This window comes from Arthrobacter sp. 05T442, from assembly GCF_056395945.1.
On sequence record NZ_JBFTKM010000003.1, the window covers coordinates 115,344 to 230,686 of the forward strand.

A 115,343-nucleotide genomic window follows, 5' to 3' on the forward strand; every position below is an offset into this window, starting at 1 on the left:
GCCCGAACTGAGGGCAGGTGGTACCCGCATCGTTCTTGATGTGGTCATTCGGGAGGGCTACAGCTCCCGGGTTTCCGGTGACTTGGTCCGCCTGGGATCCCGTTCGGCGAGGGAACCCACGGCGTCATCGATCTTTGCCAAGATGTCTGGGGGAAGCGTCAGGCCTGCGGCCTTGACGTTCGAGGTCACCTGCTCCGGTCGCGACGCGCCGATGATTGCCGAGGCAACGTTCGGGTTCTGCAGCACCCAGGCAACGGCGAGCTGCGGCATGGTCAGTCCGACTTCTTCCGCGATGGGCCGGAGCTGCTGCACGCCGGCGAGGACGTCCTCGCGCATCCATCCCTTGATAGTTCCAGCCCCGCCGTGCGCGTCCGTGGCGCGGCTGCCTTCGGGCGGCGGTTGGCCAGGGAGGTATTTGCCGCTCAGCACGCCCTGTGCCATGGGTGACCAGACGATTTGTGAGACGCCCAGCTCTTCGGATGCCGGAACAACTTCCTCCTCGATGACCCGCCACAGCATGGAATACTGCGGCTGGTTGGAGATCAACTGGAAGCCCAGTTCCTTGGCGAGGGCGTGCCCGTTCCGAAGCTGTTCCGCGGTCCACTCGCTGACCCCGATGTACAGGGCTTTGCCCTGCCGCACGATGTCCGCAAAGGCCTGCATCGTCTCTTCCAGCGGCGTCTCGAAGTCGTAGCGGTGGGCCTGGTACAGGTCGACGTAGTCGGTCTTTAGCCGGGTCAGGGAGCCATCGATGGACTCCATGATGTGCTTGCGGGACAGGCCAAGATCGTTGTGGCCTTTAGGGCCGGTGGGCCAGAATACCTTGGTCAGGATCTCCAGGGACTGGCGGCGTTCGCCCTTGAGCGCTTTGCCAAGGACCGTCTCTGCAGCGGTGTTGGCGTAGGCATCGGCTGTGTCGAAGGTGCTGATGCCGGCGTCGAGCGCAGCCCGGACGCACTGGGTGGCGACGTCGTTCTCCACTTGGGAGCCGTGGGTCAGCCAGTTGCCAAACGTGATTTCCGAGACCTTGAAGCCGCTGTTGCCCAGATACTTGAATTCCATTGTGGTGCTCCGTTCTATCCCTGAGGATCGTCCTGTAGGTTGCCTGTGGCCGTTTGCTTATGAAGAGCATCGAGGTTCGGTGGGCCGAGCCGCCAGGTGCCGTTTTTCTCGTCGAAGACAGCTCATCTGTCTTCGACAGTGGAACCTCTCGACACGAGGCGGCACGGCAGCTGCTGGACGCCGCAGCTTTCGGTCCCGTCAATGGCGGCAAATAGCCGCTGAGCGGCGTTGCGCCCAAGAGTTTCCAGGTCCATGTCAATACTGGAAAGCTGCGGCCTGGACCCCAGAGTGAGCACCTGCCAATCGTCGAATCCTATGATGGCGATATCGCGCGGTACGGCCAGCCCACGGCTCCGCGCCGTGTCCAGCGCGCCCCGGGCGATCTGATCGTTGCCACAGAAAATCGCGTCCGTCTCCGGGTGTCGGTCCAGGAGTGCCGCCGTGGCGCTTCTACCCCAGGCTTCAGACCAGTCTCCGTAGAGCACCTGCCCGCCCACCGGTTCCAGGCGCTCGTCGGCGAGTCGTTTCACCGCGCCCGCTGCACGATCCCGGGCAGCCAGATAGCCCTTTTCGCCGGTGATGTGGGCGATATTTCGACGCCCCAGGCCGACCAAGTGGTCTACAGCCAGCGATCCGCCGCCGACGTTGTCGGGGACGAGGGACAAATCCGACGGGTCCTCGGAAGGGCTGTAGGCATAGACGACGGGGATAGGCAGGTTCGGTCCGAGCGACGGACGGGGATCGGTGCTACTGCCCACCACAATCAGGCCGTCTACGCGCCGGGCCAGGAGGGCCTGTAAATGGTATGACTCCCGGATCGCGTCGCCCCGGGCATCACAGAGCAGGACCGACATCTTTCCAGTCCCGAAGGCGTCCTCAGCCCCTATGAGCACCGGCAGGCCAAAGCGCCCGACCAAGTCACTGGTCAGCAATCCGACCGTGCCTGATTTGCCAGCCAACAGGCCCTGGGCGAGCAAGTTTGGGGTGAAAGATATTTTCCGTGCTGCCTCTTGCACCCGTTCACGGGTCTTGGGGTGGACATAGCTCCGCCCGTTTAGGGCCTTCGATGCCGTGGCGACTGAGACGCCGGCAAGCAAAGCCACATCTTTGAGCGTCACGTTCTTGGGGCGACTAGGTGTCTGGCTCTCCGTCATTGGGCTCTCCGCTGTGGTTTCCGAAACTTTCACTTTGATCATAGCTATTGACGGCCCTAAGTGCGCGTTGCTACAGTTCCGAAAAGGATTTCCGAATCTTTTCTAACCCCGCGTCTGGGGCGAGATCAGAAGGATACCTACGGCCGAGACTGCCTTGCCGAACGCACAAAACAGGCCCACAAGCTCGGTCGGACCAACCGTTTGCCCATTCGCAGGATGCGGACACCGCTGCACTGCCGCAGCCGCCGCACCACGTCCGAACACGAGGAAATTCCATGGACCGTACATTTATGCCGAAACGAGCCGGAGCGGCTAGCCGAAAGTCTTCGAATGCTCTTCGGGGCCGCCGCTGGTGGGGCATCGGCGCTGCGGCCGCGGCCGGCATGCTGGTACTCAGCGGCTGCGGCGCGGGAGGCAGCCCCTCCGCCTCACAGGATGAGATCACCGTCTGGCATTACTTCAGCGACCCCAACCAGGTGAAAGTCATGACGGACTACGCGGCCACCTTCGAAAAGAACAACCCGGGCAAAAAAGTCAACAACGTCTATGTCCCTTATGACCAGATGATCTCCAAGCTGGTGGCCTCCGCGGGCGCAAAGTCCGGCCCGGATGTGGTCGTCTACAACGGAGCCGACGCCGGCACCCTTGCCTTAGGCAATACTCTTGCTCCCTTGGATGAGAAGTGGGGTTCGTTCGCCGGCAAGGACCAGTTCCCCGCATCAGTCGTGCACAAGGTCAATGACAAAACTTACGGCGTGCAGGGCTACGTCAACCTGCTGGGTCTTTGGTACAACAAAGACATCCTCAAGTCCATCGGTGTCCAGCCACCCACCACCGTCAGCGAGCTCGAAGCCGCCATGGCGAAGGCCGTTGCGGCCGGCAAACAGGGCATCACCCTGTCCGGGCTCCCGCAGAGCCAAGGCGAATGGCAGGCGTATCCATGGCTGTCCGAGGCCGGCTTCAGCTACGGCGCACCGGATGCAGGATCACTTGAAAAGGCATTGGGCACCGTCCAGGACTGGGTGAAGAAGGGATACCTATCCAAGGAAGCCGTGACCTGGGACCAGACCGTTCCCTTCCAAAAGTTTGCCACGGGAAATGTCGCCTTCGCCGAAAACGGAAACTGGCAAATGGGAACTGCCAAGTCGTCCGCGAAGTTCGACTACGGCGTCGTCCCCCTGCCTGTTGGAGACTCGGGCAAAGTGTATCTGGGCGGCGAAGCCGAAGGGATCGGGGCGTTCAGCAAGAATCCGGACCTCGCCTGGAAATATCTCCAGCAAACGTACTTCGATAAGGCCGGCCAGCTGACGGCGACGGAAAATGCAGGCAGCATTCCCGCACGTCAGGACGCCGCGGCAGACCCGTCCGTCGCCAGTAACAGCCTTCTGCAGCCGTTCGCGAAGAGCATTTCTTCGCGCGGAGCAACGTACCCGGATGCGGCCGTACCTGCGAAGAACATTGCGAACGTCCAGCTTTCGGTCGGACAGGCATGGAGTTCGGCCCTGGGCGGACAGTCGTCGCCATCCGATGCAGCGCAGGCACTGATCAACAAGCTCACTCCCCTCCTTCAGAAGTAAAAGGCGCCTTCATGACCTCCGTGCAAACCCGGACTGCCTCACGCGCTGCGAATACGGGCCCGCTAAGGAAAGATCGGGCCCGCGGACGGGGTCGGTTACTGTACGTCCTGCCCGCGGCCCTCTTCTTGGGCATTCTGTCCTTTTACCCGCTGTTTCAGCTGATCCGGATGAGCCTCAGCAGTGTCACGTCTGCAAATCTGAGCGTGTCCTGGGACTTTGTCGGGCTGGCAAACTTCGTCAATGGAGTCCAGCAGGGCGACCTTGGCAAGGCACTGCTGAACACTTTCGTGTTTGTCCTCACCGTCACAGTCATCGGCCTCATTGGCGGACTGGGCGCGGCCATAGTGCTCCGACACGCGGGCCGCATCTCAGCCGTGCTTCTAGGTGTGATGGTCTTCGTGTGGGCGCTGCCACCGGTCGTCAACGGAAGTGTCTGGAAGTTCCTCTTGGGAGATGACGGCTTGATCAACGGCCTCGTCAAGGCAAGTGGAATGAGTCAGACTGCAGTGCCGTTCCTGTACGACGAGCACTTTGCCCTGATGTCTGTGGCGCTGGTGAATTCCTGGGCCATCATCCCGTTCAACGCGCTGGTCTTCCGAGCCGCGGTACTAGGCATTCCAGCCGAAACGTTTGAAGCCGCCCAACTGGACGGCGCACGGCCCTGGCAGGAGATCCGGTACCTGTTGCTTCCCGCCGTACGTCCTACCTCACTCGTGCTCGCAGTCCTAACGATCGTGTATGCCTTCCGCAGCTTCGATTTCATCTACGTCATGACCTACGGCGGCCCCGGCACGGCAACCAATACCCTCCCCTTCCTGGGCTATCTGCAGGCCTTCGTTCGTTTCGACTACGGACTTGGATCCGCAACCGCAGTGCTCACTGTCGCAATGGTTCTGGTACTGGCCTTTGTGTATGCCCGAAGCGTCCGTAACGAGGAAAAAGACTGATGGCAACTTCACGCTCACGTAGCACCGCCGCGGGCCCGGTAATCTGGGCTGCCCGCACACTCCTCTTTTTGGGATACGGTGTACCCATTTTGTGGATTATCTTGACGTCGTTCAAGACCCCCGGTGAGGTTCTCTCAACGCAGGCCTCCTTCTTTTTCCAGCCAACCCTCGACGCCTACACAGATGCCTTGACCAATGGTGGGCTCGTCACGGCCGGCCTCCAGTCCCTGATCATTGCCGCGGGCACAACCCTCCTGACCCTGCTGGTCGCCATCCCGGCGGCGTACGGGCTGGCCCGAGTGGGGGGTCGGATCACGACCGTGGCGCTGGGACTGCTGATCGTGCTGCAAATGACGCCGCAGACCGCAACTGTCATCCCCCTGTTCCAGATCTTTGGCAGCTGGGGTCTGCTGGACCAGCGTCTGGGCGTCATCATCGCCGACAGCGCACTGCTGATTCCGTTCGCCATCCTGCTCCTGCGTCCTTTCTTTCGGGCCGTACCTGATGCCTTGGAAGAGGCCGGAGCGATCGATGGCGCGCGCCCATGGCGCATCTTTACTTCCATCGTTCTGCCCGTAGCTCGCAACGGCGTCGCAACAACTGCGACCCTGGTGTTCCTTCTGGGCTGGGGCGAGTTCCTCTACGCCATCAATTTCCTGCTTTCCCCCGGTAGCTATCCGCTCAGTGCGCTGCTGGCCCAGCAAGTCTCGGCATTCGGCATCAACTGGCCGGGTCTGATGGCCTTGGCAGTGATTACCTCAATTCCGATCCTGATCCTCTTTGTCTTCACGTACAGGTTGCTGCGCGAAGGACTGACACTCGGTGCCGTCAAATGACTCACAGCGTCACAGCATCTGCTGATCGCACGACTCTTAGGAAAGACATGACCACGAAAAATCAAACGGACTTCGGCATCCCCGTTGCCCCACGACACACGAAGTTGACCCCGGTTAGCCTCGGCAACGTTCAGATTACCGGCGGATACTGGCATGAAAAGCAGCGCATCAACGGTGATGTCAGCATCAGGCACGCGGAAGAGTGGATCGAAAAGGTCGGGTGGATAGGAAACTTTGATGCTGCACAGGAGGGGAGGCTCCCCCAAGACCGGACCGGACGTGAATTTTCGGACTCGGATGTGTACAAGCTCATGGAGGCCATGGCCTGGGAAATCGGACGGACGGGCGACGCCGGAATGGAACAGCGCTTCCAACGCCTTGTGGAGCGCATCGCCCCGGTCCAGGAAGAAGACGGGTATATCAACACCAAGTTCGGCCGCCCCGGACAGGGCGCCCGATACAGCGACCTCCAATGGGGGCACGAGCTGTATACCTTCGGCCACCTGATCCAAGCCGGAATCGCCCGCGGACGCACGCATGGGGAAGACCGTTTCGTGAGCGTCGCACGACGCGCCGCGGACCACGTCTGTGCCACCTTCGGAGAAGACGGCAACCGGGGAGTGTGCGGCCACCCGGAAATAGAAGTCGCCCTGGCTGAATTCTCGCGCTACACCGGTGACCGGAAATATCTCGAACAAGCGCTACGGTTTATCGAGCGCCGCGGCCACGGCGTACTGGGTGACATCGAGTTCGGAGCCTCCTACTTCCAGGATGACAAGGCTGTCCGCGAAACGACGGTTATGTCCGGACACGCTGTCCGCGCCCTCTACCTGGCCGCCGGCGCCATCGACGCTGCGGTCGACAGCGAAGACAAAGCACTCCTCGACGCCCTGATCGAGCAGGTGGCCGCCACCACCGCCCGGAGGACATACATCACGGGAGGCATGGGGGCCCACCATGAGGGTGAATCCTTCGGGCAGGACTACGAACTCCCCCCGGACCGCGCTTACTCAGAAACTTGCGCAGGTGTTGCGTCAGTGATGGTGAACTACCGCCTACTGCTTGCCACGGGAGAGCCCCGCTACGCCGACCTAATGGAGCGCACCCTCTATAACGTCATCGCCGCTTCTCCTGCCCAGGACGGTAAAGCTTTTTTCTACACCAACACCCTGCACCAGCGCGAAGAAGGTCACGCTCCTTCTCACTCGCACGCCAGCCCCCGCGCAGCTTCAAGCCTGCGCGCCCCCTGGTTCGAAGTCTCCTGCTGCCCCACTAACGTGGCCAGGACTCTTTCTTCGCTCGGGGCACTCATGGCTACAACGACCGAGGACGGGGTGCAGATCCATCAGTACGCCACTTCGACCCTTACCGCCGAGTTGAGCGCGGGTAGGGTTCAGCTCCAAGTGACCACCGATTATCCGGCTTCCGGCAAGATCAAAATCGAAATCCTGGAAAGCCCTGATCAGGCTTGGGAGCTGGCGATGAGAGTTCCGTCATGGGCGGCGGACGGAGCAACTATCACGGTGGGAGAACAGAGCCACACCGCACACACAGGCATGGCCAACGTCGGGCGGATATTCGCACCAGGTGACCTCATCGAACTGACGCTTCCGGTGGAACCTCGCTGGACCCGCCCGGATCCGAGGGTCGATGCCATCCGCGGCACCGTTGCGGTCGAACGAGGGCCCCAGGTCTTGTGCGTGGAATCTACTAACTCCCCAGGCCACAGTGCCAACGATGCCCGGATCGACACCCGCGCACCATTGATCGAGGTCGACGGCGTGACAACAGCCCAGCTGGCGTTCGTCGAGCTCGAACCAGTCTCCTGGCCGTACGCCGACCGCACCGTTTACGAGGCGCCCTTGTCGCAGTCCCTGAGAGTCCCCCTTTACCCGTACGCTTCGTGGGCGAACCGGGGGCCCTCCACGATGCGTGTCTGGATTCCTGAAACACAGGCAGCCCTCCAAGGCAGCACGATGAACTAAACCAGGCGCTGGTCCGAGGCGCCGAAAATGGCTGCCCGCGGGCGGTACTCCGGCATGGTCCGGAAATACCGCCCGCGGGAGACCCTCGGACGATCCTCCTCGGGATCAACGCTCCGGCAGTCAGCGGGCGAGCAGGCCTATCAGCGGGGCCGGTGAACAGCAATAAGGTCATCCATGACCCGGTCCATTCTGTGGTCCACCACGCGGCGGTCGGCCCGCTCGTCATGCCACTCGACTATTTCGCGTGCCCCCCGTTGGAAGGGTATGAAGTCAGTCGCAGCCCCGGCGACAGAGCGGATCTTGCTGTTGTCAAAAATCAGGGAATGCTTTTGCTGCCCGTTGAGAAACCAGCACTTCGACGGCGCGCACAACGGGAGTTGAGCTCGACCGCCGACGCAGCGGAACCTGATCAGGCAGGCAGACTTTCACGCAAATTCCGCACCTCTGCGGGGTGGCCCGCTGGGAAAGCCCAGACCTCCGTCTCGGGGTGCGGCTTCTCGTTCATCGGGCTTCGGAACGACCGGCTCCAAGTCGTGTTCGCAAACGCCTCTGCTTCGCTATTTGGGCGGGTCCGCTGTACCGGATGCTGGACGATGCGATCGACCAACTGCCGGCCGGTCTCCTGATCCTGATCCTGATCCTGATCCCAATCGTGCTGGCCGCCCTACTGTCAGTGTGCACGGACGGGCTCGTCACAGTCTGTGCCGAGTCCGTCCGTGCCACTGGCGCCGGTGGCCGCTCACGAGCCCACTGCCTTCCCCAGCGGGCTTCCGACGCCGTCGATCCCGGTAGTGTGCGCCCGCGCCTGCGAGGCGCGGGCCGGACCCGGCGCCGCGGGTGCAGATCAGGGCGGATTGCCGGCGTCGATCCGCCCTGATCTGCCCGATCCTGCCCATCGCGACGATCCGCAGCCACGCGGGAGACGCACCGCTGCACGCCCTGCGGGGGCGCCAGTACAGGTGATGGAGCACGACGGCGACCGGCTCACCGTGCTCTTCGACAGGTAAGGCTGCAAGACACTGTCCCAAAAGGCCGTCCTGGGCCACGGCCTGCTCACGCCGGCGCCGTAAAACCCCGAGAACGCCACAGAATCCCTAGAACACCACCCGGAAGCCCGTGAACTCCCCGGACGCCGCGGACATCGCTTCCGCGACCCTCTCCACCATCCCGGGGGCCTCCGGCGAACGCAGCCACTCGCGGAACTCCAGCACCACCGCCTGGGGGCCCTCGGCCACGATGCCGACCGAGCCGTCGTCGTTGTTCCTGACTGTGCCGGTCAGCCCCATGGCCTCTGCCTTCCGCACCGTCCAGTAACGGAATCCGACGCCCTGCACCACACCATTTACGCGCGCTTTCAGCCGCACGATCTCTCCGGAACCCGCCTCTGGAAACTCAGCCATGCTCCCAATGTAGCGCCGGGCGAAGTCTCGGCAGCCAGACACAATGGGACTTTCGCCCCTTTCCCCGTCCTCTTCGATCCGTCAGGGTGAATACAAACCTCCGGTTCCTCGCACACCCCGCTGATGGCGCCGGGATGCCTGAAAGGACAAGACGATGGCAGGACAATTCGAAGTCTTCACCGACGCGGAGGACAACGTCCGGTTCCGCCTGCTGGCGGCCGACGGGACCGTACTGGCCGTCTCCAAGGCGTTCAGCGACAAACGCTCGGCCGCGGCGGGCATTATGGCGGTCCGCGAGTGCGCCGGCACCGGGCTGATCCGGGAAGCCCGTACCGTCCAGTACCCGAGGCCGTTCGGAAGCCGGACCGGTCTGCCGTCGCCCGCGCACCGCCTGCACCGGCACTTCCCCGCGGTGTAGGCCACAACCCGGACCCAGCCATGGGCGAACCGCGGGTGCACATCAGCGGCTTCCGTATGGACTTCGGTGACACCACTGTCATCCGTGACCTCTCGTTCGACGTCCACGCCGGCGAGACCTTTGGTTTCCTGGGCAGCAACGGCTCGGGAAAGACCACCACCATCCGGGCCCTGCTGGGCATCTATGAGCCCACGGGCGGAATCCTGCACATCAACGGCCGGGACTTCAAACCCGAACACGGCGACAGGCTGGGCTACCTTCCCGAGGAACGCGGGCTGTATAAGAAGGAAAAGGTCATCGACATCATGACCTACTTCGGCCGGCTCAAGGGGATGGACCGGCGTGCGGCCCGGCAGTGGTCCCTGGAGTACCTGGACCGGGTGGCGCTGGCCGACAAGGCCGGGTCCCTGCTGGACAAGCTCTCCAGCGGCCAGCAGCAGAAGGTCCAGCTCGGCGTCACCATCATGAACCGCCCGGAGCTGCTCATCCTGGACGAACCCACCAAGGGCTTCGACCCCGTCAACCGGCGCCTGCTCATGGACATCATCGCCGAACAGAAGCGGGCCGGCGCCACCGTGGTCATGGTGACCCACCAGATGGAGGAGGTGGAACGGCTCTGCGACCGCGTCATCCTGCTCAAGGACGGCACGGCCGAGGCCTACGGCACCATCGACGAGGTCCAGGACAAGTACGGCGGCCGCATCATCCGGGTCAGGTACAGCGGCGCCATCCCGCCGTCGCCGCACTACGCGGTGATGCTTGAGGACACCAACTACGCCGAGCTGAGCATCACGGACGCCACCGACGAGGCTGCCATCCTCAAAGACCTGATCGACGACGGCGTGAGGGTCCGCAGCTTCACCACCACCAAGATTTCGCTGGAGGACATCTTCATCCGCGTCTACGGCGACCAGAACAAGCCCTCCACCCCGGTGGGCGGCTCGGTCGCCGGCTCGATCGCCGGCCCCGGAGGCCGCTAGCCATGGCCCAGCACAACCTCGGCACCGTGATCAGCTTCGAGTTCGTCCGCACCGTAACCAAACGGCGGTTCTGGATCGGCACCCTGGCCGTGCCTGTCGTCATAGCGGTGGTGTTTGGACTGATCTTCCTCAGCAACACCACCACGGACACCGCCTCCGCGGCCCAGAAGCGCGCCCAGTTCTCCATCTCCTACACGGACGCCTCCGGACTCATCACGGCCCAGGACGCCGCAGCCTTCGGGGCGCGGCCGGCGGAGTCACCGGATGCCGGCATTCGGGCCGTGCAGTCAGGGACGGTGGACGCCTTCTTCGATTTTCCCGCCAACCCGGACACCACGGCGGTCCGCGCCTATGGGGCGGACAAAGGGATCTTCGAGAACGGCAAGTACGGCGCCGTCGCCCAGGCCATGCTGACCAGCGCCGTCGAACAGAAGATCGACTCCCCCCAGCTGTCGACCCTGGCGGCCGGGAAGGCACGGATCGAGACCGTCACCTACAACGGCGCCCAGGAATCCGGCGGGCTGAGCTCCGTCATTCCGCCGCTGATCTTCCTGGTCATCTTCTACGGGCTGATCGTGCTCCTGGCCGGGCAGATGCTCAACTCCACCCTGGAGGAGAAGGAAAACCGTGTCACGGAGATGATCCTGACCACGCTCAAGCCCACCACCCTGATCGCGGGGAAGGTGATCGCGCTCTTCGCCATCGGGCTGGTGCAGATGATCGTGTTCCTCTCCCCGGTCCTCCTGGGCCGGCTGTTCTTCCCCCAGGAGCTGAACCTGGCCAGCTTCGACCTCCCGCCGCTGATCTTCGATCCGGCCCGGATGGTCATCGGCTTCCTGATCCTGGTGGGCGGGTTCGCGCTCTTCACCACCACGCTCGTGGCCATCGGAGCGGTGATGCCGACCGCCAAGGAAGCCGGCAACTTCATGGGGGTCATGATGGCGCTGATCTTCGTGCCGTTCTACGCCGTGGCCCTCGTGGTCTCGGATCCGCATGCCGTGATCGTGCAGATCTTCACCTACTTCCCGTTCTCGGCCCCGGTCACGGCGCTGCTGCGGAACGGGTTCGGCTCCCTGAGCGTGCTCGAGGCCGCAATCGTGATCGTCATCCTGTACGCGGGCGCCGCCGTCATGCTCCGCCTGGCCGTGCGGCTGTTCCAGTACGGTTCGATTTCCTACACGTCCAAGGTCAACATCCGCACCGCGCTCCGGGCAGGCCCGCGGCGCACTCGGCCCCCCGAAAGTCCGGCGTGACCGGCCCCACACCTATGGCGTGACGGGTCCCACGTTGACACCTGCCCGATTTCAATTGCCCGCGGAAGCTTGCAAAGCTTAAGTAATGCAAGAGTTCCTCACCCCCGCAATGCCCTTCCTGGCGATGGCGCTCGCCGTGGCCGCCGGGCTCGTCGCGTCCTGGCTGGTGCGCCGGATCGTGCTCCGGCTCAACCGCAAACAGACCGAGCTCCGCGAGACCTCCCGCGTCGCCCGCCTGCCACTGCGCTTCACGTTGTGCCTGATCGGCGTGCGGATCGCCCTGGTGACCACCACCGCCGACGTCGACTGGCGCCGCAACGTGGACCACCTCCTGCTGATCGGGCTCATCGCCTCCGTCGCCTGGCTGGCCATCGCCCTGCTGCTCATCATCGAGGCCATGGTGCTCACGCGGTACCGGGTGGACGTGGCGGACAACCGTCGGGCCCGGCGGCTGCGCACCCAGGTGATCCTGGCGCGGCGGATCGGCGTCGCGCTGATTGCAATCGTGGCGCTGGGCAGCATGATGCTGACCTTCCCCGCCATCCAGGCCCTCGGCGCCGGGTTGCTGGCTTCAGCCGGCGTGATCTCGATCGTCGCGGGCCTCGCCGCGCAGACCTCGCTCGTGAACGTCTTTGCCGGCGTCCAGCTAGCGTTCACGGACGCGATCCGCGTGGACGACGTCGTGGTGGTCCAGAAGGAATGGGGCCGGATCGAGGAAATCACCCTGATGTACGTGGTGGTCCACATCTGGGACGACCGCCGGCTGATCCTCCCCTCCACCTACTTCACCACCACCCCGTTCGAGAACTGGACCCGGCGCCAGTCGGAGGTCATGGGCACCGTGGAGTTCGACCTCGACTGGCGCGCCCCGCTCGAGGCCATGCGCGCCGAACTGAAGAAAGTCCTGGCCGACACCGAGCTGTGGGACAAGCGCGTGGGCATCCTGCAGATCACCGACGCGACGGCCGGATACGTCCGGGTCCGCATCCTGGTCAGCGCCGCGGACAGCGCCTCGCTCTTCGACCTCCGCTGCCTGATCCGTGAGGAACTGGTCCTCTTCCTCCAGCAGGAACACCCGACGGCGCTCCCCCACGTTCGCGTCGAGACCACGGCGCCTGCACGGTCCGGGACCGGCCGGCCGGCGAAGGTCTCCGCCGCGGACGAGCACTCCCGGCACCCCGCCGACCCGCACGATTCCCAGCTGTTCACGGGCTCCATCGAGGCCATCCAGCGTTCCAAGGCCTTCTCCGGCCCGGGCGAGGACGTGTTCGAGGACCGGGACAAGTCGATCGCGGCGCAGAACTAACCGGCGGGCACTGCTGCCGCAGGCCGGCGAGGGGCACGGGGGCCACGGCGGGCGGGGCCCCGGCGTCGGGGGTCTTCCCTGCCTGCAGGAACTGGTCAATAATCAGACGTTGGTGGGACAGCGCCCACAATTGACCCCAATACCTTGCAGACCTCCCGAGGAGCCCCATGACGGTCGAACAACCCACAGCGGAATCAACCGAGGCTCCGGCCCGCGACTGGTTCCAGAGCGCCGTCGTGTATCAGGTGTATCCACGGAGTTTTGCAGATTCTGACGGGGACGGGATCGGGGATCTGCGCGGGATCATCAGCAAGCTGGACTACCTCCACGGGCTCGGTGTCGACGTCCTGTGGCTCTCCCCGATCTACACGTCCCCGCAGGATGACAACGGCTACGACATCAGCGACTACCGGAACGTGGACCCGATCTTCGGGACGCTGGCCGACCTTCAGCAGCTCACCGACGGGCTGCACGCCCGGGGCATGAAGCTCGTCATGGACCTGGTGGTCAACCACACCTCGGACGAGCACCCCTGGTTCGTGGAGTCCCGGTCCTCCAAGGACAGCCCGAAGCGGGACTGGTACTGGTGGCGGGCCCCGCGGGAGGGCACCGTCCCGGGCACGGCGGGGGCGGAGCCGAACAACTGGGGCTCGGCGTTCTCTGGTCCGGCCTGGGAATACGATGAGGCCAGCGGCGAGTACTACCTGCACCTGTTCTCCAAAAAGCAGCCGGACCTGAACTGGGAAAACCCGGACGTGCGTGCCGCGGTGTACGAGATGATGAACTGGTGGCTGGACCGGGGCGTGGACGGCTTCCGGATGGACGTCATCAACTTCATCTCCAAGGACACCGCCCTGCCCGACGGACCGGTAGCCGACGGGAAACTCTACGGCGACGGCAGCCCGTACTACATCGGCGGGCCCCGGATCCATGAGTTCCTGCAGGAAATGCACCGGGAAGTCTTCGCGGACCGGACCGGGCCGCTGCTGACCGTGGGCGAAATGCCCGGCGTCAGCGTCGAGGAAGCGGTCCTGTTCACCGACCCGGCCCGGGCGGAGGTGGACATGGTGTTCCAGTTCGAACACGTCGCCCTGGACCAGGAAAACGGCAACAAATGGCGGCCCAAAAAGCTCCGGCTCACCGAGCTGAAGCAGACCCTGGGCCGCTGGCAGGAGGGCCTCGCCGAGACGGGCTGGAACAGCCTCTACTGGGGCAACCACGACCAGGCCCGCGCCGTGTCCCGCTTCGGCGACGACAGCCCCCAATACCGGGAACTGTCCGCCAAAATGCTTGCCGGGATCCTGCACCTGCACCGCGGCACCCCGTACATCTACCAGGGCGAAGAACTCGGCATGACCAACATGAGCTTCGGGGCGATCAGCGACTACCGCGACATCGAAGTCCTCAACCACCACCGCGAAGCCACCACCCACCTGGGCCACACCGACGCCGACGTCCTCGCAGCCCTCGCCCCGCTCAACCGCGACAACGCCCGAACCCCGGTCCAGTGGGACGCGACCCGGCACGCCGGCTTCACCACCGGAGCGCCCTGGATCGCGGTCAACCCCAACGCGAACCACATCAACGCCGCCGCCCAGACCGGGGACCCCGGCTCGGTCTACAACTTCTACCGCCAGGTCATCGAACTCCGCCACACCGAAGCCGCCGTCTCCCACGGGAACTTCACCATGCTCATGCCCGAGGACGAACACGTCTACGCCTTCACCAGGACCATCCCCGGCACGGCGCTCCTGGTCCTCGGCAACTTCTCCGGCACCGACCAGCAGGTGGCCCTCGGCGGGGACTGGGACACGGCCGAACCCGTCCTGGGCAACTACCCCGGCACCGCCGCCTCCGCGGCCGGCGAGCTCCGGCCGTGGGAGCTGAGGGTTCTGCGCCGGTACAGCAACGGCTAGGCCTGAAGACCCAACGAAGCGAGGGAGAGCGGCATGACCATTCCACCAGTACCGGGTCCTGATCCGTTTCCGCCGGATCCCGGCCCCACGACGCCGCCGCCGGAACCGGGCGACCCGTTCCCGCCCGAACCCGTGCCCGTCCCGCCGCCCGGACCGTTCCCGCCGGATCCCGGGCCGGCTCCGGCGCCTGGCCCGGCGCCTGGACCTGGCCCCGCGCCGGGACCGTTTCCAACGCCCAACCCTTTGCCGATTCCCGACCCCGGGCCGGTACCGCCGCGCCCTGACCCCACGCGGTTCTAAACCAAGAAACGCGGGGTCACTTACCGCCCATCCCGGACCGCCTAAGGATGGGCTCTAAGTGACCCCGCGTTGCTTGGGACTACCCCAGGGTGATGTCGTGCGTGCGGTGGTCGTAGTGGATGACCATGCGGCCGCCGCCGTGGTGGACCTCGTGGTTGGGGCCGTCGAACACGCCGAAGGCGCCGTAGTTCTCATCCCACGAGCGGTTGAGCGCGATCTTGAAGCTGTAGGAGCCGGCAGGAATCTCCGCCGCGAGCTTCCAGAGCTGGTCCACAAGGTCCAGCTCCATCTGGCACTCGTCGTACTGCGGCGCCCAGTTGGCGGGCGCACCGAGCAGGATGTCGAAATCACCGGCAACGGCAACGGCGGCCGGCTGCTCAATGGTTTCCACGGCCGGGAGCGCGGCGGCGGGTGTGACGACGGGTGTGGCTGCAGCCGTCTCAGCGGTCGGGGCTTCGGCGGGGGCCTTGTCGGCGGCCTTGCGCCTGCGAACGGCCTTGGCTACAGGCGCCACGGCGTCCTCAATCAGCTTGGCGGCCTTGCCGACAGCCGTCGCGGCTGGCTTTTCCGCGGACTTGGCCGCCGGCTTCTGGGCCGGGGCCTCGGGAAGCGGGGTGCCGGCAGGGACCGGGGTTCCGGCGTCGAGCGCTGCGGCGAACGCGGCAGGCTCGGCGAACGCGACGGTGGCCCGCTGGCCGTCGTCCGTGATGGACCAGCCTGGACGGCCCTTGACGAGCCAGCCGGCCTTGACCAGCTTGGCGGTCGCCGTGGTCAGCGTCTTGTGTCCGCGGGGAATGCCTCCGCTGAGGAGTTCACGCTCCTGCTCGTTGAGCGGCACGCGTGCGATGGCCTCGCCCAGGACGGCGCCCGCGTTCAGCTTCTCACTGGACTGCACCCCCTCGGTGAGGACATCCAGCACAGCTTTCAGCCGAAGGGTGGTGTTTTCCGCAGTGTTCGTCGCCATGGGTCTCCTTAGAAGCAATTGATCCACCTGCATTTTGCCAAGAATCTGTGGGTTTCCGCGACTGGAAACAGTTAACTCCGTGTGTCGTGACCCACTATGACAGTCAGAACGGGACGAAGCGAGCGTCCAATTCTGGCTACCCGTGAGTAGTTTTTTACGGCGTTTCCTCGTCTCGGGGGCCCGCCGGCGCCGTTGTGCCCCCGGGACGGACGTGCTTATAGTGGCGGTCGGGCCAGCTCCGCCGCCTTTCTGCCGGAGGTCCCTCCCTGTCACCAAGATTCAGGAGATACCCATGAAAACACGTACGCTCGGTTCGCTCACCGTCTCCGCCCTGGGCCTTGGCTGCATGGGCATGAGCGAGTTCTACGGTCATGGCGACGACGCCGAATCCACCGCCACCATCCAGGCTTTCCTCGACGCCGGCGGCACCCTGCTGGACACGGCCGATATGTACGGGCCGTTCACGAACGAACAGCTCGTGGGCAAGGCCATCGCCGGCCGTCGCGACGACGTCGTCCTCGCCACGAAGTTCGGCAACGAACGCAAGCCCGACGGCTCCTGGGTGGGCATCAACGGCTCCCCCGAGTATGTGCGCGCGGCCTGCGACGCGAGCCTGCAGCGGCTCGGCGTGGACCACATCGACCTTTACTACCAGCACCGCGTGGACAAGACGGTCCCGATCGAGGACACGGTGGGGGCCATGGCCGAGCTCGTCCAGGCCGGCAAGGTGCGGCACCTGGGCCTCTCCGAAGCCAGCGCAGACACCGTGCGCCGGGCCCACGCCGTGCATCCGATCACTGCCCTGCAGACCGAATACTCGCTGTGGGAGCGGGAGCCGGAGACCAAGGTCTTCCTGGTCCTCGCAGAACTTGGTATCGGGTTCGTCCCGTACAGCCCGCTCGGCCGCGGCTTCCTGACCGGGCAGCTGCGCAGCGAGGACGATTTTGCCGCGGACGACTTCCGCCGCCACTCGCCGCGCTTCCAGGGCGAGAACTTCACGCGGAACCTGGAACTCGTGGACAGGGTCAAGGAGCTGGCTGACGAGAAGGGCTGCACCCCGGCGCAGCTTGCGCTCACGTGGCTGCTGGCCCAGGGCGAGCACATCGTGCCGATCCCGGGCACCAAGAAGCGCGACCGCCTGAGCGAGAACCTGGGCGCAGTCGACGTCGAGCTTTCCGCAGAGGACCTCAGCCGCCTGGACGAGCTGGCCCCGGCCGGCGCGGCCGCCGGCGACCGGTACCCGCACATGGGCTCGATCGACGTCTAAGATCGACGCCTGACCCGCCCTTCACCAAGCAACGCGGGGTCACTCAGCGCCCGTCCGAGGCCTCCGGATGGGCCGTGGGTGACCCCGCGTTGCTATAGGTAGTGCAGTCAGTGGCCGGATGCCGCGAGCTCGGCCAGCAGCTCTGCCTTTCGTTCCTCGCTGGCAAAGGAGGACCGGATCGAGTTGGCGGCCATCCGCACGAAGTCGAACTCGGACAGGCCCAGCACTGACTTCAGCTGGGCGAAGTTGTCATCCACATAGCCGCCGAAATAGGCGGGATCGTCGGAGTTCACGCTCACGTTCAGCCCCGCGGCGAGCATGGCGGGCAGCGGGTGCCCGGCCAGGGTCTCCACGGCCCGCAGCCGGACATTGGACAGCGGGCACACGGTCAGCGGCACGAGCTCACGCACCAGCCGTTCCACCAGTTCCGGGTCCTCCATGCAGCGGATGCCGTGGTCGATCCGTTCGGCGTCCAGGAGGTCCAGCGCGTCGGTGATGTACGACGGAGGGCCCTCCTCGCCGGCGTGGGCGATGCGGCGGAGCCCGGCATCCTTGGCCCGGGCGAAGAGCCGCTCGAACTTGGCAGGCGGGTTGCCGACCTCGGCCGAGTCCAGGCCGATGCCCGCGATCGGCGCATCCATGCCCAGCAACTGCTCGAGGACGTCCAGCGCGGATTCTTCGGTCAGGTCCCGCAGGAACGCCGCGATCAGCAGTGTCGAGATCCCGAACTCCTGCTCAGAAACAGCCAGCACCGACGCGACACCGTTGACGCACGTCGCCAGCGACACCCCGCGGGAGAGGTGGGCCTGCGGGTCCAGCATGATCTCGGCGTGCCGCACCCCGGCGCGGGCGGCACGCTCCAGGTACGCCCGGGTCATGTCGGCGAAGTCCTGCTCGGTCTGCAGGACGGCCATGTTCGCGTAGTACAGGTCCAGGAACGACTGCAGGTCCGTGAACTCGTACCGGGCGCGGAGTTCGTCGAGGCCGGCATAGGGCAACGTGATTCCGTTGCGTTCGGCGAGCGCAAAGATCAGCTCCGGCTCGAGCGTGCCCTCGATGTGCAGGTGCAGTTCCGCGACCGGCAGCACGAGGCCGACGTCGTCAAGGGCATCGGCCGGCTCCATCACTGCGCCGCTGTCTGGGTCGGTCGCGTCCGCTTCAGTGCCGGCAACTGATGCGCCGTCGTTATTTTCCATTCGGTAAGGATATGCCTGCACCGATAGAGTCGAACTAATGCAAAATGAACAGCATGCTTCCGATCTGACGGCACTGACCCTTCCGGGCTCGGCTCCCGACCACCCCACGGACGGATTCGTCCGGGTGCGCGGTGCCCGGGAGAACAACCTGCGCAACGTGGATGTGGACGTGCCGCGTGACGCGATTGTGGCCTTCACCGGCGTCTCGGGCTCGGGCAAGTCCTCGCTCGCGTTCGGCACCATCTACGCCGAGGCCCAGCGCCGCTACTTCGAATCCGTGGCGCCCTACGCGCGCCGGCTGATCCAGCAAGGCCACAATCCCAAGGTGGAAATGATCACGGGCCTGCCGCCCGCCGTCGCCCTCCAGCAACGCCGCGGCACCCCGAGTTCCCGCTCCACCGTGGGGACGGTGACCACGCTCTCCAACTCCCTGCGCATGCTCTTCTCCCGCGCCGGCAGCTACCCGGACGGCGCCAGCCCGCTGGACTCTGACGCGTTCTCGCCCAACACCGCCGCCGGCGCCTGCCCGGAATGCCACGGACTCGGCATCGCCCACACCGTGAGCGAAGCCTCTTTGGTCCCGGACACCTCGCTGAGCATCCGCGACGGCGCCATCGCAGCCTGGCCCGGCGCCTGGCAGGGCAAGAACCTCCGCGACATCCTCACCCACCTGGGCTACGACGTCGACACCCCCTGGCGGAAGCTGCCCAAGAAGCACCGCGACTGGATCCTCTTCACCGAGGAACAGCCCGTGGTGGAGGTAACGCCGCAGCGGGACCGCGTCGCCAAGCCGTACAAGGGCCGCTTCTGGAGCGCCAAGAGCTACGTGCTGCACACCCTGGCCGATTCCAAGAGCACCACCATGCGCGACCGCGTGCTGCGCTTCATGGAAACCGGCCCGTGCCCGAGGTGCGGCGGCAGCGGCCTGACCCCGGCTGCCCTCGCCGTGACGTTCGCGGGCCACACCATCGCCGACCTCAACGCCGTCCCGATGACAGAACTGGCCGGCATCATCCGCCCCACCACCGAACTCACAACTGCCGGCACCGCCTCACGCAAACAGGCCTCGGGCGAGAATAACGAGGTGGCTGTCGCCATCACCCGTGACCTGCTCCAGCGCGTCACGGTGCTGCTGGACCTGGGCCTGGGCTACCTCGCCCTGGGCCGCTCCACGCCCACACTCTCCCCCGGCGAAATGCAACGCCTCCGGATCGCCACCCAGCTGCGCTCCGGGCTATTCGGTGTGATCTATGTGCTCGACGAGCCCTCCGCCGGGCTGCACCCGGCCGACGCCGAACCCCTGCTGGCGGTCCTGGACCAGCTGAAATCCTCCGGCAACTCGGTGTTCGTCGTGGAGCACAACATGGACGTCGTGCGCCGCGCCGATTGGCTCGTCGACGTCGGCCCCCGGGCCGGTGAAGGCGGCGGCGAGGTGCTCTACAGCGGCCCTGTGGCCGGACTCGCCGACGTCGAGGCCTCCGTCACGCGCCCGTTCCTGTTCCCGGACGGTCCGGCCGGCGGTGCCGGGTCCCAGGGGACCGCTGGCTCTTCCGGCACCGCTGGCTCTTCAGGCACCGCTGGCTCTTCAGGGAACGACGACGGCGGGAGCCGCGCCTTCCGTGCGGCGGACAGCGCGCTTCGGGAACCGAGCGGCTGGCTGGAGCTGCGCGACATCAGCCGGCACAACCTGCGCGAGCTCGATGCCAACTTCCCGCTCGGTGTCCTCACCGCGGTCACCGGGGTCTCCGGCTCCGGCAAGTCCACGCTGGTCAGCCAGGTCCTCGCCGACGTGATCGGTGCCCGCCTGCACCCGGACGCCGGAGCCACGGCAGAGAAGGCCCCACTGGACGAGCCGGACACGGACGCCGGCGAGCTTGACGAACCGCTGACAGTCGGCCCGGTATCCGGGCTGGACCAGGTCGACCGGCTCGTGAAAGTGGACCAGAAGCCGATCGGCCGGACCCCGCGCTCCAACCTTGCAACCTACACGGGCCTCTTCGACGCGGTCCGTAAGGAGTTCGCCGCCACGGATGAAGCACGGGCACGGGGCTTCGGCGCCGGACGCTTCTCCTTCAACGTCGCAGGCGGCCGCTGCGAGACCTGCCAAGGCGAGGGATTCGTGGCCGTCGAGCTGCTGTTCCTGCCCGGCAGCTACGGCCCCTGCCCGGAATGCCACGGCTCGCGCTACAACCCCGAAACCCTCGAGGTCACCTACCGCGGCAGGACCGTCGCGGACGTCCTCGGCATGACGGTGAACGCCGCCGCCGAATTCCTGACCGACGTGCCGGCCGCAGCCCGCAGCCTGGAAACCCTTCGCGAGGTCGGCCTGGGCTACCTCCGGCTGGGCCAACCAGCCACAGAGCTCTCCGGCGGCGAGGCCCAAAGGATCAAGCTCGCCACCGAGCTCCAGCGCGCCCAGCGCGGCCACTCGCTCTACCTGCTGGACGAGCCAACGACCGGACTGCACCCGGCCGACGTCCAACTACTGATGGCGCAGCTGCACCGTCTTGTGGACGCCGGGAACACCGTCATCGTGGTCGAACACGAGATGGACGTCGTAGCCGCCGCGGACTGGGTGATCGACCTCGGCCCTGCGGGAGGCGACGCCGGCGGCAAGATCATCGCGGAAGGGACGCCCGGCGTCGTCGCACGCTCCAAGAAGAGCCGGACGGCCCCGTACCTGGCGTCGGTGCTCGCGGGCTGAACGCCACGTCCGGGGTCAGGGACCGGACAGGTCGGCTGCCGGACGTCACGCGGCGTCCGGGGCAAAGCAGGGTGCGGGTCAGGCGGCCAGCGGGAGCTCCCGGACAATCCGGACTTTCCACGCGGCGTCGTCGCTTGTGTCCAGCAGGGCCACGGTGCCCATTGCGAGGTGGAGGGCCACCCGCTTGGCGGCGAGCAGCTCGAGGTAGAGGCCTTCGTTCATCCGGGCCGGCGCATCGATGACGTACTTCACGGCGTCGCGGACTTTGCGGTAGTTGGCGCTGCGCTCGCGGTGCAGGTGCATCTCCAGCAGTTGGCGCTGGCGAAGCTTCGGTTCGTGCCGGTTCAGCCAGGACACGGCCGCGTGGACACCCACCACCAGCGCTACTGAGACCACGTAGACCTGCCATCCGGTGTTGAGCAGGAACAGCGGGAGGTTGGCGATCGCCACGACGGCGATGAAAAGCCGGATCGCCAGCAGGCGGCGCATGGTCAATGCCACGGACGCCATCGCTGCGCGGAATCCATGCTGTTCCGTGCGGGCTGCCGCAGGATCCAGGGTGAACTCTTCAAGCACCACAATGCCGTTCGCGTCCGGATCGAGCAGTTTGCCGTATTTCGGCACAAACGGCATCACAGGGGCAAGATTCATGGCGTGTCCTCCGGGCGGCATTGGTGGGGTCCTGCTATATTACGCGCCGCATCGAGGAGCTGTCTGCCCCGTTCCGAAATGTGAACATCCACACGCGCAGCCGGTTGCAATTGGAGCTTTTGCCCCGTGGCCTCAAACTGGAGAGATGCAGACCTTCCTTCCCTTCCCCGATTTCCAGCAGAGCGCCGCGGTCCTGGACCGCGTCCGGCTCGGCAAGCAGCGCGTTGAAGCGCTGCAGATACTCCGCGCCCTGGTGATCCCGGAGTACGGCTGGCAGTCCCACCCGGCCATCCAGATGTGGATGGGCTATGTCCCCGCGCTTACCCTTTACGGCCTGTCGATGGTGGACGAATGGACGGCCCGCGGCGGGGAAGACACCACGCGCGAGAAGATCATGGAATTCGCCCCCCAGGCGGCCCACCCTGACTACGCTGCCAAAATCCCCATGCCGCCATGGCTGGGCAATCCCGAGTTCCACCTCAGCCACCGCTCCAGGCTGGTGGCCAAGGATCCGCGGTTCTACCTGCCGCTCTTCCCCGGCACAGAAGCCGACCTCGAATACGTCTGGCCCGAGCCCAAGCACCTGCTGCTGCCGGAAGATCCGATCGGGGACCGCATGTGGGTGCTCCGGCTGCCCCTCGGTGACAAGGATCCTCAGCAACTGGACACCGTCAGCCTCCCGCCGGCCAATGGCACGAAAGCGGCCTCCACCGAGGACGAGTACCAGTTCGTCTACGCCGACTCGGGTGCGCGGCGCCCGGCCAAGCAGCGCAAGTTGCCCCCGAAGCAGCTCGTCAAGAAGCCCACACGGAAACGCCAGGCCCAGGAAGAAGCGTTCACCACGCTGCCCGGCAACTCGGTAGTGGCCGTCCCGTTCGACGGCGGCGCGTCCTTCGCTTTGGGCAGGGTCCAGGGCCGTCCCATTACGGTGGACGGACACTTCGCCCGGAACTTCACCGTGGACCAGATCATGGAGCGCTCGGCCTTCGACTACCCCGCGCTGCTCCAGGATCCCCGGGTGTTCTTCCCGATCCCCGCACTGTAGACGGGGTGCAGCTCAGCAGGTGACGGTCTGCGTCAGGGACGTTCCGGTCCACGATCCGACCTGCGCGGTCAGAGTGAAGATGTACGTGCCACTGCCTTTGCCTGTGGTGCCGCTGGCAACCATATAGACCTGCGAGGTGCCCCCGGCAGGAATCGAGGTCACCGACTTCAAGCCAGTAGGCGGCGTCAACGTCGCCGTGTACCCGGTCGCGCGGGCTACGTCGGCAAAGTCCGTGAACCTGATGGACGCGCCCTTCTGGCCGCTGCTCGTCACACATCGCAGCGTGCCGTTGATGGAAGCCGGGGCCGGAATCTTGTAGGTCCCAACGCTCATTGACGCGGCGGTATTGGCGGTGAACGCCGCCTCGGCAAGGGCAGGAGCGCACAGCACCAGAACCACGGCCGCCGGGACCGCCAACAGACCGCGCAGCCGCATCAGCCACACGGATGAGGCCCGCGGGGCTGTTGGAGAGGGCTTGGCGATGTTCACTGAGAGGGCTTCCTGTGCGTAGTGGACCTTGTAGCTTCAACTCTGACAGCCACGCTTCAATTGAAGACAGGGTTCAACTTCAACATTTGCTCAAGAAAATCCGTGTTAGCCTGAAAACCGTGTGACACATGGGGTGGGTGTGACGTAATTGGCTCTTCATCTAAGAAGCTGGGGTTATGTTCGATTCAGTGGGTCAGCTTCGCGCTGTCGTTGTAGACGACGACGACGATGTTCGCCTCCTGGTTCGCCGCACTCTGGAGATGCAGGGCTTCGCTGTCACAGAGGCCGCCTCCGGCTCCGCAGCGCTGCGGAACATCAAGGAACACCGGCCAGACCTAGTGACCCTGGACCTCAACCTTCCTGACCTGGACGGCGTAGAAGTGTGCCGCAGGTTGCGCAAGTTCTCCGACGCCTACGTCATCATGATCACGGCCCGGGCCGACGAGATCGACGAACTGATCGGGCTGGAGATCGGCGCCGATGACTTCATCGCAAAGCCATTCAGCCCCCGTGCCGTGCAGGCCCGCGTGACTGCCGTCCTGCGCCGGCACCGCCCAACACCCCAACGCCCCACACCCCAGCGCCGCATATCAGATTTCGTGCCGGACGCGGCTGGCGATTCACAGACGCACGCCGGTCCGCGACGCCGGGCCACCGACGTCGCGCCCGCATCGGCCGAAAAAGCCGCCTCCGAAACGCCAGCACCCCAGCGACGCCGGGCGACCGACGTCGCACCCGTAACGGCGGGAAAATCCGCCGACGGGGCAACCGTCGAGAGGCGAGCCGAGCGCCGCCACAGCGATGCCACCAACATCGTCAGGCACGGCCCGCTGGTGGTCGAGGTCGACGGGCGGGTTGCGTCCCTCGACGGCGTCGAACTGGTGCTGACGCGCACCGAGTTCGACCTTCTAGAAGTACTAGCCGGTGCGCCGCGGCGTGTGTGGACCCGAAAAGCTCTCCTGACCAAGGTCTGGGGGAACGAATGGGCTATGGACGAGCACCTGGTGGAAGTGCATATCGGCAATTTGCGGCGGAAGCTCGGCGACAAGGGACGCGAGCCACGGTTCATCCGCACGGTACGCGGCGTCGGATACCGGATGGCGCCCGCGGAAGCGGTGGCCTAACTGGCCCCGGACATCCCAGCCATCGAGGCACTCGACCGGGCCGCGACTTCCCGGCTGCCCGTTCTCGCCGAGTACGGGCTGCCGCATTTGGAACCGCTCCCGGCCGCCGCCGGCGCACCGACGCCCGACACGAGGGGCCAGCTCCAGAAGTTGCTGGTCCTCGCGACCACAATTACGGGCGTCCCGTTCGGCGTCATCAACATCGTCAGCGATGACGAGCTCCATAGCGTTGCGGCCATTGGAACCGATCCGGGGGCCTGCGCCTTGGAGGATTCCATGTGCGGCAAGGTCTTCCTCACGGGCAGGACGACGGTGGTCCCGGATGCGTCCCGGGACGCTCTGTTCCGGGACCATCCGCTTGTCACGGGCGAGCTTGCCGCCGTCCGTTTCTATGCTTCGGTTCCACTCACCACGGCCGAGGGCTTCGTGCTCGGCGCGCTGTGTGTCGCTTCGTTCGAGCCCGCGGAACTTGCTCCGGCCCAGCAGTCGGCGCTGGGAATCCTCGCCGCGCAAGTAGTCGAGGTGCTCGAGCTCCAGCACCATGCCCGCCTGCTCGCCCGGAGCCTGGCGGAGGCACGGCACAGCAACGAGCTCCTTGAATCCTTCGCCGGGCGCATCAGCCATGATCTGCGCAATCCGCTGACCAGCGTTATCGGCTTCGCCGAGCTCGGGGAACTGCAGAACCCCGAAAGCGCGGACGAGTTCCGCATCATCGGCAGGACGTCGCGCAGGATGCTGGCCATGGTGGACGACATGCTGTCTTTTTCCAGCATTGGAGGCGCACTCCGGCCCCGGAAGGTATCCCTCGCGGCGTTGGTCGGCGACGTCGAAGAGGACCTGGCTGCCGTCCTCGATGAGACTGGTACGGAAATAGAGGTCACGGACTTCAGTTTCCGGGGCGACGCCGATCAGCTGCGCATCCTCCTCCAAAACCTCATCCACAACGCCGTGGCCTACCGCCGTCCGGGGGTGGTACCGAGGATTCAGGTCACTGCCGGGGCCGTCCCCGATGGGGTCGCAGTGCAGGTGACGGACAACGGCAAAGGCATTCCCGCGAAGGACCGGTCCCACGTCACCGAGCCACTGGCCCGTTTGCACCGCGATGACGACCCACCGGGTTCGGGACTGGGACTGTCGACATGCGTTCGCATCGCGCAGGCCCATGGCGGCCGGCTGGACATCGACTCGAATCCCGACGGCGGCACCACCGTCACCCTCCGGCTTCCTGCCTCTGCGCTGGCGGCGCAGCCAGCGACCGCATAGCCGGCGAAGCTGCAGTAGACGAGTCTCCTGCGATTCTGCAGCCGGCGGCGGCGCCGTGACTCAGGCTGCTGCAGCGAGGTTGGCCGAACCCAGGAGGGCACTGACCTGCCGCGCGAAATCCGCGACGTCGGAGTCCAGCGTCCTCGCGGCAGCCCGCGCCGCCTCAAGATCGCCGGCCCGAATGCTGTGCTCGACTGCCCGGCTCTGTCCTTCGAGCTGAATCGCTCCGGCCATTGCCGCCGATGTCGCCACGCTCAGGATTGCGACCAGGGCGCCCTCACTCTTGCCATCGCGGAGGCTGCTGTGGACGCCCGTCAGCCGCTCCGGCAAGCATTCGAGGAAGCGGCCGACAAATCCCATCGCGCAGGATCGCGAATCCAGCTCAGCAGCGAGCCGGTCGATCCGCCCGGTATCCAGGACCAGGCCATTGCCGTAGCTCACGGCCGGTCACTTCCGCTTGCGGGTGCCGGCGCGGATCCGGGTTCCCCGATTTTCGACATGGCAGGCTTCGCCCAGATCGATCGCAGCACTAAGACAACGAGCAGTGCCGGCGCGCCGTAGAGGAGTACGGACTGGACGAGCGGCTGGCGGAGAGCCCGGATGCCGTCACCAAGGAACGGCACCACCCCCGCTTCGGTGTAGACGTAGTCCTCGGAGAGCACGGCGGTCCACGGGTCGGGCCCGGGGTTGGCGTCGCCCTTGGTGGTCACGGAGGTCGCGCCCGAGCTGTCGCGGTTGATGCTCGCCACTCGGTGGGTTTCGATCCGGTGATCGTCAATCGGAATGCTGTAGGTGATGACGTCGCCGACCTTCAGCTCGGCGACCGGCGTCTTCACGCTGACTACAACGTCGCCCGGGTTGATTCCGGGCGACATGCTGCCGGTGAGCATCGTCGACGTCTGGTAGTTCAGGAAACGCGGCCCCACAGCAAGGAAGAGGAACACCAGGGCGGCAAGCACGAGTGCGAGCGTTAGGACAGCCCGTCCGGCAGCGGAAACGATCTTCGACGCCGGACGTCGCGCCGGGGCCGGCGTCGTCTCGGCCCGGCGTCGCCCGTGGCCCTGAGGGGCAAGTGGCTGGACGGTGTCGCCGGCCGGTGCGAACTCGCCGGACTCCCGCGGACTCATGGTGACGATGGTGCTCACGGGATTGTCCCCCTGCCGGTGTAGATAGAAGTCGTAAAGCGAGGGGCTCAGTGCGGCCGGGTCCCGACCGGACTGAGCCCCTCGAGGAAGGCTACTTGCTTGCCGCGCCGCGCTGGATGGCGGTGAAGGCGAAGTTGATCTTGCTGTTCAGGCCCTGGAAAGTGTTGTCGGCTGAGTCCGGAACCGAGAGCGTGATGCGGAGGTTATCTGTCTTTCCCGCCGCCACGGAGGCGAGGCCGGTCAGCGGCATGCTGGCGCCTACCACGGCGCGAGATGACAGCACCGTGGTGGTGCTGGCGGGGGCGCAGGAATACGTGTTAGCAGGAGCGGTCTCTACCTTCCATGCCGAACTGCAGGCTTCGATCTTGACCTGCAAGCCGTTGGTGGGATCGGAATCGAGCTTCGTGGACGGCGAGACAGCGGACGTCGTGAGCATCACCGAAGCCAAGTCCTGGTTACCACTGTTGGAAAGTGTCACTACGCGCTGCATGGAGTCGCCCGGCACCGCACCCGAAGCGGCAACGATGATATTGTCCCCTGTTCCTGTTCCGACGTCGAACTTGACGGTGCCGGAGGCCACGGCCGCGGAGGCGGACGTGCTTGCGGTGAAGCCACCGTAGGTGCCCATGCCGGCCACACCGGCCGCCGCGGCGAGGAGTGCGGCTGACGCGAGGACTTTGCTGGACGTGGACTTGAGGTTGAGACCCATGAGAAATCCGTTTCGTGGGGCCGGGCCCCAGGGACCGGCGAAGTGGTTGCGATAGTCGGCCGCAGTGGCTGACTAATACAACGATGCACGGCTCCTTTCAAGGCAAGGCCACGGTCGAAAACAAGATCCCTTCAAGATTTCCTCAAGCCGTTCCTGGACGCTCCCTCAACACTGGCAGACTGGGGACATGACTGTACTCTTGGCCGGTTGCGGCGACTTGGGCACCGAAGCTGGCCTGCGCTTTGCCGAGAAAGGCCACCGGGTGGTCGGCTGGCGGCGGTCACCGGAGAAACTCCCGGCCGCCATCGAAGGCGTCGCGGCTGAGCTGGGCTCCGGCAAGCTCCCGCCCATCCCGGCGGACACCACCGCCGTCGTCGTCGCCATAGCCGCCGACTCACCCACGGACGAGGCCTACCGGGCGGTGTATGTGGATGGGCTGGCAAACGTGCTGGACGCCCTCGAGGCCGCCCGGGAGCGCGACGGCGTTGTTCCCCGCCGGGTGCTGTTTGTCTCCTCGACCGCCGTGTACGGCGACGCGGGAGGAGGCTGGGTGGATGAAAGCACGACGCCGGCGCCCGGCGGGTTCTCGGGCCGCATCATCCGCGAGGCGGAGGAACTGTTGTACAGCAGGCTGCACGGCTCCGGGATCACGCCCGTGGTGTTGCGGCTGGGCGGCATCTACGGGCCGGGACGCACACGGCTGATCGACCAGGTGCGCGGCGGAACCGCCGTGATCCCGGCTGAATCGCGCTTCACCAACCGCATCCACCGCGACGACGCCGCGGCGGCGATTGTGCATCTGTGCACCATGGACGCCGAACCGGGCCCCCTCTACTTGGGCGTGGACAATGACCCGGCCGAACTCGGCGACGTGCTGGGCTTCCTGGCCGCCGAGCTGGGGCTCCCCCAGCCGCCGTCGGAACCCACGCTGACCTCTGCCTCCGAGGAGGGCTCCCCCGGCGAGCAGTCCCTTGGCACGGCGGCCGGTGGGGAGCCGTCGCGAGGCGAGCCCTCGCGGGGCGAGCCGTCGCGGGGCGGCAACAAGCGCTGCTCCAACGCAATGCTCCGCGGCACGGGCTTCGAATTCCAGTACCCGAGCTTCCGGGAGGGGTACCGGGCCATCCTGGCTGGCGTGGGCGTCCGGCACCCGTAAACTCTCCGTTGGCGCGCTGCCTTTGCGTCGAATGACTTTCGCCAAGATTCGCTTGAGGGGAACCATGGATTTTCAGCACATCATTGAAACCGTCGGCGCGTTCATGGACTTCGCGGGTGTCGCCATCATGGTGATCGGCGCCCTCGTATCACTCCCGCTCGCCTTGCGGGGATTCCAGCCTGAGCGCCTTCCCGCAGGCTCGGCACCCCTCTCCACCTACCGTTCGTACCGCCAACTGCTGGGGCGTTCGATCCTCCTCGGACTCGAGCTGCTGGTGGCTGCCGACATCATCCGGACCGTCGCCGTCACCCCGACCTTCGAGAGCGTGGGCGTGCTGGCCATCATCGTGCTCATCCGGACGTTCCTGAGCTTCTCACTCGAGCTTGAAATCACCGGCAGGTGGCCCTGGCAGAAGCAGCCGGCCGGAACCGTGTCGGCGACGACTGCTGGCTGAGGCTCGTCCGCGTCTTACCGTCAGCCTTTTCGCCGTCAGCCTATTCGCCGTCAGCCTTTTCGCCGTCAGCCGCGGGGGCTAGGCTCGGGCGCATGACTGAGACCAGCAAGGATCCTTGGCCGGAGCCGCCTGAGCTGCCGCGTCCAATCATCATGGGACAACGCTGGACTGACGCCGTCTTTCTACACTGGCGCATCCCATACGCCGATGCGGCCCGGTTCATGCCCGCGGGCGTGGTCCCGGATGTCTTTGACGAATCGGCCTGGGTGGGGCTGATCGGATTCCGCATGCAGGGAGCGGGGCTCGGCAGGGGGCCCGGCGTCCCGTATTTCGGCGATTTCAATGAGATCAACGTGCGTCTCTACTCGCGGGAACCCGACGGCACGCGGGGTGTTGTCTTCCTCAGCCTCGACGCATCGCGCCTGGCGGTGGTCCTGGCCGCGCGCGCCGCGGGGATTCCCTATGTGTGGTCGCGGGCGGACTTCCGCGGGCCGGAGCCGCAGGTGCCGTCTTCCAGGGAGCCGGCCTCCGTTGGGCGTGCGGCAGGGCCGTCTGCGGATCTGCCGGGGCGCCCGGCTGCGGGCCCCGACCGCGCGGATCGTTCCACGGGCTACTCCGTGCACCGATTCCGCCACGGCGCCCGGAGTGATTTCTCCGTCGTGCCAAGTCCCGACGACGTCGCTGATGATCCGCTGTCCCTCCACCTCACGGCCCGTTTCGGTCTGCATTCGCGGTTCCGGGGCAAAACGCTCTACATTCCGAACACCCACAGCCGCTGGCCGCTCCTTCGCGCCGAGCTAACGGGGCTTGAGGATCAGCTGGTCGCGGCGGCAGGGATAGCAGTCGTCGGGCCTCCCGAGTCCGTGCTCTTTTCCCGCGGAGTTCACACCCAGTTCGGGTGGCCTCGCGTGCTGACGGAACCCTGAATCTGCCGCCTAAGGGGCGCCAATAGTCGTCGTTAAATGTCGGTACCCACTGGGAGTATGGACTCATGGAAGCCGTCAGGGATTTCATTCCGTTTCAGGTCCCGGTCCCGGGCCCGGTGCAGGGCACCGCCTCCGCCGAACCGTCCGGTGTGGACAGAGTCATCGCACTGCTCCAACGCGTGGGGTCGACGGCGGCGGAGGATGCGGCGTTGTTTGGTTTCCGTGCGGCGTCGGACTTTGCCGGCCGGATGGAGGAGATCTCGAAGCATGTGGAGTATCTCCAGGTCGTGGCGGCCGGCGCGGTAGACCGGGCCCGGAAGCAGGCTGCGGCGGACGCCGCGAAGGCCGGCACGTCGTGGACCACGGGGTGGCGGGACGATTCTCCCGGCTCTGCTGCGCCGGTGAACGCCGCGGCCGGCGGGAACGGGGCCGTGACAGGGTCCCTAGACGACGCGTCGCCCAATGCGGCGGACGGAGTTTCCGAAGGTGGGGCGTGCCGGTCGCGCGCGTCGGATCCGGCGGATGACGGGTACCGGAACACGGTGGAGTTCCTGCGGGCGCGGCTGCTGATCAGCGCGTCCGAGGCTCGGCGCCGGCTCGCCCTCGCCGAGAGCATCCTGCCCCGCCAGGGATTCACGGGTGAGCTGCTGCCGCCCGCGCGGGGGGAACTCGGTGCCGCCGTCGCCGCCGGGGAGGTCGCGTCCCGGGCCGCGACGATCGTCACCTTCGCCTTGGACCGGGTCAGGCATGCCTGTGATGCGGACGCCGCGGCCCGGATGGAGCACGCCCTGACGCGCACCGCCGCCGGGAACGATCCCGATTTCCTGGTCCGAGTCGCCCGGCGCTGGGCGGACGCGATCGACCAGGACGGCGCCGAGCCCTCCGAAGAGCTGCTGCGCCAGCTCCAGGGCGCATTCATCCGCCGGAACCGCCACGGCCTGCACCACCTGGAGATCTTCGCGACCACCGAACAGTTCGAGCACCTCCTCACCGTCATGAACACCGCCACCAACCCCCGCACCGGCAGTTCCGCGAAGGCGTCCCCGGCCGCCGACTGCGCTGAGGGGCCCGACGATGTGGGCGCCCTGGCCAACGCTGCCGCCGGGGTATCGGCCTGCCATTCTCAAGCCCCCGTTGCTGCTGGAGCGGGCATCCCGGCCGCCGGCCCCGTTCCGGAGAATAACGCCCTTTCGGCGCAGGCCGCTGCCACGGAGGATCAGGATGAGCCTGGTGCCGTGTCCTTAGATCTGCGTTCGCGGCCGCAGAAGCTCCTCGACGGGCTGGTCGGGGCCTGCAAGGCCGCATTGGCGGCCGGTTCGCTGCCCGCCACGGGAGGGCTCCGCCCGCAGGTCATGGTCACCATCGACTACCGGGACCTGCTGGCCCGGCTCGGCGCTTCGGCTGGCGGCACGGAAACGGCTCGCTCAGCCGGCGGCCCGGCAGGCCCGGCAACCGCGTAATCCACATCGCGGGCATTCGAGCACACGGGCACGCTGCTGTTCACCGGGCCCGTCACGGCCTCCACGGTCCGGAAGATCGCCTGCGACGCGGACATCATCCCCGTCGTCCTCGGCGGCGAAGGCCGGATCCTGGACATCGGCCGGGCCTCCAGGGTTTTCCCGCCGCACATCCGCAAGGCCCTCACCGCCCGGGACCAGGGCTGCGCCTTCCCCGGCTGCACCATTCCCGCGCCCTGGTGCGAAGCACACCACATCGATTACTGGTCCCGCGGCGGCACCACCGGCACCGACAACGGGGCCCTGCTGTGCTCCCACCACCACCACGTGATCCACAAAGAACACTGGACGATCCAGGTCCGCGCCGGGATCCCCTGGTTCATCCCGCCACCCCACATAGACCCCCGGCAACGCCCCCGCCGCAACCACTACTTCAAACCCGCCGACCTCCCCATCGCTGTCTGAGCTCCGAAGCCGTCCGCCTGCTGCCCACCCCCCGGCAGCTACCGTCCTGCGGCGTACCCCTGGGCGCCACGCGGATTGGCAGCTGCCTGCAGTACTCCAGTGGCCGGATCCCGCGTCACGGCAGACAAGCGGCCCAGCGTCCAACCACCGGCCCGGGTGACGACATGCCCCCGTCGCTCCAGGCCAGCGATGACGTCCTCACCTAACCGGTCCTCGACGACGGCACCGCCTGGCTCCCAGGTGCGGGGCCAGAACGAGCCGGGCATCGACGTCGTATGGAATGTGGGAGCATCGATGGCCTGCTGCGGCGAGTAGCCGCCCACGATCGTCCGCAGCAGGTATGGCAGTTGCCATTGGTCTTGCTGGTCTCCACCGGGGGAACCAAGCGCGGTGACGGCTGCTCCGTCCCGCAGCACCAGCGTCGGCGTCAGGGTGGTGCGGGGCCGTTTCCCCGGTGTGAGGGTGGATGGTGTGCCCGGTTCGAGCCATGTCATTTGCAGCCGGGTGCCCAGGCAAAAGCCAAGCTCAGGGATCGCCGGCGAGGACTGCAGCCAGCCACCGGACGGAGTCGCCGAGACCATGTTGCCCCAACGGTCCACGACGTCGATATGGCAGGTGTCTCCGCGTGTCTCCCCCGTCGGCGCCACGGTCGGTTCGCCGACGCCCATCCCGGCGGGGGCCGCCCGTCCGGACACGGCGAGCGCCGGCGGCGTGTACTCGGTGCGCAGCGGCGGCAGGTAGGGCACCCGTCCGGGAACAGTGCCCGGCCGGAACTCGAGGGATGCCCGCTCTCCGATCTGCTCACGGCGTCCCGCGCAGTACGCGGCGGACAACAGGTAGTCCAACGGCACATCCGTGTCGCCGTAGTACGCTTCCCGGTCAGCGAGTGCCAGCTTCTGCGCCTCCAGGATGGTGTGGGCCCCGAGTTCCGTGGAGGGGTCGAGGTAGCGGTCCTCGAAGCCCTCAAGGATGGCGAGTGTCTGCAGCAGCGCCGGCCCCTGCCCCCACGGCCCGGTCTTGGCAATCGTGTATCCGCGGAACTCTATCGTGGCGGCAGGCTCGTAGCCTGCCTCAAAGTCCGCCAGGTCACCCAGGGCGAGCACGCCCTGGTGGTCCGTACCGGAGGAGTGCCGGTGCGGGGTCTGGACGGACTCCACCATGGCCCGGGCTACAAAGCCTTCCCTCCATTCGCGCCGGGCCACGTCGATCCGCGCTTGCCGTGAAATGCCAGCTCCTGGCAGCGACTCCCCCGCCGCCACCAGCCGCAGCAACGTCTGGGCATACGCAGGGTTGCGCACCATCTCGCCCTCGGCGGGGATCCGCCCGCCGGGCATCCAGAGCTCGGCCGACGTGGGCCAGTGTTCTTCGAACAACGCGGCGACGGCGGCGATGGTGGTGCCGACCCGCCCGAGCATTGGGTGACCGTCCCGCGCGTAGCCGATCGCGAACTCCAACACGGCGTCGAGCTCCCACGTCCCGTGGTCACGAAGGAGCAAAAGCCAGGCGTCGACGGCGGCAGGCACCGCGGCGGCCAGGGCACCGGAGCCGGGAACCAGGTCCAGGCCCTCGGCGAGGTAATGCTCCGGAGTTGCGGCCGCCGGCGCCGGCCCCTGGCCCATCAGGGCCACGGGCCTGCCCGGCTCCTCCGCGGTGACGAAGACCCCGGTCATGTCCCCGCCCGGGCCGTTCAAGTGCGGCTCCACGACGTGCAGCACGAAGGCTCCCGCAACGGCGGCGTCGAACGCGTTACCGCCGCGTTCCAGCACCGCCTGCGCCGCCGCCGTCGCCAGCCAGTGCGTGGAAGCGCTCATTCCGAAGGTGCCTTGGAGCGTCGGCCGCGTCGTGAACGTCTCCGGGGGCGTGAATGCCACCGGAGCGGCCATGGCAGTGCCGGACCATTGGGACTCTGTGGTCACGGTGTCAGCCAAACAGCGCCGCCACACCGGTGAGGGTCTGGAATACCCCGTAGGCGAGTGGAATCCCGACGAGGGCCCAGGCGACGGTCAATTTTCCGGCCGACAGTTTTTCCGGGGGTTGCGTTCCCACCGGCCGTGTTCCCGGTGACCGTGTTCCGTCAGACATCTTTTCAGCACCCATCTCAGGCCTCCATTGCAGGTTCTTCGGGCCGGACACCGTCCGGGCGTGGTTCGTGGAAGCGTGCGTCCACGGGTTTGACCAACAGGGTGGCCACGAAGCCAACCACCAGCAGCGCCACCATGGTCAGCAGCCCGGGCTGGTACGACGCCGCATTCAGCTGGCCTGGCTTGCCTTGGGCGTCCAGGAAGGCATTGACGACGAGCGGTCCGGCGATGCCCGCCGCGGACCACGCGGTCAGGAGACGCCCGTGGATGGCGCCGACCTGGAAGGTGCCGAAAAGGTCCCGCAGGTACGCCGGGGCCGTGGAAAAACCGCCGCCGTAGAAGGAGATGATGAGGAAGGCGAGCGCCACGTAAAGCACGGTCGTGCTGGACCCGGCCAGTGCGAGCACCGTGTAGAGCACCGCGCCGACACCGAGGTACACCATGTAGATGCGCTTGCGGCCCGTCACGTCAGAAGTGGCGGACCAGGCGAAACGGCCGGCCATGTTGCCAATGGACAGCAGGCCGACAAACCCGGCGGCGACGCCGGCGCTGACCAGGGACACGCCGTCGGGCTTGCGGAAGAAGTCCTGGATCATGGGCGCGGCCTGTTCCAGGATGCCTATGCCTGCCGTCACATTGCAGAAGAGGGCAACCCATACGAGCCAGAACTGCCGGGTTTTGACCGCGTTGGAAGCCGAGACGTTGTCTGTGGTCACGAGTTTGGAGGTCTTGGCCTTGGCGGGGTCGAACCCGGCTGGCTTCCAGCCTTCAGCGGGCACCTTGATGGTGAAGGCGCCAAACAGCATGTAGGCCAGGTAGATGACTGCGAGGGTCAGGAAGAGCTTGCCCACCGAGTCGCCGCTGGCCACCCAGCCCTTGGCTCCGGAGTTGGGATCGTAGAGCTTGAGCAGCGCCGTGGAGACGGGGCTGGCGATCAGTGCGCCGCCGCCGAATCCCATGATGGCCATGCCCGTGGCCAGTCCGGGGCGGTCCGGGAACCACTTGATGAGCGTGGAGACCGGCGAGATGTACCCGATGCCCAAACCAATGCCGCCGACCACGCCGTAGCCCAAGTACACGAGCCACAACTGCCCGCTGAAGATGCCGAGCGAGCCGATCAGGAAGCCGCTGGCCCAGAAAACCGCGGAGGTGAACATCGCCTTGCGGGGGCCGTTCCTGTCCACCCAGGTGCCCATGATGGCGGCGGAAAGGCCCAGCATCACGATCGCGATGGAGAAGATCACGCCGATCTGGGTCAGACTGGCCCCGAAGTGCTTCACCAGCGCCGTCTTGTAGACGCTCGTCGCGTACGCCTGACCGATGCACAGGTGCACCGCGAGCGCGGCGGGCGGAACGAGCCAGCGGTTGAAGCCCGGCGGGGCGATAGTTCGTTCACGGTCAAGCCAGCCCATAATTGCTCCCCTTGCTTGTCGAGGACCTCGGTGTCCCAGTGGCATAGAGGCCAAGGCCCCCATCGGAGACCGTTGCCTCCGGCAATCATGGTCCAGATACTAAGCAAACATCCTATCTGTGCGCCGAACGGTAGCGATGGAGCGACAAGCGGTAGCGTGCTACTTCGCGAGCCCGGCTTTCCGCAGGGCCTCCGCCATGGCGGTGTTGACGGGGGCGGTGTTCCCCTGAACGGATTTGGGCAGGGCGGCTTTGGGTTGCGAAGCGTTGGGCTGCGCGGCTCTGTGCTGCGCATCGTTTGGGCGCGGCCCCTTGGCCTGTCGCGGGCGGTGCTGCTGGGAACCGTTCCGTGGCACGGGCCGCCCCGCGGGAGGCGCCGGCCGCTCGGCGGACGGTCCCTGGCGTCCCCCGGAAGGTGCCGGTTCGTCGTCGAGCCTCAGCGTCAGCGAGATGCGCTTCCGCTCCGGATCGGCCTCGAGCACCTTGACCCGGACCACCTGCCCGGACTTCACCACTTCGCGGGGGTCGGAGACGAAGCGGTTGGCCAAGGCAGATACGTGCACCAGCCCGTCCTGGTGAACACCGACGTCGACAAACGCACCAAACGCCGCCACGTTGGTCACGGTCCCCTCCAGGATCATGCCGGGCTTGAGGTCCGCAATCTTTTCGATGCCCTCCGAGAACGTTGCCGCTGCGAACGCCGGACGCGGGTCACGGCCCGGCTTCTCCAGCTCGGCGACAATGTCCCGCACGGTGGGCAGGCCGAAGGCGCCGCCCACAAAGTCCTGCAGGTTCAGGGCCGCGTAGTTTCCCCCAGACGGGAGTTTCGCCGCGGCCGCCATGATCTTCCGCGCCACGGGATAGGCCTCGGGGTGCACGCTGGACGCATCCAGCGGCTCCGCTCCCGCGGTGATCCGCAGGAAGCCGGCGCACTGTTCAAACGCCTTGGCGCCGAGCCGCGGGACCTTCTTCAGGTCGCTGCGCTTGTTGAACGGGCCGTGCTCGTTCCGGTACGCCACGATGTTCTCGCTCAACAGCGGCCCGACGCCGGCCACCCGGCTCAGCAGCGCGGGCGAGGCCGTGTTCACGTCCACGCCGACCGCGTTCACGCAGTCCTCCACGACGGCGTCGAGGCTGCGGTCCAGCTTGGCCGCCGTGACATCGTGCTGGTACTGCCCGACGCCGATCGACTTCGGCTCGATCTTCACGAGCTCGGCGAGCGGATCCTGCAGGCGCCGCGCGATGGAGACCGCCCCGCGCAGGGACACGTCCATGCCCGGCAGTTCCGCCGCGGCGAGCGCCGACGCCGAATACACCGAGGCGCCGGCCTCGGACACGACGAGCTTCTGGGGCGCAGGGGCGGACCCGGGCTGCCCCGAAAGCTGCTTGAGCAGCTCCGCGGCCAGCTTGTCGGTCTCCCTCGACGCCGTGCCGTTGCCGATCGCGACAAGCTCGACGCTGTGCTGCCGCGCCAGGCCCAGGAGCGTCCGCAGCGCCTCATCCCACTTCCGGGCGGGTGCGTGCGGATAGACGGTGTCCGTTGCCACGACCTTGCCGGTGCCGTCCACTACCGCGACTTTCACGCCGGTGCGCAACCCCGGATCCAGGCCGAGGGTGGCGCGGTTTCCTGCAGGTGCGGCCAGCAGCACGTCCCGCAGGTTGGCCGCGAACACGCGCACGGACTCGTCCTCTGCGGCGCTGAACATCCGGCTGCGCAGGTCGCCCGTCAGCCGGGCCAGCACCCGCGAGCGCCAGGCCTGCTGTGCCGTCTGGAGCAGCCAGGCGTCGGCGGGCCTGCCACGGTCGGAGACCCCGAGGAACCTGGCCACGGCGGCCTCGTAACGGCTGCGGGCGGCGTCGAGGGCGGCGTCGTCGGACGGTTCCGCCTCGGCGAGGTCCAGCTCCAGCACCCCGTCCTTTTCCCCGCGCAGCAGCGCCAGGACGCGGTGCGACGGCATGCCGGACGGCGCCTGGGAGAACTCGAAGTAGTCCTTGAACTTCTGGCCCTCGGCCTCCTTGCCCTTCTTCACCCGGGATACCATCCGCCCCTGGGTCCAGAGCCGTTCCCGGAGCGTCGCCGCGAGATCGGCGTCCTGCGCGACGCGCTCCACCAGGATGGAGCGGGCACCGGTGAGGGCCGCGGCCGCGTCACCGATCGAATGTTCTGCGTTCAGGTACTTGGCGGCTTCGCGCTCCGGCTCCAGCTCGGGCCGTTTCAGCAGGGCATCGGCGAGGGGCTCCAACCCGGCCTCGCGGGCGATCTGCGCTCTGGTCCGCCGTTTGGTTTTGAACGGCAGGTAGATGTCCTCCAGCCGCGACTTCGTGTCGGCGCCGACGACGGCGGCCTGCAGGTCCGGGGTCAGCTGGCCTTGGGCGGCGATCGCCTCGAGGATGGTCCGACGCCGGTCCTCGAGTTCGCGCAGGTAGCGCAGCCGTTCCTCCAGCTCGCGGAGCTGCGTGTCATCCAGCGTTCCGGTGGCTTCCTTGCGGTACCGGGCGATGAAGGGAACCGTGGACCCGGCGTCGAGCAAGTCCACCGCGGCCTTGACCTGCCAGGCCTGGACGCCGAGCTCGCCGGCAATCTGCCCGGCGATGCCGGACTCCTGGGTCTGCGGAGCCCGGGTCTTGGGGACCTGGGTCTTGGCGGACGGGGTCTTGGCGGGCGGAGTCCGGGGCGGCGGTGCGGAGGCTGAACTGGCGGGGCGCTGCGGGAGTTGGGTCACCCTGCCATTTTGCCCTACGGCATCATCCTGCCCTAGGCGGTGCCGCCACCCGGGCCCTGCTCCACATCCTGGACGACCTCATTGTGGCGGAGGAACCAGGGCTTGAACGGCGGGTCGAACCGGGCAAACCGCGGCGGCCCCCAGGCTGTCATGCCGGCCGCGGCGATGGCGTCCTGCAGCTCCTTATTGCGCTTCGCGAAGGCAGGCTTGGATCCGCTGCCGGAAAAGCGAAGGACGGCCGCAGTCGATCCCGGGACGGTCCGGATCTTGACCAGCGGGTCCGCGGGGACGGGGGCCGCGTCCTCGGTCATTCCGGCAGGGAGTACGAACGCGACCACGTACACGCCCTCCTCCGGTTCGCCGTCGCTCGTGGGGCCGCCATCCAACGGCCCGCGCTGGAGAACTGGCGCCGTCATCTGCACCTTCTGCGAGGAAGCGTTCCGGGACGGCGCGGCGCCCTGGACCACGGGCGCGGTCATCGCCAGCGACTGCCGGGCCGTGTTGTTGCCGCTGATGTAGTTGAAAAGGTGGCGGAAGGCGGCGTTGCCCGCACGGTCAAAGGACGCACTGACTTCTACTTCCGCCACCGTGTGCGCAGGGTAGCGCCGCAGCTCGAAGTCCGGGAATCGCTGCACAAGCTCGTAGGGCTGCTGTTCAGTCATCGTCTTCAGACGATACGCCCGGGGACCGACGAGGAACAGGGCCGGCCGGTGCCGGACGCGGGGTTGGAAGGGCGGCGGCCGCTGGCGGGACGGTGCGGGACGGCGTCGGGAGAGTGCGGGCGGGATTGTCGGAGGGCTTTGATAGCTTGGCAGTAAGTCATCAAAGGCAACGGCGCAGATAGCGGGGCACAGTGTTTCTCCTTGAACCGGAACTTCCGGGTTCCGCACCGGATCTGGTCTTCTCCGCAAGCGACCTCGTGGTGGCTGCGAGCTGTGAGTACCAACTGCTGCGCAAGCTCGACGAGAAGCTGGGCCGCTCCCCCAGAGCCGTCTTCGAGGAGGACGAAATGCTGGGGCGCACCGCAGCGCTAGGCGACGTCCATGAGCACAGAGTCCTGGACAAATTCCTGGACCAGTTCGGGGAGTGGAAGCCGGCCACGGGACGCGGCGTGTACGACGTCGTGCCGGCCGGAACGATGGACCGTGCCACTTTGCTGGCCAAGCACGCCGAGTCCATCGATGCCCTGCGCTCGGGCGCCGACGTCGTGTTCCAGGCTGCTTTCTTTGACGGCGTGTTCCATGGCCGCTCGGATTTCCTGGTGCGGCAGGAAAACGGCAGCTACGCCGTGTTCGACACCAAACTGGCTCGCCACGCGAAAGTAACCGCCCTTCTCCAGCTTGCCGCCTACGGGGACCAATTGCTGAAGGCGGGGATAACGCCGGATCCAGACGTCACGCTCGTCCTGGGCGCCACGGTGGCGACGGCCGACGGCGGATTCGACTACGTCCGCAGCAACCACAAACTTGCGGAAATCCTGCCCGTCTTCCGCGAGCGCCGCGACCGCCTCGTTGCCCTTACCGCCGCGCACCGGAACCAACCGGGGCCGGTGCGGTGGGGCGCTCCCGGCATCACGGCCTGCGGACGCTGCGATTACTGCCAGGAGCCTGTCAAGGCCACCGATGATCTGCTCTTGGTGGCGCGGATGAACTCGGCACAGCGCAAGGCACTCCACAAAGACGGCATTTTCACCGTCAAAGAACTGGCCGAAGCCCCACTTCCGGGAGCGAACGCCGCGCTGCTGCGGCTGCAGGACCAGGCCCGGATGCAAAGCGGTGTCGGCAGCGCAGACGGCAGCGTCCGGTACTTCAAGGACGGTGAAGACCACACCATCCGCTACCGTGTTGTCCCGCAAAACACACTTGCCGAGCTCCCTGAGCCCAGTAAGGGCGACATCTTCTTCGACTTCGAGGGCGACCCTTTGTGGCAGGAGAGCACCACCGGCGTCTGGGGGCTCGAGTATCTCTTCGGCGTGATCGAAGCACCCACCCGTCCGGGCGCCGAGGGCGTGTTCAAGCCGTTCTGGGCCCACAGCAGGCGGGCCGAGAAGCAGGCCTTCCTCGACTTCCTGGCCTACGTCGAGAAACGTCGCCAGGAATACCCGGACATGCACGTCTACCACTACGCCGCCTACGAGAAGACAGCGCTGCGGAAGCTCTCCGTCATGCATGTTGCCGGCGAGGACACCGTGGACCAGTGGTTGCGGGATGGTCTCCTGGTGGACCTCTACCAGACCGTCCGGAACAGCATCCGCATCTCCGAGAACTCCTACAGCATCAAGAAGCTCGAACCGCTTTACATGGGGACAAATTTGCGCTCCGGGGACGTGAAGGATGCCGGCGCGTCCGTGGTTGCCTACGCCCAGTACTGCGATGCCCGTGACGATGGCCGCGACGAAGGGGCCGCCGCCATCCTTGCCGGGATCGCCGACTACAACGAATACGACTGCCTGTCCACGCTGGAACTCCGGAACTGGCTGCTGGGGTTGGCCAGGGAGCGCGGGATCGGACCCGGCGGCCGCGGCCGCGCAGGGGTTGACGGGCGCGGTACGGGCGGCACGCGTGACCGTGGCGGCGCCGCTGACGGTGAACAGTCCGTTTCCGGCGCCGCCGGCACGGATCCGGTCCTCAGCCCGGCCGAACGGACGTTGGCGGAGTTCGCCGAGACTGACACGGGCCTTCCGGAGGCGGACCGGAAGGCGGTTGCGATGCTGGCGGCGGCCGTGAGCTATCACCGGCGCGAACGCAAGGCCTTCTGGTGGGCACATTTTGACCGCTGCGAGAACGGCCCGGACACGCACCAGCAGGACCGGAACGTCTTCCTCGTCGAGGAGGCGGAGGCCTTGGAAGGGTGGTGGAAGGACGGCGCCAAGCTTCCAGAACGCAGGGTCAAGCTGATCGGTACGGTGACTCCGGGCTCGGACCTTCGCGAGGGCAGCACCTGGTTCCGCATGTACGAGCCGCCGCTCCCCGCCGGACTTGAGGGCACGGGGATTGACGGTACCGGGCGGAACGGCTGGTTCGGGACCGAGATCCTTGAGCTTGGCCACGAAGACGGCAAGGACACAGTCATCATCCGGGACAAGCTTCGAAGGAACGTCGAGCCCTATTCGCAGTTGCCCGTGGCGCTGACCGAGGATCAGCCCATCCAGACGAAAAGCCTTGAAGATGCCCTCGCGCTCTTGGCCGACAACGTCGCGGCCGGGCTGCGTGCGGCGGGCGGGGCGGCGTTCCCGCGCCATCCCGCGCTGGACCTGGTGCGTCGGATACCGCCGCGGCTGTCAACGGGCCGGGCGTTGCCCGCACCCGGTGACGGTGAAGACCGCTTCATTGACGCCATCACCGAAGCCGTCGCAGCCCTGGACAGCTCTTACGTTGCAGTCCAGGGGCCGCCCGGGACCGGCAAGACCCATGTGGGCTCGCACGTCATCGCCCGGCTGGTGGCCCGCGGGTGGAAAGTCGGCGTCGTCGGCCAGTCCCATGCCGTCGTGGAAAACCTGCTGAAGACCGCGGTGACCAAGGCCGGGGTCGATCCCGGCCGGGTCGCCAAGGATGTGAAGCACCAGGAGCCACTGTCCTGGGACCAGCGTGCAGCTCAGGACGTCGCCCGGCTGCTCGGCTCCCCCGGTGGAGCCCTGGTGGGCGGCACTGCGTGGACGATGACCGGCGCCACCGTGCCGCCCGGTTCGCTGGACCTGCTGGTGATTGACGAGGCCGGCCAGTTCTCCCTGGCCAACACCTTGGCCGTGGCGCAGGCCAGCAGCCGTCTGCTGTTGCTCGGTGACCCCCAGCAATTGCCGCAGGTCAGCCAGGGCTCGCACCCTGAACCTGTCGACGAGTCGGCCCTAGGCTGGATTTCGTCCGGCCACGCCACGTTGCCGCCCGAGCTCGGCTATTTCCTAGCGGACTCATGGCGGATGACGTCCGAGTTGTGCCGGGCAGTGTCCGATCTTTCGTATGAGAACCGGCTGCATTCAGCTCCGGCCGCTGACCGCCGGCGACTGGATGGTGTGCCTGCGGGCATCGAAACAGTCCTCGTCGAGCACAGCGGCAATATCACCCGCTCCCCCGAAGAGGCGGCCGAGGTCGTCCGGCAAGTGCGGCGACACCTGGGCCTCGCGTGGCATACCGAACATGGCACCCGCCCGCTCGAAGCTGCCGACGTGCTCGTGGTGGCCGCGTACAACGCCCAGGTCAACCTGATCCGCGACGCCCTGGACCGGGCCGCGTTGTCGAAGGTCCGGGTGGGCACCGTCGACAAGTTCCAGGGGCAGGAAGCCGTCGTAGTAATCGTGTCCATGGCGTGCTCAGCCGTGTCCGAAGCGCCGAGAGGCATGGAGTTCCTGCTCTCACGCAACAGGATCAACGTCGCAGTCTCCCGCGGTCAGTGGCGCGCCGTGATTGTCCGCGCTCCCGAACTGACGAACTACCTGCCCACGCATCCCGAGGGCCTGGAGCAGCTGGGCGGGTTCATCGGCCTGTGCCAGAGGTCGGCACCGCCCAACGGCTAAGGCCTGTCTTACTCCCAGCGCCAGGGGCATGCCCATTTTCCGGGCGCAGCGGGCCCTAGATCGGGGAGCATACCCATTTTCCGGGTGCAGCCGGCTCCAGAACAGGGAGCATGCTCATTTTCCGAACTCCGCTCCGGGGGACATGCCCATTCCTAGCCTCAAAAGATGGGCAAAATGGCATTCTGCCCACTGTTCGTGGCTGGCGAGGGACATGTCCAGCGGTGGGGTCCGCGCGGCGGGATCCTAGGTCCGGCGGGCGACGTCAGCGGCAGCGGAAGAGGCAGCGTCCGTCGCGGGGAAGGCCTCCGCCAGCAGGAGTGCTTCATCCAGCACCGCTCCGAAGTTCGCCGGATCGTGGGCGAACCGGCCCAGGAAGAGACCAGAGACGCCGTCGAGCACCGGCAGGAGCCCTGGCTTGGCCGAACCCCCGTAAATGACCCGCAGCCCAGGCACTCCCGCGGCGGCGAGGTGGCCCTGGAGCTGCCGCACGACGTCGCACACGTACCCGGGGGCCGCGGGCTCCGCCGCACCGATGGCCCAGACGGGTTCGTACGCGATGACCAGCCCGGCGGCGAGGTTCCAGTCGCCGCCGACCGCCGACTCGATCTGGCGGTACACAAAGTCCGCTGCCGCCGCCGGCTCGCTCGACTCGGGCTCGCCCACGCACAGCAACGGCGTGAGCCCGGCGTCATTGGCGGCCCGGATTTTGCGCGCAATCATGGCTTCGTCTTCGCCAAAGTGACGCCGGCGCTCGGCGTGGCCGATTTCCACGAGCCGGACCCCGAGCTCCGCGAGCATGGACGGGGAAACCTCCCCCGTCCAGGGGCCGTCCGCCCAGCCGCAGTTCTGAGCACCCAGCAGAACCCCCGAACCGGCCAGCAGCCGGGCGGCGGCGGGCAGTACAGGAAACGAGGGAATGAAAAACGGGACAACCCGCCCGGCCGTGAGGGCCGGACGGGCGTCCACTTCGTGCCGCAGCCGCTCCAGCCAGTCCAGGCTGTCCTGGTATCCCAGGTACATTTTGGTGCTGACACCCACCAGGATGCTGCCGCTGGTGGTCCGGCCGGGGTGGTGCTGCTGCGACATCGTTGGTGCTTTCCGCTTGATCCAGTTGAAGGGCGCTGGGAGGCTTTAGTCTTCCAGCAGCTCATCCGCCTTGTTGCGGAACTTCTTCGTGGCAAACATCATGATGGCCGCGAGGAACGGGAGCACGCCCAGGGCAAAGATGCCTGCGGAGCCGGTGGAGTCCGCCGCCATCTGGTTGACGCTGGTGCGCATGATCGGCGCGACGAAGCCGCCGAGGTTTCCGAGCGAGTTGATCAGGCCGATTCCCGCGGCGGCGGCCGTTCCGGTGAGGAACGCCGTCGGGTAAGACCACGCGATAGGGCCGATGGAAAGGAAGCTGCACACGGCAAGGGTGATGAAGATGATACCGAGTGCGGGGAGGTGGTTGGTGCCGGCCCATGCGGAGACGAAGATGCAGAGGCCGGTGGAGATGAACAGCCCGGTGCCCCAGACGCGGCGGCGGACCAAAGTGTTGGCGGCCTTGCCGATGAAGTAGCAGGCAAAGATGCCGAAGAACCACGGGATGGCTGCCATCAGGCCGACGGCGAGGCCCACCTTCTGGCCGGTCAGCTGCGCCACCTGCTGCGGGAGATAGAACGTCACACCGTAGACAGCGATCTGCAGGCAGAAGTAGATGACAGTGAAGTACCAGACCTTGCCGTTCTTCATGGCGGCCAAGACGCCGCGCGGGCCGGACTCTTCCTTGACAGTGTCCTCCAGCGCCATGACCTCCAGGAGAGCGCTCTTCTCGTCCTTCTTCAAGAACTTGGCGTCCTGTGGGCTGTTGATCAGGAAGAAGTAGGCGGCGACACCGGCGATTACCGCCAGCACGCCTTCGACGAAGAACATGACCTGCCAGCCCTCGACTCCGGGCACCTGGTCGCCGATGTTGATCAGCCAGCCGGACAGCGGGGCGCCCATCATCTGGGAGAACGGCTGGGCCAGGTAGAAGATGGCGAACATCTTGACGCGGACCTTGTTGGGGAACCATGCCGCCAGGAACATGATCACGCCCGGGAACAGGCCGGCCTCGGTGACACCCAGCAGGAACCGCAGGACGATGAACGACGTCTCGCCCTGGACGAACGCGAAGCAGGCGGACACGATGCCCCAGGTGATGGCGATGCGGGCCAACCACACCTTCGCCCCGAACTTGGTCAGGAGCAGGTTGCTCGGGATTTCGAAAAGGGCGTAGCCGATGAAGAAGATCCCGGCGCCGAGGGCGAAGGCTCCGGCGCTAATGCCCTTGTCCACGCCAAGGGCCGCCTCGGAAAAGCCCACGTTGGTGCGGTCCAGGAACGCGACCACATAAAGGATCACCAGCATGGGCATAAGCCGGCGGGAGGCTTTGGAAATAGCCGATTTAAGGACCGGCGAATCCAACAGCTCCTTGGTGGATGTTGTTGTTACGGACATAAAAACTCCTCGTCGAGCAATCAGTGGTGTAACGCGGTGGGGTGAACCAGTTGCGTGGAGAAAGGCCGGATGCCGCTAAGCCGGATCCGGCCGGGAGAACGTGTCTAGCGTGATAAAGCCATCATCATGATCCCGGCCAGGCAGGCCAGGATCCCGACGGCGAGGTAGATCTTCCGGCCCTTGCTCCAGGACCCGAATCCGGAGGCTGCGGGCGGTTGGCTGCGTTGTGCCACGGTGCTTCTTCCTTAGTGCATGTAGAGTCCGCCATCCACATTCAGCGTCTGGCCGGAGATGTAGCCGGCGTCCTCGCTGATGAGGAAGGCGATGGCGGCCGCGATGTCCCGGGTGGACCCCACCCGGTTCACCACGAGGTCCTTGGTGAGGTCGTCCTTGCGTTCCTGGCTCAGGGTGCCGCCCATGATGTCAGTGTCGATGGGGCCCGGGGAGATGGCGTTGACGGTGATGTCGTATTCGCCGAGCTCGCGGGCGGTGGAGCGGGTCAGCCCGATCACGCCGGCCTTGGCCACCGAGTACGGCGTCTTGGAGTAGGTGCCGCCGCCGCGCTGGGCGGAGACGGAGGAGATGTTCACGATGCGGCCGATTCGGTTCTTGACCATGGATTCGGCGACGCGGCGTGTGGCGTAGTGGACGCCGTTGAGGTTGATGCTGAGGACCCGGTCCCACTCGGCCGCGTCGAGTTCGAGGTACGGGACGGGGGAACTGACGCCGGCCACGTTGGCCAGGGCCACGATCTGCGGCAATTCGGCCTCGATAGCGTCGATTGCCGCCCGGACTGAGCTTTCGTCGGACACGTTGGCGCCGGCGCCGAACGCCTTGACGCCGTGCTCGGCGGCCAGTTCCTTGGCCGCCGCCTTGCAGCGTGCGTCATCGAGGTCGATGATGCCGATGTTCCAGCCCTGTGCGGCGAGGTAGTTGGCGGTGGCGCGGCCGATGCCGCGCTCGGACACGGCACCGGTGATGATGGCGGTGCGTTCTGCGGGGAAAGTGCTCATGGAGTTGCTCCTGAAAGTATGAAAGTGGCGGGGATCAGTTGATGGGGGCGGGGCCGAGCTCGTCAATGAGCTTCTGCATGGCCACGTACGCCTTGTTCCGGTAGGCGATGAGCTCGGGTGTGCGCTCGGCGGGGACGTTGAGGAAACCTGCACCGGTCTTGGTGCCCAGCTTCCCGGCGTCGACGAGATCGCTGAGGATCTTTGGCGTCGCAAAGCGCTCCGGGAATTCCGTCTGCAGCGACTTGTAGCAGAAGTTGTAGACGTCCAGCCCTGCCATGTCGGCGATGGCGAACGGTCCGAAGAACGGCAGCCTGAAGCCGAAGGTGGTGCGGACCAGCGTGTCGATATCCGCCGCCGTCGCGATCTCCTGCTCCACCAGCTGGGCTGCCTCGTGGAACAAGGCGTACTGGAGCCGGTTGAGCACGAAGCCTGTGACGTCTTTGACGACGGCGGTCTGCTTGCCGGCGGCGTGGACCAGTTCGCACACGGCGCCCACCGTGGCCGCCGAGGTGCCGGCGTGGGGGATGACTTCCACGCCCGGGATAAACGGTGACGGGTTGGAGAAGTGCACGCCCAGGAACCGCTCCGGATGGGCGACGGGCTCGGACAGCTCCGCGATGGAGATGGTGGAGGTGTTGGAGCCGATGATGGCGTCCGGGCGGGCGGCAGCGCTGATGCGCGCCAGCGTCTGGTGCTTGATCGCAATGACCTCGGGGACGGCTTCTTCGATGAAGTCGGCGTCTGCCACTGCTTCCTCGATGTCCTTGGCCGCCCAGAGGTTCTCCTTCAGGATGGCGGTGGAGCCTTGCGGGAAGAGCCCGGCGGCGACGAATTCGTCGGATTCGGCCAGCAGCCGCTCGTAGTTTTTTTGCGCCACGTCGGCGGACACGTCCGCCAGGGCGACCCGGGCACCGCCGAGCGCCAGGACCTGCGCGATCCCGCCGCCCATGTATCCGGAGCCGACGACGGCGATCTTGCGGGCGGCGTTAGTGGCGGCTGCGGTATTTGTTGATTCGGTCATGGTCAGACTGCCTTCGTGTATTCGGGCTCGTAGGAGCAGATGGCGTCCACCTTGGCGGCGGAGGAAGAGGTTTCGTCGAAGCGGTGGCCCAACCATTCGCTGACGAGTTTCTTGGCGAGTTCCAGGCCGATGACGCGCTGCCCGAGCGTGAGGACCTGGGCGTTGTTGCTGAGCACGGACCGCTCCACAGAGTAGCTGTCGTGTGCGGTGACGGCGCGGATGCCGGGGACTTTGTTGGCGGCGATGGCTACCCCCAGGCCGGTGCCGCAAATCAGCAGGGCACGGTCGGCGTCCCCCTCGGCCACCTTACGGGCGGCCTCAACGGCGACGTGCGGGTATGCGGTGGAGTCATTGGCGCCGACGCCGATGTCCTGCACGGACGCGACGCGGGGATCCGCTTCGAGCAGTGCCTTGAGTGCGCTCTTGTATTCGACGCCGGCTTCGTCGTTTCCGACGACGATGCGCCAGCCTGCTGCTGTGCTCATGCCTGTGCTCCTTGCTGGGCCGGTTCGGGGTTAGCGAGCCGGCTGTCGGTGTGTGCGGAAATCCTTGCTGCGATGAGGGCGAATGAAACTGCTCCCGGGTCGGGATGTCCCAGGCTCTTTTCGGCGAGCGGCCGGGCACGACCCTTCAGGGGGCGAAGTTTGGCGGTGGCGTCCGCGGCGGTCCGGGCGGCGGCGGCGGCCGCGGCGAGCGCTTCGGCCACGGTAGCGCCGTCGTCGGACGCCGTGAGGAAGGTATCCCTGAAGGGCAGCAAGGCGTCCACCATGGTTTTATCCCCCGGTTCCGCCTTGCCGAGTTCGGTGATCGCACCGACGAAAGCGGTGATCGTGGCTGCCGCGTCCTCGCCGCTGTAGCTGTCCCGATTTCCCAGGGCCAGTCCTGCAGCGATGACCGCCGATCCCCAGAGCGCGCCGGAGGTACCGCCGGCGCGTTCGCTCCAGGCCTCCCCGGCGGACGCCAGGACGCGCGCGGCCGATGCGCCGCCGTCGCCCGCGGCCGCCCGCTCAGCGGCTGCGACCGCCGCGTCGACGCCGCGCCGCATCCCGATGCCGTGATCGCCGTCGCCGGCGATCGCGTCCAGCCGGCCCAGTTCGTCCTCGTGCTCGACGACGACGTCCCGCACCTGACGGAGCATGGCGGCTGCCTGCCGTCCGAGTTCTGCCGCGGCGGCGGTGGGGCGTTCGACGTCGGACGCTGCTTCCGCGTCCGCAACGGCCAGCTGGCGGAGGGCACGCGGTGCCAGGTTGCCCTTGCGGAATGCCGGGGTGTCTGCCGGGGCCGCCCAGTACCGCTCAAGTTCGTCGTCGAGCCAGAGCAGGGTCAGGGAAAGCCCGGACATGTCCAGGCTGGTGACGAGCTCGCCGCATTCCGGTTCCACCACGGTGAGTCCGGCCGCGAGGAGGAGCTTTTCGATTTTTCCGAACAGCAGGAACAGCTCGTCATACTTGACTGTGCCGAGGCCGTTGACGATCGCCACGACCCGGCTGCCGGCGTCGTGCGGCTTGTCGGCGAGCAGTTTGGTGACCAGAAGTTCGGCGAGTTCAGAGGCGGTGGGCATCGGGTGCTCGGAGATCCCCGGTTCGCCGTGGATGCCCAGGCCCAGCGACATCTGTCCCGCGGGTACGGAAAACAGCGGGGCGTCGGCGCCCGGCAGGGTGCACCCGTCGAAGGCCACCCCCAGCGACCGGGTGCGGTAGTTCGTCCGGATGGCGAGCCGTTCAACGGTGTCCAGGTCCAAGCCGGCCTCGGCGGCGGCGCCCGCGATTTTGAAGACCGTCAGGTCGCCGGCGATTCCGCGGCGCTTCTCGATCTGGTCGAGCGGGGCGCTGGCGATGTCGTCCGTGACCAGGACAGTGCGGGTTTCGATGCCTTCCGCGTTGAGGCGGAGCTGGGCCTGGCCGAAGTGCAGGACGTCTCCGGCGTAGTTGCCGTAGCTAAGCAGCACCCCTCCGCCGGCGCTGGCGGCCCTGGCCACCCGGTAGACCTGGCCGGCGGCCGGGGATGCGAACATGTTGCCGCAGGCCGAGGCCGCGGCGAGTCCGGGTCCCACGAGTCCGGCGAAGGCCGGGTAGTGGCCGGACCCGCCGCCGACCACGAGTGCCACCTGCCCGGCCGGTACCTCGGTGGAGCGGACGACGCCGCCGTCCACGCGGGCAACGTACCCGCGGTTGGCTGCCACAAAGCCGTCCAACGCTTCATCCGCAAAGTCAGCGGGGTTGTCGAAGATCTGGGTCATGGTTCCTCATTGAATCCGTGGTGGGAAGTATTGCTGCGGTGGAGCTGGATGGTGCGGCCGCCCCCAAATAGCTTGACGGCCGCACCAAGCGCCGAGTCAGACGCTGGCGAGTTCCGCAGTGGCGGGCTTCTGCCGGCCCTGTGCAACCTGGCTCTGGCCGAGGGTATAGCCGTCGGTCCTGGGCAGGATCCGGCGTCGGAGGTAGTCCTGGTTGCTAGCCGTCACGCTGAGACCGTCGCCGCCGTAGTGCTCGGTGCAGAGGATGCCCTGGAAACCGACCGACAGGGCGATCCGGAAGGCCTCGCGATAGTTGATCAGGCCGCTTTCCATCGGGGCGGGCATTGCCACGTAGCTGTCGCGGGCCACGTCCTCATCGCGGATGTAGTTCTTCATGTGCCAGTAGTTGGAGTACGGGAGGGTCTTGGCCACCATCTCGCGCCAGTCCTCGATCGGGCGGTGGACCCGGATCAGGTTGCCCAGATCGGGGTTCAGGCCAACGTTGTCCAGTCCGATGTCCTGGACCAGCTGGACGGACGAATCCGCGGTGCCCAGATACGTGTCCTCGTACATTTCGAGCGAGAGGAGGATCCCGGCCTCCGCTGCGTGCCGGCCGAGTTCCCGGAGGCGGGTGACGGCCTTGCCCCAGGTCTCTTTGTCCCCCACCGGGTCTTTGTGTCCTTCGACGGTCCAGAACCAGAGTTGCTTCTGCTGCTCGGGGGTGAGGGCCTGGTGCAGTCCTAAGGAGACCACCTCGCAGCCCAGTTCGGCGGCGGCGTCGATCGTGCGGTGACTGTACGCCAGATTGGCTTCCCAGTTCCGCTCCTCGATGACACTGCGGCGGATCGCGGAGATGACGGGGATGCCTATGCCGACGTTCTCTGCGGTCTCCTTGAATTCTGCGAGACGGGCGGAGCTCAGGTCGCCCGGACGCACCCAGCTGTCCGTGAGGTCCGCGTTGGTGAAGCCGGCATCCTTGACCTCCTGAAGCACAGCGGCCCAGGCCGCCGCGTCGGCGTCGTTGATCTCGGTTCCCGTGGCATCGACGCCGGGGAACTGCAGCAGGGCTGCGGTGATCGGCCAGTTCTCGGCTATATAGGCCATGGTTCACTCCTTGTGGAATCCTGTTTCCTATAGGATTTACTATCAAAGGAGTGTTGTCAAGATCACATTGCGGAAACCGGCGGGAATCGAAGATCCTACAGGGAGCCGTCGCGGCGCGGACGAGTCCCCCGTGCATCCCTAAGGGGAACGCTTGCGGACTGCGCAGACGGAGGGCGAATCCGGCCCTCGGTCAGCCCGCGGGGGCGTCGGCGATGGCGCGGCCACGCACCTTTTGCACGTGATCGGCCATGGCAAGTGCTGCCTTTTCCGGGTCACCGGAGACGAAGGCATCCAGGACGGACTGGTGCTCGGCAATGGCAAACTCGGCGTCGGTGATGCCCACGCCCCCGAAGAGTCGGAAGCGCTGCACCTGTCCTCCGAGGGCCGCGTAGGCGGCAACCATGAACTGGTTGCCGGTAAATTCCGCGATCAGCCGGTGAAACCTCTCGTCCGCTTCCAAGTAGTCGCGATATTCGGCAAACGACGGACCTCGCGGCGCTGTTTTGAGGTCGGCGACTGCCCGCCCCAGCTCGGCGAGGTGCTCTGGGGTCAACTGGGCGCACGCGAGACGGGCATTGACGGGCTCAATCGCCAGGCGTGCCTCCATGAGCTCAGCAAAGTCTTCCCGGGTGAAGACGGGCGCGACCCGGTAGCCCTTGAGTGCCACGCGGCGCACCATTCCGGTGTGTTCCAACCGGGCGAGCGCTTCCCGTACCGGCGTCGGTGACACATCGAGTTCCCTGGCGGTGCCGTCGATACTCACCACCGCCCCGGGTTCGAGCCGACCATCCATGAGCGAGGCCAGAAGCTCCTCGTAGACGTGATCAGCCAGGACCTGGCGGCTGACGGTTCGGCCTGCGGCGCGGATCTTAGGCAGGTGCCCGGAAGCTGGTTGCATGTTCAAATCCTATAGGACTGGCCGAAGCGGAGGTCCTCCGGCCCGAACTCCGGACATGCTCATTCTTCGTCCCCGCGCCCGGGCAGGCGCCAAGGACATGCTCATTTTTCGTCCCCGCGCCCGGGCAGGCGCCAAGGACATGCTCATTCTTCGGATCTAGGGAGCGCGCGAAGGACATGCTCATTCTTCGAATCCCACTCCGGGGGACATGCCCATTCTTAAACACCAACAGTGGGCAGAATGGTGTTCTGCCCACTGTTGGTGGCTGCCGATGGACATGTCCCCCGGCGACGGGGCCTGGCTCGGCCCTAGTTCTGGTACGCCGGGTAGTCCGTGTAGCCCGTGGCGCCGTCCGCGTAGAACGTGGACGGATCGGGCTCGTTGACGGGCAGGCCTTCGCGCCAGCGGCGGGCCAGGTCCGGGTTCGCGATGGCCGGGCGTCCGACGACGACGGCGTCAGCGTGACCGTCCGCCACGAGCGCCACTGCCTCATCGCGCGTCGTGACGACGCCAAAGCCCGTGTTGACGAGGAACGTTCCGCCGAAGCGCGCGCGGAGGTCCTGGACCAGTGGACTCGTGGGCTCCTTGTGAAGGACGCTGAGGTACGCCAGCTTCAAGGGAGCCAGACCGTCGACGAGCCGGCCGTAGGTCTCCTGCACATCGGCCGCATCCAGTTCGAGAGCGCCCTGGACGTTGTGCTCCGGCGAAATGCGGATGCCCACGCGGTCTGCGCCGAGGGCTGCAACGACGGCTTCGGCCACTTCAATGACGAAGCGGACGCGGTTCTCCGGGGAACCGCCGTAGATGTCGTCGCGCTGGTTGGCCGCCGGGGTCAGGAATTCGTGGAGCAGGTAACCGTTGGCGGAGTGCAGCTCCACGCCGTCGAACCCTGCCTCGACGGCTTTGCGGGACGCCGTGACGAATTCCTCGACAATTCCCAGCAGTTCCTCGGTGGCGAGGGCGCGCGGGACGGGGAAAGGCTTCTTGCCGGCGTAGGTGCGGGTTTCGCCGTCGATCGCGATGGCGCTGGGCGCGACAACTTCATGGCCGCCAGTCGTGTCCTGGTGGGTGACCCGGCCGGCGTGCATGACCTGGGCGAAGATCCGGCCGCCTTCGGCGTGGACGGCCGCAGTGACCTCGGACCAGCCCTTGAGCTGTTCGGGGGTCACCAGACCGGGCTGGCCTGGGAAGCCCCGGCCGGCGGGGCTCGGGTAGGTGCCTTCACTGACGATCAGGCCGAGCGAGGCCCGCTGGCGGTAGTGCTCAACAACCAACGGTCCCGGGATTCCTTCCTGGCCGGACCGAAGCCGGGTCAGCGGCGCCATCACGAGCCGGTTGGGCAGTTCCAGCTCGCCAAGGGTCATCGGGGAAAAAAGCATGCGCAATTCCTTTCACAGTGGAATGGGTTCACTGGCGGAAACTGCAAGGCGGCTGCAACTATTCCTGATGAGACTCGGATCACTACGGGCGGACGTCCCCAGATCGCTACGTTACGAGGGCGCCCGCGGGGTTCACGACGTCGGCCTCGCGTCCAGAACGGCTTTCACACCGTCACGTCCAAAGGCCGCGCCGGCCCGCCTCTGCAGCCAGTTCCAGCACCCGGACCTTGACGTCGTCCGAGCCCGGACCGCGCACATGGTGCGCCTCCCCCGACGAAGCTGCCGACGCCGTCGACCACCTCGGGTGAGACCAGATCGGCCAGCCAGCCGTTCATGGACCCATAGCCGGTGGCGTAAATGATGACGTCTGCGTCGAGTTCGGTTCTGTCGGGCACCAGCAGGGCGGCCGGTTCAGCCTGCCGGAGCTGAGGGTGCGACGCCTGGACAACCCTGACCTTGCGGGTTTTGGAGGCAGTCGTCGGCGTAGTTCCGGGTGATTGAGCGCCAGACGCTGACCGTCTGCGGCGGTGAGCTGAACTGGCCTTGGCCTGGGATGGGCAGCGCCGGCCCACCATTCACGGAGTAGGTGCCTTGGAAATGCGTGGTCAACACCACTGAGAAATCGCCGGTCTGCGTGTAGGCGTGGCTGGTGGGCGTCTTTTCGCCCCAGCGATCCTGTGGGAGGGGTCCGCCCGATGCAGTCTGCGGTCCGAGCGACGTGCCGTCGCCATAGTTCCAGGTGTACTGCACGGGCTTTGCAACGATGGAGACACTTTGACCCAGCATGTCGATGGCGAATGATTGTTCGACGGCTACCGCATAGAAGTTTGTCTCGGCACCTCTGAGAGTGTGCGGGCTCGGCTGAATAACAGAGTTGCCAGGATTGACGGGTAGCTGCTCGAACGCGGTTTGGATTTGCGCCGCGATTCTGCCCAATACATCATCAGGATTCTCGGAATACACACACCTGTCGGGACGAATCGTTGACCATATCGGGGGAGTGAAGACTTTCAGCGATGAGTACCACCTGACGGGACGCCCGTCGTTCCCTTGGTCGCAGCGCACCGCACCGGTCAGACAAGCAATGTCGAAGTTGTTCTTTGTGGCGTCAAGGCATAGATATTCAAATCTATAGATGTTCGGGTCTTCCGCTAGAGCACCTGGCGCGTCCACCCAGACACCTGAATCAGGGTCGAGGTGCCATGAAGATACGGTGACCCCGGTCTGGTCCCAGCGCCCTTTCACGGGAGAGTCCATAGAGTCGGCCCTCGCCTCGAATGCTGGTGATCCGGAAAGAAGAATGAGTATTGCAAGGAGTCGAAGAGCTCTGCTGGCGATGGTACTCACTGGCTCTTGGCCAAGTGCTCAACGGTCACGGCCCTCCACGCTCCGCCTCCATACAACGCGATCATTATGTCGCCAGTTGCGGGGCCTCGTTCGGTCGTTTCGTCCAGTGTCTTGTCCCCGCGGTAATAGGACATGGCTTCCTGATACACCTGAATCAGCACTTGGTACTCAGCCGGATTTGTTTCAATGAAATTGGATTGAACACCCTCCACAACCATTTTGCCGCCGGCCAACCATCTACCCTCGGAGTACCATCCTTGGACAACTTCCTTCACCCGTCCACAAGAGACGCATGTCGGACTCGATACCAATTCCAGCGGTTCCATGTCTCCGGTCTCGTATGCGTATGAGAGCGTCGAATACCAGTACCGCGCGAACGCCTCGAGTCCTTCCTTCGTCTCCGCCTTTGCAGCCTCCGGCAGTACGGGAACGGGGACATTTTGCGCCCTGCCTGTTGCATCGGCAGGCTTGTAGGTGGCCGTCGGTGTTGGCGTCGCAGTGGGGGTGGAGGACACCGACGGGCTCGAAGACTCATCGGCCGGCGAGGCTGGCGGCGGCGCTCCCCCGCCGATGCAGGCGGTGATCGAGAGCAGGAAGGCCGTGACAATCGCGGCTACAACCGTGCGCTGGCGCCTGGAAGTCGAAGTGCGAGATGTCATGGTCAGCTACTCCCCCGATAGAAAATCAAGACGCCTGAGTCCAAACAATGCTTAAGGGTAACCGACATCACATTTTGGCGGTCAAGGTTATCCACAGGCTTGCAAGGAAATCTCAAGATCGACACTCGGGCCCATTGGCCTCTAGCGTTTCTCTACAGCGGACAGAACAATGAACCCATGATGTTCGAACATGCAGACGGCAATCCCATCCTCAATCTGGATGAAGAACAGAACTGGAAACTGATTGAGGGCACAAAGCACGGCAGACTCGTAGTCACCGTGGCCGGCGAGCCCGACATCTTCCCCGTGAATTACGCGGTCAGCGGCAAGAAGTTGTTCCTTCGCACGGCCCCCGGCAACAAACTGGCCGAACTCACCATCAATTCCAAAGTGCTCTTCGAAACTGACGGCATCCTGTCCGAGGAAGCATGGTCTGTGGTTCTCCGCGGTACCGCCAGGGTGCTCGACCAGTCCGCAGATATCGCTGCAGCCGAGGCGCTCGGGCTGAAGCCCTGGGTACCGACATTGAAGGACTTCTACGTCGAGATTGAGCCGACGTCGGTCAGCGGCCGGCACTTCCAGTTCGGCGAACACCCGGAACGGGAAATCTAGCGCCGGTCCCCCGCGCCCCAATCGCGGCGAGCCCGCCGGAACCCCCAACCCGGCGCGGGCGGACCGTGCGCCGCCTAGACTTAAACGATGGCGGACAAGCTGACACCTGAGCGGCGCAGCTGGAACATGTCCCGTATCCGCGGCAAGAACACCAAGCCTGAATTGCTGGTCCGAAGACTGCTCCATGCAAAGGGCTACCGGTACCGCCTCCACGGCACCGCCCGGGGCGGACGGCTGCCCGGCAACCCTGATCTCGTGTTCGCAAGCCGCCACAAAGTCATCTTCGTCAACGGCTGTTTCTGGCATTTCCATGACTGCCGGGTAGGGCAGCACGCGCCCAAATCCAACGCTGAGTTCTGGGAAACCAAACGAACCCGGACCCGGAACCGCGACGCCGAGCAACGGCGCTTGCTCGAAAGTGCCGGCTGGGCGGTACTCACCGTGTGGGAATGCGAGCTGAAGGATCAGTCAGCGCTGGAGCACCAATTGGACGCGTTTCTGCTCGGGACCGGGGATCCGGCGACCGGCCCTCGCGATTCCCAGGCCTCGTGACCTGCCACGGCATGGTCGGCTTTGCGTTCACGCGACACCGACAATCATGGTGTGGCTAAACGAGACAGGGCGATCTCTCTCGGCTACTATCCCATTCGGGGGATTTAGACTCTATTCGGTTAGTACCGTCGGTACTACTACACCTACGGGAGAGCGCAAGATGCCTCACTTGCTGATGTCGAACCAGCCACTGGACAGCGCCACGCCGCCATCGCAGCCATCCACCGAATCCACGATTCTGGAATTCCGGCGGCCCGGAGACAGCAGCTCCCCCGCGATCCCGGCTAAGCCCAGCGAGGCAGAGCACGACCTCGAACCCCTGCGGCTGCAGGTGACTTCGATCATTGATGAAATTCTCGCTGAGACCGGCCCCGCAGAAGCGGAAGTGCGCGAAAGACTCCGCCGGCATGTCGCAGAACATCCCGGCCAGCCGGAAAAGGCCCTGTTGAAGCACCTGCTGATGGCATCCATCGTGCAGGATGAATCCGCCTAACGTCAGCGGTCTATTTTGGCCTGCCGCAACACTTCGCCCCACGACTGCTGGGCGAGGTCAGCCACTGAGGCGAGGATCTCGGAGGGCGGCAGGGACAAATCCAACGGAAATTCCACGATGTCAATGTCGGTGTTGAGAATGCGGCGCAGCTTGATTTCCCCTGCGCCCGGGTAAATCATCCACGCCGTGGGCACGCGCAGGGACGTACAGTAGGCCAGCATCCGGTAGTGGTCTGCGGACAGGGACGCGCCGATGTCCGCAGCCGCCGTGTATTTGGCGTCGTACACCATCACCGGCCGCCCGCCCAGGAAGTGCACGGCGCCGGGCTGCACCACGATCCGGTCCGAGTCGCGGACCGCCTCGTTCAGCAGCGCGTTGAAGCGCAGCCGCATCTCCCCCTGGTAGGCCGCCATGGCTTCCCGCAGTGCGGTCCCGACGAAGTCCTCGAACACCTTGGCCATATCCACCACGAACGACGCCGACTGCTGCTTGCCGTCGCCGGCCTCCGACGAGGCGTTCCGCAGGATCACTTCGGCGAGCCGGAGGGCCGCGTGGTAGCGCGTGTTCATCCGGCTGGGCCGCCACTGCGGCAGGGGCGCGCCGGACTGAAGGCGCGTCACGGCGTCGAGCTTTCCCTTCAGCTGCCGCAGCCGGCTGAGCACTTCAGGGCGCACCCCCGGCACCTGGGACATCCGCACCAGCGCGGCGCGCAGGATCCTGTTTTCGGCAATGTCCTCCGTGAACTCGTCGTAGGAGACCTCCAGCGGGACCAGCATGCCGGGGCGGCGGGAGACCTGGTCCGAGATCCGGATCCGGCCCTTGACCGTCCGGAGCGATTCCTCCACCGTCAGATAGCCCTGGAGGACGCCGCGGCTCAGCGCGCGTTCGGCAAGTTGCGCCAGCGATTCCGCCAGCGCGCTCCACAGGTCCGTCTCCTCGACCGCCGCGACGGAATCGTCCCGGAAACCCTGGTCCCCCGCGTAGCCGAGCAGGAACAGGAGCCGGCCCAGGCCCAGCCGTTCCTTCGGCCGGACCTCCAGCTGCACCGTGGGCGTGCGCACCGAACCGACCTTGCCCACCGGTTCAATCCGGTACAGGCCCATCCCCATCGGCGAGGCCTTGGCCAGGCCGGTGCCGTTGACGTACGCGGCGCTGCCCGGATCGAGCCGTTCCACGACGCCTGCCGACAGCTCATCGAGGACGATCCGGCGCAGCGGCGAGGCACCCAGGCTAGACGTGCGCAAGGCGGCCGAGCAGTTGTTCCAGTCCGAAGCGCTCTTCGAGCTGGGCGCGGTTGAGCTGGCCGTGATAGTGCTCCTCCAGCAGCGGCATGAGCTCGTACTTCCAGATCCGGCGCAGCCCCTTCGGGGTCTGGGCAGACTTCTTCATGAAATACGACGGGCCGATCATGAGGTCCCGGTCCCACTCGTCGATCGCGTCGTTGAGGGCATCCAGGAGCAGGGCCGGCGTCGTATCCAGGTCCCTGGCCTGCAGGAAGCGCAACAGCGAACCCTTCACGGGCTCCGTCTTCGGGTGCAGTTCGATGAAGGAGAAGCGGCGGCGGATCGCTGCGTCCATCATCGCGATGGAGCGGTCCGCGGTGTTCATGGTCCCGATGATGTAAAGGTTGTCCGGCAGCGTGAACGGCTCGTTGGGGCTGTACTGAAGGTAGATCCGGTCATCGCGGTATTCGAGCAGGAAGTACAGCTCGCCGAAGACCTTGGCCAGGTTCGCACGGTTCATCTCGTCGATGATCAGGAAGTACGGCTTGTTCTCGTTGCCGGGTTTGGCCGCTTCCTCGGCGAGCCGCCGCAGCGGTCCGGCCACGAGCTTGAAGGACACCTGGCCCTCGTCCGTCTTGTCCGGGCGGAAGCCTTCGAAGAAGTCCTCGTAGGCGTACGACGGGTGGAACTGGACGAGTTTGACCCGCTCATCCGTGGTGTCGCCGGCGAGCTCGGCCGCCAGGTGTTTGGCGAGGTACGTCTTTCCGGTTCCCGGCGGCCCGTACAGCACCAGCTGCCGGTTCTCTTCGAGGAGTTCGGCGATCTCCTGCAGCGGCTCCAGATCCATATGCAAGGACTCGGCGAACTCGGGCGTCAGGGGCCGGAAACCGTCACAGGCAGGTTCGACGACGGCGGCCGGCTCGGCGCCGTCGTTCTCGTCAGCTTCGGCTTCTGCGGGCAGCAGGGCTTCGAGGGCCTGGATGACGCGGGTGATGTCCACGATGTTGCCGGGGGTGGTCAGCTGGCGCTGCACGTGCCGGGGAAGCCCGGACACTTCGTGCGTCTCGTCGAACCAGCGGACCTTGCGGTGCAGCCTGCGGTTGTCCTCCCGGTGCTCCGGTTCCCCGAGCACCACGCCAACCCGGACCGTGCCGGAGGTCTGGTAGAGGGCGAGGTCGCCCGGCTTCATCACGGTCAGGAAGGCAAAGATGGCGGTCTTCGTGTCCTCGCGCTCGACGTAGCCGAGGTGCTTGTAGTCCTCGTCGACGGCGTGCTGGACCAGCCCCGCCGTGACGCCCGGATCCAGCAGGCGGAGGTGCTCGACGTCGAGCGTCACGGTTTCCTCGGCGCGCCAGGCGCCCTGCAGTTCGGCGTTGTCATGGTGGGTACGCAGCAGCCAGGCGCGGCGGCCCGGATCGCCGACCTTGCGCCACTGGCTTACGAGCTGGCGGGAGTACCAGTCGATCCGTTGGCCGGCCTGCTCGTCGAGGTGGAGACGGATGCGGTGGATGTCAGCCGAGACTTCCTCGTCGCTGTCCCCCTTCGCGCCGCCCACCAGGGACGCGAACGCGTCGCGGATCTCCTGCCGTTCGACGTCGGCCACGACGGGCTCGAAGTAGCTCGGCCAGACCAGGAACTCGATGCTGCGGCGGATGGCCGGCTGGTCGTCCGGAGTCCCGGCAACGAGGCGGTGGAAAGCGAGGGGGTCTTTGACTGCCGCCGTGACCGTAGTCGAGGACTGCGCGGCCACATGCCTGACGAACCGGCACAGCCATTTCAGGTGGTCCCAGATGGTCCAGTTGAACTCGGCGGTGCGGTCCCGGATGACGCCATGGTCTGTCATGCCGGCGTAGAGCTCGTCCGGAAGCTCCAGCGGAGGCTCCAGCCAGGATGCGGCCTCGGCGACGCGGGCACGCTTGACCTTGAGCGATTTCACCTCGTGGGCGAGCGGCAGGGACTGGAGGAACAGCAGTTCGACAGCGAGCTGCTTGGCCCCCCGCGACGCACCCTCAAGGTTCTGGCGGAGGTTGGTCATCATGGGCGCTTTGGGGTCGGGAACGCCCCGTTCGAGACGGCTCAGCAACTCGGCCGCGGCCGGGACCGACCATGTTCTGGTACGGCCGTCCAGGGCCGATGCTTTGCCGTGCAGCCCGGGCCCCAGAACAAACCACGCCGCGTCTTCGATCTCTTTGGAGATGCCGAGGGCGCGGTGCATGGCAGGCTTTTTGGTTGGGGTCATACGTTCAATTTACAGGCTTAAGCTGAACGTGCGCATCAAGCCCAGCCCGGGGCTACCGGACAGTATCCCAAGCTACGCCGGAGCCGGGCGGCCAGCCGGAGAGCGTCGCCCGGCTGGCGCCTGGCGGACGTTCGGCCGCTGCTTGCCGGCTGTTTCGTAGATGTCCGTCAGCCGTTTGCCGGCTATTTGGTGGCGGGGAGCCGCTTCCGGCCGAAGGTGAAGTAGCAGCCTGGGCCGACGAAGTTGATCAGCGTGGCCGCCCGCCACATTGCCTTGCTGCCGCGGATCTCCGCCGCCGGCCGGCGTGAAATGTCCCGTTGCGCGGCGATCAGGAGGGCAAACTGGATGGTTGCTCCCAGGATGGTCCCGAACCGCGCCATCGGCGAGAGTTCCTTCCACGTCTTCTTCTTCCGGATGTGTTTCTTGCGCATGTTCACCGTGATCACAGCTCCTTGCTTCCGGGTGGGTGTTGCCGGGTTGTTCATTGTAGGAGCGATCCCGACGCGGAGGTAGAGGCGATGGGACCGGTCGGGCCGGCCCGCCGTCAGCGGCCGGCCGCTGCGTGCGTGACGGTGAACGGTGCGAGCCGTTCCTTCTGCTCGGGGGTCAGCCGAAGCACGCGGCCGCTCGCCTCGTCAACGAACGCCAGGTGGCTCGTGGCCCGCACGCAATCCTCGCCGGTAACGGAGTCCCGGATGAGGTAGTGGATATCGAAACTGGCTCCCTTGACCGCGCCGATCCACAGCTGGACGACGGCGGGCACGTTGCGGTATTCGAGGGTCCTGACGTAGCGGATCTTGTGGTCCACCACCAGCGCGAGGGTGCCTTCCGGGACGTCGTTGAAGAGCGACACCGGCGGCTCGATCCCGGGCAGCCCGGGTCCGCGCGGAGGGCCGAAGGCCGCGATCCGGGCCTCCTCCAGGATCCGGACGATCTGGACGTTGTTGATGTGGCCGTAGGCGTCCATGTCGCCCCAGCGCATGGGCACCTGCACCTCGATGCGCCCGGGGTTCTGAACGGTCGGGTTCTGGGCGGCGGGCCCGACGGCGCTCAGCTCCGCACCGCCGTCGGGTCTTCCGCCGCGTTCTCCGAGAAGGACGCCTCGGCGTCTTCGCCGGCGAACTGGGACATGTACAGGCGATAGTAGGCGCCCTGGAGTTCCAGGAGTTCGGCGTGCCGTCCCTGCTCCACGATGCGGCCTGCTTCCATCACCAGGATGGTGTCCGCGTCGCGGATGGTGGAGAGCCTGTGGGCGATCACAAAGCTCGTGCGCTCCGTGCGCAGGGCCGCCATGGCTTTCTGGACCAGCACTTCCGTCCGGGTGTCCACGGAACTCGTGGCCTCGTCCAGGATCAGCAGTGAGGGGTTCGCCACAAAGGCCCGGGCAATCGTGATCAGCTGCTTTTCGCCGGCGCTGACGTTGTTCCCCTCCTCGTCGATGACCGTGTCGTAACCATCCGGGAGTGCGCGGACGAAGCGGTCCACGAACGTGGCCTTCGCCGCCTCCATGATCTGGTCTTCGGTGGCATCCAGCTTGCCGTAGCGGATGTTCTCGTAGATGGTTCCGCCGAAGAGCCAGGCGTCCTGCAGGACCATGCCGACCTTCGCGCGGAGTTCCGCACGGCTGAGCTGCGTGATCTCGACGCCGTCCAGTGTGATGCTGCCGGCGTTGAGCTCGTAGAAGCGCATCACGAGGTTCACCAGGGTGGTCTTCCCCGCGCCCGTCGGCCCGACGATCGCCACGGTGTGCCCGGGCTCGGCGGTGAAAGACAGGTCCTCGATCAGGGGCTTATCCGGCGAGTAGCTGAAGGTGACGTGCTTGAACTCGACATGGCCGTCGGTCTTCGCCGGCAGGTGCTCGGTGGCGGTTTCGGCGTCCTGTTCCTCGGCGTCCAGGAATTCGAAAACCCGCTCCGCGGAGGCGACGCCGGACTGCAGCATGTTGGCCATGCCCGCCATCTGGCCCAGCGGCTGGGTGAATTCCCGGGAGTACTGGATGAACGCGGTGGCGTCGCCCAGGCTCATGCCGCCGGAGGCGACGCGCAGGCCGCCGACGACGGCGATGCCCACGTAGCTGAGGTAGGACACGAACTGCATGACCGGCATGATCATGCCGGAGACGAACTGGGCGCCGAAGCTGGCCCGGTACAGGGCCTCGTTCCGCTCGTCGAAGCGGGCCAGCATGTCGGCGTCGCGGCCGAAGACGCGGACGAGGTCATGGCCGGAGAAGGATTCCTCGATCTGGCCGTTGAGCTCACCGGTGTTCTTCCACTGCGACGCGAACAGTTTCTGGCTGCGGGAGCCGATGATGCCTGCGGCCACCCCTGACAGCGGCAGCGCGATCAGTGCGATCAGGGCCAGCTGCCAGGACACGATGAACATCATGATCACGATGCCGAGCACTGTCAGCGCCGAGTTCACCAGCTGCGCGAACGCCTGCTGCAGCGCCTGCTGGATGTTGTCGACGTCGTTGGTGACGCGGGAGAGGATGTCGCCGCGCTGGCGGGTGTCGAAGTAGTTCAGCGGGAGCCTGTTGAGCTTGTTTTCGGTGTCGTCCCGGAGCCTGCGGACCACCCGCATGACGAGAACGTTCAGGACGTAGCCCTGCAGCCACAGGAAGATGTTGGCGACGAAGTACATCACCAGCACAACGCTGATCAGGAAGGCGAGCTTCTGGAAGTCGATGCCAACGCCGGGCACCAGGTCCATCTTGGAGAGCATGTCGGCGAGGTTGTCCTTGCCCTGGGAGCGCAGCCCCTGGACGAACTGTTCCTTGCTGGCCCCGGCCGGAAGCTGCTTGCCGACGACTCCGCCGAAGATCACGTCCATGGCCTGGCCCAGGATCCGGGGCGCGATGACGTTGAGGACGACGGCAACCGTCACCATCCCGAGCACCAGGGCTATGCCTGCCCGCTCGGGCTTCAGCAGGCCCATAAGGCGCTTCGCGGACGGCCAGAAATGCTGCGCCTTCTTGGCCGGCATGGCGCCGAACATGCCGCCGTCGGCTTCACCCGGAGTGAATTTCTCCTCGAAGAACTCCTCGTCCGGCGCTTCGTTGGCGGAGACTGTGTTCCCCGGCGCTTCGATCGCGGAGACTTTCTCGTTGGTGCTCATGCCACGGCCTCTGCAGTCAGCTGGGATTCGACGATTTCCTGATACGTTGTGGAGCTTTCGAGCAGTTCCTCATGCGTGCCGCGGTCCACGATCCGGCCGTTTTCCAGCACCAGGATCTGGTCGGCGTCGGCAATCGTCGAGACCCGCTGGCCCACGATGATCACCGTCGCGTCCGCTGTCTTGGCCTTGAGGGCCCGGCGGAGCCGGGCGTCGGTGGCAACGTCGAGGGCCGAGAACGAGTCGTCGAAGAGGAACACCTTGGGCCCGGTGACGAGGGCCCGTGCGATGCACAGCCGCTGCCGCTGGCCGCCGGAGACGTTGGTGCCGCCCTGGGCGATGCGGGAGCCGAGGCCGTCCTTCTTTTCCCGCACAAAGTCCTCCGCCTGGGCCACGGTCAGCGCCTCCCACAGTTCCTCGTCCGTGGCCTCGGGCTTGCCGAACCGCAGGTTGTGCTCAATGGTTCCCGAGAAAAGGTAGGGACGCTGCGGCACCATCGCCACGCGCTGCGTGATCTCGGCCCGGTCCAGGTTGGTGACGGGGACGCCGTCGAGCAATACCTCCCCGGATTCAGCGTCATAGAGCCGGGGCAGCAGGGCCAGGAGACTCGTCTTGCCGGCGCCGGTGGAGCCGATGATTGCCACGGTCTGGCCCGGCTCGGCCGTGAAGCTGATGTTGCTGAGCACGGGTGCTTCGGCACCGGGGTAAGCGAAGGAGACGTTGCGGAACTCCACGCGGCCCGCCTTTTCGGCCGGCGCCACGGGGGTGAGCGGTTCGTGGATGGAGGGTTCGACGTCGAGCACCTCGCCGATGCGGTCCGCGCACACCGAGGCGCGCGGAATCATCATGGCCATGAACGTGCCCATCATGACGGCCATCAGGATCTGGAGCAGGTATTGCAGGAACGCGGTCAGCGAACCGACCTGCATCTCGCCGGCGTCCACTCGCTGGCCGCCGAACCACAGCACCGCGGCGGTGGAGACGTGCAGGATCATCCCGATCGCGGGGAACATCAGCACGAACAGCGCACCGATCTTCAGCGAGACATCCGTGAGTTCCTTGTTGGCCGCGCCGAACCGCTCGGCTTCGTGGGGTTCGCGCACGAACGCCCGGACCACCCGGATGCCGATGATCTGCTCGCGGAGGACCCCGTTGAGCCGGTCGATCTTCTTCTGCATGGAGCGGAAGAGCGGCATCAGCCGGACCACGAGGTAGCCCACCACAACCGTCAGCAGCGGAACCGAGACCCAGACCAGCCAGGAAAGGTTGAGATCCTCGCGCAGCGCCATGAAGATGCCGCCGATGCACATGATGGGCGTGGCCACCATGAAGTTCAGCCCCATGAGCACGAGCATCTGGACCTGCTGGACATCGTTGGTTCCGCGCGTGATGAGCGTGGGGGCGCCGAACACACTGACGTCCTTGGCTGAGAAGCTGCTGACCTTGCGGAAGACCCCGCGCCGCAGGTCCCTGCCGAACGCCATCGCGGCCTTCGAGCCGAAGTAGACTCCGGCGATGGCCGTCACCACCTGGATCAGCGCGACCCCGAGCATGACTCCGCCGGTGCGCCAGATGTAGTCCGTGTCCCCGCGGGAGACGCCCTCGTCGATGATCTGGGCGTTGAGGCTGGGGAGGTACAGTGCCGCGATGGTCGACGCGAGCTGGAAAATGACGACAGCCGCGATGTACGGCAGATACGGCTTGGAATAGCGCCGCATAAGGGTGACAAGCATGCCCATGAGTCCTTTAGCAATACGTCAATGGTGATGCGCTTTCGGGAGCGCCGAGTGAATGGAGTAATTAATAGCAGTGGGGGCCGACAGCCTAGGCCCCACTCTACGAAATACCCGGCGCACATGAAACAACATGGGAAATGGAACACCGAATATCATCCCAACGGTGTATTTGTTCGCGCTTCGGGGTTCCCGCTGGAACGACGGCGGCCCGGCGGCGCGCCCCGCAGGGCGGCCACCGGGCCGTCGTGGATCCGGGTCCGTGGATCATGGACGCCGAACTAGCCGTTTCGGTGCCGGCCGTGTGTTGCGATGTACTCGGCGGCCGCGCGCTGAAGCTTCCGTTCCTTCGCGAGCTGCCGGCGCAGGGCCGTGAGCTCTTCGCTGACACGCGCCTGTTCGGCGGCGATGGCACGCTGCTCGGCCGCCTGCTCATAGACCGCCCGCAGGGCGTCGGCCAGCTGGAGCTGCTGCTCCGCCAAGAGCTGCTGGGTCTGCAGCAGCAAGGGAACGACGTCGGCGGCCTCGGCGCGCGCGTCGGCCACGAGGGTGCGGGCCCGCGCCCGGGCGCCCTCCCGGTCCGAGGCCCGGTCCTCTGCGGGCCCCTGCTGGCCAGTGGCCCGAAGTCCGGTATTCGGGAGCCCTGCGTTGGGACCGCCGATGTCCGCACGGGCGGCGTCCGGGAACCGGGATTCGCTGGCGCGCTGCCTGCTGAGCACTTCGATGAATTCGCGGTCAAGGTCCACGATTCCGCTTCCGGATGCGGACCCGTCAGGCGAAGCGGCTGAGCCTGCAGTCCCGGGGGTGCCGGCGTCGTAGGACCGGAACCCGTCGGACGGCTCACCGGCGTCGATCCCGGCCGTCCCCGGTGCGGTCGCGGCCACGATTCCGCCGGCTGCTGCCGCGGCGTCGTCTCCGCGCTCGGCGGGTTCGGCGCTGATGTCCACGGTGCGGCGCAACGGGCGTTCCTTGATGAACAGGATCGCCACGAGCGCCACCAGGCCGATGATGGCCGAGATCAGGAAGATCTGGGCAATCGCATCACCGTACGCGGCGCGCATGATGTCGCGGATCGGTGCCGGCATGTCTTTGAGGTCCATGCTGGCGCCGGAGGAACCGGCCGGGACCTGGATCTTGGCCGCAGCGAGTCCTTCCACTGCGAGCTCCTTGACGCGGTTGCCCAGCACGGCACCAAGGACCGAGACGCCGATGGCGCCACCGAAGGAGCGGAAGAAAGCAACAGAGGCGCTGGCCGTGCCGATGTCCGTCGCCTTGACCGTGTTCTGGACCGCGAGGACCAGGTTCTGCATCAGCAGGCCGAGACCGATGCCGAGGATGGCGGTGTAGATGCCGGTCAGCCAGAGATCGGTGGTGTGGTCCATGCTGCCCGCGAGGCCCAGGCCGCCGATCAGCAGGACGGCGCCCGCCACGAGGTAGCGCTTCCACTTTCCGGTGCGGCTGATGAGCATGCCGGAGGCCACGGAACCGATCAGGTTGCCTGCGATCATCGGCAGGGTCAGCAGGCCGGCTTCGGTGGGGGTGGCTCCGCGTGCCACCTGGAAATACTGGCCAAGGAAGGTCGAGGAGCCGAACATGCCGACGCCCACAGCCACCGAGGCCAGGATCGCGAGGGCAGTGGTGCGCTCGGAGATGATCTTGAGCGGGATGATGGGCTGGGCCACCCGGGATTCCACGACCACCAGCAGGGCCAGAAGCAGCACGCCGCCGCCGACCATGGCCGCCGTCTGCCAGGACCACCAGTCGTAGTAGTCCGGGTTGCCGGCGAAGGAGACCCAGATCAGCAGGAGGCTGACGCCGGAGGTCAGCAGGATCGAACCGAGCCAGTCGATCTTGGCTGGGCGCTTGATGTGCGGGATCTTCAGCGTGATCTGGAGCAGGATGAGGGCAACGACGGCGAGCGGGACGCAGACGAAGAAGGTCCAGCGCCACCCCAACGGGCTGTCCACGATGAATCCTCCCAGCAGCGGGCCGCCGGCCGTACCGACGGCCATGACGCCGCCCATGTAGCCGGAGTACTTGCCACGGTCACGCGGCGGGATCATGGATCCGATGATCGCCTGGGCCAGGGCCGTGAGCCCGCCCATGGCGATGCCCTGGATGACGCGGGCGGTCAACAGCAGCGGGATGGTCTCGGACAGGCCGGCCATGACGGAGCCGGCCACGAAGATCACAATGCTCAGCTGGACGAGGACCTTCTTGTTGAAGAGGTCCGCCAGCTTGCCCCAGATCGGCGTCGTTGCGGCGTTGGCCAGCAGCGCCGCCGTAATGACCCAGGCGAAGTCGGTCTGCGTGCCCTTGAGCTCGGACATGATGGTCGGAAGGGCGTTGGCCACAATGGTGCTGCTCAAGATGGCGGTGAAGAACGCGGCCAGCAGCCCGGTGAGGGCCTCCATGATCTGGCGGTGGGTCATCGGCGCCGGCTGTGCGGCGGATTCCGGTGCAGCGGATGCTCCCGGTGGAATGTGGGACGGGGCCGGGGACGGCCCTGTCGCGGCAGCGTGGCTAGCCATATGTCTACTCCTCAACAAGTTCGGTCGTGTTTGTGGTTCCGGCCGTCGTTGCCCGGGCTGAAGTCCGCAGGGACTCAGCAAGTTTTTTGAGGGTCCGAGCCGTCACTTCGACGTCGTCCTCGCTCCAGTCCGCCAGCAGGCCCTGGATGGTCGCGGTGCGCTGGTCTTCGATGACGCGGAGCTTCTCAGCGCCGACGGCGGACAGCGCGATCAGTTGCGCCCGCCCGTCCTCCGGATCCGGCCTGCGGACCACATAGCCGTGCTCCTCAAGTTCGGCGATGTGCCGGCTGAGGACGGGGGCGCTGACGCCGAGCCGTTCCGCAAGGTGCGTGGCCCGGGATTCGCCCTCCCCCACGAAGCGGAGAACGCCCTGCAGCGCCACGCCCGTGTCTTGTCCCCGCAGGTTGGCTGCGGCGACGCACCGGACGGCGCGCTGGAGATCGAAGATCTGATAAACGAGTTTGGCTGCAGCGTTGGATTCAACTGACATAACGGACACCCCTCTTTTGTTTGCCCAAGGCAACTATATAGCAAAATTGGTTACTTTGGGAAACTAACGTGTGCCGGTGGTGGCCAGGCCTGCCGAAGGAGGCGTTTAAACGCCGAGCGCGGACCGGCAGCGCCGCCCTTACGTGTGCCGCAAAGGTTGGCTGCCGGTCCGCGCGGAGACTGACGCGGTGGACCGTCTAGGTGGCCAGGTGTGTGGGCCCGAACATCTTGAGCAGGGTTTCGACGACGACGACGTTGGGGCCGTCCGCGGCGAAAGCGGCCTTCAGCGCGCCCCCGACGCCCTCGGGGGCGATCCTGACGGCCGGCACGCCGAAGGCCTCGGCCAGTTTGACGAAGTCGGGCCGGGCGAGCTCGGTGGCCGTGGCCTTGCCGAAGGCGCCGACCATGTACTCGCGCAGGATCCCGTACCCGCCGTCGTCCACGATCAGCCAGGTGACCGGAACGTTGTGCTGTTTGGCGGTGGCAAGCTCGGAGATGGAGTACATCGCCGATCCGTCGCCGGAGACGGCCAGTACCCGCCCCGGCCTGCCGGTGGTTTCCAGGCCGACGGCGCCGCCGATCGCCGCGGGGAAGCCGAAGCCCAGCCCACCGGCGCCCTGCGCGGAGTGGAACTGGCCCCGGCGGGCGTCCCAGCAGCTCCAGGCCCAGTAGGCGGAGATCGTCATGTCCCAGAACGTCTGCATGTCCGCGGGAACGGCCTCGCGGATGTCCGCCATGAACTTCAGTTCCTTGCCGAGGTCCTGTGCTTCGAGGCGGCCCTTGACCTTCGCCAGGGTTTCCTTGGCCAGGACCTCGGGCGCCGTGCCGTGCCAGTCGGCGCGCTCTCCGTGCGGTTCCGTCAGGGCCTCATCGAGGGCGGCGAGGGCCTGTCCCGCGTCGGCACGGATACCCAGGCCGGGGCGGTTGGACTCCAGGACGCGGGGTTCGGCGTCGATCTGGATGATCCGGCCGCGGGGTTCGAACGTGAAGTAGTTGGACGTGACCTCGCCCAGGGAGGAGCCGACGACGATCAGCACGTCGGCGTCCTCGAGGACCTCCGTCATGTACTGGTCCTCGATCCAGGCCTGGAGCGAGAGTTCGTGGTTCCAGGGGAACGCACCGTTGCCGCCCGGCGTGCAGATGACCGGTGCCCGCAGCTTCTCGGCGATGGAGAGCAGCGACTTCTCGGCCTTGCCGCGGCGCGTACCGCCGCCGGCGATGATGGCGGGACGCTCCGCCGTCGAGAGCCATTTCACGGCCTCGCGGACCAGCTCCACCCGGGGCGGATTATCCGCCGCTTCGGCGAGGGCGTCCTCCACCGGCGGCACCATGATGGGATCCAGGAGCACGTTCTGCGGAATTTCCAGCCACACGGGTCCCTGCGGCGAGGAGATCGCCTCGGTCCAGGCGTCCTGGATGGCCGAGGGAATGCCGGAGGCGTGCTGGATGAGCCGCTGGCTCTTGGTGACGTTCGCGGCCGAGGCCTTCTGGTCATCGAGCTGGTGCAGCATGCCTTTGCGGCGCGCACCAAGCCCCTCCAGCGGGATCTGGCTCGCCACGACCACCATGGGCACGCCGGTGGCGTAGGCCTCCTGCAGTCCGGCCAGCGACGTCAGGGCGCCCGGGCCGGTGGAGAGGAAGAGCACCCCCACTTCGCCGGTGGCGCGGGAATAGCCGTCCGCGGCGAAGGCGGAGTTGTTCTCCACCCGGGAGGACACGAAATGCAGGTTTCCGCGGCCCATCGCGTCGAAGAGGCCCAGGGCGTGCTGGCCCGGGATGCCGAAGACCGTCTTGGCGCCCAGCGCCTCCAGGGTCTCGACGACGAGGTCCCCGCCGTTGCGCACGCCGGTCATTGGGTGACCGCCGGGGCGAATCCGGCCGGGCGTCGCGACTCCTGGCCGAGGGCCTGGGCTGCGTAGCCGCTGGGCGTGCCGAACCTGTCCCCTTCCACGGCGCGGTCCGCCATCAAGGTCACGAGTTCGTAGGCGACGTGGCTCGCGGCCACACCCGTGATGTCGGCGTGGTCGTAGGCGGGGGCGACCTCGACGACGTCGGCGCCCACGAGGTTCATGCCGCGGAAGCCGCGGATGATTTCCAGCAGTTCGCGGCTCGTGATGCCGCCCGCTTCCGGGGTGCCGGTGCCGGGGGCGTGGGCCGGGTCCAGGACGTCGATATCCACGGAGATGTAGAGCGGGCGGTTCCCAATCCGGTCGCGGACCTTGGCCACCGTTTCGAGCACGCCCTGGTAGTAGACGTCGGCGGAGGTGACGATGCCGAAGCCGAAGCGGTGGTCGTCGTCGAGATCCTTCTTGCCGTACAGGGGGCCACGGGTACCGATGTGGCTGATGGCCTCGGTGTCCAGGATGCCTTCCTCGACAGCGCGGCGGAAAGGCGTGCCGTGGGTGTATTCGGCGCCGAAGTAGGTGTCCCAGGTGTCCAGGTGCGCGTCAAAGTGCAGCATGGCGACGGGCTGGCCGGCGCGTTCGGCGGCGGCACGCAGCAGCGGCAGGGCAATGGTGTGGTCACCGCCGAGGGTCAACAGCTTGCTGCCAGCGGCGGTGAGGTCCAGGGCGTTCTGCTGGATGGTCTCGATGGCTTCATGGATGTTGAACGGGTTGACGGCCATGTCGCCGGCGTCGGCCACCTGGACATTCTCGAAGGGGCTGACATCCCAGGCCGGGTTGTACGGACGGAGCAGGCGGCTGGCCTCGCGGACGTGGTTGGCACCGAAACGGGCGCCGGGGCGGTAGGAGACGCCGGAATCGAACGGCACGCCGACCACCGTGACGTCGGCCCTGGCGACCTGGTCCAGCCGCGGCAGGCGGGCGTAGGTGGCGGCTCCCGCGTAGCGCGGAATGCGGGATGAATCGATGGGGCCAAGGTTGCCGTTGGCCTCGATGCGCAGCTCTTCCAAAAGACGCCTCTCCTTCGAGGATTGACTGACGGGTGTGACAGCCATCATACACTCGAAGTTTCGCGTTGCGCATCATTTGTTTACCAAAGATCTGGCTTGGGGGCCGGTTCTCGGAAGCCGCGGGCGGGCAGTGCGGCGCCGCCGTCGCCGTCGGCGCCACCGCACTGGCCGCACCGCCGTCGGCGTCGTTCGTCCGCACCGCACTGGCTGCGCCGCCGTCGTCGTCGGCACCGCCGCACCGCACTGGCCGCGCCGCCGTCGGCGTCGTTCGTCCGCACCGCCGTCGCCGCCCGCACCGCCGGGGCCATCCGTTCAGGCGATGGCCGAGGCGCCCCGTTCCCCCGTCCGGACGCGGACAGCGTCGCGGACGTCAATGGTCCAGATTTTGCCGTCCCCAAAATGGCCCGTACGGGCAACCGCCAGGACCGCCTCCACGACGCCGTCGACCACGTCCTCGTTAACCAGGACTTCCACCCTGACCTTGGGGAGGAGATCGGAGTTGTATTCAGCGCCGCGGTAGACCTCCACATGACCGCGCTGCCGGCCGTAGCCGCTGGCCTGGCTGACCGTCAGCCCGTTGACCCCGAGTTCCTCCAGTGCAACGCTGACGGCGTCGACCTTCTCCGGCCGCACGATGGCTGTCACGAGCTTCATGTGGAGACCTTGCCGCGGGCTGGTTCGCTCTCCGGACGGCTTTCGGCCTGGATCTCCGCCTTCACCTCAGCCTGCACCTCAGCCCGGGAGGCCGCGGGGATGGCCTTTCCGTGCGGATCACCGGGATGGAAGCTTCCGCCGACCATGAGGAGCTCGTACGCCGTTTCCGCATGTTCCGTCACGTCGATGCCGGAGAGCTCATCGGCCTCGGTCACCCTCATCCCAATGGTCTTGTGGATTGCGAAGCCGATCAGAGTGGTCATGACGGCACTCCACACGGTGACGATGAGCGCGGTGAGCAGTTGGGGCCAGAACTGCGCCAGGCCGCCGCCGTACAACAATCCGCCTTCGGTCTTGGCGGACGGGAGGGCGAAGAATCCAAGCGACAGCGTTCCCCACAGGCCGCCGACGAAGTGTACGGCCACAACATCAAGTGAGTCGTCCAAGCCGATCTTGAACTTCAGCCCGACGGCGAGCGCACACACCGCCCCGGCGATCGTGCCGATGAGGATGGCGCCGACCGGGTCGATGAACCCGCAGGCAGGAGTGACGGCGACCAGGCCAGCCACCGCGCCCGAGGCGGCACCGAGCGACGTGGCATGCCCGTCCCTGATCCGCTCCACCAGCAGCCAGCCAAGCAGTGCCGCACTCGTTGCCAGCAGGGTGTTGGTCCAGGCCAGCCCTGCCGTGGCGTCGGCCGCGAGTTCCGAGCCCGCATTGAAACCGAACCAGCCAAACCACAGCAGTCCCGCGCCCAGCATCACGAAGGGCAGGTTGTGGGGACGGATATTCGGGTCCTTCATGAAGCCGAGGCGCTTGCCCAGAACCACGGCCAGCATGAGGCCCGCGATGCCTGCGTTCATGTGCACGACGGTGCCGCCGGCGAAGTCGAGCGCCGAGATCTTGCTGCCGACGATGCCGGTAGCGCCAAAGATTCCGCCGCCCCAGACCCAGTGGGCGATCGGCGCATAGACAAGTGTCACCCACAGCGCGGCGAACAGGAGCCAGGGGCCAAACCTGACGCGTTCGGCGACCGCCCCGCTGATGAGGGCGACGGTAATGATGGCAAAGGTGGCCTGGAAACCGATGAACACCATGTCCGGCAGGCCCGCAGCCTTGCCGCCGATGCTGCTGGTCAGCCCGCTCAGGCCGAAGTTGGCGAAGGGGTCCCCGACGAATCCGCCGAGGGTGTCGGGCCCGAACGCCATGCCGTAACCCCACAGGGCCCAGACGACGGCGACGATGCCCATTGCACCGAAGCTCATCATCATGATGTTCAGGACGGATTTCATTCTCACGAGGCCGCCGTAGAAGAACGCGAGGCCTGGAGTCATGAGGAGGACGAGGGCGGACGCTGCAAGCATCCACGCCGTCGCGCCAGGATCAAGAGCCTGGGGATCTACTGCCATTCCTACTGCAAGCACGGACATGTTCATTGCGGGAGCCTTCCTCGAGTGATGGCGCTCCAACGGGCGCCGATTCGGCGAGTCCATTTCAACTGCGGACGGGTTGCACGTCCCCCGCAGATGACGCTACTGACGGCATGTTTCCCTTAGGCTCGCCTGTCTTTGCGCGCACGTTACGAAGTGGGCCGGGGAATTAATTCCTGATTTCCAGCGTGTTAATGGAATGTGACGTAGATCTCACCATCTGAATGTCCGAGGCAACCGGCCGGCCCGACGCTCCTTCCCGGTTGCTACCACGCCCACCCCGGGCCGGCCCGGGCGGGCCGCGGGATTCCGGGCCTGTGCCGGCCGTGGGGCCGCCCGCGCGCCAAGCAACTGGGAAGGAACGCAGCCAACGCCCGCCGGCGGCTCCCCGTCAGCCCCGCACAGCGCGATTGCCCATACCGAATTGCCCACATAGCCCAATTGCACCGTTCCGCGGTTCAAATCCGGCCTGTGGACTGGCGGTATGGACCCCATCAAATATCTTGCACAACTCGGCGGAGTCGCCCGGACCGGCCAGCTCCTGGCCGCCGGATACTCCCGGACGGAAATCGTCGGACTCCCGAGGGCGGGAGCGAGCCAACCCCGGCGGGGAGTCTTCGTGCTGCCCGAGTGCCAGCCGGAGCTCGTGGCGGCCATTCGGCACAATGCCCGCGTCAGTTGTGCCAGTGCTGCGCCGTACTACGGCCTCTGGCTGAGGGAGATCCCGGCCCAGCATCATCTGGCCTGCAACCACGGCCACGGTACCGGCTTCATCCGGCACCGGACCATCCGGTTCGAGGGCCCTGCCCTGTTGCCAGTGGCCGCGGTCGAGGACGTTGCGCTGCACGCGCTCTCGTGCTTACAGCCGCCCGCATCAACCGCCCTGGCGACATCGGCCATGCGCCTGCATGGCATTCCCCTCGAATTACTGAAGGCCCAGCTGGTCGGCGACAGATCCGGTCCGGTACTGCAGGCCCTGCGTCAGTTGGACCTGCGGGCCGAGTCAATCGTGGAGGTCGATGCCCAGCATCTGTTCAAGGCAAACCGAATCGGCTTCGACACCCAGGTCCAGCTCCCGGGAATCGGCCGGGTCGACTTCCTGATTGAGGGATTCCTCATCGTGGAAGTGGACGGCTATGCATTCCACTCCAACCGCGAGGCCATGCGCCGGGATCTGGGGCGCAACAACGCCTCTACGGTAGGCGGGTTTGCGGTGCTCAGGTACATGCCGGAGCACATATGGTTTGAGCCCGAGCGTGTCATCGCTGAAATTCGAACCGTGCTGAGCCGGCACCCGCACAGCATCCCGTGACGCTCCAGCCCAGTTGCCTCCCGGCGCACCCCGGACCGCCCGCGAGATTCCGGGACTTGGCGCGGCCCCGCAGCCCTCGGCGGACCAGCAACCGGGAAGGAGCGCAGCGGGACGCTGGCGAGTAGTCAAGCCCAGCCGGAGATTAGCGGCTGGCGGCGGGCACCAGCACCCACAGGACCTCGACGGCGTCGTCCGTGGGGTTGACCCAGGTATGCGGCTCCCGGCCTGGAAACGTGACAGTGTCCCCGGCGTTGAGCTCAAACTCCTCGTTGGTAAGGACTAGCCGGATGCTGCCCTTGACGACGTGAAGGACGTCGACGTCGCAGTCCACGGCGTACAGTTCGGATTCGCCGCGGCCGCGCGGTTCGATCACGGCCTGGATGATCTGGACCCGGCGTTCGGAGCGGGCCGTCAGCAGGCGCTCCACGATCCCCTCGCCGCCGAGCGAGATCCGGGGACCTTCATTCTGCTTGGTGAGGTGGGTTTCCGGGGCGGCAAACAAGTCGCCGATCGAGATGGAGAGCACCTGGCACAGCGTCACGAGGGACGCCACCGAGGGTGAGGTAAGGTCCCGCTCGACCCGGCTGAGAAAACCCTTCGTCAGCCCGGTAGCATCGGCAACTTGCTCTATGGTGAGCCGCTGCGACTGCCGTGCGGCGCGGATCCGGGAACCGATGGCAACGGGAACGTTGCTCGGTTCAACTGGTAGAGCCTTCATTTAGGAACCTTTCACGGCCGGCCGCTCGGCCCCATCATTGGAGCAATCCTAGCGGGACAACGGCCCTGTGACGCCGGAAACTGCAGCGGCACGGGATGCGTCTTGACTGTTACCAGGATCACAACATACTCTTTGGCAACAAGTGTTGCCTACTGGGCAATCGGACAAGCACCCTGGGGGTAACAGCCCCCACCAAACCGTCAAGTAGCAGCCGAAAGCCGAGCGCAGTGTTGCGTCGCGGCCGCTTCAGCGCTGCCACCAACAGCTCCAAGGAGCCCTTTCATGGACGCAAGTTTCGTCAACATCGCCATCGTGGTGGTGTACCTCGTCGCTATGCTGGCGTTCGGGTGGTGGGGCAAAACCCGCACCAAGAACAATAGCGACTTCCTGGTCGCAGGCCGCAGGCTCGGCCCGTTCCTCTACACCGGCACCATGGCCGCCGTCGTCCTCGGCGGCGCCTCGACCGTCGGCGGCGTTGGACTGGGCTACAAATTCGGCATCTCCGGCATGTGGCTCGTGGTCGCAATCGGCGCCGGCGTGCTCCTGCTGAGCCTGCTCTTCGCCAGCACCATCCAGAAGCTGAAGATCTACACCGTGTCCCAGATGCTGACCCTGCGCTACGGCAGCAAGGCCACGCAGACCTCCGGAATCGTCATGCTCGCCTACACGTTGATGCTGTGCGCCACCTCCACCGGCGCCTACGCCACCATCTTCGTCGTGCTCTTCGGCTGGGACCGCGCCCTCGCGATCGCCATCGGAGGCGCAATCGTGCTGGTCTACTCGACCATCGGCGGAATGTGGTCCATTACGCTGGCCGACCAGGTTCAGTTCGTCATCAAGACCGTCGGCATCTTCCTTCTGATGCTCCCCCTCACGCTCAACGCTGCGGGTGGCCTGGACGGGATCCGCAGCCGCGTTGAAGCCAGCTTCTTCCAGGTCGACGGCATCGGAATCCAGACCATCATCACCTACTTCGTGGTGTACACCCTGGGACTGCTGATCGGACAGGACATCTGGCAGCGCGTGTTCACGGCCAAGACCCCGACCGTGGCGCGCTGGGGCGGCGCCACGGCCGGCGTCTACTGCATCCTCTATGGTGCAGCAGGGGCCCTGATCGGCCTGGGCGCGCGCGTCGCGCTGCCGAACATCAACGTCGCCAAGCTCGGCAAGGACGTTGTCTACGCCGAAGTCGCCACCAACCTGCTGCCCATCGGCATCGGCGGCCTCGTGCTCGCCGCGGCCGTCGCTGCCATGATGTCCACGGCTTCCGGCGCGCTGATCGCCGCCGCCACCGTGGCCCGCGCCGATGTGGTCCCCTTTGTCGCCGGCTGGTTCGGCAAGAGCATCAACACCGACGACACCGACAACCCCGAGCACGACGTCAAGGCCAACCGCATGTGGGTCCTGGGACTGGGGGTCGTGGCAATCGTCATCGCCATCATCACCAAAGACGTCGTCGCAGCCCTCACCATCGCCTACGACATCCTCGTGGGCGGCCTGCTCGTTGCCATCCTCGGCGGTCTGCTCTGGAAGCGCGGCACCGGCGTGGCCGCAGCCGCGTCCATGGCAGTCGGCTCGGTCATCACGCTCGGCACCATGATCATCCTGGAGATCAACGCCGCGGTTCCGCTGGACGGCATCTACGCCAACGAGCCGATCTACTATGGCCTGGTTGCCTCAGCGCTCGTCTACGTCGCCCTCTCGCTGCTGACGAAGCCGACGGATCCCGCGGTCATGAACCACTGGCACGAGCGGGTCGCCGGCCTCGAGTCGGGCGCCGAGACGGGCGTCGACGTCGAAGACCAGCACGTTCCGGTGCCGTCCCGCTAAGGGACTGGCAAAGATAAGGGACGGGCAAAGAGCTCAAGTCCGACGGCGGCGCCTCCCTTTTCCGGGGAGGCGCCGCCGTCGTCGTTTGGCTGCCTGAGGTATTGGGCCGGCGTGGTGGCCTGCTCAGTCCTTTTCCTCCGGCTCACGGAATTCGTCCGTTTCCAAGGGCACTACCGGCTGGTCCTCGCCCAGGAAATCCTCCTTGTCCAGCGGAACCGTCCGTTCCGCCTCTTCAAGCAATTCCTCCTCCTCCGTCTCCGAATCGGCGATGGGCGCGTCCTCGGCGAAGTCGTACGCGGGATCGGATTCAATGGTGTCCCTGACCGGCTGAATGGGGTGTGATCCGGTGTTGTCCATGGTGCAACCTCCGTGCGCTCGGGCTGGCGGCAGTGGTTCCGGTGAACCCGCCCTTGCGTTCATTCGAGCACCGCTGACCTAGCCGGTCAAGGCCTCCAGATTTACGGTTTGCCTAAACTTTTCGCTAAGGACTGCCGGCCGGAAATGCGCGGAATTACGGGGTACGCTGGAGTGGCAACGAGGCCGAACCATGCCCTATCAAGACCAGGAGCCTTCGTGTCTCAGCACGCAAAATCTGACCAAAACCACTCGAATCAGGACCCGGCAAACCGGGGCCCGCTCTCCGGCGCCTCCGGTCACGCGGTCCCGGCGCACAATGCCGCGGACATCAAGCGGTGGCGCCAGTACCTCGCCGACGAGCGCGCCGAAGCGGCCGTCTACCGTGACCTGGCGCAGAACCGCGACGGCGAGGAGCGGGCCATCCTGCTCGCCCTGGCCGAGGCCGAGGGACGACACGAGGCGCACTGGCTCCAGCTGCTGGGCGAACACGCCGGCAAGGCCCGCCCCGCCTCGCTCCGGAGCCAGCTCCTGGGCTTCCTCGCACGCCACTTCGGCTCGGTGTTCGTCCTGGCCCTCGCCCAGCGTGCGGAGAGCCGCTCACCGTACGCCAATGATCCGTCGGCCACTCCTGCGATGGTCGCCGACGAGCAGATCCATGAAGAAGTGGTCCGCGGACTTGCCACCCGGGGGCGGAACCGGCTGGCCGGAACATTCCGGGCCGCGGTATTCGGCGCGAACGACGGGCTCGTCAGCAACCTTTCCCTCGTCATGGGGATGGCCGCGTCCGGTGTCGGGAGCCACGTCGTACTCCTCAGCGGCGTGGCCGGACTGCTCGCCGGGGCGCTGTCCATGGGCGCCGGCGAGTTCATTTCCGTACGTTCGCAGCGGGAGCTCCTGGACGCGACCCGCCCCACCCAGATCACGCTGGCCGCCGCGCCGTCCCTGGACATCGAACACAACGAGCTCCTGCTGGTCTACCTGGCCCGGGGAATGTCCCGGGATGCAGCCGAACACCGGGTCGCGGAGCGGATGGGCCTGCTGGACTGCGACTGCGATCCGAGCCTGTCCCTTCGGACGGAACTGCCTGACGCCGAGGACCAGCACGAGGCAGTCGGCACCGCCTGGGGCGCAGCGGCGTCGAGCTTCTGCTTCTTCGCATCCGGTGCGATCGTCCCGATCATCCCGTTCCTCCTTGGACTGACCGGGGTGGCGGCCCTCGTGGTCGCCGCAGCACTGGTGGGCCTGGCCCTGCTGTTCACGGGCGGCGTCGTCGGCCTGCTCTCGGGCACGTCCCCCACCACGCGAGGTTTGCGCCAGCTCGCCATCGGGATCGGCGCGGCCGGCGTGACCTATCTGCTCGGCATGGCCTTTGGCGCCGTGGCCGCCTAGCAAGTGGGGCAAGGACCCGTGAACCCCTAGCGCTCCAGCACGGCGAGTGCCTCGTCCACGGTGTCGACAAGGAAGATCCGGTCTTCCATCCGCCGGCCGGCGGCCAGGCTCTGCAGCAGCGGCCACGCCGGGAAGCGGCTCAACCAATGCTCGTGACCGACGAGCACCATGGGCGTGATCGTTTCCGGCGCGCCATAGTAGTTCTCGCAGGCGTCCTGGAAGATCTCCTGCACAGTGCCCCCGGATCCGGGCAGGAAGATGATGCCGCCGTTGCACAGCTCAAGCAGGATGGCCTCACGGACTGCGTTGGCGAAGTACTTCGCGACATGCGTGGCGAAGAAGTTCGGCGGCTCATGCCCATAAAACCATGTGGGAATCCCCAGTGACGGCATACCGTCCGGATGGCGCTCGACGACGGCGGCGGCCGCGCGCGCCCACGCCGACACCGAGGGCCTGAAGGTCGGGACCGCGGCAAGATCGTCCAGGGCCCGCCGGAACTCCTTGTCCGGCGCCTCGCTGAGGAAGGCGCCAAGATTTGCTGCCTCCATGGCTCCGGGGCCGCCACCGGTGGCGACAACCCGGTTGTTCCTGGCCAGCAGCCGGCCCAGCAGCGCGGCTTCCTCAAAGCGTGCCGAGCCGCGGCGGGCAATGTGGCCGCCCATGACTCCGACCATGGTGCGGCCCACGCACAGTTCCGAGCGGGTGAGCTCTTCCAGGGCGTCGCCGATTGAATGGTCGTGCAGGGCGGCGGCGAGCGTGGCATCGAGGCGGTGGCGCTGGCCCGGCCGGATACTCCACTGGTACACCCTGGCATCCAGGGTGTCCTCGTAGCGGGAGGCGGCTATCCCCGCGTACAGTTCCTGCGGGCTGTACAGGCCGCCGCGGTACGGGTCGAAGGGAACCTCCTCGAGCCTGGGGAAAATCAAGGCTCCCCGGCTGCGCAGCGAATCCTCCACACCCTCGTCAAAGGTGCAGCCCAGGAAGATCGCCCCCTGCACGTCCATCATCTCCAGCGTGGGCCGCCGGCCGCGCAGGTCCAGCGACTGGGCGTGCCAGCCGTGCATGCTGTGCGCCCCGGCCGCGACCAGCCGGTCGAAGCTGGCCAGGCTCTCGACCTCAAGCGTGCGGGGGCTGGGGTGCAGGCTGCGGGCTGCGCTCACGCGGCGGCGCTCTTAGCTGTGCAGGCCAGGAACACGGCCGGGCGCGGCCATGTAGGCGTCGAGCTTGGCCAGGGTCTGTTCCAGGTTCGCCGGGTGCCGGCGGAGGTAGCCTGCCAGCCGCAGGAGGATCCTGCCGCGGACCTGGCGCGCGTCCCACTGTTCGGTCACGAGTGTGCCCGGCGTGCCGTCGGCGCCGGCGGAAGGCTCCAGGAGGTAGCGCCACACGTGGCCGTAGAAGTGGCGCCACGCAATGCGGCGGCCTTCCTCGAACTCGCAGACGGTGTTGAGGATCTTGTAGTCCACGCGCATGTTCATTTCCATGCCGAACTTGGCGCCGAGGGCCAGCCGTGCGGGGCCGTGCGGCTGGGCAGCCTTGACCGTGTCTGAGCCGTCGATCACGCTGTGCAGAGCGGGGGTGGCGAGCACGTCGAAGATGGCTTCCGGGGCGGCCGCGATGAAGCGGCTGCGGGACACGAGATATCTGTTGTTCATCCGGCAATCCTAGTCCTCGGATTCTGTTGCAGAATGAGCCATGCAGACTTCCCTCCGCCCCGCCGGCAACCGGCCCCGCATCGGCGTCCCGATCCGCCTCAGCAGTTCCTCGGACCCGGACCCGCGGGTGGCCGAAGCCAACGGCCTCTTCGACTACATCGTGGACTTGGTGCGCGACGGCGGGGGCGAACCCGTGCTGCTCACGGCAGCGTCGGACGGCAACAGCCTGGACGCGGAGCTGAAGGCGCTCGACGGCGTCGTCCTTCCCGGCGGCGGTGATCTCGACCCCCGGCTCTACGGCGAAGAGGAAAGCGCCTATTGCTATGACGTCAACCTGGCCCAGGACGAACTCGACCTCGCGGTTGCGCGGCACGCGATCGACGCCGGGCTGCCGGTCCTCGGCATCTGCCGCGGGCATCAGTTGCTCAATGTGCTCTACGGCGGGACCCTCGTCCAGGACATGCCGCCGGGACCGGTGGTGCACCACGAGCCCGCGCCGGCGCACGGGGCCGGTCCGTGGGCCTGGCACGAAGTCGAACTGCAGCCCGGCACGAAGGTGGCCGGCCTCTACGACGGCGGCGCCGGTGCCGCCGTGAAGATCGCGTCCGGCCATCACCAGGCGGTGGCCCGGGTGGCCGACGGCCTGGTGGTGACTGCCGTCGCAGAGGACGGAACCATTGAAGCGCTGGAGGACCCGGAGCGCTGGGTGGCCTCGGTCCAGTGGCACCCCGAAGCCCTGGAACTTCCCGCCGGGGAGCGGCTCGCCCCGTTCCGGGCCTTCGTCGAGGTGTGCCGGAACCGCCCCTGAGTCCGCTGGCGGCACTCACGGCCCCGCGGACCGGGGAGCCGGGGACCAAGCCGCAATCCCGCATTGTTCGAGAGCCACAGGCGCCGGCAGGGAGCCCTTGGCTTCCCCTCGGCGGCCCTGCTACTATCAGAAAAAGGCAGTATGTCCTATCAAGCGAACATGCGCCTGACATGCGTGGACAGGCCGGCGCTACGGCGGCCGCGGAGCACAAGGGAGCACGCCCAGTGGCGAATCAACTGAACCTGCGGATCGACCGTTCTTCCCCGGTGCCGCTGTACCACCAGGTGGTGCAAGGCATCGAGGCTGCGATACACACCGGACTGCTGGAGCCCGGCAGCCGGCTGGAAAATGAGATCGATTTTGCCGCCCAGCTGAACCTTTCGCGCCCCACGATGCGCAAAGCCATGGATGAGCTTGTCCGGTCCGGCCTCCTGGTCCGCAAACGCGGCGTGGGGACGCAGGTGGTGTCCAGCCAGGTCCGCCGCCCCTTGGAACTCTCGAGCCTGTACGACGACCTGAGCAACAATGGCAGCAAACCCACCACCGAGGTCCTCAGCTTTTCCCATGAAGAGGCGGACGCCGCGATCCTGAAGGCGCTGCAGCTTCCCGCCGGCGCCAAGGTCTACCACTTCGCCCGGCTCCGGAAAGTCGGCGGCAAGCCGCTGGCCTTAATGGAGAACTGGGTGCGCGACGACATCACCTTGATCGACGAGGCCCTCCTCGCATCGCAGGGCCTCTATGGCATCCTGCGTAACGGCGGCGTGAACTTCCGCCTTGCATCGCAGCGGATCGGCGCCATGATCGCCAACGATTACCAGGCGCCGCTGCTCGAGACCACCCCCGGATCAGCACTCGTCACCATGGAGCGCACCGCCGTGGACGACACCGGGCGCATGGTGGAAACCGGCCACCACGTCTACAGGGCAGATTCCTACAGCTTTGAAATGACACTCGTTCAGAGATAGGCGCTCACGGAGAGGCACTCAACAACCAATCCTGCCGCCTCCGCTCCGCACCCACGCGCCTTCCTCCGGCGCGCCAACGAAAGGGCAGCTTCCATGGCCAACTGGGTCTATCCGCTCGGCACCGCAGCCGATGGCAAGTGGGACATTTCGATCGGGACCGCCGATTCGCGGCTGGAGATTGACGGCTGGGCGCACACCGGGCTAAAGGTCTCGACGCTGGCGCCCGCCGGCGCCGTCGAGCTTGCCGCCGCAAGTGAGGAACGCATCGTGATCCCGCTCAGCGGATCTTTCACGGCATCGGTGGACGGCCAGGACTACGCACTGGCCGGACGGGAGAGCGTCTTCAGCGGTCCCAGCGATGTGCTCTACACAGGGGCCGGAAAGGCCGTGACCATCAGTTCGGCCGACGGCGGCCGGGTGGCGGTTGCCACCGCCCCGGCCAACACCTCCTACCCCACCCGCCAGATCACAGCCGCCGAGACGCCGGTGGAACTGCGCGGGGCGGGCAACTGCTCCCGCCAGGTCCACAACTTCGGAACTCCGGCGGCGCTGGAGGCCGACCGCTTCATCGTCTGCGAGGTCCTCACCCCCGCCGGGAACTGGTCCTCCTATCCCCCGCACAAGCACGACGAGGAAAAAGACGGCGAGACCAGCCTCGAGGAGATCTACTACTTCGAAACCCGGGTGGCGCCCGGGGCGCCGGAGCGCCCGGGCGCCGACGACGCGATCGGCTACCAGCGCGTCTATGCCTCCGACGGGCGCCCCATCGACGTCGCGGCCGAAGTCAGGACCGGCGACGTCGTACTGGTCCCCTACGGCTGGCACGGGCCCGCCATGGCTGCCCCCGGCTACGACATGTACTACCTCAACGTCATGGCCGGTCCGGGCCCGGTCCGGGAGTGGCTCATCAGCGACGACCCGCACCACGGCTGGATCCGCCAGACCTGGGAGGGCCAGGACCTGGACCCGCGGCTGCCGTTCGGCCGTTAGGCCGGCTGCCGTTGGCCGTTAGGCCGGCTGTCGATTGGCCGCCGGGCCGTTGCCAACCGGGACGTTGCCAAGCGGGACGTTAGGCCGGCTGCAGTTCAGTCTCAGCGTCAGTCTCAGCGTCGGCCGCGGAGCTGTCAGCGTCGGCCGGCTGTCCGGCGCCGCGCCGTTTCGCATTGGCTGCCGCGAACGCCATCACGGCAAGGCCCAGCGCGGTGATGCCGGCACCGGCCCAGATCGGCGAGGTGTAGCCGAGGCCGGCCGTAATCGTCACGCCGCCCATCCAGGCGCCGAGGGCGTTGCCCACGTTGAAGGCACCGATATTGGCACCGGAGGCTAGGGTGGGGGCGGTGGTGGCGTACTTCATGACGCGCATCTGCAGGCCGGGAACGGTTGCGAAGCCGAAGCCGCCCAGCAGGACCATGGAGGCGATGGTCATGGGCTGGTTGTTGGAGGTCAGGGCGAACACCACGAGCACCACGACCAGCGCCGAGAGCACCACCAGGAGGGTACGGTCGACGTTCTTGTCGGCGGCCTTGCCTCCGATGGTGTTGCCGATGAAGAGGCCCACGCCGAAGAGGATCAGGAGCCACGGAACGGTGGAGGCGGCGAAGCCGGTGACCTCGGTGAGCGTGAACGCGACGTAGGTGAAGGCGCCGAACATGCCGCCGTAGCCGAGGATGGTGACGAGGATCGAAAGCCAGACCTGTCCGGACCGGAAGGCGCGCAGCTCGCCGCGCAAGCCGCCGGAGGCAGAACCGGGGGCTGTCTGGCTTGATCCCGTCTTCGGCACGAGGGTGAGGATGCCGGCGAGCGCCAGGACACCGATCCCGGTGATCCCCCAGAACGTGGAACGCCAGCCTGCGGCCTGTCCGAGCATGGTTCCGAAGGGGACGCCCAGCACGTTTGCGGCCGTCAGGCCCGTGAACATGATGGCGATGGCACCTGCCTTTTTGTTGGGCGCCACCATGCTTGCTGCCACCACCGCACCGATGCCGAAGAAGGCGCCGTGGGCCAGGGCGGCAAGGATGCGTCCGATCATCATGGTCCAGTAGTCCGGCGCCAGGGCCGAGACGAGGTTGCCGGCGATGAAGAGGACCATCAGCACGGCCAGCACGGGCTTGCGCTCGAAGCGCGTCACGGCGGCGGTGAGGACCAGCGCGCCGACGACGACGGCGAGTGCGTACCCCGAGATCAGCCAGCCCGCCGTGGCCTCGCTGACGTGGAAGTCTGCGGATACCTGCGGGAGCAGGCCCATGATGACGAACTCAGTGAGTCCGATCCCGAACCCGCCAAGGGCGAGTGCTATCAGGCCAATAGGCATGGAGGAGCTCCTTCGAAACTGTACGGAAAGTAATACGAGGCGTAAGCTAGTAGTTGCAGACGCGTTATTTATTGTTGCACAAACGGATATAGCGCGCAAGCAACTACTATGGAGAATGGCCGCATTCCGCGCTTTTTGGGAACGGGGCAGGCTGAGGGAAGGGAACAACAGATGGGCATCAAGGACGACGCCGTCGAGGTCCGGGCGCAAGGCTGGCGGACACTGGCGGCCTTGCACGGGATGATCGAATCCGAGCTGGAACGCTCGCTGCAGGCCAATGCGCGGCTTTCAGTGGTGGAATACACGGTGTTGGATGCACTGAGCCGCCAGGACGGCTGGCACATGCGCATGCAGCAGCTGGCGCGCGCCACCGCACTGAGCCCCAGCGCCACTACACGGCTCGTCAACCGGCTCGAAGACCGCGGCCTGCTGACCCGGATCCTGTGCGCCGACGATCGCCGCGGAATCTACACCGAGCTCACCCCCAGCGGCGTCACGCTGCTGGAGGAGGCCCGGCCCATCCACGACGCCACGCTGGAGCGCGCCTTGGCGGAAGCCCAGGATGTACCGGAACTGGCGCCCCTGGTGAACGCCCTCCCCCGCCTGCACGCCGGAGTCTAAGCCGCCTGGTTCCGGCCCGGCTTTCCGGCCCGGCTTTCCGGCCCGGGTTTCCGGCCCGGGTTTCCGGCCCGGGTTTCCGCTCCTGGGCAGCGTTCCTAGCGGTAGAGGGCGGGCTTGGCGTTGAGCTTGACGGCGACCTTTTCGCCGTTCTTCTGCGCCTCGACGCCGGCCTCGCAGCAGGCGGCCGTCGCGTAGCCGTCCCAGGCGGTGGGGCCGCCGATCTCATCGCGGAGGGCCGCGTCCACCCAGGACTGGATTTCGACGTCGTACGCTGCCCCGAAGCGCTCCTCGAAGCCCGGGGTGACAACGCCGCCCCAGCGGCCGTTGCTGCGGGTGTACGGACCTTTGTCCCCGCCAATGCTGACGATGCCGTCCTCGAAGGCGGCCTGGGTGGCCACTTCGTAGCCGAACTTCGCGTTGACGTAGATCTCGACGTCGGCCAGGACGCCGGACTCCGTCTCGATCAGCACATGCTGCGGATCATGCTGCCCGGCCGGGGCGCTCCTCGTCGCTTTGCCGAGGCGGACCTGGACCGAGGTGATTTCCTCGCCCGTGAAATAGCGGATGGCGTCGAATTCGTGGACCACCGAGTCGTTGATCAGCATCTCATTGGTGAAGCCCGCCGGGGTGGTGGGGTTCCGGTGCTGGTGGTGCAGCATGAGCAGCTCGCCGAGTTCGGAGTCGCGGATGATCTTGCCGAGGGCGGCATATTCGGCGTCGAAGCGGCGCATGAAGCCGACCTGGATGCGCTTGTGGCCGAGCTTTTCTTCGGCCTCGATGATCTTCCAGGCAGACCCGGCATCCGGGGTGAGCGGTTTCTCGCAGAGGATCGGGATGTCCTTGGCGATCGCCTTCATGAGGATGTCCTCGTGCAAGAACCCGGGGGTGGCGATCAGCACGGCGTTGACGTCGCCGTTGTTGAGGGCTTCGTCTGCGCCGGCCAGGGCGACGGCGCCCGGGATGCCTTCGACGGCGGCCTGGGCACGGGCGAGGTCGACGTCGACGACGGCAGCGACTTCAGCGCCGTGGATGCGGGTGTTGAGCCTCTGGATGTGGTCTGCGCCCATACGGCCGGCGCCGATGACAGCTACGCGGAGTGTCCTGGTCATGGTGGGTTCCTTGGGTTCTAGTTGACGGCGGAGCGGGAGCCGCAGGAGAGCAGGTAGTTGCGGGTGCGCTTGGCGATCGGCATCGGGACGTCGAATGAGACGGGGTACATGTCCTGTTCCACGATGCCGAAGATCGGACGATTGAGAGCCTCGACGGCTTCGATGACGGCGCGCAGGTCCGGCAGGCCATTCGGCGGCTCGGTCATGACGCCCGCCAGGTTGGCGGCAGCCCACGTCATGTTTTCCGCGTTGACCTTTTTGAGGATGTCCGGGTTGATCTGCTTGAGGTGCAGGTAGCCGATCCGGTCCGGGTAGTTCCTGATCAGTTCAAGGCTGGAGGCCCCGCAGTATTCGGCGTGGCCGGTGTCCAGGCAGAGGCTGAGGTACTGGGCGTCCGTAGCGGCGAGAAGGGTTTCAATGTCGTCCTGCGCGCCGACGTGGGAGTCTGCGTGCGGGTGGAACTGCTGTTTGAGGCCGAAGTCCTCCAGCAGCGTCTTGCCCAGGCGGTTGTGGCCGGCGAAGAGGCCATGCCAGGCCTTTTCGGTGAGCGTGCCGCTCTCCAGGGCCTCCCCGGTGACGTCGTCGCGCCACATCGCCGGGATGACCACCACGTGTTCCCCGCCCATCGCGGCGGTGAGCTCGGCAACCTTGCGGGCCGGTTCCCACGCAGCCTCCCACTGGTCCAGGCCGCGGTGGAAGGCGGTGAACACGGTGCCCGCCGAAATCTTCAGGTCGCGGGCCTTGAGCTCTTCGGCGAGGCGGGCCGGGTCCGTGGGGAGGTAGCCGTAGGGGCCAAGTTCGATCCACTTGTAGCCGGATTCGGCGACTTCGTCGAGGAAGCGTTCCCACGGGGTCTGCTTTGGGTCATCCGGGAACCAGACGCCCCAGGAGTCCGGCGCGGTGCCGATGATGAGTTTGTTCTCAGCCATGTTCCATTCCTTCCCATCCATTGCTCCGCAAGTGCCGTTTTGGACGCTCAAAACGGCACCTGCGGAGCAGTCGATGGTGGTTGTTCGGGTGCTAGGTGTCCGGGTCTGTCCTTGCCGGGGCGGCCCAGAGGGCGCGGGTCAGAGCAGCTTGCGCTGGCGGCTCTTGTGGTCGGCGTAGGTCTGGAAGGCTTGCTGCGTGGAGTCGAGCCCGGAGACCTGGGAGACCGGGACGTCCCACCACGATTCGGAGCTGGGGGCATCCAGCAGCGGGTCGGATTCAACGTGGATGAGGATCGGGCCGCCGCTTTCGGGGGCCGCTTTGGCGTCGCGGACGGCCTGCTCGAGCTCGGCGATGACCTTCTCGCCCGGTTCGATCCGGATCACCTTCACGCCCAGGCTTTCGGCGTTCAGCGCCAGGTCCACCGGAAGCCGCTCGCCGTCGTCGAAGCTGTGGTGCTCCTCGTCCAGGGCCCTGTACCGGGTGCCGAAGCGCTGCGAGCCCAGGGACTCCGAGAGCGAGCCGATCGAGGCGTAGCCGTGGTTCTGGATCAGCACCACGATCAGCTTGATCCGTTCGGCGACGGCGGTGACGAGTTCGGTGTGCATCATCAGGTAGGAGCCGTCCCCGACCATGACGACCACGTCGCGCTGCGCCCCGCCCTTCGCCGCTTCAGCCAGGGCGGCACGTTTGACGCCGAGGCCGCCCGGAATTTCATAACCCATACAGGAGTAGGCGTATTCGACGTGGTAGCCGAACGGGTCCCGGACGCGCCACATCTTGTGCAGGTCCCCCGGGAGGGATCCGGCGGCGCAGATGACGACGTCCTGGGCGTCCATGGCCCGGTGCGTGGCGCCGATGATTTCGTTCTGGGCAGGCAGCGGGGTGAAGCGGGTGTCGAAGGCTGCGTCCACGGTGGCGTCCCAGCGGGTCTTCTCGTCCGCGATCTGCTGTTCGAGGTCCGCGCCGATCCGGTAGCCGCCGAGGGCCCGGTTCAGCTTCGTCAGGGCCTTGCGGGCGTCCGCGACGATCGGCAGGGAGGTGCCGTGCTTGTAGGCGTCGATCGGTGCGACGTTGATGTTGATGAACTTCACGTCCGGGTTCTGGAACGCGGTCCGGGACGCGGTAGTGAAGTCCTCGTAGCGGGTGCCGATGCCAATGATCAGGTCCGCTTCGGCGGCGATGGCGTTCGCCGCGGTCGTACCGGTGGAACCGATCGCGCCCAGGGAGAACTTGTGGTCCCAGGGCAGGACGCCGACGCCGGCCTGGGTGTTGCCCACCGGGATGCCTGTCAGCTCGACGAACGCCGCGAGTTCCTCGTTGGCGTAGGCGTAGAGCACGCCGCCGCCGGCGATGATCAGCGGGCGCTTGGCGGCGCGGATCGCCTCGGCGGCGCGGCGGATGTCCTCGTCGTCGGGGTCGGGGCGGCGGATCCGCCATTCGCGTTCGGCCAGGAATTCCTCGGGAACGTCGAAGGCTTCGGCCTGGACGTCCTGGGGCAGCGAGATGGTGACCGCGCCGGTCTCGGCCGGGTCGGTGAGGACGCGCAGGCCGTGGTGGAACGCGGAAAACAGCTGCTCGGGCCGGGAGACGCGGTCGAAAAACTTCGACAGCGGCCGGAAGGCGTCGTTGACGGTGATGTCGTAGGCCTCCGGGCGTTCGAGCTGCTGCAGCACCGGGTCAGCGGCGCGGGTGGCGAACGTGTCACTGGGCAGCAGGAGCACCGGCAGCCGGTTCGTCGTTGCCAGGGCCGCGCCGGTGAGCAGGTTCGAGGAACCCGGGCCGATCGAGGTGCTGATCGCGAAGGTCTGGCGGCGCCGGGTGTGCCGGGCGTAGCCGACGGCCTGGTGGGCTTGGGCCTGCTCGTTGCGGCCCTGGTAGTACGGCATGATCGCCGGATCGAGCTGCTGGTACTGCTTGAGGGCCTGGCCGACGCCGGCAACATTGCCGTGGCCGAAGATGCCGAAGATACCCGGAATCAGCCGCTCCCGGAAGTCCTGGCCGCCGATCGAATCAACCGTGTACTGCCCGGACAGGTATTCCACGACCGCCTGGGCGACCGTCATTCTGCGTGTTCCTGATGCAGTTCTCAATCCCATGGGTAGTTACTCCGATACTTCTTTGGCGACGGCTTTGGCGACGGCGGGTTCGGTGCGGGCGGGGTCGGTGCGGGCGGGTTCGGTGCGGTGCAGCAGCGAGGCGGCGGTTGCTACGGCGCCGGCGACGTCGCCGTCGTGCGGGTAGAGCAGGGTCCGGCCGACAGTGAGGCCCTGGACTCCCGGCAGTGCGAGGGCATCCTGCCAGCTGGCGAAGACCTCATCCTGGCTGCTGTCCGGGTCCCCGCCGAGGAGCACGGTGGGCATGGTGGTGGCGGCCATGACCCTTTCCATCCCGGCCACGACGGGCAGCTTCATCCACGTGTAGGCGCTGGTCGAGCCGAGGCCTTCGGCGATGGCGACGGACTTGATGACGGCGTTGGTGGAGAGGTCATTGCGGACCTTCCCGTGCTCGCGGATGGAGAGGAAGGGTTCGACCATGGCAATAAGCTTGCGCTCCGCGAGGGAATCGATGGCCCGTGCGGTGGCTTCGAGGGCGGAAACGGTGTCCGGGTCGCCGAGGCAGATTCGCGTGAGCATCTTGCCGCCGTTGGCGCCGAGGGCTTCGAGCGCCGCCGCGGTGTGGCCGGTGAAGCGGTCATCGAATTCGTTGACCAGGCCGGAGAGTCCGCCGCGGTTCATCGAGCCGAACAGCAGCTTGCCGTCCAGCGCCCCGAGCAGCAGGAGGTCGTCCATGATGTCCGGCGAGGCCAACAAGCCGTCGACGTCCGGGTTGGCCAGGGCGGTCTGCAGGCGGTCCAGGAGCTGGCGGCGGTCGGCCATGGCCACGGGATCACTGCCCACCGCGAGTGCCCCGCGGGCCGGGTGGTCGGCGGCGACGATGAAGTTCTGCTTGCCGGCTTTGGGTCCGGGGTGGCGGCGCCGGGCCTTCGCAGCGCGGGCGACCGCCCCCGGGTCTTCGAGCCTGATGATGCCCAGGTGCTCGTAGCGGCGGGGATCATCGTCCACGCCAACCGTGGCGGCGGCGGGGTTCGCCCTCACAGTGCTGCCCCCTCGGAGGCGTAGGTACCGACCGCCAGGCGGCCGCGTTCGGTGAGCAGGCCCGTGACTTCGTCCGGCGTCGGCATCGCATCGGCGCAGGACAGGCGGGAGGCGACGAGGGCGCCCGCGGCATTGGCGAAGTCGAGGACCTGGGCCAGCGGCCAGCCCGAGAGCAAGCCGTGGCAGAAGGCCCCGCCGAAGGAGTCTCCGGCGCCAAGTCCGTTGACGGTTTCCACCGGGACCGGGGCGGAGACGACGCGGTCGGTGCGGGTCTTGGCCATCACGCCTTCCGCGCCAAGTTTCACGACGGCGATTTCGACGCCGGCGGCGAGCAGGCGGTCCGCCTGTTCGTCGGGTGTGCCTTCGCCGACGGCAACGGCGCATTCCTTGTCGTTGCCGATCGCCACGGTGACGTGCGGCAGGATCCTGGCGATCTGGTCGCGGGCTTCAGCTTCGGAGGCCCAGAACATCGGCCGGTAGTCCAGGTCCAGGATGGTGAACTGGCCGGGCTTCAGCCCGGTGCGCGGCCGCGCCTCGTGTGCCGTCAGATGGGCGGTGCGGCTGGGCTCCTGGCAAAGGCCGGTGACGGTGGACCAGAAGATTCCGGCGTCCCTGATGGCGTCCAGGTCCAGCTCCCCGGCCTTGATCTGCAGGTCCGGGGCTGTGGGGAAGCGTCCGTAGAAGTAGAGCGGGAAGTCGTCCGGCGGCTTGATCGCGCAGAACGTGACCGCCGTGGGCCATTCCTTGACGGCGGTCACGAAGGAATCGTCCACCTTGAACTTGCGCAGTTCGCGGTGCAGGTATTTGCCGAAGGCGTCGTCGCCGGTGCGGCTGATGACGGCGGTGCGGCGGCCATGGCGGGCGGCGGCGACCGCGACGTTGGACGGGGATCCGCCAAGGTACTTTCCGAAGGACGTCACGTCTTCCAGATCCACCCCGATGTCGTTCGGGTAGATGTCAACGCTGATTCGCCCGATCGTGAGCAGTTCGTGGGTCACGGTGATCGTGGACCTTTCTGGTGTGAGCGCGGTACCGTTGGGCAGCCTGAGCTTCGGTACTTAGGGGTCGACGTGGGCCGGGCCACTTCCACTACTTTGCACCAGAATCTATGTACTGTCAAAAGTTTGTACTGACATATGAACAACGTGACGGGGTGTGCAGATTGCGCCACGGCGCGGCCGCCCGTGCCACCTTCTCGGAACCTCAAGTCCGGCAATTTGTACTGACAAACTTATGAAGTTCGCGCGCGCTGCGCAAGGGGGTATTGCGCAGGACGGCGGCCCGGAGTAGCGTTAACAATCTAGAGGTTGATCAATAAACCGGTTGACTAAGCCGATTTGCTGATTAGCAACTTGATAACTCTGATGACCGGATTCCTGGACGGGGAGGAGGGGCGCCCATGGCCGAGCACGACGATGAGCATCTCGACTCGGCCTTCCTCGCTCTCGCCGACCCGGTCCGCCGCCGCATCATCGCCCGGCTCAGCCGGGGTCCGGCCACCGTGAATGAATTGGCGGAACCTTTCGCGATCACCAAACAGGCGGTCTCGAAACACATCCAGGTCCTCGAGCAGGCACAGCTGGTCACGCGCACCCGTGACGCCCAGCGCCGGCCCGTCCACCTGAACCCCGCACGGCTGGAGGCGCTCACCGCATGGATCGACCAGTACCGGCTGGTCCGCGAGGGGCAGTTCCGCAGCCTCGACGCCGTGCTCCAATCAAACGCCGCGGCACGCGGCACACAGGCAAAGGAGTCATCATGACCAACGCCCTGACCGTCAGTGTTCCAAAAGGACTGCCCTTCATTGATTTCGAGCGGGAGTTCGATTTTTCCGTGGCCGATGTCTTCCGGGCCCACAGAGAGCCTGAGCTCGTCGCCCGGTGGCTCGGCCCCCGCCGGCTCCGGATGGACCTCGACCACTACGACTTCCGCACCGGCGGCAGCTACCTGTACCACCACGTTGACCCGGACGGCGTCCGCTACGGCTTCAGCGGCGTCTTCCACACCGTCCGGGAGAACGACTTCGCCATCCAGACCTTCGAGTTCGACGGCTACCCGGACGTGGTGAGCATCGAGTCCATCACCTTCGAGGACCTTGGCAGCGGACGCACGCGGCTGCGCGGCCATGCGGTCTACCCCAGCATGGAAGCGCGTGACGGCATGGCACAGTCCGGCATGGAAGGCGGCCTGTCCGAAGCCTACGAACGGCTCGACGAACTCCTGGCCGGCGCGAAAGTCTAGAAACGCAGAGTACGACGGCGGCAGGCCACCTTCCCCACGGATGGTGGCCTGCCGCCGTCGTACGCTTTTAAACCCACAACGCGGAGTCACTTGTCGCCCATCCCAGCGGGTGGAATGGACCGAAAGTGACCCCGCGTTGCTTTTTGGTGCTTGTGCTTCGGACCTAGAGGGTCGCGAAGACTTCGCGCAGGAGCTTGGCGGTCTCGGACGGCGTCTTGCCGACCTTAACACCGGCAGCCTCGAGGGCTTCCTTCTTGGCCTGGGCGGTGCCCGCGGAACCCGAGACGATGGCGCCGGCGTGGCCCATGGTCTTGCCTTCCGGGGCGGTGAAGCCGGCCACGTAGCCGACAACCGGCTTCGTGACATGTGCCTTGATATAGTCAGCGGCCCGCTCTTCGGCGTCGCCGCCAATTTCGCCGATCATGACAATCGCCTTGGTCTCCGGGTCAGCTTCGAAGGCTTCGAGAGCATCGATGTGGGTGGTGCCGATGACCGGGTCGCCGCCGATGCCGATGGCGGTGGAGAAGCCGAGGTCGCGCAGTTCGTACATCATCTGGTAGGTCAGGGTGCCTGACTTGGAGACGAGGCCGATGGGGCCCTTGCCCGTGATGTTCGCCGGGGTGATGCCGACGAGAGCCTCACCCGGGGTGATGATGCCGGGGCAGTTCGGTCCGATGATCCGGGTGACCTGCTTGCCGTTGGCGTCGACCTTGGACTGGGCAAGTGCCCAGAACTCGGCGGAGTCCTGGACCGGGACGCCTTCCGTGATGACGACGACCAGGCCGATGCCGGCCTCGATGGCTTCAACGACTGCGTCCTTGGTGAATGCCGGCGGCACGAAGACGATGGAGACGTCGGCGCCGGTTTCGGCCATGGCTTCCTTGACGGTGCCGAAGACGGTGATCTCATTCTCTCCGTGCACCACCGTGGTGCCGGCCTTGCGGGCGTTGACGCCGCCCACAACGTTGGTGCCGGCCTTCAGCATCAGGGCGGTGTGCTTGGTGCCTTCGCCGCCGGTGATGCCCTGGACGATGACCTTGGAGTCCTTGTTCAGATAAATAGACATAGTCGAGTCCCTTTACTTCGCTGCGTTGGCGAGCTCGGCAGCCTTGTCGGCGCCCTCGTCCATGGTGGCGGCCAGGGTAACCAGCGGGTGGTTGGCCTCGGCCAGGATGCGGCGGCCTTCCTCGACATTGTTGCCGTCGAGGCGGACGACCAGCGGCTTGTTCGCGGAGTGGCCCAGCTCGGCCAGTGCGCCGACAATGCCCTTGGCCACTGCGTCACAGGCAGTGATGCCGCCGAAGACGTTGACGAAGACGGACTTGACCTGCTCGTCACCCAGGATGACGTCGAGGCCGGCCGCCATGACCTCGGCGGATGCTCCACCGCCGATGTCCAGGAAGTTGGCGGGCTTGACGTTGCCGTGGTTCTCGCCGGCGTAGGCAACGACGTCGAGAGTGGACATGACAAGGCCGGCACCGTTACCAATGATGCCGACGGAGCCGTCCAGCTTGACGTAGTTGAGGTCCTGCGCCTTGGCCTTGGCCTCGAGCGGGTCAGCAGCGTCCTTGTCTTCAAGGGCGGCGTGCTTCGGGTGACGGAAGTCGGCGTTCTCGTCGAGGGAGACCTTGCCGTCAAGGGCAACGATGTCACCGGCACCGGTCAGGACCAGCGGGTTGACCTCCACGAGGGTGGCGTCTTCCTTCTTGAAAACGTCCCAGAGCTTCAGGATCACGCCGGCGACCTTGCCGCGCAGTTCCTCGGCGAAGCCCGCAGCGGCGACGATTTCGTCGGCCTTGGCCTGGTCGATGCCTACGGCCGGGTCGATCGAGATCTTGGCAAGGGCCTCGGGCCGCTCAACGGCGAGCTGCTCGATTTCCATGCCGCCTTCAACCGAGCACATGGCCAGGTAGTTGCGGTTGGCCCGGTCCAGGAGGACCGAGAAGTAGTATTCCTCGGCGATGTCCGCACCCTGGGCAATCATCACACGGTGAACAGTGTGGCCCTTGATGTCCATGCCGAGAATGTTGGTGGAGTGTTCAAACGCTTCGTCAGCGGTCTTGGCGACCTTGACGCCGCCGGCTTTGCCGCGGCCTCCGGCCTTGACCTGCGCCTTTACGACAGTTACGCCGCCGATTTTCTCGGCAGCTGCCTTTGCTTCTTCAGGGGTGTGCGCCACGATGCCAGCAAGCACGGGTACACCGTGCGCCTCGAACATATCGCGCGCCTGATATTCAAACAGGTCCACGGTTTAGTGTCCTTCTACGTCGAAGTAGTTTCTGTACAGCCGGACCCCACGTTCTCGCGGTTACCGGGCTGCGGAATAAACGCACCCTGCGACAAGCTTGGAAACGAGCCACACGGCGCAATGCTCCTCTGGGAACTCTAGTCCTTCCTTGGGACCGGCCCGTTCCAGAGTACATGTTATGTGAGAAAGGACACTATTCTATTGATCGTAGAGAAACCGCTAGAATTCGGGGTTTTCCGGACCTCGGAGGGGCGCCGTGAGGGTTGTCTGCCGGCGCCGGAGATTGGTTCGTAACGGCCGCGGCGGCACCGGCGGACGGCGGAGCGGCGCCGTCGGCGGAGCCGGCGCGGAAGCGGCAGCAGCCCGACGGCGGGGTGCTCAGGCGCCGATCTTGGTCAGCGGTGCGTAACGGAGCAGGAGCCGCTTCTCGCCGATGTCGAACTTCACCTTGGCCACTGTCTTGTCCCCGGCACCCTCAACGGCCAGGACGGTGCCGTTGCCGAAGCTGGTGTGGTTGACCTTGTCCCCCACGCTGACGGCGACAACTTCCTTCTGCGGCTGCACGCGGTTCTTGGCGACGGCGGCCGGAACCTCGGCGTTGAAGCCGGCGGAGGGGCTCGACGCGGCGCCGCGGGCGGTGCCTGCTCCCCAGAAGGAACCGCCGTAGCGGCTCGAACCGATCGAGGCGCCGCTCCCCCAGCCGCCGCTCTGGCGGCTGGAGCCTTCGCGCTTCCATTCCACGAGCTCGGCCGGTATTTCCTCGATGAACTGGCTCGCGGGGTTGTACTGGCTCTGGCCCCACATGCTGCGCACCTCGGAACGGGTCAGGTACAGCCGCTTCCGGGCACGGGTCAGGCCGACATAGGCCAGCCGGCGTTCCTCGGCAAGTTCCTTCGGGTCGGTTGCGGAGCGCTGGTGCGGGAACAGCCCGTGTTCCATGCCGGTGAGGAACACCACGGGAAACTCCAGGCCCTTGGCGGTGTGCAGCGTCATCAGCGTCACCACGCCCAGACGTTTGGCTTCGGCCACGGCGGCAGCTAGCTCGTCGGCGGTCCCCGCCGGGGCATCCGGGATCTGGTCGGCGTCCGCCACGAGGGAGACGCCCTCCAGGAACGCCCCGAGCGAGCCTTCGGGGTTGTCGCGCTCGTATTCACGCACGACGGCGACGAGTTCCGCGAGGTTTTCCACCCGGGATTCGTCCTGCGGGTCGGTGCTGGAGCGCAGGCCGGCGAGGTAGCCGGTCTGTTCCAGGACGGCTTCCAAGGCGGCGGCCGCGCCGGAGCCGGACGCGACCTCGGCGAGGTCGTCGAGCAGCTTCACGAAGCCCTGCACCGCGTTGACGGAACGGGTGGCCATGCCGGGCGCCTCGTCGGCGCGGCGGGCCGCGGCCATGAAGGAGATCCGGTCACGCTGGGCGAGGGAGGCCACGGCGCCTTCGGCACGGTCGCCGATGCCGCGCTTGGGCTCGTTGAGGATACGGCGGAGGTTGACGTCGTCGTCGGGGTTCACCAGGACGCGCAGGTAGGCGAGCGCGTCCTTGATCTCCTTGCGTTCGTAGAATCGGGTTCCGCCAACCACCTTGTACGGCAGCCCGACGCGGACCAGGACGTCTTCGATGGAGCGTGACTGGGCGTTGGTGCGGTAGAAGATCGCAACGTCGCCCGGGCGCAGATCCCCCTCGTCCTGCAGCCGGTCGATTTCCTTGGCGATGAACTGGGCTTCGTCGTGTTCGTTCTCGCCGACATAGCCGACAATCTTCTCGCCGTCGCCCTCGGCGGTCCAGAGCCGCTTTTCCGGCCGGTTGGGGTTGCGGGAGATGACGGAGTTGGCGGCGCTGAGGATGGTCTGGGTGGAGCGGTAGTTCTGCTCCAGCTTGATGGTGCGGGCGTCCGGGTAGTCCTTCTCGAATTCCACGATGTTGCGGATGTCGGCGCCGCGGAAGGCGTAGATGGACTGGTCCGAATCGCCGACGACGGTGAGCTCGGCCGCGCCGGGGCCCTCGCCGACGATCTCGCGCACCAGGGCGTACTGGGCGTGGTTGGTGTCCTGGTATTCGTCCACGAGAACATGGCGGAAACGGCGCCGGTAGGAGTCGGCGAGCGCCGGGAAGGCCCGGAACATGTAGACGGTCTCGGCGATCAGGTCATCGAAGTCCATGGCGTTGGCCTGGCGCAGGCGTTGCGTGTAGCCCTTGAAGACCTCGGCGACGGCCTGCTCGAAGGGGTCGTTGTAGTTGGCGCTGGAGGCGTACGAGTCGGCGTCGATCAGCTCGTTCTTGAGCGCGGAGATCTTGTGCTGGATGGCCTTGGGCGCGAACCGCTTGGGATCGAGGTCCAGGTTCTTGGCCACGAGCGTGATCAGACGCAGCGAGTCGGCGGAATCGTAAATCGAGAAGTTGGAGTTCAGGCCGACGTTCTTGGCCTCGCGGCGCAGGATCCGGACGCAGGAGGAGTGGAAGGTGGACACCCACATGGTCTTGGCCCGGGCTCCGACGAGGGCCTCGACCCGCTCACGCATTTCGGCGGCGGCCTTGTTGGTGAACGTGATGGCCAGGATCTCGCCGTGGTGCGCCCGGCCCGTGGCGATGAGGTAGGCAATGCGGTTGCTGAGCACCCGTGTCTTGCCGGAGCCCGCGCCGGCCACAATGAGCAGCGCGCCGCCGGCGTGCTTGACGGCTTCTTCCTGCTGCGGGTTCAGCCCCTCAAGGAGCTCCGCCGCCGACGGCAGCTGAGGGCGGTCCCGGTCCCCTCCGCTGGTCCCGTTTGCATCCGTGAGGGCGGCGAAATCGAAGGCCGCCATCCCGTTCCCGGCACGTGAGGAAGAAGACGACTTGGTGGGCGCCGCAGTCTTGGCGGCAGCCTGGAAGGGTCCGTCGGCGTAAGGGTCAAACAACATATCCATGGTGCATACAAGTCTAGGCGTTGCCGCTGACAGCGGAGTCCGCCCCTTTGGGACATGCCCTCCCTGCCACGTAGCCACTGGACATATGCCCGCTATGCCCACTCCCCGCCGCGAAGAATGAGCATGTCCCACGGTGGTTCCGGGTGTCGAATGAGCATGTGCCGCTGCGCAGGCGAAGAATGAGCATGTCCCCCGGTGCCTTCGGAGACGTCCGGACATGCCCTCCCTGCCACGTAGCCACTGGACATATGCCCGCCATGCCCACTCCGGGCGGCCAAGAATGAGCATGTCCCACGGTGGTTCCGGCCACGTCAGGACATGCCCTCCCTGCCACGCAGTCACTGGACATGTGCCCGCCATGTCCAGCCGCCGCGGCGAAGAATGAGCATGTCCCACGGTGGTTCCAGTTCCGGGTGTGGAATGAGCATGCGCAACTCCGCGGGCGAAAAATGGGCATGTGCCCCGGAGCGGGTTTTTAGGGAACTTAGCCCGCAGAGCCTGACTCGAGTGCGGCACGCAGCTGCCGGACCGCTGTCGTGCCTCCTGCAATGAACCAGTCAAGACCGTTGACACGCACGACGTCGGTCGCGCCGCCGGCCGCCTCGACGATCGCCTTGCCGGGCAGCCAGTCCCATTCCGGGCAGCTGTGCTGGAACCAGCAACCGAGTTCTCCGTCGGCGACCCGGCTGAGGTCGCAGGAGCCCGAGCCGAACATCCTCAAGGCGGCCGCCGACGTCGCGGCTGCATGCCAGGGCATGGCACACATCGGGTCGGCGAGCCAGGTCGGGTGGATGTATGTTGCGGCGCCGAGCTCGGACACCGGCGTGTCCGACCGGCTCGCGCCCCCCGAGGCCGCGCCCGGGAACGTCCTCAGCCGTTCGCCATTGAGTGCCGAGGGCCGTGTTGTCCCGCCGAGCCAGAGCTTGTCCTCCTCGGGCTGGAAGACCGCGCCGAGCACCACCCCGGAGGAGTCCTTGAGTGCAATGGCCGAACACCAGTAGGTGGATCCATGCAGGAAGTTGTACGTCCCGTCGACGGGATCGATGACCCACGTCCGGCCGCTGGTGCCCGCCACGGAGGCACCTTCTTCACCCAGGATGCCGTCTTCGGGCCGGCAACGCTGGAGCTGTTCGAGCACGTAGGCCTCGGCGGCGTGGTCCGCGGCCGTGACAACATCCGAGACGGACGTCTTCTGCCGGCCCTCCAGCCCGGCCTGCCGCATCAGCAGCGCCAGCGTGCCTGCCTCACGGACCAGGGCTTCGGCGAGCTGGTAGTCATCCAGCGCGGGGTCCAGTTCCGCCGTGCTGTGCCGGCCGAGCCGGCGCCTGCCAAGTTCATTTCTGTCAAGTTCCGTCACGCGTCCCAGACTATCGGCGTCCCGCGGGAGTGAACAGCCGGCCAAGTGGTTCGGCGGAGGCGCGGCCGGAGACGGACGATAATGGAGCAATGGCCAAGACTCCCGCACAGCGCGTCAAGAAACACGGCGCCAAGGCAACCGTTCCCCAGCACCATCTGCCGCCGGTGATTAATCCCAGCACCAGCCGGACCCCGCGGAAGGCGCAGAGCAACAACAATATGATCCTGATTGCCGGTGCCGTGGCCAGCCTGTTCCTCTTCTGGTACGTCCATCTCCTGACCCTGAACCAGCTCACACAGCTCTCCGGCGGCCTGGCCATGCCGGATTCCCTGGTCGGGGGCTTTGACGAGACCTTCGTGGAGAAACTGCGCGGCGCGATGGACGCCGATGCGAAGGGCCAGCTCAACTACGTCCACAAGACCGCGGGCATGCTCTTCCCGCTGATCTTCGGGTTCAGCTGGCTGCTGCTGATCGGAACGAACGTTGCACGGAAGCCTTTGCGGTGGGCGCTGTGGGCAGTGCCCCTGCTCTTTGCGGCAGTGCGCCTTTGGGGAAATACGGTGATTGACGCAATGATGTCCGCCGACGCCGTCGACGCCGGTCAGGTGGCCCTGGCGTCCGGACTCACCGTGGCTGGCTGGGTCCTGCTGGTGCTGAGCCTCGTCGCCGGCGGCACGGCTGTGGTCCTCGGCAGGAAGCGATCCTCCGCCGACCCTGGAGCAGGTCCGGCGACGGGACATGCCCAGTCCTAGGCGAGCCGGACGGACATGTTCCCTACGGCGGCAGCCACGGCCACGGGACATGCCCAGCCCTGGCACCGACCACTGGACATAATCCCGTTATGCCCATGCCTGGGCTCCAGCGGAGGACATGCCCGCCCCGGACAGGCCGGGCGGAGGACATGACCATGCCTGGGCTCCAGCGGAGGACATGCTCACTCCGAACGGGCTCCGGTCGCGAAGTACTCGCGCGCCTGTTCGGCACGATGGTGGGCCCCCGCGGCTTCGAAGTGATCGGCAGCGCGCAGGAGATACTCCTGCGCCGCTTCGTGATTTCCGGTGGTTAGGTACGCCTTGCCGAGGAGCAGGCAAGCCTCACCGGTCCGCTGGGGTGACAGTCCCTCTTCCAGCCCGCACAGATCGTTCAGAACACTGATGGCGGCTTTGACGTCGCCGGCCAAATATGTCCAGTGAGCCCGATTCAATTTCAGTAGGTGGAAGTCATTCGGGCTTCCGCCGATGACATCTGTAGCCAGTTCTGCGCGTTCGATGCAACGCAGGGTGTCGGCGTCTGCAATGTCTGCTGCCAGTCGCATGGCGGCGGACGCCTTATTGAACTTTGCCCAGACATCCAGGTTCCGGGCTGGCGAGAATGTTGCGGCGGCAAGTTCGTGATAGCGCAAGCCCTCGTCCACCATGTTGCACAGGAACGCAACGTTGCCGATGACCCAGTACGCCTTGCCGGCCAATTGGTCGTCTACTTCGTCGGAAATGATGCCGGCGAGGACCTGGCTCTCAGTCCAGGCTTGCTCCAGCAGGCCGGAGTCGGCCAACGCAGCAATCAAGGCGTGCCTGGCCTTGATGTTAATTTCGAGATCCGCATCGTCCGCGGTGAGGTCCGCGGCCGTGCGTGCCGAATCAGCGGCTTCCTCCAGAAGCCCTGCACGGTGCTTGGCCTGTGACAACAGAATGTGGGCTCTCGCCCGGAGCTGCGGGGAAAGGGACGCCGAAGTACCCCCGATCAAAACAGCAGCTAGGCTGGCGGACTCGTCGTACTCCCCGGCGTCCAATAGGTTCTCCACTTGGAAGAACCTCATGTCCCATTCTGCAGCGCGATCCTCGCCGGCCAGTGCAATTTCGGCGGCTTCCCCTGCACTGCGGGATGCCGCACGGAAGTCGTGCTCTTCCCGATACTGCCGGGCCTGAAGCTCGGCAACGAAGTATGCGGGTGGAAGAGATTCTTGTTGCATAACCCAATTATCCGTTGCTCTTGCCGCGGAAACGGCCAAACGCGCAAGTATGCCGCGGGCAAGATTCCCGCAGGAGCCACGCAGGCGCGCGTTTGTAACACAAGATTTGTGGTCGCTCGACACACCGTTACTCCCTGGCGTGTCGAATGACCCTATACTGAACTCGCATCACACGAGTCCCATCTGTCTCTTACGTATCAGGAGTCCTCATGAAGAAAACTCTCGCAACTCTCCTTGTCGCTGGTGCTCTTGCCGCAGCGGGCCTTTCCGCTTCTGCTGCCATCTCGGCAACAGGTGACAACTCGAGTCAGGGCTCGGTATCGGCTATGGAGTGGTGGCCGAACTCCGCTCCGAAGAACTAACGGGACGGCAACAAACAACGGTGGGTATCGGCAACAAATCCGATACCCACCGTTCTCGGTTTAAGCTCGAAAAATACGGAAGCCCGACTACACCCGGGCGGCTTTCCCGGGGTTGATCAACGCCATGACCTCTGCAGCTGGCGCGGGCCGGCCGAAGTAGTAGCCCTGGCCGCTGGCGCAGCCCAGCCGCACAAGCGCCTCTGCCTGCTCTGCCGTCTCGATCCCTTCGGCCAGGGCTTTGAGGCCGCAGGCGTGGATCAGTTGCAGAACGGCGGCGATGAAATTTCCCTGATCCTCGTCGGCACTCAAGCCGCTGATCAGGCTCCGGTCGATCTTGACCACGTTCACGGGCAGCTTGCGCAGGTAGCTGATGGAGGAATAGCCGGTGCCAAAGTCATCAATCTCCAGTTGCACGCCAAGCCGCCGGAGGCCATTCAGCGAATACTGGTCCACATCCCCGCCGTTGACGGCCATGGACTCCGTCAGCTCCACAATCAGGTTCGAAGCATCCACTCCGGTCTCCCTGAGGATGTCACGGACGTGCTCGATCAGGTCGAGGTTTTGCAGTTCCGTCGTCGAGATGTTGACGCGGACGTTGAAGTGGCTGTCCACCTGCGACTCCACCTGCCAGTCCCGCAGCTGACGCACGGCAGTGCGCAGGACCCAGTGGCCCAGGTCCACAATCATGCCGGATTCCTCGGCGAGCGGAATGAACTGGTCCGGCATCAGGAGTCCGCGTTCCGGGTGGTTCCACCGCACCAGCGCCTCGACGCCTTCGATCCTGCCCGTGGCCAGCTCCACCACCGGCTGGTAATGCAGGGTCAGCTGGTCCTGGCGGATTGCTTCGCGCATTTCCGTAATCATGACACTCTGCAGCCGCCGAGCGTAAAGCAAGGCCGGCTCGAACACCTTGATGCTGCCGTGCGGCTGCGCCTTGGCCGCATACATGGCCGTATCGGCCTCCATGACCAGATCATCCACAGACTGTCCGGGTTCCGCGATCCGCAGACCGATGCTCGTGCCGCAGGTGATCCGGAGGTCGCCGACGTCGAGGCTCTCGTTGAGTGCCTTCAGGATTCTGTTGGCGACGCGCCGGGCCCGGCCGAGATTGGACTTAGGCAGCATGACGGCAAATTCGTCGCCGCCAAGGCGCGCTACGGTATCCGTCTCCCGGACGGCGTCCTGCAGCCGTCGCGCAATCACCCGCAGGACGTCGTCACCGGCGCTGTGCCCCAGGGTGTCGTTGATGCCTTTGAAAGAATCGAGGTCCAGGACCAGCAAGGCGGGCGGGAGCTCGCCGCGGGAAGCCTCCGCCAGTGCATGGCTCAGTACCGAATTCAGCGCCGTTCTGTTGGCCAGCTGGGTCAGGGGGTCCGTCAGCGCCATACGTTCAAGTTCGACCTGCGCCTCGCGCAGCATGGCCGTGCGGTTCTCGACCCGTTCCTCAAGCTCCTGGTAGATGGTCTGGAGGTCATCCGCCATCAGATTGATACCGGCAATGACGGCGGCGACGTCGTCGCGGGCCCCCGAGTGCGGGATCCTGGTGCTCAGGTCGCCTCCGGCGATCCGAACGATTCCCTCCACGAGGGCGTGGAGCCTTGGGTCCGGCGGATCAGATTTCACTCGCGTACTGACCTAACCATTCGACGGCCTCGGACTCGGATGTGAAGAACTTTGCAGGGATTGTCTCTGTTCCGGCCCTCAGGAGATAGTGGGCGATGACCCGGTCCACAGGGCTCTCACCCACCACTGCAAATGCGGAAGCGGCAATGGATCCGGTGTATGCGTGCCGGGCTTCCACACTGACTCCCACCACCCCAGTTATTACGAGCAACACAGGCATGCGCCGGCCGTTGGCCAGGACGCGGACGGCGGCACCCGCCACACGCGCTTCGTGGCCCTCAATCTCCTGGTTGGGCGGAAGCAGGACTTCGATGATGCCTGGCTCGATGACGCGGACACCGATGGCCTCAGCCTCGCGCCCGTCACCTGCGGCCGCGCTAGCACAGGTGCTCGCCGGTCCCGCCGGGTTCTCTTCAGGCATCCGCTCTTCAGGCCCGGCCAGGGCAGCGACGGTCACCGGACCACAATCCGGCGGCGCAGGTCCGCTGACCGGTGTCCGGTGGCGCCGCGTGCTGAGGCCCGGCGCGGCAAGACAAGCAAAACAGGCAAGACAAGCTGATCAGACATTGGGCCCCATAGACTGCGACGTCGGCATTTCGGCATGCGCTTATGTCAGATCGCGCACGATGCACCGAAATGTTCCGGTGAGTGCCCTCATGATAATGCAAGGTCAGGCCGTTGCCGGGCAGTCAGGGCCAGAAATTACGCGAGCGTGCGCGCCTTCTTGCGAATGCGCTCTTGCCGGACGCGCTGGGCCACGACCAGGCCCACCGCGGCGAGGCCGACTGTGATGGGATAGCCCATGAGCCGCTCCAGCGTGCCGGGCTCCGGCACCCGCATCCCGGTCACCCCACCCGTGGTCAGTGCGGCGAGGGAAACCGCACCGCATATCAGGATGAACCAGCCCAGCGGTGTCTGCCGGAGCCAAAGCCCGCCCAGCAACAGCAGTGCAAAGGATCCGGCCGCGAAGTACGTCACCGCGCCCACCACGTGCCAGACGGATCCTGCGTCCTCCGGCACGAGCCCCACCACAACGGTGCCAAAGCCGGCCGCGAAGGTGAGAACCCGGGCAACGGTTGCGACCGCGGCCGCCCACGGCGTCCGCCGTCCAGTACGCCGTCCCGCGCGCCGTCCCCGCCACGGGCCCAGCCCCGGCGCCGAACCCGGCCCGCGTCCCGAACCAAGACGCACACCGGACCGCGCCGCAGTACAAAGCAGGATCGAGCCGAGCAACAGCGCTCCAATCGCCATGCCGAGGCCCTGGACAACGAAAGACGCGTTCATCAGTACGTGCGCGGGCGAGCACACCTCCCGGTCGGCGAAGACACCGCAGCCCAAGGCGCCGAGGTCGCTGATATAGCCGGTCCGGCGGCTGTAGGGCTCCGGCGCCGCCCAGGAGCCGATCACGGCCGTCTCCGCCACGAAATACTGCAGCACACTCAGCTTCGCCAGGGCTCCTATGTAGAACCGGGTGGAGGCCACATCCGGGACGTAGAGGGCGTCTTCGGTGGGCGCGATAGCTGCTGCGGTCATGCCAAGAGCGTAGTACGCGCCCCTACCTTGTATGCTTATATCCGTGTCCGACAGGGCCGGCCCCACCGCCGGCCGCGCCGGGCGCCCGCCCTCGTAGCTCAGTGGATAGAGCACGGCTCTCCTAAAGCCGGTGTCGTTGGTTCGATTCCAATCGAGGGCACTTGAACCTGCCTGCCCCGGACACCGGTCCGGACTTCGATCTCCGCGCCTACCTGTTGGGCTCCTGGAGCGTGGAGCGCACCTTGCTGGACCGCGCCGCCGGCACCCGCGGAAGCTTCACCGGCGTCGTGCAGTTCACCGGGAACGACGACGGCGGCCTGCGCTTGCGCGAAGACGGCGCCGTTTCCTGGACCTCCTACACGGCAGAGCCGTTCACCGGACCGGCCAGCCGCGAGTACCTGCTGCGGCCCGGCGACACCCCGGCCGTGATGGACGTGTTCTTTCCGGACGGACGCCCGTTCCACCGCATGGGCTTCACGGCGCAGAGCAGCAAGGACCGGCACTGGTGCGATCCCGACACTTACCGGGTGGGCTACGAGCTGATCGGGCCGGACGAATTCCGGTACCGCTGGGATGTCACCGGCCCGGCCAAGGACCAGCTGCTGGAGTCCGTGTTGCACAGGCTCGGCGATCTGCCGCCCCGGCAGCGGATGCCGGGACCCCGCGAATGAACCCCCGCATTGTCGTCTCCGCGGTCTGCGTGTTCGATCGCGCAGGACGGCTCCTGACCGTGCGCAAAAGAGGCACGGAGAAGTTCATGCATCCCGGCGGCAAGCCCGAGGCCGGCGAAAGCGCTGCAGAAACCGCATCCCGCGAGCTGGAAGAAGAGGTGGGGATCGTCGTGCCGCCCGAAAGCCTTGTGCTCCTGGGCAGCTGGCTGGCCAACGCCGCCAACGAAGCCGCGACGCAGATCGAAGCCACCGTCTTCACGGCCCCCGGCATCTGGAGCGCCCGTGCGTCCGCCGAAATCGCTGAGATCCGCTGGCTGGACCTTGCCGCCGAGCTGCCGGACGACCTCGCGCCGCTGCTCACGGACCACGTATTGCCCGCCTTGTCCCGCGCATCGGACCAGGCCCCAGGCCGGGCCCCGGCGCGCGGCCCCGGGACCGGGACCGGGCCTGCCGGTCCCGGCCGCAGCGCCTAGAACTCGGGGACGGCCTCTTCCACGACAGCGGTGGCCTCGGCGAACTGCGTCCGGTACAGCTCCGCGTAGCGCCCCTCGGCGGCCAGGAGCTCGCTGTGGGTCCCGCGCTCCACGATCGTGCCGTCCTCGACGACCAGGATGGCGTCGGCGGCGCGGATGGTGGAGAGCCGGTGGGCAATCACGACGGCGGTGCGGCCTTCCAGCGCGGCACCAAGCGCCTCCTGCACGGCAGCCTCGTTCGTGGAGTCCAGCGCAGCCGTGGCTTCGTCGAGGATCACGACGCGCGGCTGCGCGATCAGCAGACGTGCGATGGTGAGCCGCTGGCGTTCGCCGCCGGACAGCCGGTAGCCCCGCTCCCCCACCACGGTGTCCAGCCCGTCCGGGAGGGACCGGATCATGTCTTCCAGCCGGGCCTGCCGCAGCACATCCCACATGAGTTCCTCGCTGGCGTCGGGGCGTGCCAGGCGCAGGTTGGAGGCGATGCTCTCGTGGAAGAGGTGCCCGTCCTGGGTCACCATGCCCAGGGTTTGACGCATCGAGTCGAACGTCAGGTCGCGGACGTCCACGCCCGTGCCAGGCACGGTGCCGCCGAAGCGGACAGCGCCGGAATCGACGTCGTACAACCGCGAGAGCAGCTGCGCGATCGTGGACTTGCCGGCGCCCGAAGATCCCACGAGGGCCACGGTCTGGCCCGGTTCGACCCGGAAGCTGATCCCGTGCAGCACTTCCTCGCCGCCCCGGGTGTCCAGCGTGGACACGTCTTCCAGCGAGGCCAGCGAGACCTTGTCCGCGGACGGGTAGGCGAAGCGGACGTCGTCGAACTCCACCGACAGCGGACCGGCCGGGGAGGCTACGGCGTCGGGCTTCTGTTGGATCAGGGGCTTGAGGTCCAGGATCTCGAACACGCGCTCGAAGCTGACCAGGGCGCTCATGATTTCCACGCGGGCGTTGGACAGCGCGGTGAGCGGGGCGTAAAGACGGGTGAGCAGCAGCGCCAGCACGACGACGTCGCCTGCGGCCAGCTGGCCGCCGAGGGCGAGCCAGCCGCCCAGTCCGTAGACCAACGCCAAGGCCAGTGCGGAGACGAGCGTCAGGGCCGTCACGAACGTGAACTGCAGCATGGCGGTGCGTACGCCGATGTCACGGACGCGGCCGGCCCGGAGGGCGAACTCGCGGGACTCCTCATCCGGGCGGCCGAAGAGCTTCACCAGGGTGGCACCGGGGGCGGAGAAGCGCTCGGTCATCTGGGTGCCCATGGCGGCGTTGTTGTCCGCGGCTTCACGGCGCAGATCGGCGAGCTTGGAGCCCATCCGGCGGGCCGGAATCAGGAAGATCGGGAGCAGGATCATGGCGAGCACGGTAACAAGCCAGGACTTTCCAAGCATCACCGCGAGTGTCAGGGCAAGGGCCACGACGTTGCTGACGACGCCGGACAGGGTTCCGGCGAAGGCCGACTGCGCGCCGATGACGTCGTTGTTGAGCCTGCTCACGAGCGCGCCCGTCCGGGTGCGCGTGAAGAAGGCGATCGGCATCTTCTGGACGTGGTCGAACACCTTGGTGCGCAGGTCCACGATCACGCCTTCACCGATGGTGGAGGACAGCCAGCGGGTCACGAGGCCGATTCCGGCCTCGGCTACGGCCACGATCGCGATCAGCACCGCGAGCCAGATCACCGTGCCGGCAGCCGCGTGGGCGATGATCGCGTCCACGACCTGGCCGGCGAGCACGGGGGTGGCCACGGCGAGCACCGCCATCACGATGGATAGCAGCACGAAGGCGATCAGCTTGTTCCGGTGCGGCTCGGCGAAACCGAACACACGCTTCAGTGTCGCCTTGGAGAACGGCTTGGAGCCGCTTGAGGCGCGCGTGATGTTGTAAAGGGAGCTCCAGGCGACCCGGTCCATGCTCATTTTTTGGTGCCTTTCAGGGCGCGATCGCCGTGTGATGGGGTGCCCGCGCCAGCGCCGGCTATAAGTTCGGTGACGACGCCGGCCTCGACGTTCCAGCGCGCGTCCAGGCGCACGTTCTCCAGGAGCCGGCGGTCGTGGGTGACCAGCAACAGCGTGCCGTCGTAACTGTCGAGGGCTTCCTCGAGCTGCTCGATGGCGGCCAGGTCGAGGTGGTTGGTGGGTTCGTCCAGCACGAGCAGGTTGACGCCGCGGGCCTGCAGCAATGCCAGGGCGGCCCGAGTCCGCTCTCCGGGCGAGAGGGAGTTCACCGGGCGGCCGGTGTGGTCGGCTTTGAGGCCGAACTTGGCCAGCAGGGTACGCACCTCCGCCGGTGTCTGGTCCGTCAGGACGGCTTCGACGGCGTCGGCCAGCACGAGATGCCCCGCCAGGAGGCCGCGGGCCTGGTCGATTTCTCCGACCGCCACCGACGCGCCCATGGACGAGTCCCCGGCGTCGGGGCGCTGAACGCCCAGCAGGAGACGGAGCAGGGTGGATTTGCCGGCGCCGTTGGGACCGGTGATCCCGATCCGCTCCCCCGCGTTCAGCTGCAGGTTCACCGGGCCCAGGGTGAAGTCGCCCTGGTGCGCGACGGCCTCCCGGAGCGTTGCCACCACGGCGCTGGACCGCGGGGCCGCCCCGATGCTGAACTGCAACTGCCATTCCTTGCGGGGCTCTTCCACCTCGTCGAGCCGCGCGATCCTGGACTCCATCTGCCGGACCTTCTGCCCCTGTTTTTCCGAGGATTCGGTATTGGCCGCGCGCCGGACCTTGTCATTGTCCGGGCTCTTCTTCATCGCGTTCCGGACGCCTTGGGAACTCCACTCGCGCTGGGTCCGTGCGCGGGAGACGAGGTCAGCCTTCGTGTTGGCGAATTCCTCGTAACGCTCACGGGCGTGGCGCCGGGCAACAGCGCGTTCCTCAAGGAAGGCCTCGTAGCCGCCGTCGTACACAGCGACGGAGTTCTGCGGAAGGTCCAGCTCCACGATCGTGGTCACGCAGCGCGCCAGGAACTCACGGTCGTGCGAGACCAGGACCACTCCGCCCCGCAGGCCCTGCACGAAGGCTTCGAGCTTGGCGAGGCCACTGAGGTCCAGGTCATTGGTGGGCTCGTCGAGCAGCACGATGTCAAACCGGCTGAGCAGCAGGGCCGCCAGGGCCACCCGCGCCGCCTGGCCGCCGGACAGGCCGGTCATCTCGGCGTCCGGCCCCACGTCGAGGCCGAGGTCGGCCAGGACGGGTGGAATCCGCTCCTCCACGTCGGCGGCGCCGGAAGCCATCCAGCGGTCGAATGCGAGGGCATAGGCGTCGTCGGTGCCCGGGGCGCCGGAGGCCAGGGCCTCGGCCGTGGCTTCCATGTCGGTGGTGGCCTGCGCACAGCCTGTGCGCCGGGCGATGTAGGCGCCCACGGTTTCCCCTGCACTCCGTTCGTGTTCCTGGGGCAGCCAGCCCACGAAGGCGTCTGCCGGGGCAAGGCTGACCGTTCCCTCCTGCGGCTCGTCAATGCCGGCGAAGAGGCGGAGCAGGGTGGATTTGCCGGCGCCGTTGGCACCGACGACCCCCACGACGTCGCCGGGAGCAACGGTCAGGGAGAGTTTGGAAAATAGCGTGCGGTGATCGTGACCACCGGAAAGGTCCTTGGCAACAAGGGTTGCAGTCATTAATCAATCCTCTCACCACGGCCCAAAAGGCCACACACGGGGTAGTCCCCGGCCGCCAAAAAATGCCCGGGCATAGAAGAACCCGCCGGTCCGGACTTGGGGGGTGTACGGACCAGCGGGTTCGACCATTTAGCATAGTTCAATCAGACCTTGCCGTAAAATCGATGTCCAGCCGTACACCGGGACCCGTTGCTTCCACCGACACCGCAGGACGCCATAGATGCCCTTACCCGCCAAGGCATTCCAGCACTGGCTTCACAGTGTCGCGCCGGCAGCGAGCACCGCTGACATCTGCCGGATCTCCGGTATCAAGCGGACCACCCTTGCCCAGCAGCTGGTGCGCGGCAAGGTGGCCGAATCCACCCTGGTGAGCATCAGCCGGGCTTTGCACCGGAGCCCGCTGGAGGATCTGGGCTCGTTCGAGAACTACGCGGAGCTCGCCGGGAAGCCGCGTCCACCTTCCGTGGCCGAACTCGTGAGCCAGGTTGCCACCATGGATCTGCTGCGTGCGGTCATTGCCCGCTCTGGCCCGGGCGAGGTCAGCCCCGGCGACCACGGCGCCGGGGGCACCGGTGCCAGCGGCGCACCGGAAGCCAAGCTGGCGCTCAGCCCGGCCCCGCACGCCACCTCCGTCCGGAACTGGGTGGACGCGATCGACGACGGCGAGTTGCGCCACCGCGTCTCCGCCGCCACCGGGATCGCGCCGCAGAACTATTCGGCCCAGCTGACGGCCAACAGGCTGTCCCCGGAACTTGCTGTCGCCACCGCCCGCGCGGCAGGCGTAGGCTTCACAGGCGGACTCGTCGCGACCGGCCTCATTTCCGAAACCGAAGCAGGCTGGCCACCAGGGGCAAAGCAGTCTGCCCTGGACGCGCTCTCGGACGGTGAACTCACTGCACTGGCCGGCGAGAGGCTACAAACCCTGGGCAAGGCACTCCGCCGCCAGGAGCAGGAACAAGCACAAACAGAAAAGATTTGGGAGAACCTCGGATGATCGCGATCCTGCAATGGACGACTTTGGCGGTCTGCGCCGCACTCGCGTTAGCCCGTATTCCCGGTGCCCTCCGGGGGCAGAACCGGTCCATGTTCGGACTTTTCGCCGTCTCCACTTTTGCAGTTCTCCTGAGCATCGACGGACCCTACATGGCCATCGATCAGGCCCTGGGCGGCACGAACATCGCCAACCTGCTGCTCCGCTTCGTTAGTTTCGCTGCCATTTTCTTCCTGGGGCTCCGGATAGCGCGGGGCTTCAGTGCGAACGACTCGCTCCGGCTCATCACGGGCCCGATCGGAATCGCGGTCGCGGCGGCAGCCTCGCTGGCCGTGCTGGCGGTCTTTTTCATGATGGACGCCGCCGGCTCGTCCGCGGGCCTGGTCGCCGTCTCTGCCAAAGACGGCCGCAATGCCGCCCTGGTGGAATACTACGGAGCCGCGGGACGCCTGTACCCCGCCTACGTCACTCTTGCCCTGTTCCCGGCCATGGTGCGCAGCGTCCGCAGCAGGCTTCCCGTCCTCGTGCGCGTTGGCGCCGGGTTGGTCGCTGTCGGTTCCGTGGGCATCGCGCTGAGCCTGTCGTCGCCGATCATTCCGCCCGCGCTGGGATTCCTGCGGTTCCTCTTCAACTACACCGCCATTCTTTGCCTGGTGGTGGGCCTTGCCGCGATCTGGCTGGCCAGGGCGGTGGCGAGGCGAAAGCCGAAAAAGATGGCCGGATTCAGCTGATTGTTACCAGGGGCTGAGCAGGCAGGCGATTGGAGTACCCAGGATGACGGCGATCCTTGAATGGGGCACCCTGACAGTCTGCTGCGTCGTGCTTATCCTCCGCGTTCCGGATGCCATACGCGGCCGGAACAGAGCCGTATTCGCGATCCTGCTGCTGGCCACGCTGTGCAGCCTCCTCGCTGTCTCCGGCCCCTATGAAGCCATCGACCGCATGCTTGGCGGCTGGAACCTCGCCAACCTGATCCTGCGGTTCCTCGTTTTCGCAACAATATTGCTGGTCGGGCTGCGCGTCGCCAAGGGGCTCGGCGACGCCCGGGGCCACAGGCTCATTGCCGGAAGAACGGGCCGCTGGGCGTTGGGGATCAGCTGTCTGGCCGTGGCGGTGACGTTCTTCCTCATGGACACGCGTGAGTCCTCGGCGGGTTTGCTGGGCGCCCAGGACAGCGGCGGCGCGAACGCTCTCCTCGCGCCGTATTACGCCGCCGCCGGCCGCACGTATCCGGCCTTCGTCTCCGTCATTCTCATGCCGCCCCTGCTGGCGATTGCCAGGAGCAAACTGCCGCGGCTGGTCCGGGCCGGTGCACTTTTGATGCTCGTCGGCGGCCTCGCCACCGCCGCGAGCATTCCGGCGTGTTTCGCACCGGACGACTGGGCGATGGCACGGCATGCCGTGAATTACGGCGCCGTGCTGGGCTTTGTCCTTGGCTTCGCCTTCATCTGGTTCTCCGGGCTGGGCCCCACTCAATCTGGTAACGGTAATGCAACATTACGCCAGAATGACACATAGGGCATTCACATAATCATTAGACCGTGAGAGAATCATGAATGTGTGAAAGCGACAATCGCTTCGTGAACGGAAGTCAGCCGTGCGAGGCAGACGACGTCGTCCAAGCGCCATTGGGGGGATGAGTGGTGGCGGTCCATGAGGACCGCCCCCACTCAGCCTGTTTAAAGGCAGATTCCCGTCCGGACCACGTTACGGCCGCGCCGGGAGACCCACAAGACCCGGCGTATGGTCAGCGCACGAACCTCAGCGTCACCAGTTGGAACGGCCGGAGGGACAGCTGTGCGGAATCAGGGCCGCCGGTCACGCCCGGCGCCTCGAGGGGCCGCTCCAGCAGATCGACGGTATGGACGTCCGTGACGTCGAAGGTGGCCGCCACAAGGCCCGCGGACCGCTCCCCCAACGATTCGTACAGGCGCACGATCACGTCGCCGGAGCCGTCCTCGGCGAGCTTGACGGCCTCGATGACGAGGGCCCGGTTGGACACGGTGAACAGCGGGTCCGCCCCGCGGGACCCCTTGAGCACCCTCGGGGCCAGGTTCGTGCGGTAGCCCTCTTCGACGGCGTCGGCGATGCTGGCACCCGGCCTGATGGTCACCACCAGCTCATGCCGCCCGCGGTCGGCGCGCGGATCCGGAAACTTCGGCGCCCGCAGGAGCGAGACCCTCACAGTGGTTGTGGTCCCGCCGTCCTCCGCCCGCACGTCACGGGTGACGTCGTGGCCGTAGCTGGAGGCGTTGGAAACGGCCACCCCGTAGCCGGGCTCGGCGACGTGGATCCAGCGGTGCGCGCAGATCTCGAACTTCGCCGCTTCCCAGGACGTGTTGAGGTGGGTAGGCCGGAAGACATGGCCGAACTGGGTCTCCGAGGCCGAGCGGTCCGCCCTGACGTCGAGCGCGAAGCCGAGCTTGAGCAGCTTCTCGCTTTCCTGCCAGTCCACCGCCGTCGAGATCCTGAGGGAATCGTCACCCGGCTCCAGCGCGATCCGCTGGGTGACCGCCGACGACCCTGCCATCCGTTCCACCAGCACGACGGCGTTGGGGCTTTCCCCTAGCGGGTCGCGCTCCAGCGCCACCGAGCGGGCTTCGGTCAGCCGTGCGACGTTCCTTCGGTAGAACGCGTCGATGTCCCAGGCATCCCATTCGTTGGGTGTGTCCCGGTGCAGCTCGAGGAGGTTTCCGGACTGCCCGGGCGCAATTGCCTCACGTCCGCTGGCGTAGTCCATGAGCGAGGCCAGCAGCCCGTCGGCGTCGACCACCGCACGGATGATGCCGTTGTCCAGGATGTAGCCGCCCGCGGATTCGGTGACGGACACCGCCTGTTCTGAGCGGGCGGCCGGGGCGGCGGCGAAGGCCGGCACACCCAAGCGCTCATGCGGAGCCGCGTTGAGGAGAAATTCGGTCCCGCCTTCTCCCAGCAGTGCCTTGGCGGCATCCGCGATGATTGCTTCGAGCCCCTGTTCGACGGCGGCGTAGTTGCGCTCGGCGTCCTGGTGCACCCAGGCAATCGAGCTGCCCGGAAGGATGTCGTGGAACTGCTGGAGCAGGACCAGGCGCCAGAGCCGCTTGAGCTCGGCCGCCGGGTAGCCGAAGCCGGTACGCACCGCCGCCGTGGCGCACCAGAGCTCGGCTTCCCGCAGGAGGTGCTCGCTGCGCCGGTTCCCCAACTTCGTCTGGGCCTGGCTCGTGTAGGTGCCGCGGTGCAGCTCAAGGTACATCTCCCCGACCCACACCGGCAGGTCTTCATATTCCGCCTGCGCGCGGGAGAAGAAGCTGCCGGAGGTCCCGATCCGCACCTTGGGCGAACCTTCCAGATCCGCTGTGCGCGTGGCCGAGGCGAGCATCTCCCGCGTGGGGCCACCGCCGCCGTCGCCGTAGCCGAACGGGACCAGGGACGTGGTTCCGCGGCCGTGGTCCCGGTAATTCCGCTCCGCATGGGCCAGATCCCTGGCGCTGAGGTCCGAGTTGTACGTGTCCACCGGGGGAAAGTGGGTGAACAGCCTGGTGCCGTCGATTCCTTCCCAGTTGAACGTGTGGTGGGGCATCCGGTTGACCTGGTTCCAGGAGATCTTCTGCGTCAGGAACCACCGGCTGCCGGCGGACTTGACGATCTGCGGCAACGCCGCGGAGTAGCCGAACGTGTCAGGAAGCCACGCTTCCTGGCATTCGACGCCGAACTCAGCCATAAAGAAGCTCTTGCCCTCCAGGAACTGCCGCGCCATGGCTTCACCGCCGGGCATGTTGGAGTCCGCCTCCACCCACATGCCGCCCACAGGGACGAACTGGCCGGTCTTGACCTTCTCACGGATGCGCCCGAACAGCTCCGGATAAAACTCCTTCATCCAGGCCAGCTGCTGGGCCGAGGAGCAGGAAAACACGAATCCGGGGTACTCGTCCATCAGGGCCACCACGTTGGAGAACGTGCGGGCGCACTTGCGCATGGTTTCCCGGATCGGCCACAGCCAGGCGGAGTCGATATGGGCATGCCCCGTGGCCACCAGCTCATGGGCCGAGGCGTAGGCCGGCCGCGCCAGGGCCTCCGCGAGGACTGCACGACCGGCGGCCGCCGTTCCCGGAACGTCGTCGGGGTCCATCACATCCAGCATCCGTTCCAGGGCGCGCAGGATATCGTGGCGGCGGGGCAACTCCATGGGCAGTTCGTGCATGAGCCCGCTGAGGGTCCCGATGTCCTGCTGCAGCTCCCAGACGGTCTGGTTGAGCTCGGCGACCACAATGCGGCCCAGCCGGTACTTGGGATCCCTGCCCGACGTCGCCTTGTCGCCATACGGTGTGGGGGCGAAGGTCCAGCCCTGGGAAAGATCCGGGTTCGCCGCGGCCTCGACATAGAAGTCAATGGCCATGCCGCTGCCCAGGAGCTTCAGCGGGATGTACTGGTTCCGCGGGGAGATGGCTTTGATGATCGTCCCGTCGGGGCGCCAGGCGATGCCCTCGCACTGGAAGCCCGGAAGGTCGCCGTTGAAGCCCAGGTCCACAATCATTTCAACCGAGGTGTCCGCCGCCGTGCCCCAGGAGTCCGGCACTTCGCCCTGCAGCCTCAGCCACTTGGTGCTCCATGGCCGCCCCCAGGCCGCGCCGTGTTCCTGGGGCGTGAACTCCTGCCGCAGGGCCTCCATTGCGGCGACCGGTTCGTCCGGAGCGTCCCAGCTGCTCAGCGTCAGGTCCATGCTACGCGGGTAGACCGCAGGAATGATGCGTTCGCGTACGAAGCGGTCCAGCCGGACTTCCGTGAGGCGGCGGTCGTCGTGCAATGTGATCCTCTTAGCGCTAGGGGGCGAAGCCGGGCTGCATCCAGTCGATGGACAAAACTTACTTCGCGCGGAGCGGTTTGGCCAACGGTGCCCGCTATCCGGCCACGGACACGGGACCCGCGACCCGCCCCTGGCCGGCATACACGTTCAGTGTTGTGCCCCGGCTGAATCCGGCGAGGGTCATCCCGCTGGCCTCGGCGAGCTCGACCGCCAGGCTGGAGGGTGCGCTGACAGCTGCCAGGACGGGGATTCCGGCCAACGATGCCTTCTGGACAAGCTCGAATGATGCCCTGCCCGATACTTGCAGCACGGTTCCGCTGAGCGGCAACAAGCCCTCGCGCAACGCCCACCCCACGACCTTGTCAACGGCGTTGTGGCGTCCGACGTCTTCGCGCAGACACAACAGCTCTGCGGAACCGTCGTCGGCAATCCGGAAGAGGCCCGCGGCGTGCACGCCGCCGGTAACGTCAAAGACGGCCTGGGCCTCCCGGAGCGCGT

At 66.4% G+C, this 115,343-nt stretch carries 99 protein-coding genes and 1 tRNA gene (1 of these 100 only partly in view); 39 read left to right on the top strand and 61 right to left on the bottom strand.

Annotated features, from left to right (window positions below):
* Positions 1-57: 57 nt before the first annotated feature.
* On the bottom strand, positions 58-1,062 hold the full coding sequence (locus AC1DES_RS05095; RefSeq protein WP_476894602.1) for an aldo/keto reductase family protein: 1,005 nt from the start codon (positions 1,060-1,062) through the stop codon (positions 58-60).
* 122 nt (positions 1,063-1,184) lie between these two features.
* A complete protein-coding gene (locus tag AC1DES_RS05100; RefSeq protein ID WP_476894603.1) occupies positions 1,185-2,216 on the bottom strand; it encodes a LacI family DNA-binding transcriptional regulator in 1,032 nt (343 codons plus the stop codon).
* Between the two features lie 275 nt (positions 2,217-2,491).
* Between AC1DES_RS05100 and AC1DES_RS05105 the strand changes: the two genes are divergently transcribed.
* From AC1DES_RS05105 to AC1DES_RS05120, 4 genes are all read left to right on the top strand, one after another.
* Positions 2,492-3,793: a sugar ABC transporter substrate-binding protein gene (locus AC1DES_RS05105; RefSeq protein ID WP_476894604.1), complete on the top strand. Its 1,302-nt coding sequence runs from the start codon at positions 2,492-2,494 to the stop codon at positions 3,791-3,793.
* A 125-nt stretch (positions 3,794-3,918) separates the two neighbouring features.
* Positions 3,919-4,740, top strand: a complete 822-nt coding sequence (locus AC1DES_RS05110; RefSeq protein ID WP_476894605.1) for a carbohydrate ABC transporter permease — start codon at positions 3,919-3,921, stop codon at positions 4,738-4,740.
* Between the two features lie 101 nt (positions 4,741-4,841).
* A complete protein-coding gene (locus AC1DES_RS05115; protein ID WP_476894606.1) occupies positions 4,842-5,576 on the top strand; it encodes a carbohydrate ABC transporter permease in 735 nt (244 codons plus the stop codon).
* 47 nt (positions 5,577-5,623) lie between these two features.
* Entirely contained in the window at positions 5,624-7,561 is a 1,938-nt protein-coding gene (locus AC1DES_RS05120) for a glycoside hydrolase family 127 protein (RefSeq protein WP_476894607.1), read from the top strand.
* 1,094 nt (positions 7,562-8,655) lie between these two features.
* Here the strand turns inward: AC1DES_RS05120 and AC1DES_RS05125 are convergent.
* On the bottom strand, positions 8,656-8,961 hold the full coding sequence (locus AC1DES_RS05125; RefSeq protein WP_476894608.1) for an acylphosphatase: 306 nt from the start codon (positions 8,959-8,961) through the stop codon (positions 8,656-8,658).
* A 154-nt stretch (positions 8,962-9,115) separates the two neighbouring features.
* Between AC1DES_RS05125 and AC1DES_RS05130 the strand changes: the two genes are divergently transcribed.
* The 5 genes from AC1DES_RS05130 to AC1DES_RS05150 all read left to right on the top strand — a co-directional run bounded on the left by AC1DES_RS05130 (position 9,116) and on the right by AC1DES_RS05150 (position 14,834).
* Positions 9,116-9,379 (top strand): YegP family protein, encoded by a 264-nt coding sequence (locus AC1DES_RS05130; protein ID WP_476894609.1) that lies wholly within the window; start codon positions 9,116-9,118, stop codon positions 9,377-9,379.
* A 20-nt stretch (positions 9,380-9,399) separates the two neighbouring features.
* On the top strand, positions 9,400-10,359 hold the full coding sequence (locus tag AC1DES_RS05135) for an ABC transporter ATP-binding protein (protein ID WP_476894610.1): 960 nt from the start codon (positions 9,400-9,402) through the stop codon (positions 10,357-10,359).
* A gap of 2 nt (positions 10,360-10,361) precedes the next feature.
* Complete coding sequence (locus tag AC1DES_RS05140; protein WP_476894611.1) at positions 10,362-11,612, top strand: ABC transporter permease; 1,251 nt, start codon at positions 10,362-10,364, stop codon at positions 11,610-11,612.
* An 85-nt stretch (positions 11,613-11,697) separates the two neighbouring features.
* The gene (locus tag AC1DES_RS05145) at positions 11,698-12,918 is read left to right on the top strand and encodes a mechanosensitive ion channel family protein (protein ID WP_476894612.1); all 1,221 of its coding nucleotides are present in this window, start codon (positions 11,698-11,700) and stop codon (positions 12,916-12,918) included.
* A 167-nt stretch (positions 12,919-13,085) separates the two neighbouring features.
* Positions 13,086-14,834, top strand: coding sequence for an alpha-glucosidase (locus tag AC1DES_RS05150; RefSeq protein ID WP_476894613.1), 1,749 nt, complete (start codon positions 13,086-13,088; stop codon positions 14,832-14,834).
* A 379-nt stretch (positions 14,835-15,213) separates the two neighbouring features.
* On the opposite strand, the gene AC1DES_RS05155 is transcribed toward AC1DES_RS05150, so the two are convergent.
* Complete coding sequence (locus AC1DES_RS05155) at positions 15,214-16,098, bottom strand: pullulanase X25 domain-containing protein (RefSeq protein ID WP_476894614.1); 885 nt, start codon at positions 16,096-16,098, stop codon at positions 15,214-15,216.
* 292 nt (positions 16,099-16,390) lie between these two features.
* Between AC1DES_RS05155 and AC1DES_RS05160 the strand changes: the two genes are divergently transcribed.
* Entirely contained in the window at positions 16,391-17,365 is a 975-nt protein-coding gene (locus AC1DES_RS05160; protein ID WP_476894615.1) for an aldo/keto reductase, read from the top strand.
* 107 nt (positions 17,366-17,472) lie between these two features.
* Here the strand turns inward: AC1DES_RS05160 and AC1DES_RS05165 are convergent, their stop codons facing one another.
* Positions 17,473-18,561 carry an adenosine deaminase gene (locus AC1DES_RS05165; protein ID WP_476894616.1) on the bottom strand — a complete coding sequence of 363 codons (1,089 nt, stop codon included), beginning with the start codon at positions 18,559-18,561 and terminating at the stop codon, positions 17,473-17,475.
* A 37-nt stretch (positions 18,562-18,598) separates the two neighbouring features.
* Here AC1DES_RS05165 and AC1DES_RS05170 point away from each other — a divergent pair, with 37 nt between their 5' ends.
* Complete coding sequence (locus AC1DES_RS05170; protein WP_476894617.1) at positions 18,599-21,265, top strand: excinuclease ABC subunit UvrA; 2,667 nt, start codon at positions 18,599-18,601, stop codon at positions 21,263-21,265.
* Between the two features lie 78 nt (positions 21,266-21,343).
* On the opposite strand, the gene AC1DES_RS05175 is transcribed toward AC1DES_RS05170, so the two are convergent.
* On the bottom strand, positions 21,344-21,916 hold the full coding sequence (locus AC1DES_RS05175) for a hypothetical protein (RefSeq protein ID WP_476894618.1): 573 nt from the start codon (positions 21,914-21,916) through the stop codon (positions 21,344-21,346).
* Positions 21,917-22,061: 145 nt separating this feature from the next.
* On the opposite strand from AC1DES_RS05175, the gene AC1DES_RS05180 reads away from it, so the two are divergent.
* Complete coding sequence (locus AC1DES_RS05180) at positions 22,062-22,961, top strand: MSMEG_6728 family protein (RefSeq protein WP_476894619.1); 900 nt, start codon at positions 22,062-22,064, stop codon at positions 22,959-22,961.
* A 12-nt stretch (positions 22,962-22,973) separates the two neighbouring features.
* Here the strand turns inward: AC1DES_RS05180 and AC1DES_RS05185 are convergent, their stop codons facing one another.
* Positions 22,974-23,450: a hypothetical protein gene (locus AC1DES_RS05185; protein WP_476894620.1), complete on the bottom strand. Its 477-nt coding sequence runs from the start codon at positions 23,448-23,450 to the stop codon at positions 22,974-22,976.
* Between the two features lie 176 nt (positions 23,451-23,626).
* Between AC1DES_RS05185 and AC1DES_RS05190 the strand changes: the two genes are divergently transcribed.
* Both AC1DES_RS05190 and AC1DES_RS05195 read left to right on the top strand, forming a co-directional pair.
* Positions 23,627-24,574 carry a response regulator transcription factor gene (locus AC1DES_RS05190; protein WP_476894621.1) on the top strand — a complete coding sequence of 316 codons (948 nt, stop codon included), beginning with the start codon at positions 23,627-23,629 and terminating at the stop codon, positions 24,572-24,574.
* Positions 24,575-24,661: 87 nt separating this feature from the next.
* Positions 24,662-25,837 (top strand): sensor histidine kinase, encoded by a 1,176-nt coding sequence (locus tag AC1DES_RS05195; RefSeq protein WP_476894622.1) that lies wholly within the window; start codon positions 24,662-24,664, stop codon positions 25,835-25,837.
* A gap of 60 nt (positions 25,838-25,897) precedes the next feature.
* On the opposite strand, the gene AC1DES_RS05200 is transcribed toward AC1DES_RS05195, so the two are convergent.
* The 3 genes from AC1DES_RS05200 to AC1DES_RS05210 form a co-directional block, all read right to left on the bottom strand.
* Entirely contained in the window at positions 25,898-26,278 is a 381-nt protein-coding gene (locus AC1DES_RS05200; protein ID WP_476894623.1) for a hypothetical protein, read from the bottom strand.
* Entirely contained in the window at positions 26,275-26,982 is a 708-nt protein-coding gene (locus AC1DES_RS05205) for a signal peptidase I (RefSeq protein ID WP_476894624.1), read from the bottom strand. Before AC1DES_RS05205 ends, AC1DES_RS05200 begins: the two co-directional genes overlap by 4 nt.
* A gap of 91 nt (positions 26,983-27,073) precedes the next feature.
* Entirely contained in the window at positions 27,074-27,691 is a 618-nt protein-coding gene (locus tag AC1DES_RS05210; protein WP_476894625.1) for a TasA family protein, read from the bottom strand.
* Positions 27,692-27,878: 187 nt separating this feature from the next.
* On the opposite strand from AC1DES_RS05210, the gene AC1DES_RS05215 reads away from it, so the two are divergent.
* The 5 genes from AC1DES_RS05215 to AC1DES_RS05235 all read left to right on the top strand — a co-directional run bounded on the left by AC1DES_RS05215 (position 27,879) and on the right by AC1DES_RS05235 (position 32,146).
* Entirely contained in the window at positions 27,879-28,844 is a 966-nt protein-coding gene (locus AC1DES_RS05215) for an SDR family oxidoreductase (RefSeq protein WP_476894626.1), read from the top strand.
* 64 nt (positions 28,845-28,908) lie between these two features.
* On the top strand, positions 28,909-29,298 hold the full coding sequence (locus tag AC1DES_RS05220; RefSeq protein WP_476894627.1) for a DUF1622 domain-containing protein: 390 nt from the start codon (positions 28,909-28,911) through the stop codon (positions 29,296-29,298).
* A gap of 92 nt (positions 29,299-29,390) precedes the next feature.
* Positions 29,391-30,224, top strand: coding sequence for a YqjF family protein (locus AC1DES_RS05225; RefSeq protein ID WP_476894628.1), 834 nt, complete (start codon positions 29,391-29,393; stop codon positions 30,222-30,224).
* Positions 30,225-30,289: 65 nt separating this feature from the next.
* Entirely contained in the window at positions 30,290-31,684 is a 1,395-nt protein-coding gene (locus AC1DES_RS05230) for a DUF222 domain-containing protein (protein WP_476894629.1), read from the top strand.
* 168 nt (positions 31,685-31,852) lie between these two features.
* Positions 31,853-32,146 carry an HNH endonuclease signature motif containing protein gene (locus AC1DES_RS05235; protein ID WP_476894784.1) on the top strand — a complete coding sequence of 98 codons (294 nt, stop codon included), beginning with the start codon at positions 31,853-31,855 and terminating at the stop codon, positions 32,144-32,146.
* A gap of 38 nt (positions 32,147-32,184) precedes the next feature.
* Here the strand turns inward: AC1DES_RS05235 and AC1DES_RS05240 are convergent, their stop codons facing one another.
* The 5 genes from AC1DES_RS05240 to AC1DES_RS05260 form a co-directional block, all read right to left on the bottom strand.
* Positions 32,185-33,957: a gamma-glutamyltransferase family protein gene (locus AC1DES_RS05240; protein ID WP_476894785.1), complete on the bottom strand. Its 1,773-nt coding sequence runs from the start codon at positions 33,955-33,957 to the stop codon at positions 32,185-32,187.
* Positions 33,958-34,066: 109 nt separating this feature from the next.
* On the bottom strand, positions 34,067-34,192 hold the full coding sequence (locus AC1DES_RS05245; RefSeq protein WP_476894630.1) for an MFS transporter small subunit: 126 nt from the start codon (positions 34,190-34,192) through the stop codon (positions 34,067-34,069).
* 52 nt (positions 34,193-34,244) lie between these two features.
* Complete coding sequence (locus tag AC1DES_RS05250) at positions 34,245-35,639, bottom strand: OFA family MFS transporter (protein WP_476894631.1); 1,395 nt, start codon at positions 35,637-35,639, stop codon at positions 34,245-34,247.
* 159 nt (positions 35,640-35,798) lie between these two features.
* Positions 35,799-38,231 (bottom strand): Tex family protein, encoded by a 2,433-nt coding sequence (locus AC1DES_RS05255; protein ID WP_476894786.1) that lies wholly within the window; start codon positions 38,229-38,231, stop codon positions 35,799-35,801.
* 161 nt (positions 38,232-38,392) lie between these two features.
* Positions 38,393-39,022: an SOUL family heme-binding protein gene (locus AC1DES_RS05260; protein WP_476894632.1), complete on the bottom strand. Its 630-nt coding sequence runs from the start codon at positions 39,020-39,022 to the stop codon at positions 38,393-38,395.
* 191 nt (positions 39,023-39,213) lie between these two features.
* On the opposite strand from AC1DES_RS05260, the gene AC1DES_RS05265 reads away from it, so the two are divergent.
* Positions 39,214-42,870: a TM0106 family RecB-like putative nuclease gene (locus AC1DES_RS05265; RefSeq protein WP_476894633.1), complete on the top strand. Its 3,657-nt coding sequence runs from the start codon at positions 39,214-39,216 to the stop codon at positions 42,868-42,870.
* A gap of 243 nt (positions 42,871-43,113) precedes the next feature.
* Here AC1DES_RS05265 and AC1DES_RS05270 read toward each other — a convergent pair whose 3' ends face one another.
* The 12 genes from AC1DES_RS05270 to AC1DES_RS05325 all read right to left on the bottom strand — a co-directional run bounded on the left by AC1DES_RS05270 (position 43,114) and on the right by AC1DES_RS05325 (position 54,864).
* Entirely contained in the window at positions 43,114-43,956 is an 843-nt protein-coding gene (locus AC1DES_RS05270) for a triose-phosphate isomerase family protein (RefSeq protein ID WP_476894634.1), read from the bottom strand.
* A 45-nt stretch (positions 43,957-44,001) separates the two neighbouring features.
* On the bottom strand, positions 44,002-45,351 hold the full coding sequence (locus AC1DES_RS05275; RefSeq protein ID WP_476894635.1) for an MFS transporter: 1,350 nt from the start codon (positions 45,349-45,351) through the stop codon (positions 44,002-44,004).
* 104 nt (positions 45,352-45,455) lie between these two features.
* Positions 45,456-45,584 (bottom strand): hypothetical protein, encoded by a 129-nt coding sequence (locus AC1DES_RS05280; RefSeq protein ID WP_476894636.1) that lies wholly within the window; start codon positions 45,582-45,584, stop codon positions 45,456-45,458.
* Positions 45,585-45,596: 12 nt separating this feature from the next.
* Positions 45,597-46,364 carry an SDR family NAD(P)-dependent oxidoreductase gene (locus tag AC1DES_RS05285; RefSeq protein ID WP_476894637.1) on the bottom strand — a complete coding sequence of 256 codons (768 nt, stop codon included), beginning with the start codon at positions 46,362-46,364 and terminating at the stop codon, positions 45,597-45,599.
* Between the two features lie 34 nt (positions 46,365-46,398).
* Positions 46,399-47,385, bottom strand: a complete 987-nt coding sequence (locus AC1DES_RS05290; protein ID WP_476894638.1) for a 3-hydroxyacyl-CoA dehydrogenase family protein — start codon at positions 47,383-47,385, stop codon at positions 46,399-46,401.
* Between the two features lie 2 nt (positions 47,386-47,387).
* Positions 47,388-47,870: a ribose-5-phosphate isomerase gene (locus tag AC1DES_RS05295; RefSeq protein WP_476894639.1), complete on the bottom strand. Its 483-nt coding sequence runs from the start codon at positions 47,868-47,870 to the stop codon at positions 47,388-47,390.
* Positions 47,867-49,624, bottom strand: coding sequence for a dihydroxyacetone kinase subunit DhaL (dhaL, locus tag AC1DES_RS05300; RefSeq protein ID WP_476894640.1), 1,758 nt, complete (start codon positions 49,622-49,624; stop codon positions 47,867-47,869). The genes AC1DES_RS05295 and dhaL overlap by 4 nt, the downstream gene beginning before the upstream one ends.
* A 96-nt stretch (positions 49,625-49,720) precedes the next feature.
* Entirely contained in the window at positions 49,721-50,725 is a 1,005-nt protein-coding gene (locus tag AC1DES_RS05305; RefSeq protein WP_476894641.1) for a sugar phosphate isomerase/epimerase family protein, read from the bottom strand.
* Between the two features lie 190 nt (positions 50,726-50,915).
* Positions 50,916-51,623, bottom strand: a complete 708-nt coding sequence (locus AC1DES_RS05310) for a GntR family transcriptional regulator (RefSeq protein ID WP_476894642.1) — start codon at positions 51,621-51,623, stop codon at positions 50,916-50,918.
* A 308-nt stretch (positions 51,624-51,931) separates the two neighbouring features.
* The gene (locus tag AC1DES_RS05315; RefSeq protein WP_476894643.1) at positions 51,932-53,002 is read right to left on the bottom strand and encodes an alkene reductase; all 1,071 of its coding nucleotides are present in this window, start codon (positions 53,000-53,002) and stop codon (positions 51,932-51,934) included.
* Between the two features lie 411 nt (positions 53,003-53,413).
* Positions 53,414-54,247: a hypothetical protein gene (locus AC1DES_RS05320; protein WP_476894644.1), complete on the bottom strand. Its 834-nt coding sequence runs from the start codon at positions 54,245-54,247 to the stop codon at positions 53,414-53,416.
* A 98-nt stretch (positions 54,248-54,345) separates the two neighbouring features.
* A complete protein-coding gene (locus AC1DES_RS05325) occupies positions 54,346-54,864 on the bottom strand; it encodes a DUF6318 family protein (protein WP_476894645.1) in 519 nt (172 codons plus the stop codon).
* A gap of 321 nt (positions 54,865-55,185) precedes the next feature.
* On the opposite strand from AC1DES_RS05325, the gene AC1DES_RS05330 reads away from it, so the two are divergent.
* The 3 genes from AC1DES_RS05330 (at position 55,186) to AC1DES_RS05340 (ending at position 56,665) form a co-directional block, all read left to right on the top strand.
* A complete protein-coding gene (locus AC1DES_RS05330) occupies positions 55,186-55,620 on the top strand; it encodes a pyridoxamine 5'-phosphate oxidase family protein (RefSeq protein ID WP_476894646.1) in 435 nt (144 codons plus the stop codon).
* Between the two features lie 87 nt (positions 55,621-55,707).
* The gene (locus AC1DES_RS05335) at positions 55,708-56,172 is read left to right on the top strand and encodes a very short patch repair endonuclease (RefSeq protein ID WP_476894647.1); all 465 of its coding nucleotides are present in this window, start codon (positions 55,708-55,710) and stop codon (positions 56,170-56,172) included.
* Between the two features lie 175 nt (positions 56,173-56,347).
* A complete protein-coding gene (locus AC1DES_RS05340; RefSeq protein ID WP_476894648.1) occupies positions 56,348-56,665 on the top strand; it encodes a hypothetical protein in 318 nt (105 codons plus the stop codon).
* A gap of 2 nt (positions 56,666-56,667) precedes the next feature.
* Here AC1DES_RS05340 and AC1DES_RS05345 read toward each other — a convergent pair whose 3' ends face one another.
* The 12 genes from AC1DES_RS05345 to AC1DES_RS05400 all read right to left on the bottom strand — a co-directional run bounded on the left by AC1DES_RS05345 (position 56,668) and on the right by AC1DES_RS05400 (position 72,995).
* A complete protein-coding gene (locus tag AC1DES_RS05345) occupies positions 56,668-57,909 on the bottom strand; it encodes a 5-methylcytosine restriction system specificity protein McrC (protein WP_476894649.1) in 1,242 nt (413 codons plus the stop codon).
* Positions 57,896-60,127 (bottom strand): McrB family protein, encoded by a 2,232-nt coding sequence (locus AC1DES_RS05350; protein WP_476894650.1) that lies wholly within the window; start codon positions 60,125-60,127, stop codon positions 57,896-57,898. Before AC1DES_RS05350 ends, AC1DES_RS05345 begins: the two co-directional genes overlap by 14 nt.
* Before the next feature lie 182 nt (positions 60,128-60,309).
* Positions 60,310-60,558 carry a hypothetical protein gene (locus tag AC1DES_RS05355; protein WP_476894787.1) on the bottom strand — a complete coding sequence of 83 codons (249 nt, stop codon included), beginning with the start codon at positions 60,556-60,558 and terminating at the stop codon, positions 60,310-60,312.
* A gap of 113 nt (positions 60,559-60,671) precedes the next feature.
* Entirely contained in the window at positions 60,672-61,109 is a 438-nt protein-coding gene (locus AC1DES_RS05360; protein ID WP_476894651.1) for an acyl-CoA thioesterase, read from the bottom strand.
* 68 nt (positions 61,110-61,177) lie between these two features.
* Complete coding sequence (locus tag AC1DES_RS05365; protein ID WP_476894652.1) at positions 61,178-63,241, bottom strand: ABC transporter ATP-binding protein; 2,064 nt, start codon at positions 63,239-63,241, stop codon at positions 61,178-61,180.
* Positions 63,238-64,971 (bottom strand): ABC transporter ATP-binding protein, encoded by a 1,734-nt coding sequence (locus AC1DES_RS05370; protein ID WP_476894653.1) that lies wholly within the window; start codon positions 64,969-64,971, stop codon positions 63,238-63,240. Before AC1DES_RS05370 ends, AC1DES_RS05365 begins: the two co-directional genes overlap by 4 nt.
* 281 nt (positions 64,972-65,252) lie before the next feature.
* Positions 65,253-67,403, bottom strand: coding sequence for an MDR family MFS transporter (locus AC1DES_RS05375; RefSeq protein WP_476894788.1), 2,151 nt, complete (start codon positions 67,401-67,403; stop codon positions 65,253-65,255).
* A gap of 103 nt (positions 67,404-67,506) precedes the next feature.
* Positions 67,507-67,992 (bottom strand): MarR family winged helix-turn-helix transcriptional regulator, encoded by a 486-nt coding sequence (locus AC1DES_RS05380; protein ID WP_476894654.1) that lies wholly within the window; start codon positions 67,990-67,992, stop codon positions 67,507-67,509.
* Positions 67,993-68,188: 196 nt separating this feature from the next.
* The gene (locus AC1DES_RS05385; RefSeq protein ID WP_476894655.1) at positions 68,189-69,844 is read right to left on the bottom strand and encodes a thiamine pyrophosphate-binding protein; all 1,656 of its coding nucleotides are present in this window, start codon (positions 69,842-69,844) and stop codon (positions 68,189-68,191) included.
* Positions 69,841-70,905: an agmatinase gene (speB, locus tag AC1DES_RS05390; RefSeq protein WP_476894656.1), complete on the bottom strand. Its 1,065-nt coding sequence runs from the start codon at positions 70,903-70,905 to the stop codon at positions 69,841-69,843. Before speB ends, AC1DES_RS05385 begins: the two co-directional genes overlap by 4 nt.
* 312 nt (positions 70,906-71,217) lie before the next feature.
* Positions 71,218-71,559: a P-II family nitrogen regulator gene (locus tag AC1DES_RS05395; protein ID WP_476894657.1), complete on the bottom strand. Its 342-nt coding sequence runs from the start codon at positions 71,557-71,559 to the stop codon at positions 71,218-71,220.
* Positions 71,556-72,995 (bottom strand): ammonium transporter, encoded by a 1,440-nt coding sequence (locus AC1DES_RS05400; RefSeq protein WP_476894658.1) that lies wholly within the window; start codon positions 72,993-72,995, stop codon positions 71,556-71,558. Before AC1DES_RS05400 ends, AC1DES_RS05395 begins: the two co-directional genes overlap by 4 nt.
* Positions 72,996-73,473: 478 nt before the next feature.
* Between AC1DES_RS05400 and AC1DES_RS05405 the strand changes: the two genes are divergently transcribed.
* On the top strand, positions 73,474-74,301 hold the full coding sequence (locus AC1DES_RS05405; protein WP_476894659.1) for a DUF559 domain-containing protein: 828 nt from the start codon (positions 73,474-73,476) through the stop codon (positions 74,299-74,301).
* A gap of 142 nt (positions 74,302-74,443) precedes the next feature.
* On the opposite strand, the gene AC1DES_RS05410 is transcribed toward AC1DES_RS05405, so the two are convergent.
* Positions 74,444-75,019: a helix-turn-helix domain-containing protein gene (locus AC1DES_RS05410; protein WP_476894660.1), complete on the bottom strand. Its 576-nt coding sequence runs from the start codon at positions 75,017-75,019 to the stop codon at positions 74,444-74,446.
* Between the two features lie 282 nt (positions 75,020-75,301).
* Between AC1DES_RS05410 and AC1DES_RS05415 the strand changes: the two genes are divergently transcribed.
* On the top strand, positions 75,302-76,849 hold the full coding sequence (locus AC1DES_RS05415) for a sodium:solute symporter family protein (RefSeq protein WP_476894661.1): 1,548 nt from the start codon (positions 75,302-75,304) through the stop codon (positions 76,847-76,849).
* Between the two features lie 123 nt (positions 76,850-76,972).
* Here AC1DES_RS05415 and AC1DES_RS05420 read toward each other — a convergent pair whose 3' ends face one another.
* Positions 76,973-77,206, bottom strand: a complete 234-nt coding sequence (locus AC1DES_RS05420) for a hypothetical protein (protein WP_476894662.1) — start codon at positions 77,204-77,206, stop codon at positions 76,973-76,975.
* A 216-nt stretch (positions 77,207-77,422) separates the two neighbouring features.
* Here AC1DES_RS05420 and AC1DES_RS05425 point away from each other — a divergent pair, with 216 nt between their 5' ends.
* Positions 77,423-78,595: a VIT1/CCC1 transporter family protein gene (locus AC1DES_RS05425; RefSeq protein ID WP_476894663.1), complete on the top strand. Its 1,173-nt coding sequence runs from the start codon at positions 77,423-77,425 to the stop codon at positions 78,593-78,595.
* Between the two features lie 26 nt (positions 78,596-78,621).
* Here the strand turns inward: AC1DES_RS05425 and AC1DES_RS05430 are convergent, their stop codons facing one another.
* Both AC1DES_RS05430 and AC1DES_RS05435 read right to left on the bottom strand, forming a co-directional pair.
* Positions 78,622-79,755 (bottom strand): LOG family protein, encoded by a 1,134-nt coding sequence (locus tag AC1DES_RS05430; RefSeq protein ID WP_476894664.1) that lies wholly within the window; start codon positions 79,753-79,755, stop codon positions 78,622-78,624.
* A 12-nt stretch (positions 79,756-79,767) separates the two neighbouring features.
* Entirely contained in the window at positions 79,768-80,247 is a 480-nt protein-coding gene (locus AC1DES_RS05435; RefSeq protein ID WP_476894665.1) for an SRPBCC family protein, read from the bottom strand.
* A 40-nt stretch (positions 80,248-80,287) separates the two neighbouring features.
* Here AC1DES_RS05435 and AC1DES_RS05440 point away from each other — a divergent pair, with 40 nt between their 5' ends.
* From AC1DES_RS05440 to iolB, 3 genes are all read left to right on the top strand, one after another.
* Entirely contained in the window at positions 80,288-81,055 is a 768-nt protein-coding gene (locus AC1DES_RS05440; protein ID WP_476894666.1) for a gamma-glutamyl-gamma-aminobutyrate hydrolase family protein, read from the top strand.
* A gap of 224 nt (positions 81,056-81,279) precedes the next feature.
* On the top strand, positions 81,280-82,020 hold the full coding sequence (locus AC1DES_RS05445; RefSeq protein ID WP_476894667.1) for a GntR family transcriptional regulator: 741 nt from the start codon (positions 81,280-81,282) through the stop codon (positions 82,018-82,020).
* 93 nt (positions 82,021-82,113) lie between these two features.
* A complete protein-coding gene (gene iolB / locus AC1DES_RS05450; protein ID WP_476894668.1) occupies positions 82,114-83,010 on the top strand; it encodes a 5-deoxy-glucuronate isomerase in 897 nt (298 codons plus the stop codon).
* A 79-nt stretch (positions 83,011-83,089) separates the two neighbouring features.
* On the opposite strand, the gene AC1DES_RS05455 is transcribed toward iolB, so the two are convergent.
* Positions 83,090-84,331: an MFS transporter gene (locus AC1DES_RS05455; protein ID WP_476894669.1), complete on the bottom strand. Its 1,242-nt coding sequence runs from the start codon at positions 84,329-84,331 to the stop codon at positions 83,090-83,092.
* A 171-nt stretch (positions 84,332-84,502) separates the two neighbouring features.
* Between AC1DES_RS05455 and AC1DES_RS05460 the strand changes: the two genes are divergently transcribed.
* On the top strand, positions 84,503-84,952 hold the full coding sequence (locus AC1DES_RS05460) for a MarR family winged helix-turn-helix transcriptional regulator (protein WP_476894670.1): 450 nt from the start codon (positions 84,503-84,505) through the stop codon (positions 84,950-84,952).
* Positions 84,953-85,047: 95 nt separating this feature from the next.
* Here AC1DES_RS05460 and AC1DES_RS05465 read toward each other — a convergent pair whose 3' ends face one another.
* From AC1DES_RS05465 to iolC, 5 genes are all read right to left on the bottom strand, one after another.
* Positions 85,048-86,061, bottom strand: coding sequence for a Gfo/Idh/MocA family protein (locus AC1DES_RS05465; RefSeq protein WP_476894671.1), 1,014 nt, complete (start codon positions 86,059-86,061; stop codon positions 85,048-85,050).
* A 17-nt stretch (positions 86,062-86,078) separates the two neighbouring features.
* On the bottom strand, positions 86,079-86,990 hold the full coding sequence (locus AC1DES_RS05470) for a sugar phosphate isomerase/epimerase family protein (RefSeq protein ID WP_476894672.1): 912 nt from the start codon (positions 86,988-86,990) through the stop codon (positions 86,079-86,081).
* Between the two features lie 138 nt (positions 86,991-87,128).
* On the bottom strand, positions 87,129-89,054 hold the full coding sequence (gene iolD / locus AC1DES_RS05475; protein WP_476894673.1) for a 3D-(3,5/4)-trihydroxycyclohexane-1,2-dione acylhydrolase (decyclizing): 1,926 nt from the start codon (positions 89,052-89,054) through the stop codon (positions 87,129-87,131).
* Between the two features lie 39 nt (positions 89,055-89,093).
* On the bottom strand, positions 89,094-90,086 hold the full coding sequence (locus AC1DES_RS05480; protein ID WP_476894674.1) for a Cgl0159 family (beta/alpha)8-fold protein: 993 nt from the start codon (positions 90,084-90,086) through the stop codon (positions 89,094-89,096).
* Positions 90,083-91,084, bottom strand: a complete 1,002-nt coding sequence (gene iolC / locus AC1DES_RS05485; protein WP_476894675.1) for a 5-dehydro-2-deoxygluconokinase — start codon at positions 91,082-91,084, stop codon at positions 90,083-90,085. Before iolC ends, AC1DES_RS05480 begins: the two co-directional genes overlap by 4 nt.
* Before the next feature lie 401 nt (positions 91,085-91,485).
* On the opposite strand from iolC, the gene AC1DES_RS05490 reads away from it, so the two are divergent.
* Positions 91,486-91,848 (top strand): ArsR/SmtB family transcription factor, encoded by a 363-nt coding sequence (locus AC1DES_RS05490; RefSeq protein WP_476894676.1) that lies wholly within the window; start codon positions 91,486-91,488, stop codon positions 91,846-91,848.
* On the top strand, positions 91,845-92,327 hold the full coding sequence (locus tag AC1DES_RS05495) for an SRPBCC family protein (RefSeq protein WP_476894677.1): 483 nt from the start codon (positions 91,845-91,847) through the stop codon (positions 92,325-92,327). The genes AC1DES_RS05490 and AC1DES_RS05495 overlap by 4 nt, the downstream gene beginning before the upstream one ends.
* Before the next feature lie 163 nt (positions 92,328-92,490).
* Here the strand turns inward: AC1DES_RS05495 and sucD are convergent, their stop codons facing one another.
* From sucD to AC1DES_RS05515, 4 genes are all read right to left on the bottom strand, one after another.
* Positions 92,491-93,393 (bottom strand): succinate--CoA ligase subunit alpha, encoded by a 903-nt coding sequence (sucD, locus tag AC1DES_RS05500; protein WP_476894678.1) that lies wholly within the window; start codon positions 93,391-93,393, stop codon positions 92,491-92,493.
* Positions 93,394-93,405: 12 nt separating this feature from the next.
* Positions 93,406-94,575 carry an ADP-forming succinate--CoA ligase subunit beta gene (sucC, locus tag AC1DES_RS05505; RefSeq protein ID WP_476894679.1) on the bottom strand — a complete coding sequence of 390 codons (1,170 nt, stop codon included), beginning with the start codon at positions 94,573-94,575 and terminating at the stop codon, positions 93,406-93,408.
* Positions 94,576-94,953: 378 nt separating this feature from the next.
* Positions 94,954-97,476: a DNA helicase PcrA gene (gene pcrA / locus AC1DES_RS05510; protein WP_476894680.1), complete on the bottom strand. Its 2,523-nt coding sequence runs from the start codon at positions 97,474-97,476 to the stop codon at positions 94,954-94,956.
* Between the two features lie 484 nt (positions 97,477-97,960).
* Positions 97,961-98,833, bottom strand: a complete 873-nt coding sequence (locus AC1DES_RS05515; protein WP_476894681.1) for an inositol monophosphatase family protein — start codon at positions 98,831-98,833, stop codon at positions 97,961-97,963.
* An 89-nt stretch (positions 98,834-98,922) separates the two neighbouring features.
* Here AC1DES_RS05515 and AC1DES_RS05520 point away from each other — a divergent pair, with 89 nt between their 5' ends.
* The gene (locus AC1DES_RS05520; RefSeq protein WP_476894682.1) at positions 98,923-99,585 is read left to right on the top strand and encodes a hypothetical protein; all 663 of its coding nucleotides are present in this window, start codon (positions 98,923-98,925) and stop codon (positions 99,583-99,585) included.
* Positions 99,586-99,767: 182 nt separating this feature from the next.
* Here AC1DES_RS05520 and AC1DES_RS05525 read toward each other — a convergent pair whose 3' ends face one another.
* From AC1DES_RS05525 to AC1DES_RS05540, 4 genes are all read right to left on the bottom strand, one after another.
* Positions 99,768-100,841, bottom strand: coding sequence for a hypothetical protein (locus AC1DES_RS05525; protein ID WP_476894683.1), 1,074 nt, complete (start codon positions 100,839-100,841; stop codon positions 99,768-99,770).
* Positions 100,842-101,251: 410 nt separating this feature from the next.
* Positions 101,252-102,787, bottom strand: a complete 1,536-nt coding sequence (locus AC1DES_RS05530; RefSeq protein WP_476894684.1) for a putative bifunctional diguanylate cyclase/phosphodiesterase — start codon at positions 102,785-102,787, stop codon at positions 101,252-101,254.
* Positions 102,777-103,244: a DUF7793 family protein gene (locus AC1DES_RS05535; protein WP_476894685.1), complete on the bottom strand. Its 468-nt coding sequence runs from the start codon at positions 103,242-103,244 to the stop codon at positions 102,777-102,779. Before AC1DES_RS05535 ends, AC1DES_RS05530 begins: the two co-directional genes overlap by 11 nt.
* Before the next feature lie 245 nt (positions 103,245-103,489).
* Positions 103,490-104,320, bottom strand: a complete 831-nt coding sequence (locus AC1DES_RS05540; protein WP_476894686.1) for a DUF998 domain-containing protein — start codon at positions 104,318-104,320, stop codon at positions 103,490-103,492.
* Positions 104,321-104,407: 87 nt separating this feature from the next.
* Between AC1DES_RS05540 and AC1DES_RS05545 the strand changes: the two genes are divergently transcribed.
* From AC1DES_RS05545 to AC1DES_RS05555, 3 genes are all read left to right on the top strand, one after another.
* A tRNA-Arg gene (locus tag AC1DES_RS05545) sits at positions 104,408-104,480 on the top strand.
* 1 nt (position 104,481) lies between these two features.
* Positions 104,482-104,991 carry a DUF6314 family protein gene (locus tag AC1DES_RS05550; RefSeq protein ID WP_476894687.1) on the top strand — a complete coding sequence of 170 codons (510 nt, stop codon included), beginning with the start codon at positions 104,482-104,484 and terminating at the stop codon, positions 104,989-104,991.
* Positions 104,988-105,464: an NUDIX hydrolase gene (locus tag AC1DES_RS05555; protein WP_476894688.1), complete on the top strand. Its 477-nt coding sequence runs from the start codon at positions 104,988-104,990 to the stop codon at positions 105,462-105,464. Before AC1DES_RS05550 ends, AC1DES_RS05555 begins: the two co-directional genes overlap by 4 nt.
* On the opposite strand, the gene AC1DES_RS05560 is transcribed toward AC1DES_RS05555, so the two are convergent.
* Positions 105,461-107,374: an ABC transporter ATP-binding protein gene (locus AC1DES_RS05560; protein ID WP_476894689.1), complete on the bottom strand. Its 1,914-nt coding sequence runs from the start codon at positions 107,372-107,374 to the stop codon at positions 105,461-105,463. The two genes, AC1DES_RS05555 and AC1DES_RS05560, sit on opposite strands and share 4 nt — an antisense overlap.
* Positions 107,371-109,071: a ribosomal protection-like ABC-F family protein gene (gene abc-f / locus AC1DES_RS05565; RefSeq protein WP_476894690.1), complete on the bottom strand. Its 1,701-nt coding sequence runs from the start codon at positions 109,069-109,071 to the stop codon at positions 107,371-107,373. The genes AC1DES_RS05560 and abc-f overlap by 4 nt, the downstream gene beginning before the upstream one ends.
* A gap of 220 nt (positions 109,072-109,291) precedes the next feature.
* On the opposite strand from abc-f, the gene AC1DES_RS05570 reads away from it, so the two are divergent.
* The 3 genes from AC1DES_RS05570 to AC1DES_RS05580 are packed head-to-tail and all read left to right on the top strand — an operon-like array spanning position 109,292 to position 111,580.
* On the top strand, positions 109,292-110,065 hold the full coding sequence (locus AC1DES_RS05570; RefSeq protein WP_476894691.1) for a hypothetical protein: 774 nt from the start codon (positions 109,292-109,294) through the stop codon (positions 110,063-110,065).
* Positions 110,062-110,793 (top strand): hypothetical protein, encoded by a 732-nt coding sequence (locus AC1DES_RS05575; protein WP_476894692.1) that lies wholly within the window; start codon positions 110,062-110,064, stop codon positions 110,791-110,793. The genes AC1DES_RS05570 and AC1DES_RS05575 overlap by 4 nt, the downstream gene beginning before the upstream one ends.
* Positions 110,794-110,836: 43 nt before the next feature.
* Positions 110,837-111,580, top strand: coding sequence for a hypothetical protein (locus AC1DES_RS05580; protein ID WP_476894693.1), 744 nt, complete (start codon positions 110,837-110,839; stop codon positions 111,578-111,580).
* 229 nt (positions 111,581-111,809) lie between these two features.
* On the opposite strand, the gene AC1DES_RS05585 is transcribed toward AC1DES_RS05580, so the two are convergent.
* Both AC1DES_RS05585 and fdhD read right to left on the bottom strand, forming a co-directional pair.
* Positions 111,810-114,845, bottom strand: coding sequence for an alpha-mannosidase (locus tag AC1DES_RS05585; RefSeq protein ID WP_476894694.1), 3,036 nt, complete (start codon positions 114,843-114,845; stop codon positions 111,810-111,812).
* 94 nt (positions 114,846-114,939) lie between these two features.
* A protein-coding gene (gene fdhD / locus AC1DES_RS05590; protein WP_476894695.1) for a formate dehydrogenase accessory sulfurtransferase FdhD crosses the window boundary here: on the bottom strand, positions 114,940-115,343 show its end. The gene runs 469 nt beyond the window's last position; 404 of the gene's 873 nt are visible here — the last part of the coding sequence; its start codon lies off the right edge, out of view; the stop codon is at positions 114,940-114,942.

Bases quoted from the DNA above. Each gene is read 5' to 3' on its own strand.
- AC1DES_RS05095 (WP_476894602.1), bottom strand. From the start codon at position 1,062: ATGGAATTCAAGTATCTGGGCAACAGCGGCTTCAAGGTCTCGGAAATC.
- AC1DES_RS05100 (WP_476894603.1), bottom strand. From the start codon at position 2,216: ATGACGGAGAGCCAGACACCTAGTCGCCCCAAGAACGTGACGCTCAAA.
- AC1DES_RS05105 (WP_476894604.1), top strand. From the start codon at position 2,492: ATGGACCGTACATTTATGCCGAAACGAGCCGGAGCGGCTAGCCGAAAG.
- AC1DES_RS05120 (WP_476894607.1), top strand. From the start codon at position 5,624: ATGACCACGAAAAATCAAACGGACTTCGGCATCCCCGTTGCCCCACGA.
- AC1DES_RS05125 (WP_476894608.1), bottom strand. From the start codon at position 8,961: ATGGCTGAGTTTCCAGAGGCGGGTTCCGGAGAGATCGTGCGGCTGAAA.
- AC1DES_RS05130 (WP_476894609.1), top strand. From the start codon at position 9,116: ATGGCAGGACAATTCGAAGTCTTCACCGACGCGGAGGACAACGTCCGG.
- AC1DES_RS05135 (WP_476894610.1), top strand. From the start codon at position 9,400: ATGGGCGAACCGCGGGTGCACATCAGCGGCTTCCGTATGGACTTCGGT.
- AC1DES_RS05140 (WP_476894611.1), top strand. From the start codon at position 10,362: ATGGCCCAGCACAACCTCGGCACCGTGATCAGCTTCGAGTTCGTCCGC.
- AC1DES_RS05145 (WP_476894612.1), top strand. From the start codon at position 11,698: ATGCAAGAGTTCCTCACCCCCGCAATGCCCTTCCTGGCGATGGCGCTC.
- AC1DES_RS05150 (WP_476894613.1), top strand. From the start codon at position 13,086: ATGACGGTCGAACAACCCACAGCGGAATCAACCGAGGCTCCGGCCCGC.
- AC1DES_RS05155 (WP_476894614.1), bottom strand. From the start codon at position 16,098: ATGGCGACGAACACTGCGGAAAACACCACCCTTCGGCTGAAAGCTGTG.
- AC1DES_RS05160 (WP_476894615.1), top strand. From the start codon at position 16,391: ATGAAAACACGTACGCTCGGTTCGCTCACCGTCTCCGCCCTGGGCCTT.
- AC1DES_RS05165 (WP_476894616.1), bottom strand. From the start codon at position 18,561: ATGGAAAATAACGACGGCGCATCAGTTGCCGGCACTGAAGCGGACGCG.
- AC1DES_RS05170 (WP_476894617.1), top strand. From the start codon at position 18,599: ATGCAAAATGAACAGCATGCTTCCGATCTGACGGCACTGACCCTTCCG.
- AC1DES_RS05175 (WP_476894618.1), bottom strand. From the start codon at position 21,916: ATGAATCTTGCCCCTGTGATGCCGTTTGTGCCGAAATACGGCAAACTG.
- AC1DES_RS05180 (WP_476894619.1), top strand. From the start codon at position 22,062: ATGCAGACCTTCCTTCCCTTCCCCGATTTCCAGCAGAGCGCCGCGGTC.
- AC1DES_RS05190 (WP_476894621.1), top strand. From the start codon at position 23,627: ATGTTCGATTCAGTGGGTCAGCTTCGCGCTGTCGTTGTAGACGACGAC.
- AC1DES_RS05210 (WP_476894625.1), bottom strand. From the start codon at position 27,691: ATGGGTCTCAACCTCAAGTCCACGTCCAGCAAAGTCCTCGCGTCAGCC.
- AC1DES_RS05215 (WP_476894626.1), top strand. From the start codon at position 27,879: ATGACTGTACTCTTGGCCGGTTGCGGCGACTTGGGCACCGAAGCTGGC.
- AC1DES_RS05220 (WP_476894627.1), top strand. From the start codon at position 28,909: ATGGATTTTCAGCACATCATTGAAACCGTCGGCGCGTTCATGGACTTC.
- AC1DES_RS05225 (WP_476894628.1), top strand. From the start codon at position 29,391: ATGACTGAGACCAGCAAGGATCCTTGGCCGGAGCCGCCTGAGCTGCCG.
- AC1DES_RS05230 (WP_476894629.1), top strand. From the start codon at position 30,290: ATGGAAGCCGTCAGGGATTTCATTCCGTTTCAGGTCCCGGTCCCGGGC.
- AC1DES_RS05240 (WP_476894785.1), bottom strand. From the start codon at position 33,957: ATGAGCGCTTCCACGCACTGGCTGGCGACGGCGGCGGCGCAGGCGGTG.
- AC1DES_RS05250 (WP_476894631.1), bottom strand. From the start codon at position 35,639: ATGGGCTGGCTTGACCGTGAACGAACTATCGCCCCGCCGGGCTTCAAC.
- AC1DES_RS05260 (WP_476894632.1), bottom strand. From the start codon at position 39,022: ATGACTGAACAGCAGCCCTACGAGCTTGTGCAGCGATTCCCGGACTTC.
- AC1DES_RS05270 (WP_476894634.1), bottom strand. From the start codon at position 43,956: ATGTCGCAGCAGCACCACCCCGGCCGGACCACCAGCGGCAGCATCCTG.
- AC1DES_RS05275 (WP_476894635.1), bottom strand. From the start codon at position 45,351: ATGTCCGTAACAACAACATCCACCAAGGAGCTGTTGGATTCGCCGGTC.
- AC1DES_RS05285 (WP_476894637.1), bottom strand. From the start codon at position 46,364: ATGAGCACTTTCCCCGCAGAACGCACCGCCATCATCACCGGTGCCGTG.
- AC1DES_RS05290 (WP_476894638.1), bottom strand. From the start codon at position 47,385: ATGACCGAATCAACAAATACCGCAGCCGCCACTAACGCCGCCCGCAAG.
- AC1DES_RS05295 (WP_476894639.1), bottom strand. From the start codon at position 47,870: ATGAGCACAGCAGCAGGCTGGCGCATCGTCGTCGGAAACGACGAAGCC.
- dhaL (WP_476894640.1), bottom strand. From the start codon at position 49,624: ATGACCCAGATCTTCGACAACCCCGCTGACTTTGCGGATGAAGCGTTG.
- AC1DES_RS05305 (WP_476894641.1), bottom strand. From the start codon at position 50,725: ATGGCCTATATAGCCGAGAACTGGCCGATCACCGCAGCCCTGCTGCAG.
- AC1DES_RS05310 (WP_476894642.1), bottom strand. From the start codon at position 51,623: ATGCAACCAGCTTCCGGGCACCTGCCTAAGATCCGCGCCGCAGGCCGA.
- AC1DES_RS05315 (WP_476894643.1), bottom strand. From the start codon at position 53,002: ATGCTTTTTTCCCCGATGACCCTTGGCGAGCTGGAACTGCCCAACCGG.
- AC1DES_RS05330 (WP_476894646.1), top strand. From the start codon at position 55,186: ATGATGTTCGAACATGCAGACGGCAATCCCATCCTCAATCTGGATGAA.
- AC1DES_RS05335 (WP_476894647.1), top strand. From the start codon at position 55,708: ATGGCGGACAAGCTGACACCTGAGCGGCGCAGCTGGAACATGTCCCGT.
- AC1DES_RS05340 (WP_476894648.1), top strand. From the start codon at position 56,348: ATGTCGAACCAGCCACTGGACAGCGCCACGCCGCCATCGCAGCCATCC.
- AC1DES_RS05350 (WP_476894650.1), bottom strand. From the start codon at position 60,127: ATGACCCCAACCAAAAAGCCTGCCATGCACCGCGCCCTCGGCATCTCC.
- AC1DES_RS05355 (WP_476894787.1), bottom strand. From the start codon at position 60,558: ATGCGCAAGAAACACATCCGGAAGAAGAAGACGTGGAAGGAACTCTCG.
- AC1DES_RS05360 (WP_476894651.1), bottom strand. From the start codon at position 61,109: ATGCGCTGGGGCGACATGGACGCCTACGGCCACATCAACAACGTCCAG.
- AC1DES_RS05365 (WP_476894652.1), bottom strand. From the start codon at position 63,241: ATGAGCACCAACGAGAAAGTCTCCGCGATCGAAGCGCCGGGGAACACA.
- AC1DES_RS05370 (WP_476894653.1), bottom strand. From the start codon at position 64,971: ATGCTTGTCACCCTTATGCGGCGCTATTCCAAGCCGTATCTGCCGTAC.
- AC1DES_RS05375 (WP_476894788.1), bottom strand. From the start codon at position 67,403: ATGACCCACCGCCAGATCATGGAGGCCCTCACCGGGCTGCTGGCCGCG.
- AC1DES_RS05380 (WP_476894654.1), bottom strand. From the start codon at position 67,992: ATGTCAGTTGAATCCAACGCTGCAGCCAAACTCGTTTATCAGATCTTC.
- AC1DES_RS05385 (WP_476894655.1), bottom strand. From the start codon at position 69,844: ATGACCGGCGTGCGCAACGGCGGGGACCTCGTCGTCGAGACCCTGGAG.
- AC1DES_RS05395 (WP_476894657.1), bottom strand. From the start codon at position 71,559: ATGAAGCTCGTGACAGCCATCGTGCGGCCGGAGAAGGTCGACGCCGTC.
- AC1DES_RS05400 (WP_476894658.1), bottom strand. From the start codon at position 72,995: ATGAACATGTCCGTGCTTGCAGTAGGAATGGCAGTAGATCCCCAGGCT.
- AC1DES_RS05405 (WP_476894659.1), top strand. From the start codon at position 73,474: ATGGACCCCATCAAATATCTTGCACAACTCGGCGGAGTCGCCCGGACC.
- AC1DES_RS05410 (WP_476894660.1), bottom strand. From the start codon at position 75,019: ATGAAGGCTCTACCAGTTGAACCGAGCAACGTTCCCGTTGCCATCGGT.
- AC1DES_RS05415 (WP_476894661.1), top strand. From the start codon at position 75,302: ATGGACGCAAGTTTCGTCAACATCGCCATCGTGGTGGTGTACCTCGTC.
- AC1DES_RS05420 (WP_476894662.1), bottom strand. From the start codon at position 77,206: ATGGACAACACCGGATCACACCCCATTCAGCCGGTCAGGGACACCATT.
- AC1DES_RS05435 (WP_476894665.1), bottom strand. From the start codon at position 80,247: ATGAACAACAGATATCTCGTGTCCCGCAGCCGCTTCATCGCGGCCGCC.
- AC1DES_RS05440 (WP_476894666.1), top strand. From the start codon at position 80,288: ATGCAGACTTCCCTCCGCCCCGCCGGCAACCGGCCCCGCATCGGCGTC.
- iolB (WP_476894668.1), top strand. From the start codon at position 82,114: ATGGCCAACTGGGTCTATCCGCTCGGCACCGCAGCCGATGGCAAGTGG.
- AC1DES_RS05455 (WP_476894669.1), bottom strand. From the start codon at position 84,331: ATGCCTATTGGCCTGATAGCACTCGCCCTTGGCGGGTTCGGGATCGGA.
- AC1DES_RS05460 (WP_476894670.1), top strand. From the start codon at position 84,503: ATGGGCATCAAGGACGACGCCGTCGAGGTCCGGGCGCAAGGCTGGCGG.
- AC1DES_RS05465 (WP_476894671.1), bottom strand. From the start codon at position 86,061: ATGACCAGGACACTCCGCGTAGCTGTCATCGGCGCCGGCCGTATGGGC.
- AC1DES_RS05470 (WP_476894672.1), bottom strand. From the start codon at position 86,990: ATGGCTGAGAACAAACTCATCATCGGCACCGCGCCGGACTCCTGGGGC.
- iolD (WP_476894673.1), bottom strand. From the start codon at position 89,054: ATGACGGTCGCCCAGGCGGTCGTGGAATACCTGTCCGGGCAGTACACG.
- AC1DES_RS05490 (WP_476894676.1), top strand. From the start codon at position 91,486: ATGGCCGAGCACGACGATGAGCATCTCGACTCGGCCTTCCTCGCTCTC.
- AC1DES_RS05495 (WP_476894677.1), top strand. From the start codon at position 91,845: ATGACCAACGCCCTGACCGTCAGTGTTCCAAAAGGACTGCCCTTCATT.
- sucD (WP_476894678.1), bottom strand. From the start codon at position 93,393: ATGTCTATTTATCTGAACAAGGACTCCAAGGTCATCGTCCAGGGCATC.
- pcrA (WP_476894680.1), bottom strand. From the start codon at position 97,476: ATGGATATGTTGTTTGACCCTTACGCCGACGGACCCTTCCAGGCTGCC.
- AC1DES_RS05520 (WP_476894682.1), top strand. From the start codon at position 98,923: ATGGCCAAGACTCCCGCACAGCGCGTCAAGAAACACGGCGCCAAGGCA.
- AC1DES_RS05540 (WP_476894686.1), bottom strand. From the start codon at position 104,320: ATGACCGCAGCAGCTATCGCGCCCACCGAAGACGCCCTCTACGTCCCG.
- AC1DES_RS05555 (WP_476894688.1), top strand. From the start codon at position 104,988: ATGAACCCCCGCATTGTCGTCTCCGCGGTCTGCGTGTTCGATCGCGCA.
- AC1DES_RS05560 (WP_476894689.1), bottom strand. From the start codon at position 107,374: ATGAGCATGGACCGGGTCGCCTGGAGCTCCCTTTACAACATCACGCGC.
- abc-f (WP_476894690.1), bottom strand. From the start codon at position 109,071: ATGACTGCAACCCTTGTTGCCAAGGACCTTTCCGGTGGTCACGATCAC.
- AC1DES_RS05570 (WP_476894691.1), top strand. From the start codon at position 109,292: ATGCCCTTACCCGCCAAGGCATTCCAGCACTGGCTTCACAGTGTCGCG.
- AC1DES_RS05575 (WP_476894692.1), top strand. From the start codon at position 110,062: ATGATCGCGATCCTGCAATGGACGACTTTGGCGGTCTGCGCCGCACTC.
- AC1DES_RS05580 (WP_476894693.1), top strand. From the start codon at position 110,837: ATGACGGCGATCCTTGAATGGGGCACCCTGACAGTCTGCTGCGTCGTG.